This window comes from Salipiger abyssi (assembly GCF_017311415.1).
GTDB lineage: Bacteria > Pseudomonadota > Alphaproteobacteria > Rhodobacterales > Rhodobacteraceae > Salipiger > Salipiger abyssi_A.
In genome coordinates, this window is record NZ_JAEKIS010000002.1 from 1 (window position 1) to 112,035 (window position 112,035).

Here is a 112,035-nt window from a genome sequence, read left to right on the forward strand (position 1 = left end):
GAAAATCGCGGCGGCTGATTTGTGGTTAAGGCCGGTCAGTGAGGCGGCGCGATCAGCGGTGATATCGGTTGCGAAGAGGCGCAGAAGATCCCGGAACTTTCTCTCCGAAATTCTCCCCCGAAATAGATACCGGTTTTTCTGAGACATGAGAGCACCTTAGCATACTCTCAGAACACCTCAGCTGGAATAGACCCTTCCGCAAATACTCCCGCCGGAGGCGTCCCGCCCGGGTCACTCGGCGCTGCGGGTCGCGGTCAGTTCGACGATCACCTCGACCTCATGGCTGAGCTGCCCGGCATCGGCCATGTTCTCGCCGATGCCGTAATTCATCCGGTCGAGTGTGGTGCGCCCACTCATCCGCGCGGTATCGCCGTCGAGCGTCAGCGAGAAGGGCAGCGAGACCGGCACCTCGGCACCTTTCAGGGTCAGCGTGCCCTCGGCGACATAGCCATCGGCGGCATTCATCAGATCTGCTTGGAAAGTGGCGGTCGGGTGCGTCTCGGCGGCAAAGAAATCCGGCCCCAGCGCCTGCGAGGTGACAGAGCCCAGCGTCAGCGACGGGATCGAGATCGTCACCGTCACCTCGCCGGTATTGCCCGGTGCGTCCTGCGGCTCGAAGGCGATGGCGGCGGTCCAGTCGGCAAAGCTGCCGGTGACTTCGGAGCCCATCTGTACGAGGCTGATCGACAGTGTGCCCTCCTGCACCTGCCAGTCGCTCGCCGCCTGTTCCAGCGCCGGGCCCTCCGCGCGCTCATCCTGCGCGAAATAACCCGCCGCCGCGCCACCGCCCAGCACGCCGGCCCAGACCAGCAGTGCCAGCGCCAGCGGCAGGGCAAAGCCATGGCCATGGCCCTCGCCGCCGGCATGGGTGCCGCGCGCCATGCGTGCCAGCGTCGCGTCGCGGTCCATCAGCGTGTGTTTCAGAGCGCCCACGATATGCAGGGCCAGCGCGCCCACAAGTGCCCATTGCGACAGGAAATGCACCGTTGCGGCGGTCTCGGCCACTTGCGGCGAGCTCGGCACGAAGGGCAGGTTTTGTCCGAAGGGCCAGAGGATCGGCGCAAACCCGTCGGTCGCCGCATGCTCGATCCAGCCCGAAAGCGGCACCAACACCAGCGCCGCGTAAAGCACCCAGTGGATCGCCTCGGCAAGCAGCGTCTCGCCCTTGCGGTGCGGGTGCAGCGGCACCGGCTTCGGCTGCACCAGTGCCCAGAGGATGCGCGCCAGCGCCAGGAGGAACAGCGCCACGCCCAGTGTCTTGTGAACCGAAAACAGCGTGGTCTTGAGCGCGATCTGATCGGCGTCCTGCATCGGCGCCAGATGCGCGATCCAGCCCAGCGGGATCATCAGCAGAATGCCGAGCGCGATCAGCCAGTGAAAGGCGCGCGCGACCGGGCCGTAGGTGGTGGGCGAATTGGCGAGGGGCATCTTGCGGCTCCTGAGGGTTGTGCTCCAGCTTCGTCCCTACCTAGCGGTGCTGCGCTGCGGCGCAATTGCGAAGCTGCGCACATTCAGCGTGCATGAGCGTTGCGAAAGCGTTGAGAGACCGCTATGGGAGGCGCCCAAACCGCTGTGTTACCGCAGAAACCGCATCCGATGGGAGGAGCCGTCCATGTCCCGAGCATTCATATTCCCCGGCCAGGGCGCCCAGGCGATCGGCATGGGCCGGGCGCTGGCCGAGGCCTATCCGGCGGCGCAGGCCGTGTTCGACGAGGTCGACGCGGCACTGGGAGAGAAGCTCTCGGCGCTGATCTGGGAGGGCGACGCCGAGACGCTGACGCTGACCGAGAATGCGCAGCCGGCGCTGATGGCGACCTCGATGGCGGCGCTGCGGGCGCTGGAGGCCGAGGGCATCCAGGTGTCGAGCGCAAGCTTTGTCGCTGGCCATTCGCTGGGCGAATATTCCGCGCTGACCGCCGCGGGCGCGCTGAGCATCGCCGATGCGGCGCGGCTGCTGCGCACGCGCGGCCTTGCCATGCAACAGGCGGTGCCGGTGGGCGAGGGCGCCATGGCGGCGCTGCTGGGGCTCGATCTTGCCACCGCGCGCGAGGTGGCGGAGGCCGCCGCCGCACCGGGCGAGGTCTGTGCCGCCGCCAATGACAACGATCCGGGCCAGGTGGTAATCTCTGGCAGCAAGGCCGCCGTCGAGCGCGCCGTGGCGCTGGCCAAGGAAAAGGGCGCCAAGCGCGCGCTGATGCTGCCGGTGAGCGCGCCCTTCCATTGCGCGCTGATGGCGCCCGCCGCCGAGGTCATGGCCGAGGCGCTTGCCGGCGTCGAGATCGCATCCCCCTCGGTGCCGCTGGTGGCCAATGTGCGCGCCGCCGCGGTGACCGATCCGGCAGAGATCCGCGCGCTGCTGGTCGAGCAGGTCACGGGCTCTGTCCGCTGGCGTGAATCGGTGGAATACATGGTGGCGCAGGGCGTCACCGAGTTCTGGGAAATCGGAGCCGGCAAGGCGCTCTCGGGCATGGTCCGGCGCATCCACCGCGCCGCCGCCGTGCAGGCGGTGGGCACGCCCGAGGACGTGGCCAAGGTGCTCGAGGCCGCATCGGCCTGAGCGGCACGGGAAACGAGGCAGGGAGTTATACGGACATGTTCGATCTTACGGGAAAATGCGCGCTGATCACCGGCGCGTCGGGCGGCATTGGCGGGTCCATCGCCAAGGCGCTGCATCAGGCGGGCGCCACGGTGGGGCTCTCGGGCACCCGCGAGGCGCCGCTTCAGGCGCTGGCCGAGGAACTGGGCGAGCGTGCCTTTGTGCTGCCCTGTAACCTCTCGGATGCCGAGGCCGTGGCGGCGCTGCCGAAACAGGCGGCGGAGGCCATGGGCAGCGTCGACATTCTGGTGAACAATGCCGGCATCACCCGCGACAACCTGTTCATGCGGATGTCGGACGAGGAATGGCAGTCGGTGCTGGACGTGAACCTCACCGCGACCTTCAAGCTCTGCAAGGGCGTGCTGCGCGGCATGATGAAGGCGCGCTGGGGCCGGATCGTGAACATCTCCTCCATCGTGGGCGCCACCGGCAATCCCGGTCAGGGCAACTATGCCGCCGCCAAGGCCGGCATGGTGGGCATGTCGAAATCGCTTGCCTATGAGGTCGCCTCGCGCGGGGTGACGGTGAATGCCGTCGCGCCGGGCTTTATCGAGACCGCGATGACCGACAAACTGAACGACGACCAGAAGGCCGCGATCATGGGGCAGATCCCCGCCGGACGCATGGGTTCGCCCGAGGAAATCGCCGCCGCCGTGCTCTATCTTTCGAGCGCCGAGGCCGGTTACGTGACGGGCTCGACCCTGCACGTAAACGGTGGCATGGCGATGCTGTAAGGGCAGGGGCGGAAAGCATTTGCCAAGCGGTCGCCTTATGGTATAGGCGCGCAAGGAATGAGGCCGGGGGGCGCGGTTTACCGCGTTGCAAGGCCGGTCCCGGGCATCCGGGAAGAGCCGCCCGTTTCGGGCGTGAAAAGCCTCCACCCCGGTGGGGCAAGGGCAGAACGGGGCCGCGGGCCCGGAGAAATGTGAGGACGGAATAATGAGCGATATCCCTGATCGCGTGCGCAAGATCGTTGTCGAGCATCTCGGCGTGGAAGAGGACAAGGTGACCGAGAGCGCGTCGTTCATCGACGATCTGGGCGCAGACAGCCTCGACACCGTCGAACTGGTCATGGCCTTCGAGGAAGAATTCGGGATCGAGATTCCGGACGATGCGGCCGAGACCATCCAGACCTTCGGCGATGCGGTGAAGTTCATCAAGGAAGCGTCGTAAGGCGCTTTCCGGAGCCTCCGGACTATTGCAGCGGCGTCCCTTGCGGGCGCCGTTTCGCGTTTTGGGGGAGTGTGGTGGTCGGAAATACAGATCGCCGATTTATGGGCGCCATGCTAGGGCGAGCCGCGCCATCGCCGGCCCGTGGGGTGGCGATCTCAGCTCTGAACCTCTCGATTTATCCCGGCCAAACCCGAAAGACCTAAACACGCGGCGCTGTTGTCACCAAATCGCCAGCCCGGGGGACGGGCCGGCGATGGCGCGGCGGCTTCGCCTTGATTCCGCGCAGGTCGACGCTCAAATGCAGGCTGGTGGCGAGTATCACCCGCTCCATTCTGGACGTCCCGAGCGCGAAGCATATGGGCCGCACGCCAGGGCGCGGCCCAAATTAATCACCCGTCGAAATCGACCTCTTCGATGAGCCGCAGCGCTTCGGCGCGGTGATCGGCGAGCTCCATCAGGTTCACGTCATCGGCGGTGAAGCTGCCCCAGCTCTTCACCAGATCGTCGGCCTCGGTGCCCGGCGCGACGGGGTATTCGTAATTGGCATGTGCATAGATCTCCTGCGCCTCGGGCGAGGTCAGGAATTCCATCATCTTCAGTGCGTTCTCGCGGTTCGGTGCCGCTTTGGTCATCGCCACGCCCGAGATGTTCTCATGCGTGCCGCCGCCCTCGAAGACCGGGAACAGCACATTGACCGATTCCGCCCATTCCACCTGTTCGGGATCGTTCAGCATTTGGCCCATGTAATAGGTGTTGCCGAGCGCGATATCGCATTCGCCGGCCCAGACCGCGCGGACCTGCGCCCGGTCGTTACCCTGCGGCTTGCGCGCCAGATTGGCCTTGAGCCCTTCGAGCCAGGCCTTCGTCTCTTCCTCGCCATGGTGGTAGAGATAGGCCGCCGCCAGCGCGACGTTATAAGGATGCGTGCCCGAGCGGGTGCAGAGACGCCCGCGCCATTTCGGATCGGCAAGATCCTCGTATGTGGTCACCTCGGAGGGATCGACCCGCTCCTTGGAGGCATAGGCGATGCGCGCCCGCGTCGTCAGACCGAACCACTGGTTGCCCGGGTCGCGGTATTGCGCCGGCACGTTTTCCTCCAGCACGGCGCTGTCCACCGGTTGGGTCACGCCGGCATTCACGATGGCCGAGAGCCGCGCGATATCGACGGTAAAGACCAGATCGGCGGGCGAGCGGTCGCCCTCGGCCTGCAACCGTTCCACCAGACCGCTGCTGAGATAGGCGACATTGACGTCGATCCCTGTCGCCTCGGTGAAGGCGTCGGTCAGCGGCGCCAGCAGCTCCGGCTGGCGGTAGGAATAGAGGTTGACCTCTTCGGCCAGGGCCGGGCTGGCGGCAGCGAGCAGGGCGATGGCGGTGGATGCAAGGCGCATAAGGTTGACTCCGGTCTTGCGGTTACAATTGCCGGATAGAAACCCGATTAAAACTGTCGGGTCAATCTTTGTGCACAGCTTTCAGGCGTTTTTCGCTTTTTCCCGGCGCTTTTCCGCATCCCAGAGCGCGTCCATCTCCTCCAGCGTGCTGTCCTCCGGGCGGCGGCCCTTTTCGGCCAGCGCTGCCTCGACCGCGCCGAAGCGGCGGGTGAACTTGGCATTGGCGGCGCGCAGCGCGGCCTCGGGGTCGATCTTCATGTGCCGTGCGAGATTGGCCATGACAAAGAGCAGATCGCCGAATTCCTCCTCGATATGGTCCGGGTCGGTGGCCTCGCGCAGCTCCTGCGCCTCTTCCACGATCTTGTCGATCACCTGATCGGTTGACGGCCAATCAAACCCCACCCGTGCCGCACGCTTTTGCAGCTTTACCGCGCGGAGCAGCGCCGGCAGCCCCATCGCCACGCCGTCGAGCACACCCTTTTCCGCCTTGGCCGCGCGCTCCTGCGCCTTGATCGCCTCCCAGTCGGCGGTCTGCTGCTCCGGTGTCTTGGCGTTCGACTCGTCGCCGAACACATGCGGGTGCCGCGCCACCATCTTGTCCGACATGGTGTCCGCGACCTCGTCGAAGCTGAAAAGGCCCTTTTCGCTCGCCATCTGCGCATGAAACACCGACTGGAACAGCAAATCGCCCAGCTCGCCCTTCAGCTCGCCCCAGGCCTCGCGCTCGATTGCATCGGCGACCTCATAGGCCTCTTCGATCGTGTAAGGCGCGATGGAGGCGAAATCCTGTTCGATATCCCAGGGGCAGCCGGTCTCCGGATCGCGCAGCCGCCGCATGATCTCCAGCAGCCGCGGCATTCCGCCCTTGGGGTTGTGGATCAGATCGTCGCTCATGGACTTCCCCCGCATTTCGGTATTGGCTCAGTCCTGCGACATGCATCCCCCGGAGTCCACCCATGCCCATCGTCAACCGCATCGCCGATTACGCCGGAGAGATGAAAACCTGGCGCCGCCACCTGCACCGCCACCCCGAGCTGAGCCTCGATTGCCACCAGACAGCAGCCTTCGTGGTTGGGAAGCTGCGGGAATTCGGTATTTCGGAAATACACGAAGGGATCGCGCAAAGCGGCGTCGTGGCGGTGATCGAGGGGCAGGGCGACGGCCCGGTGACCGGGCTGCGCGCCGATATGGACGCGCTGCCGATGGAGGAGGAGACCGGGGCGGACTATGCCTCCGAAGTGCCCGGGCGGATGCATGCCTGCGGTCATGACGGCCACACGACGATGCTGCTGGGGGCGGCGAAATACCTCGCCGAGACGCGGAAATTCGCGGGCAGGGTGGTGCTGATCTTTCAGCCGGCGGAAGAGACCATCGGCGGCGGACGTATCATGGTCGAGGAAGGCATCATGGAGCGGTTCGGCGTCGAGGAGGTCTATGCGCTGCATACCGATCCCTCGCGCCCGCTGGGCGAGATCGCCACGCGCACCGGCCCGCTGATGGCGGCGGTGGACGATTTCGAGCTGCACCTCACCGGGCGCGGCGGTCATGCTGCGCATCCCGACACCTGTATCGACCCGATCCCCTGCGCGCTGGCCATCGGTCAGGCGCTGCAAACCGTGCCCTCACGCAACACCGATCCGCTGGAATCGCTGGTGGTGTCGCTGACCGTGGTGCAGACGGGCTCGGCCACCAATGTGATCCCCGAGACCGCCTATCTGGCCGGCACCGTGCGCAGCTTCGATCCCGGCATCCGTGACATGACGGAAAAGCGCATCCGCGAGATCGTCGCCGGGCAGGCCATGGCCTATGGCGTCACGGCCGAGCTCGACTATCAGCGCAACTACCCGCCCACCATCAACCACGCGAAACAGACGGAGTTTGCCGTCTCCGTCGCACGCGGGATCGTGCCGGAGGTGGAGGACGAGTCCGTGCCCTCGATGGGGGCAGAGGATTTCTCCTACATGCTGGAGGCGCGTCCCGGTGCCTTTCTCTACATGGGCCAGGGCGAGGGGCCGTTTTGCCATCACCCGAAATTCGATTTCAACGACGAGGCGGCGCCCATCGGGGCCAGCTTCTTCGCCCGGCTGATCGAGACCCGCCACCCCTTGAAGGGCTGAACGCTTTCGCGTTTTCATGGCCCGCATAAGGAGATCCCCATGCCCGTGATCAATTCCATCGCCGCCGAGGCCGACACGCTGACGGAATGGCGCCGCCATCTGCACCGACATCCCGAGCTCTTGTTCGATTGCGTGAAGACCGCCGCCTTTGTGACTGAAAAGCTGAGATCTTTCGGTATTTCGGAAATACACGAAGGGATCGCGCAGACTGGCGTCGTCGCGGTGATCGAGGGCCGCGCGCCGGGCCGCACCATCGCGCTGCGCGCCGATATGGACGCGCTGCCGATGGAGGATCTCTCGGGCACGGATCACGCCTCCACCGTGCCGGGCATGGCCCATACCTGCGGCCATGACGGCCATACGACGATGCTTCTGGGGGCAGCGAAATACCTTGCCGAGACGCGCAATTTCGCCGGCCGCGCGGTACTGCTGTTCCAGCCCGCCGAAGAGGGCGGTGGCGGCGGCAAGGTTATGGTCGAGGAAGGCGTGATGGACCGCTTCGACGTCGAGGAGGTCTATGGCATCCACAATTCCCCGGGCGAGCCCGAGGGCCATATCCTGACCGCGCCCGGCCCGCTGATGGCCTCGGCGGACGAGTTCCGCATCGAGATCGCCGGGCAGGGCGGCCATGGCGCCGAGCCGCATATGAGCACCGATCCGGTGCCCGCCGCCGCCGCCATGGTCGGCGCCTTGCAGACCATCGTCAGCCGTAATGTCAGCGCCATCGACCGGCTGGTGGTCTCGGTCACCGAGATCCATGCCGGCACCGCGCATAATATCATCCCCGGCACCGCCTGGCTGGGCGGCACGGTGCGCAGTTTCAGCCCCGAGACCCGGGATCTGGCCGAGCGCCGGCTGCGCGAGATCGCCGAGGCGCAGGCCGCCGTCTATGGCTGCACAGCCAAGGTGATCTACGATCGCGGCTATCCACCCACGGTGAATCACGCCGCACAGGCCGCTTTTGCCGCAGAGGTGGCGCGCGCGGTGGTGGGCGACGACAAGGTGCGCGACGATATCGACCCGATCATGCCGGCAGAGGATTTCTCCTACATGCTGGAGGCACGCGCCGGCGCCTATCTCTTCCTCGGGCAGGGCGACACACCCAATTGCCACCACCCGAAATACGATTTCAACGACACCATCGCGCCCATCGGCGCGTCGTTCTTCGCGCGGCTGGTGGAAACCGCGCTGCCCCTGAAAAGCTGAGGGATCTCATGGCACTGGAAGACGCGAAAACCCAGATCGACCACGCTTTCACCCGCGAGGATCTGAAGGGGCCGAGCTTTGAGAACGTGTTCGGCGGCGCCACCTCCTTCCTGCGGCGCAAATACACCAAGGATCTGCGCGGGGTGGATATCGCCGTGACCGGCGTGCCCTTCGACCAGGCGGTGACCAACCGCACGGGCACGCGGCTCGGGCCGCGCGCGATCCGCGAGGCGAGCGCGCTGCAACCCTGCGACGCGCCCTATGGCTGGGGCTACGATGTGCTGAGCGAATTCGCCATCGCCGATTACGGCGATCTGGCCTTTGATTATGCAAATGTTTCGGCCTTTCCCGAAACGCTGGAAAAACATATTTCGGGAATCCTCGAACAAGGCGCCGCGACGGTGACGCTGGGCGGCGATCACTCGATCACCCTGCCGATTCTCAAGGCCCATGCGGAGAAATACGGGCCCCTGAGCGTGATCCAGTTCGATGCCCATACGGACACCTGGGCCGATGACGATTTCAGCCGCATCGACCATGGTACCTTCATGTATAAGGCGGTGAAGCTCGGCTATGTGGACCCGGCGCGCTCGGTTCAGATCGGCATCCGCACCGACAATCCCGACACGATGGGCTTTCACATCCTCGACGCCCGCGAGGTGCATCGCGAGGGGCCCGAGACCGTCGCCGCCCGCATCCACGACATCGTCGAGCGCCACCCGGTCTATCTGACCTTCGACATCGACGCGCTCGACCCCGCCTTTGCGCCGGGCACCGGCACGCCGGTCTGGGGCGGGCTCAGCAGCCATCAGGCGGCGGTGATGCTGCGCGGCCTGGCAGGGATCAACCTCAAGGGCGGTGACGTGGTCGAGGTCTCGCCGCCCTTCGACACCACCGGTGCCACCGCCATCGCGGCGGCGCATGTGGCGACCGAGCTGCTCTGCCTCTGGGGCTGGACGCGACGTAAAGGTTGAATGCGCTTCGGCGGATTCCCGCGATTGTGAGCGCAACGGCCTTTTCCCGCCGGGCAGAATCATGTGAACAGAAGAGCGCGCGGCCCGGGCAGGGGTTTGCTGTGCCTGGATTGCACGGCGCTGCCGGATCGCGATGTTCAAACGAAAGGGCCGTTCCTCTTGCGGATTCTGTTCTGGATCATTCTGCTCGCCGTGATCGGCGGGCTCGCCTGGATCCGTCTTGCCCCCTCCGATCCCGCCGTCTGGCATGTGGATCCCAAGGTGAGCGCGGATCAGGATCTGGCCAGCGGCGTGCGGCGGCGCGTCCCCGGCGGCGAGGCGGTCTTTGCCGCGCTGCATCGCATCATCCTGGAGACGCCGCGCACCGAGGTGCTGGCCGGTACGCCGGACGAGGGGCGGGTGACCTATATCACCCGTTCGCAATGGATGGGCTTTCCCGATTACACCACGGTGCAGCTCGGCGAGGGGCATCTTGAGCTTTACGCACGCCAGCGCTTCGGCCAGTCGGATCTCGGCGTGAACCGGACGCGTGTAGAGGGCTGGCTGGGCCAGCTCGGCGCCGCGGAGTGACGGCAAATTCCTTTTAAGGAATTTGCAAATCTCTTCGAAGAGATTTGTGCCGCCCTTGACGCCTGCGCGGTTTCGGGGAAGACAGTGGCGCCATGATCCCCGCAGACCGTCTTCAGCAGATCCGAGAGCGTTTCGAATATCTTGAGGCCCGCATGGCCGAGGGATCGGGTGATATTGCCGCTCTGGGCCGCGAATATGCCGAGCTGAAGCCGGTGGTCGATCAGATCGCCGAGTGGGACAGCCTCCAGTCCGATCTTGCCGAGGCCGAGGCGATGCTGGCCGATCCCGAGATGAAGGCGCTGGCCGAGGAGGAGCTGCCTTTGCTGCGCGCGCGGCTGCCCGAGGCGGAGCAGGCGCTTCAGCTCTCGCTGCTGCCCAAGGATGCCGCCGATGCGCGCCCGGCAATCCTCGAGATCCGCCCCGGAACGGGCGGCGAGGAGGCGGCGCTCTTCGCCGGCGATCTTGCGCGCATGTATCAGCGCTATGCCGAGGCGCGCGGCTGGCGCTGGGAGGTGATCGAGGAGCAGCCGACCGAGCTCGGTGGGCTGCGCGAGCTGGTGGTGCGGATCGAGGGTGACAATGTCTTTGCCCGGCTGAAATTCGAATCCGGCGTGCACCGCGTGCAGCGCGTGCCCGAGACCGAGAGCGGCGGCCGCATCCACACCTCCGCCGCCACCGTCGCCGTGCTGCCCGAGGCCGAGGCGGTGGATATCGACATCGCCCCCGGCGATATCCGCATCGACACGATGCGCAGCTCCGGCGCGGGTGGCCAGCACGTCAACACCACCGACTCGGCGGTGCGGATCACCCACCTGCCCACCGGCATCGTGGTCACCAGCTCGGAAAAATCGCAGCACCGTAACCGCGAGATCGCGATGAACGTGCTGCGCGCCCGGCTCTTCGACATGGAGCGCCAGAAGGCCGCGCAGGACCGCGCCTCGGACCGCCGCAGCCAGGTCGGCAGCGGCGACCGCTCCGAGCGCATCCGCACCTATAACTTTCCCCAGGGCCGGATGACCGATCACCGTATCGGGCTGACGCTCTACCGGCTCGACCAGATCCTCGGCGGCGATATCGACGAGATCGTCGATGCGCTCACCGCCGATGCGCAGGCGGCGCAGCTTGCGGAGATGGGCGCGTGAGGCGCGCCGGGGCGGGGGGAAAAGAACTTTCGGAGGAAAATTCTTGGGCGCGCCGGTGACGGGCGCGGCGCTTCTGGCCGAGGCCGTGCGACAGCTGGCAGAGGCGGGCATCCCCGATCCCGCCCGCGATGCGCGCCGGCTGCTGGCGCATGTGCTCGGCATCGCGCCCGGTCGGCTGACGCTGGTGCTGCCCGATCCGGTCTCTCAGGACCATGCCGCCGCCTTCGCCGCCCTGATCGCCCGCCGCGCCGCCCGGGCGCCGGTCTCGCATCTGATCGGCCAGCGCGCCTTTTACGGACGCAGCTTTCGGGTCACCCCGGATGTGCTCGACCCGCGCCCCGAGACCGAGATCCTCATCGGCGCGGCGCTGGAGCAGCCCTTCACACATCTGCTCGACCTCGGCACCGGCTCCGGCTGCATCCTGCTCACGCTGCTGGCGGAGCGCTCCGAGAGCCGGGGCATCGGCACCGATCTCTCGGACGCCGCGCTCGCCGTCGCAGCGCGCAACCGCGACGCTCTGAACCTCACCCCACGCGCGACATTGAGGCAGGGCGACTGGTATGCCGCGCTTGGGGAGGGGCCGGAACGCTTCGATCTGATCGTCTCGAACCCGCCCTATATCGCGCTGGCCGAGATGCCGGGGCTGGAAGACGAGGTGCGCCTACACGAGCCGCGTCTCGCGCTGACCGACGAGGGCGACGGGCTCGGCGCCTATCGCGCCATTGCCGCCGGCGCGGCGCGGCATCTTGTCCCGGGCGGGCGGATTCTCGTCGAGATCGGCCCCAGCCAGGCGTCGGCGGTCTGCGCCCTGATGAGGCAGGCCGGGCTGGGCGATGTCGCGGTGACGCGTGATTTCGACGGGCGCGACCGGGTGGTTTCGGCCCGTCTGCAAACGCTTTGAGTCGAATGAGACGCGGATTTCTGCCGGATTTCCGGTCACCTTCACCGATTTTCCCTTGTTTCCGGGCCCCGGACATGGTTAGTCATGAGTGATCGGAGCGGTGGATGCCTTTCGGCGGTCCCGCCCGACATTAACCCTACATAAGTGTGACCCCGCATCGGATGGCGCCCAAAGCGCCGCAGGGTCACAGGGACAGTCAGACACAAGGCTGATAGCAGAACAACATGCGATCCTCGAAATCCCGTTCGCGGTCGAAGAACAACCGCAACCGCAACTCGCTGGGCAATGTCGTCAACCGGGTGTTCGACAGCTCTGGCCCCGAGGGCAAGGTGCGCGGTACGCCGCAGCAGATCATCGACAAGTACAACCAGCTGGCGCGCGACGCCTCGCTGGGCAATGACCGTGTCGCCGCCGAGAACTTCCAGCAGCATGCCGAGCATTACATGCGCATGCTGTCGGAGGCGCAGCGTGAGGTCGATGCCCGGCGCGAGCAGCAGGAGCGCGAGAATCGCGAGCGCCAGTCGCAGCGTGACCGGGAACGTGCCGAGCGCGATGCGCAGAAATCCTCCGACCGCGAGGAGGGCGACGCGCAGTCGCAAGCGCAACCACAGCCACAGCCGCAGGATACGCCGCGTCCCCAGGAGAGCGGCACGCCGCAATCCGACGTGATCGATATGGGCGGCTCTGACGATGCCGGTCTGGTGGAAACGCCGGAAAACCGCGAAACCCCGCCGCCCGCCGCGGAGGAAAAGCCCAAACGCCCGCGCCGCCCGCGCAAGAAGGCCGAGCCGGTCGCCGAAGAGGGCGCAACTGCGGAGGAAAAACCCGCCCGCAGCCGCGCGCCCCGCAAGAAAGCCGATAAAACCGATAAGGGTGAGGCTCCGACCCCCGACGCCGCCGAATAGGCGTATTCGATCAGAGAAACAGAAACGCCGCGCTCCGGTATTACCGGGGCGCGGCGTTTGCGTGTCAGGCCAACGCGCGGGCCAGTGCGCAGAACTGTTCCAGCGACACCTGCTCGGCCCGCTCCGTGGGCGCGATGCCCGCCGCTTCCAGCCGGTCCTCGATATCCGGCGCCAGCCCCTTCAGCGCGGCACGCAACATCTTGCGGCGCTGGTTGAAGGCGGCGGCGACCACGCGCTCGAGCACCGCGCGCTCGGCGGGAAAACGCGGCTCGGGCAGGGCGCGCAGATGCACCACCGCAGAGGAGACCTTGGGCGGCGGGGTGAAGGCCGAGGGTGGCAGGCTGAGCACGATCCGCGCCTCGGCGCGCCACTGCGCCAGCACCGCCAGCCGCCCGTAAGCCTTGCTGCCCGGCTGGGCCACGATGCGCTCGGCCACCTCGCGCTGGAACATCAGCGTCAGCGTGGTCCAGAACGGCGGCCAGATCTCCGGCGTCAGCCAGCGCACCAGCAGCTCGGTACCGACATTGTAGGGCAGGTTCGCGCAGATCGCGATGGGCGGGGTCAGATGCGCCAGCGGGTCGACCTGCAACGCATCGCCCGAGATCACCTCCAGTCGCCCGGGATAGGCCTCGGCGATCTCCGCCAGTGCGGGCAGGCAGCGCGTGTCCTTTTCGATGGCCAGCACCTTGCGCGCGCCCTCGGCCAGAAGCCCCCGGGTCAGCCCGCCCGGGCCGGGCCCGACCTCCAGCACATCCATGCCCGAGAGATCGCCCGCCTGCCGCGCGATCTTGGCGGTCAGGTTGAGATCCAGCAGAAAGTTCTGCCCCAGCGATTTCTTTGCCGAGAGCTCATGCGTCGCGATCACTTCGCGCAGCGGCGGCAGCCCGTCGATCCCGCTCATGTCTTCATCTTTCTCAAAATACTCACCGCGATGCGGGACGCCTTCGCGGCGCCCGGCATGGGCCGCGACCCGTCCGCCCGCCGGTCAAACCGTGCCACCGGCCATGCGCCAGGCCAGCTTCAGCGCCTCCACCGTCGAGGAGGGGTTGGCAATGCCCTTTCCGGCGATGCCGAAGGCGGTGCCGTGATCGGGCGATGTGCGGATGAAAGGCAGGCCCAGCGTCACGTTCACACCTTTGTCGAAACCCAGCGTCTTGATCGGGATCAGCGCCTGGTCGTGATACATGCAGACCGCCGCGTCATAGCTCGCCCGCGCCTCGGCATGAAACATCGTATCGGCGGGCAGCGGACCTGCCAGATCCATTCCCTCACCGCGCAGCCGGTCGAGTACCGGGACGATCAGCTCGATCTCCTCGCGGCCCATGCGCCCGCCTTCGCCCGCATGGGGGTTGAGCCCGGCCACGGCGATGCGCGGCGCGGCGATGCCGAACTGCGCGATGAGCGCCGCATGGGTGATGCGCAGGCGCTTTTCCAGCAGCCCGGCGGTCAGCGCGCGCGGCACCTCGGAGAGCGCGATATGGATGGTGGCGGGCACGACGCGCAGCTCGTCGGAGGCCAGCATCATCACCACCTCCTCGGCGCCCGCCAGCGCGGCGAGATATTCCGTGTGGCCGGGATAGGCAAAGCCCGCACCCTCGGCCAGCGCCTGTTTCGAGATCGGCAGCGTGCAGAGCGCCGAACAGGCGCCCTCCTGTACCAGCGCGACGCCGCGCGCGATGGCCTCGATCACCCCGGCGGCCTGTTCGGGCTGCGGCATGCCGGGCTCGCGCGGGCCGGGCAGGGCGAGCGGCAGCACCGGCAGACCCTGTGTGGCGGCCTGCGCCACCTCTTCGGGGCTGCTCACAAGCACATGCGGCACGCGGCCCGGCAGATGCGCGGGCTCGCCGATCCAGACGAAGGGCAGCACCGCGCCGAGGATCTCCCAGGCGCTTTCGGCCAGTTCCGGGCCGATCCCCGACGGTTCCCCGCAGCTCATGGCGACGGGTGCGGGGGCGGCGCTCATTTCTCGACGATGCGGGCGTTGGCGCGCAGCTGCGCGAGATAGGCATCGACCAGCGCTCCGACGCGGCGGTTGCGCAGCCCCATCTCGACCTCCGCGCGGTCGGCATCCTCGGAGACCTCGGCGGTGCGTCCGCAGAGCATCAGGAAGACCAGCGTTTGTCCGTCCGAGCGCGTCAGCGCGGTCGAGACCTCGCCGGGATCGAGTTTGGAAAGCTCATAGGCGATGTCGGTGGGGATCTCGGCGGGCGGCAGCGTGCCGCGGTCCAGCACGTTTTCCGGCTGGCCCTTGGCGATGCCGTAAAGATCGTCGCAGCGGTCGACGCGCTCCGCCAGCACCCGCGCCTTGGCCAGCGTTTCGGCGCTGCGCCCGCCCGGCATGTAATAGGCGGCGTATTCAACGGCAGCGATTTCGGCCGGGGTATAGCCGGTCTCTTCGATATCGCGCAGCTGGAAAAGCGCGATGGCGCCGGGGATGGGCAGCGGGTCGGTCACTTCGCCGGGCGCCAGGCCGAGCAGCAGCGGACGCATCTGCGGCGGAAGCTCGTTCAACTCGCGCCAGGGCAGACGGCCACCGGCGCCGCGTGTGGCGGTGGCCGAATAGCGCCGCGCCTCGGCGGAGAATTCGGAGAGCGAGTCGATCTGAGAGATCCGCGCGGCGCGGGCGCGCACCTCCTCGGCGTTCTGCGGCGTCATCGGCATGATCAGCTCGGAGAGCAGCACCCGCACATTGGAGCCGCCGCCCGCCCCGGCCAGCGCGCGGTCGATCTCGTCTGGCGAGACCTGGGCGCGCTGCGCGAAGCGCCCCTGCACCAGCGTCCGCCAGGCAGTGCCGGCGCGGATGAAATCGCGGAAGGTCTCTTCGGCGACGCCGCCGCGCGCCAGTGCCGCGATGAACTCCTCACGGTTGAGCTCGGCTCGGGCCGCGAACTCCTCCATGCCGTCGAGGATCTCCTGCTCGCTGGGCTCGATCCCGGCGTCGCGGGCCGCCAGCAGGCGCAGCCTGTCGTCGATCAACTGCTCGCGAGCGAGCTCCGCCGGGTTGCCCGGTGCGTTGAGCAGGGTCAGCATCTGCGTGCGCTGGTCGATCTCGTATTGCGTGATGACCATCTCGTCGACGGTGATCGCCGGTGCGAACAGCCCCTGCGCCGGGGCCGTTGCGGGGGTCACGGCAAGTGCGACCCCCGCGGCGAGAACGAGCGAGCGGATGAGGCGGGCAGAGGTCAGTTGCATGTGCGTCGGTACTCCTTGGCGCTGCCTGTGGTGCCAAAGCCTGTCAGCGCCACTGTCAGGCCGAAATCTGTGGACGGTTCTAGGTTGGTCGAGGAGGCCAGCTTGCGCATCACCGAAAAATCCACCTGAACGCATTCATTGCGGTATTGCAGCCCCAGACCGGTGCGGTCAAGCCGCTGGTCGGCAAGGTCATAGCGCCACTCTGCCGAACCGGTCCAGTAGCGGTTGATCCGGTAGGAGCCGTCAAAGCCCCATTCCGCCTGGCCTTCGTCACGGTCTTCGTCGTCGTCCTGCACCATCATCACATAGGTGGCGCCGAGATCCATGCGCGCATTGGCCCAGCTGGCGCGCGCCTCGGCCTTGCTGAACTCGGCGCTTTCGTCGAGCAGCCCGCGCGCCGAGATGCGCAGCCCCAGCGGGTTGGTGAAGCCGCCGGCGATCAGCCAGTCCGAAGCCTCGCCCTCAAGGCCCGAGGAGCGGCTGAAATCATCGTCCACCCGGTCGCGCCAGACCCGGCCGAGGGTCAGCGCGGCGGTCCAGCCCGCCGGCGCCTCGTGCAGCCAGCGCAGCCCGGCGGCGAGCAGCCGGCCGCGCTCGTGCCGGTCGTCGGCGGGGAAGCGCGACAGCGACAGCAGGTTGGCCTCGTCGAACTCGACCCGGGTGCTTTCGTCGTTGGGGATGTTCGGGCGGTCGCCGCCGACCCAGCCATATTGCAGCACCGGCTCCAGCAGGGTGCGCTCGCCATAGGCGCCGCGCCGGATCAGCGGCCAGCGCAGCTCCAGCGCCGCGCCGGGGGTGAGCTGCGAGGCTTCGCTGTCGGAGGCGGCATCGTCGCGCACCGCGTAGCGGTCGGCCCAGAGATAACCCGAGACACCGGCCCGGATGCCGCCCGCCAGCGTCCAGCGCCGCTGCCAGCTCGCCTCCGCCGAGAGCCGCGCCATGTCGCGCCCGTCGACGACGCTGTCGTCGTCATTGCTGTCGATATCGAGATCCGAGCGTCGGTAATGCGAATGCACCATCGCGCCGAGCCGCAGCTCGCCGCCCATGCGCGTGGGGAAGAACCGCCGCTCGTACATGGCGTTGATCATGGTGGAGGGCTGGGTGTCGTTCTCCTCGGCGGCGCGCAGCGTCTCGTAATAGAGCAGATCGCCCTGGATATATTCGTCCTTGCGGGCGCGGCTGACAGTCAGCCCGCTTTCGAGCCGTTCGCTGGGGCCGTAATCGTATTCGTTGAAATAGGCGTCGTCCGAGACGCTCTGGATATCGAATTCGAGCTTGAAATCGTCGCGCAGGTCGAAATCGCCTTCGATGAAGAGATAGCCGCGGGTGTCGTCGGGCCTGAGCGTGTCCTTGGTCACCGCGCCGTTCACCTCGATCGTGCCATTGGCGAAGGCGCGGCGATAACGTGCCTCCAGCGTGCGGGTTTCCGACGAGACATAGGGCGTCAGGGTGATGTCCTGATGATCGCCGAGAGGGATGAAATAGGGCACGCGCAACCCGGTGCCGAGCAGCGTCGTGCTGCGGATCGTCGGCGTCAGAAAGCCGCGCGCGCGCTTCAGCGACGGGTCGGGCAGGCGCATATGCGGCAGCCAGAAGATCGGCACATCGAGCAGGCGGAACTGCGCGCCCTCGAAATAGAGCTGGCGCTCCTCCTGATCGTGGATCACCCGGTTGGCGCGGATCTGCCAGAGCGGCACCTGGTTGCGGCCGCAGACCTGGCACGAGGTGACCGCGACGCGCGAAAGCTGGGTGTAGCGCCCCTCGACCCGCTGCGCCTCGACCGCCGCCAGTTGCAGCTGGTCGTCCATCACCATGCGGGCGCCCTTCAGCAGCCCGTTGCGCAGGCCTTCCTCCATCTCGGCGGCATCGGCGAGCAGCAGGTTGCCCGCCTCGTCGGTGATCCGGATCGGCCCCTCGATGGTCAGCGTGCCGTTCTTCTGGTCGAAGAGGATGTGCGTGGCGGTCATGCGCATGCCGTCATGCAGCGCCTCGACATTGCCGGAGGCGACGAGCCGCGTGCCGTCCTCGACAAAGACCGAATCCGCGATGAGCAGCGCGGGCTCGGTGCTTTCGTCCTGCGCATCGGCGGCGATGGTGGTGGTCTGTGCGAGCACCGGCAGCGGCGCCGAGAGCGCGAGCAGGGCGGCGAGGCAGAGCGGGCGGGCGAGGCGGATCATCAGCCGTCCTCCATCTGAAGGACGAGTCCCAGCGCCAGCAGCAGCGAGGCCACCGGCGGGATCCAGGCGGCGAGGATCGGCGGCAGCTGGCCGTTCTCACCCATGATCTGCGCGAAATTGCGCACGTAGTAGAGGCCGAAGCCAAGCAGCACGGCGGCCAGCACATGCAGGCCGGTGCGTCCCAGCCGCGCCGGGCGCATGGTAAAGCCCGCGGCGACGAGCACCATGGCGATCAGAAAGACGGGCCGCGCCAGCTCCATCTGGAACCAGACCACATGGCGGCGCGCGGAAAAGCCCGCCTGTTCCAGTCCGCCGATGAATGCCGGCAGATCCCAGATCGCGATGGCCGAGGGCTTGCCGAAACGGTCGCGGATGCCGTCCTGTGTCAGATCCGACTCGATGCGCAGCACGTCGTGGCGCTCGGCGGAGCTTTCGGGGTTGAGCCCGGCGGCGAGCGGCCAGGCCTTGGCGTCGCGCAGCACCCAGGCGCCATCCTCCAGCGCCGCCTCGGCGGCCTGAATGCGACGCACCGGCCCGCCATCGGGGGCATAGGCGAGAAAGCTCACGTCATAGAGCACCGTCGCATCGGGATTGGCCCGGTCGGCGCGGATCACCGTCTGACCGCGCTCACCGCCCTGACGCAGCCAAAGCCCTTCCTTGCCGATGGAGATCACCGAGGCGCCGTCGCTCTCGTAGCTTTCGGTCAGGTCGCTGGCGCGTTTCGAGGTGGCGGCAACGAGCGGGTTGAGCATCGCCACGGTGATGCCGCTGATCACCAGCGCCACCAGCACCGGCCCCAGCAGCGCGGTGAGTCCGGCACGCCCGGCGGCGCGCACCACCACCAGCTCGGAGCTGCGCGCCAGCATCAGAAACAGCGCCGCGGTGGCGAGGATCATCACCAGCGGCAGGATCTCGTAGAGCCCCTCGGGCAGTTTCAGCAGCGTCACCTGCACCACCTGGCCAAAGCTCACGTCGCTGTCGAACTTGCGCAACTGCTCGACCAGATCGACGAGGCCGAGGAACAGCGCGAAGATGCCGAGGATCGACATGAACATCCAGAAGAAGCGCCGGGCGAAATAGCGGTGCAGGATCATGCGGGCGCCGCCTCCGTCTCGGGGGCGGGCTTGCCGGGGCGGAAGGGCCGCGAGGCGCGCCAGAGCAGCACGCCGGCGATGCCGGTGCCGATGACGCTCGGCAGGTAGATCAGCGGCCAGAGCGCCGCATTGGCGCGCACCGGATCGCTCACCGCGCTTTCCACCAGTTTCACCAGCACCAGCAGAAAGATCGCGCCGACGATCTGGCGGGTGATGCCGAAGCGCGAGAAGGTGCCGGTCATCAGCGCTGCATAGCCGATCAGCGCCGCCACCACGCAGAGCAGCGGCTGCTCGAAGCGCATATGCGCCTCCTCCAGCACCTCGCCGATGCTGTCATTGACCTCTGCGGCCACGGCATTCGTCTCGGTCAGCAGCTCCCAGGTGGAGATCTGACGGGTGCGCCGCCCGGGCTGGTTGCCGGCGGAGACCAGCTCGCTGATATCGTAGGTGAGATCGGTGAAATTGGTGGTCGAGAGCGTCTCTTCGGCGCGCAGGAAGGTCTGTGCGATGCCCGATTTCATCGCCAGCTTCGGCCCGGAATCGTCGCGCAGGATATAGGCGGTCTCTGCCGTGTAGGTCATCGAGCGCCGGGAATCGCGGCGGTCGGACAGGTAGACGTCCTTCAGCTCGCCTTCGGGGGTGATGTCGCGGATATAGAAGGTCACGCCACGGGTCGGGTGCAGAAAGGTGCCCTCATGCAGCAGCCTCGCCGAGACCGAGCCGGAGATCTGCGACTCGCGCAGGCGCAGCTGGGCGATGGAGGCGGGCACCAGAAGGTGGCTGAGAATCGCCATCATCGCACCGATCACCAGCCCGAACACCAGCACCGGGCGCGCGATGCGCCAGGGCGAGTAGCCCATGGTCTTGATCACCGTCAGCTCGGATTCGTTCGACATGCGGTTGGTGACATAGACCGCCGCGCCAAAGGCCGCGATGGGCAGCACGATGGCGATGACGCCCGGCAGGCTCAACAGCGTGAATTCGAGAAAGATGCCCGCGGTATGGCCATCGGCGATCAGCTCGTCGAACAGGCTCACCGACCGGTTGACCCAATAGACCATCACCAGCACAAGGGCAAAAAACCCAAAGACCACCATGAGTTGCGACAGCACATATCTGTCGAATCTCTGCACGCCCGCGTTCCCCCCAGAACCTGTGTTTCGGCCGACCCTAGACGATCGGTGTTTGGGGGAAAAGGTGCCTCTGGTCAATGCTGCCGCGCGGCTCTACCACTTGGGTCAGGAAACACGGGAGACCACGATGACCGACCTGCGCAAGATCAGCTTTGCCGAAACCGACCTGGACGCCCTGAAAGACGCGGTGGGGCGCATCGCCGTCTTTGTGAACGGCGAAGGCCAGCTTGGGCGCGGGGCACGGCGGCTGAACCGGCTGACCAAAGGGGCGGTCGCGCGCGCGGTCGAGGGCGAGGGCTGGGAAAAGCGCGCCGAGGGGGATGTGCTGAGCCTTGCCTTTCCGGCGGGCATGGCCGCCGATGCGATTGATATCGTCAAGCTGGAGCGCCGCCCGGATGTGGCCGATGCGCGCAAGGCGGGCGGGGCCATCGCCAAGGCGGCGGGCAGCAGTGCCGTGACGGTGCTCGGCGACACCCAGATGCGTCTTGCCGAGACGGTGATGGGCCTCGCGCTGCGCGGCTATAGCTTCACCGACCACAAGAGCGAAAAGGGCACGCCGCTGGCCCCCGCGCTGGTCTATTGCAGCAAGCCCGAGACGGTGGAGGCCGAAGCCGCCGCCGCGCTCGCCGTGGCCGAGGGCGTGTTCTTCACCCGCGATCTGGTCAACGAGCCCGCCAATGTGCTGACCACCACCGAATTCGCCACGCGGCTGGAGGCACTGCGCGATCTCGGTGTCGAGGTCGAGGTGCTGGAGGAGGACAGGCTCGCCGAGCTCGGCATGGGCGCGCTGCTCTGCGTCGGGCAGGGCTCTGCCGCGCCGTCGAAAGTGGTGGTGATGCGCTGGAAAGGCGCCGAGGCCGCGCCGCTGGCGCTGGTCGGCAAGGGCGTGGTCTTTGACACCGGCGGCATCTCGCTGAAGCCGGCGGCGGGCATGGAGGACATGACCATGGACATGGGCGGCGCCGGCGTCGTCTCCGGCGTGATGAAGGCGCTGGCGCTGCGCAAGGCGCCGGCCCATGTGGTGGGGCTCGTCGGGCTGGTCGAGAACATGCCGTCGGGCGAGGCGGTGCGCCCGGGCGATGTGGTGACCTCGATGAAGGGCGACACGATCGAGGTGGTCAACACCGATGCCGAGGGCCGGCTCGTGCTGTGTGACGTGATGTGGTACGCGCAGGAGCATATCAAGCCCGCGGCGATGGTCGATCTCGCCACGCTCACCGGCGCCTGCATCGTGGCGCTGGGGCATGAGAACGCCGCCGTCTATTCCAATGACGAACCCTTCGCCGGTGCCTTCCTGAAATCCGCAGGGACAGAGGGCGAGGGCGCCTGGCGCATGCCGATGGGCAAGGCCTATGACGACATGCTGAAATCGCCGGTGGCGGATATGAAGAACATTGGCGGCCGCCCGGCGGGCTCGATCACCGCCGCGCAGTTCTTGGGCCGTTTCGTGAAGCCGGACGTGCCGTGGATCCATCTCGACATCGCCGGCGTCGCGCATGTGAAGAGCGACGGCGCGCTGGCGCCCAGGGGCGCGACCGGCTGGGGCGTGATGGCGCTCGACCGGCTGGTGCGCGACCGCTTCGAGACGAAAGAGGGCTGAGCATGATCGTTCCCGCCACGCGCTATCGGGATTGCGACGCGGCGCTCGACTTTCTCACCGGCGCCCTGGGCTTTGCCGAGCATGCGGTCTATCGCGATGCCGACGGGAAGATCCTGCATGTGGAGCTGTCGCAGGGCGGCGGGTATTTCATGTTCGGCCCCGAGCATCGCGACAGCCCGTTCGGGCGGCACATGCGCAGCCCCGCCGAGGCGGGGGGCGAGACCACCTCGGTCTATGTCTGTGTGACCAATGTGGCGGGGCATTTCGCCCGCGCCGTGGCCGCCGGGGCCGAGATCCTGATGCCGCTGGAAGAGCAGCCCTATGGCGGGCAGAGCTATTCGGTGCGCGATCCGGAGGGGCATCTTTTCACCTTCGGCGAATACCACCCCGAAGGCGACCACGGAGGCTGAGCGATGGGCGCCGCCTATTTCTACCACCTGACCCAGCGCCCGCTGGAGGCGACCCTGCCGGTGCTGCTGGAGAAATCGCTGGCCGCCGGCTGGCGCGTGGCGGTGCGCGGCACCGATCCGGCGCGCATGGACTGGCTCGACCAGCGGCTCTGGCTGGGGCCGGAGGAGGGCTTCCTGCCGCACGGGCTCGCCGGCGGCAAACACGACGCGCTCCAGCCGGTGCTGCTGACCGTGCAGACCGCCATGCCCAACGACGCTGCCTGCCTGATGGCGGTGGACGGTGCCGAGGTCGCGCCCGACGAGGTGAGCCGGCTGGACCGGGTCTGCATCCTCTTCGACGGGCATGACGCCATGGCGGTGGAGGCGGCGCGCGGCCAGTGGCGCGCGCTGACCGGCGCGGGCTGCAAGGCGCAGTACTGGTCCGAGGAAAGCGGGCGCTGGGAGAAGAAGGCCGAGGCCTGAGCGTCGCGATATCGCCCGTAGATTGAGCGCGCGGCGGCGACAATCGCCCGAAAATGCGCGGATTTTCGCCGAAGCCTGTAACATCCTCTTTGCAAAACGTGTGAGATCGTCAAAGACTTTTGACCATCCCCGGGGACAGCGGGGTCGGGCAGAACGATACGAGACGAGGGACGAATGAGCGTGACCGGTGCGCGTAAAGCGCGGCTAGGCCTGCCGCTACTCTGTGCAATACTCCTGACAACCGCCGCGTGTTCGACCAAGGGTCCGGACATCGCCTATTCCTCGGACGGGATCGATCTCGACCGCCGGGCGATGGCGCTTCGCGAGGTGGATATCCTGCAATCGAAGGGCCAGCGCGTCTGGTGCGTGCCCTTCGCGCGCAATGCCAGCGGCATTCAGATCCGCGGCAATGCCGAGACCTGGTGGGGCAAGGCGAGCGGGCTCTACGACCGTGGCGCCAAGCCGGTGGTGGGCGCGGTGATGGCCTTCGCCTCGACGCGCGGCATGCCGATGGGCCATGTGGCGGTGGTCTCGGATGTGGTCTCCGAGCGCGAGATCCGCGTCGACCACGCCAACTGGACCCGCAACGAGGTCTCGCTGGGCATGTCGATCAAGGACGTCTCGGCGCGGAACGACTGGTCGGCGGTACGGGTGGAAAGCAACCCCGGCACCTATGGCCAGACCTATCCGATCAGCGGCTTCATCTACCCCTCGCGGATGCAGTGAGCTTTGTCGCAGCGGTGGGCAGAATTGCCCACCCTACGGTTCATCGCTGGAGGTCCGGAGCGTCGGTGCAGTCACATTTTTCGCGACCACGATGCCGCTAATCTGCCGATATGCGTTCGGCGATTGCGAAGTATGACATACGTATTTCTAACGGAAGTGCCGTATTGAACATATCGTATTGCTGTACCGCCTGCGCTGTCTGATCCAGCTTGATTTCTTTGAGCGTGAAGCAATCCAAATAGGTACTTGCCTGAATGAAATCGGCAGCGTTTTTCCTGGTCGGGCGATCACTGAATTTTCTCAGACTTGTAAGATAGGCGTCCGATGCGCTGAACCATGCGAGCGTATTTCGCTGCTCGTCAGTGAGATTTGCGGCGCTCGCCTCGGAAAGATCGCTTTGAATCCTGTTCTGGCAAAACCGGTTTGACGGAGGGCTCATATTGTCGGGCGCAATCACAGGACATGTCATCTTCGTGATAGGGCGCGCCGCTTGGGCAAGCGCGCCCCTGATCGTCACACCTGTTCGACAGCGACCCCGTCCTGAACCTGAAAGGCCAGATAGCCGGCGAGTTCCGTCGCCTCGTCCTTCGGCGCCTCATAGGACCAGACGGCGTTTTCGTAGCTGCGGCTCTTGGAGGCGATGTTGAAATAGGTCGCCTCGCCCATCCACTGGTTCACCGTGCGGTAGTCGGTGGGCTCCAGAAAGGCCATGGCGATGTCGTCGCGCGGGAAATAGATGACGCCGGGCATATCGCCCTCGGTCAACTCCAGTGCGCGGCTGCTTTCTCCCAGAACCGCGCCACCGGCACGGATCACCCAAGTGCCCGCCGCCGGGCGGATTGCGATATGTCTCAGCATCTGTTTCTCCCCGTATGATCGCGGATCATATACCAGCCGCTTTGCGACACTCCTGTGTCAAAGCGGCGCGCAGGCCCTTTTGAGCCAATCCGCATCCTCTCCCTCCACCAGCGGGCCGATCCGCGCCAGAACCTGCGCGTGATAGCCGTCGAGCCAGTCGCGCTCGGGCCGTGACAGCTGATCGGTCACGATCAGCCGCCGGTCGATCGGCACCCATGTGAGGGTCTCGAACCGCAACATCTTCGGCACGACTTGCCCCGGAAGGGGCGGAGCTGGCTCGACCGCGATGAGGTTCTCGATCCGGATACCATAAGCGCCCTCGCGGTAAAAGCCCGGCTCGTTGGAAAGGATCATGCCCCGAGCAAAGGGCACGGTGCCGGTGCGGGCGATGCGCGCCGGGCCCTCATGCACGCTGAGATAGGCGCCGACGCCGTGGCCGGTGCCGTGGCCGTAATCGAGCCCCGCCTCCCAGAGCGCCGCGCGGGCCAGCACGTCGATATCGCGCCCGGCGAGCCCCTCGGGAAAGCGCAGCCGCGAGAGCGCGATCATGCCCCTGAGCACGCGGGTGAAATTGGTGCGCTCCTCGTCGCCCACTTTGCCCACGGGAACGGTGCGGGTGATGTCGGTGGTGCCGTCGACATATTGCCCGCCGCTGTCGACCAGCAGCAGCTGCCCGGCCTCGACGGTCCGGTCGGTGTTTTCGGTCACGCGGTAATGCACGATGGCGCCGTTGGGGCCGGTGCCGGCGATGGTCTCGAAGGAGATGTCGCGCAGCGCGTTGGTGGCGCGGCGGAAATTTTCCAGCGCGGTGACCACCCCGGTCTCGGTCAGGCTGCCCGGCGGCTGGCGGTCGAGCCAGGCCAGAAAGCGCACCATGGCGGCGCCGTCGCGCAGATGCGCGGCGCGGGTGCCGTCGAGCTCGGCGGCGTTCTTGCAGGCCTTGGGCAGAAGGCAGGGGTCGGGCGCCTCGGTGATCTCGCGGCCCTCCAGCGCATCGGCTACCGCCACCGGGCAGCTTGCCGGGTCGATCTGCACCGGGCCCTCCAGCGCGCCGAGCGCCTCCAGAAAGCGCGCGGGCGGAGCGATCTCGACCTCGGGGCCGAGATGGTCGCCAAGCCCGTCGAGCTTGCGAGCGTCCATGAAGAGCGTGACGCGCCCGCCCGCATGCAGGATGGCAAAGCCATGCGGCACCGGGTTGCGCGGTATATCGGTGCCGCGGATATTGAGCAGCCAGGCGATGCTGTCGGGCAGGGTGATTACGCAGGCCGCAGCACTGCCGAGCCCTCTGGCCAGCCGTGCGATCTTGTCACCATGCGCCTCGCCGGCGAGCTCCACCGGCTGGGCAAAGACCGCCCCCAGCGGCGGTGCCGGCTGATCGTGCCAGATCCGGTCCACCAGATTGTCGACCCGGCGCAGCGCCACCTTGCCGAGCTTTTCCTCCAGCCCGCGCATCTGCGCCACCGGGAAGAGCCATGGGTCGATGCCCACCGTGCCGCCCTCCGGCAGCTTGGCCACGATCCACTCCGCCAGCCCGGTTTCGGGCCAGTCCACCGGGGTGAACTCGCTCGCCACCTGCGCCTTGACCTGCACCCGATAGCGCCCGTCGACAAAGACCCCGGCCTCGCCGGTCAGCGCCACGCAATAGCCCGCCGAGCCGGTGAAGCCGGTGAGCCAGGCCAGCCGGTCGTCATGCGGGGCGACATATTCGCCCTGATGGGCGTCGGCGCGCGGCACGATGACCCCGTCGAGCCCCTCGCGTGCCAGCTCCTCGCGCAGCGCGGCGAGGCGGGGCGGGCCCTGTTCGGGGCGGGCGGTTTCCTGAAAGCTCTGGAACATGGCGATGCGCTCCTGTCTGCGGCGGCACGCCCGGCCGCGCGGTCGTGGGGGCGTATGTCCGAAAGAGAAGACGCATCGGGCGCGTCTTCTCTTTGCAAATACGCAAAAAAATCCCCGGCCATCCGAGATGAGGGCCGGGGTGTCTTGGGGTCGGTCAGCTGGCGCGCTTGATGCCCATGAAACGGGCGCGCGCGCGCGGGTCGCTGTCGAAGAGCGCCGCGAGCTGTTCGGTCATGGCGCCCGCAAGCTGTTCGACATCGGTGATCGTCACCGCACGCTCGTAATAGCGGGTGACGTCATGGCCGATGCCGATGGCCAGCAGCTCGACCTGCTTCTTACGCTCGACCATCGCGATCACGTCGCGCAGGTGCTTTTCGAGATAATTCGCCGGGTTCACCGAGAGCGTGGAATCGTCCACCGGCGCGCCGTCGGAGATCACCATGAGGATCTTGCGCGCCTCGGGGCGGCCGGCCATGCGGCGATGCGCCCATTCCAGCGCCTCGCCGTCGATGTTTTCCTTCAGCAGACCCTCTTTCATCATCAGCCCGAGATTGTCGCGCACCCGGCGCCAGGGCGCATCGGCACGCTTGTAGATGATGTGGCGCAGGTCGTTGAGCCGGCCCGGCTGCTGCTCGCGGCCTTCGTTGAGCCATTTCTCGCGCGCCAGCCCGCCTTTCCACGCGCGGGTGGTGAAGCCGAGGATCTCGACCTTGACCGAGCAGCGCTCCAGCGTGCGCGCCAGCACGTCGGCGCAGATCGCCGCGATCGAGATCGGGCGGCCGCGCATGGAGCCGGAATTGTCCAGAAGCAGCGTCACCACCGTGTCGCGGAACTCGGTGTCCTTCTCGATCTTGAACGACAGCGGCGTGGTGGGGTTGGCCACCACCCGTGCCAGACGGCCCGCATCGAGAATGCCTTCCTCGCGGTCGAATTCCCAGCTGCGGTTCTGCTGCGCCTGAAGCCGGCGTTGCAGCTTGTTGGCAAGCCGCGAGACCGCGCCTTTCAGCGGGTCGAGCTGCTGGTCGAGATAGGCGCGCAGGCGCTCCAGCTCGGCGGGTTCGGCCAGCTCCTCGGCGGGGATTTCCTCGTCATGGGTGCTGTCATAGACCTTGTAGGCGGGATCGGCCTCGGAGACCGGCGCGGGGGCGGGCGGCTCCATCGGCGCCTCCCCCTCGGGCATCTCGGTTTCCTCGCCGAGCTCCTGATCGGCCATGTCATCGGCAGAGACCTGCGCCTGGCTGGCATCCTGCGTTTCGTCCTGGCTCTGCTCGGGCGAGGCTTCGGCCTCGTCCTGATCGTCCTGATCCTCGCCGGTCGAGTCGGGCTGTTCCTCCTCGCCGCTTTCGGGTTCGGCCTCGTCCTGGCTCTCGTCGTCGAGCTGGTCGGGATCCTCGCCGAGCTGGTCGCCATAGCCCAGATCGGTGATCATCTGGCGGGCGAATTTGGCAAAGGCGGCCTGATCGGCAAGCGTGTCTTCGAGCCCGTCCAGCGTGCCGCCGGCCTGCTCCTCGATAAAGCCACGCCAGAGATCCATCACATGGCTGGCGTCCTTGGGCAGCTCGCGCCCGGTGGCGAGATGGCGGATGAGATATCCGGCGGCCACAGGCAGCGGCGCCTCGGCGGCCTGGGTGATCTGGCCATAGCCGCGTCGCGCCGCCTCGTGGCCGATCTTGGCGTCGATATTGCCGGCGGTGCCGGGCATGTCGCGCGCGCCCATCGCCTCGCAGCGGGCGGTTTCCATCGCCTCGTAAAGCTCGCGCGCCATGTCGCCCGGCGGGGCGTAGCGGGCATGGGTGGCGCCGTCATGGTATCGGCGGTGCAGCGCCAGCGCGTCGGCGGTGCCGCGGGCCAGCAGCACCTCGTCGCGGGTCATCCGGCGGCTGACTTGCGGCAGTCGCATGATGTCGCCGGAGACGCCCGAGGGGTCCACGGTGTAATTGACCGAAAGCTCCGGGTCGTCGGCCATGACCTTGGTGGCCTCGGCCAGCGCCTTCTTGAAGGGATCTGCGGGGTTGTCGTCATTGCGCGCCATGGCCACAGGTTTCGCGCCCCGCGCGGCGATTGGCAAGGGGCAAAAATGCCCGCGTCAGCCCGGCAGCATTGCAGCGCAGGCGGCACGGTGGCGGCTGGCCAGCAGGCGGGCACGGGCGGCGCGGCGCGGATCGGTGCCGAACTCTGCGTCATGCAGCAGACGCGCCTGCGCCGCCTTGGCCGCGAGGCGGCGATGCAGCAGCGCACGCCCGTCGAGCCCGGCGGCGCGCGCATCGGGCAGGATCGCGGCAATCAGCGCCTCGAACCCGCTGCGCAGCGCCTGATCGCGGCCGCCGTCGCCGCGCTGCATCAGCCAGGTGAATTCCACGCTTGCCGAGAGCCGCCCGGCGCAATCCGCAAAGAGCCGCGCGCGGTCTGTCACCCGGGCCGGCGCCTCGCCGGGAGGGGCGGCAGCGAGCGCCAGCATGGCGGCGCAGAGGATGCTCTGAACGATGCCCATGCCGCCGAGGCTGGCACGGAAAGCTTGCGAAAGAATGAGCGCGGCGGGCGGCTCAGGGGCGCGGCAGCAGCGCGTCGCAGCGGGTGGCGATGCGGGTGAAGAGATCGCTGCTCTGGGAATCGCCATCGATCAGCCCGCGATAGAGCAGCCGGTAGCCGGCGACATGCGCCTCGGCCACGCCGGTCTCGCTCAGTGCGGAGAACTCTGCCACCAGCGCCAGCGCCGCGTCGGGGGCGACGCCAAGTCCCGGCATGGCGCGCTGCTCGGCGGCGACGCCGCTCCAGAACGCGGCGCATTCGGCAGGGGTTTCGGAGAGGGCCGGGCTCGCAACCCCGGCAAGAAGCAGGAACGCGGCGCGCCGCGCGCTCACAGCGCCGCCCGGCCGGTGGCAAGCCGCGCGAGCAGGTCCACATGCACGTCGAGCGCGTCGATCACCCGGTAGCCGGGATCGCTGGCGCCGTCGAAGGCGAGATTGAGATCGGTGCCCGCCAGCACCACGGCCTCGGCGCCCCGATCCTCGACCAGCGCGCGGCCCGCATCATAAAACAGTGCGCGCAGCTCGGGCGTGCAGAGCCCGGCGACCGCCATGTCCTGATAGCTCTGGCCCAGCTCTTCGGTGCGCTCGTCGAGCGCCACCGCTTCGGTCTTTGCGAGCTGGCCGTAAAGCCGCGTGCGCATCACCACGCGGGTGCCGAGCAGGCCGACGCGTTTCAGCCCCTCGGCGGCGAAATAGTCGTCGAGCGGCGTCACCGCCGAGACCAGCGGCAGCGGCGACCGCGCCGCCGTCTCGTCATAGCAGAAATGCCCGCCGAGCGAGGTGATCGCGGCGCAGTCGCAGCCGGCGGCCTTCAGGCGGTCGAGCAGGCCGAGATAGATCTCGGCTTGCTCCGCGCGATTGTCGGCGAGGTTGTTGCGGATCAGCTCATGCACATCCGCATGCACGATGGTCAGCTCCAGCCTGCCGCCGAGCCGCTGCACGGCGGCGGTCAGGCGCTGGTAATAGACCACGGTCGCGGCCACGCCGATGCCGCCGATCAGTCCGATATGCAGCGGCGCGGGCATTGCGGATCAGACGAGGCTCAGGCTCGCCGCGCTTTCCGGCAGCTCTTCGTCAAAGCAGCGCTGGTAGAACTCGGCCACGGTCTGGCGCTCGAGCTCGTCGCATTTGTTGAGGAAGGAGACGCGGAAGGCGTAGCCGACATTGCGGAAGATCTCGGAATTGGTCGCCCAGGCGATCACCGTCCGGGGCGACATCACCGTCGAGAGCTCGCCGTTCATGAAGGCGCGGCGGGTGAAATCGGCCACGGTGACCATCTGGCGGATGGTCTTGCGGCCTTTCTCGTTGTTGTAATGCGGCGCCTTGGACAGCACGATATTCACCTCGGCGTCGATGCTGAGATAGTTCAGCGTCGCCACCAGCGACCAGCGGTCCATCTGACCCTGGTTGATCTGCTGGGTGCCGTGATAGAGGCCCGTCGTGTCGCCGAGGCCCACGGTGTTGGCGGTGGCGAAGATGCGGAAATACTTGTGCGGCGTCAGCACCTGGTTCTGATCGAGCAGGGTGAGCTTGCCGTCGGTTTCCAGAACCCGCTGGATCACGAACATCACGTCGGCCCGGCCCGCGTCGTATTCGTCGAAGACGATGGCGGTGGGGTTGCGCAGCGCCCAGGGCAGGATGCCTTCCTGAAACTGGGTGGTCTGCTTGCCGTCCACCAGCTTGATCGCGTCCTTGCCGATCAGGTCGATCCGGGAGATGTGGCTGTCGAGGTTGACCCGCACGCAGGGCCAGTTGAGCCGGGCGGCCACCTGTTCGATATGGGTGGATTTCCCGGTGCCGTGATAGCCCTGGATCATCACCCGGCGGTTGTTGCGAAAGCCCGCGAGGATGGCCAGCGTGGTGTCGGGGTCGAACTTGTAGGTGCTGTCGAGATCCGGCACCCGGTCGGTGCGGTCGGGAAAGCCATGGACGACCATGTCGGTGTCGATGCCGAAGACTTCGCGGACCGCGATCTCTTCGGTCGGTTTCGCATTGACGTCGATCTCGCTGCTCATGGCGTGCCTCTGTACGGTCGTGAACTCTGTTGGCCCCCGTGGTGCCCCATATCTTCGGGAAGGGCAAGAGCACGGGCAGGTTGCGGATAGGGTTTGCTCCCGCTGCGCTGCCGCGATAGGCTCCGGGCAAGAAAAGACCCTGTTCAGGCGCCGCACCCCGTGACCACCCCGCAAGCCGAGATCGAAGATCTGATCGCCCGGATCGCCATGGGCGACCGCGCCGCCTTTCGTCTGCTCTATGACCGGACGGCGGCGAAACTTTTCGGCGTCTGCCTGCGTGTCTTGGATGACAGGGCGCTGGCCGAAGAGGCGCTTCAGGACGTTTACTGCAAGATCTGGGCGCGCGCCGGGCAGTATCGGGTGAACGGGTTTTCGCCGATGACCTGGCTGATCACGCTGGCGCGCAACGCCGCCGTCGATCGGCGCCGCCGGCGCGATGCTGGGACAGGGCGGGTGACCGACCCGATCGACGCGGCGGATCTGATCGCCGATCCGGCACCGGGCCCGGCACAGCATGCCGAGGCGCGCGGCGAGGCGCAGGCACTGGCGTCCTGCATGGCCGAGCTGCCGCCCGAGCGCGCCGAGATGGTGCGCCGCGCCTATCTCGACGGCGATACCTATGCCGAGCTTGCCACCGCCACCGGCGTCAAGCTGAACACCGTTAGAACCTGGCTGCGCCGCAGCCTGATGCAATTGAGGGAGTGCCTGAGCCGATGAGCGGGCCAGAGGAAACAGATCTTCCGGGCGGCTGGGAAGCCGCGACGGCGGAGTATGTCCTCGGGCTGCTGTCGGAGGAGGAGACCGCCGCCTTCGAGGCGCGGCTGGCACAGGACCGCGATCTGCGTCAGGACGTGGAGGCATGGGAAGAATATTTCGCCACGCTCACCGATCCCATCGCCGAGGTCGCGCCGCCGCCGCAGGTGCTGCGCCGCGCGGAGGCGGAGCTTTTCGGGCGCCGGTCGCAGCCTGCCTGGCGGCAGCTGCTGCCCTATCTTCTGGGCGCCGTCACCGCGGCGGCGATTGCCTGGGCGGTGAGCTTCAGCGGACTGCTCGACACGCGCGACGCGCCGCATCTTTATGCGGATCTGGAGACGCCCTCGCGCGGGCTGGTGATGCTGGCGCATTACGCGCCCGACAGCGGCACCTTCATGGTGCGGCGCGATGCGGGCGATTATCCGGAGGACCGCTCGCTGGAGATCTGGCTGATCGCGGATGAGGACAGCGCACCGATGTCGCTGGGGCTGGTCGATCGCGAGGGGCTGACCGAGATCCCGGTGCCGCGCGCCATCGCCCGGCAGATTCCGGGCGCGGCGGTGGCGATCTCCGAAGAGCCCGAGGGCGGCTCGCCCACCGGTCAGCCGACCGGGCCGGTTCTGGCGCTCGGGCAGATGGCGCCACGCGGATAGGCGGATTTTGGGTGCGTGGGCGGTGGGCAGATTGCCCACCCTACGGTGAGCCGCGCCATCGCCGGCCCGTGGGGCGGCGATCTTTTCTCTGAACCCCTTAATTTATCCCGGCCAAGTCCGAATGACCTCGAAACACGGCATGGCGTCACCAAATCGCCAGCCCGTCACGCCATAGGCGTGCCAACTATAAACAGCGCACCTCCGGTGCGACGGGACGGGCCGGCGATGGCGCAGCGGCCTGCTGCCTTGTCCCCCGCCCGGAGCAACGTTCTGGTGTAGGGTGGGCAATCTGCCCACCGCTCACGGCATCCCTTACCGCCCGCGAATCCGCGGATCGAGCGCGTCGCGCAGCCCGTCGCCGAGATAGTTCACCCCCAGCACCGTCAGCGAGATCGCGATCCCCGGCAGCATCACGCGTTCGGGGAAATCCTCCATCCGCGCCACCGCGTCGGCCAGCATCTTGCCCCAGGTCGGGAAATCCGACGGGAAGCCCACGCCGAGAAAGCTCAGCGCCGACTCGGTGATGATCGCCGTCGCCAGACCCAGCGTCGCCGACACCATGATCGGAGACAGCACGTTGGGCAGCAGATGCCGCTTGATGATCTGGAAGGGCCGCGTGCCGATGGACCGCGCTGCCAGCACGAATTCGCGCTCCTTGATGGCGAGGATGTCGCCGCGCACGATCCGCGCCGTGGGCATCCAGGAGGTAATTCCCACGACCGTCACGATGAGGATGAACATGCCGCCCTCGGGGCCGAAATTGGCGCGCAGCGGCTGGCGGAACAGCGTCACCGCCACCAGCAGCAGCGGCAGGATCGGCAGCGACAGGAACAGGTCAGTCAGGCGCATCAGCGGCCCGTCGAGTTTCTTGAAGAACCCCGCCATCACGCCGACGCCGGTGCCGATGATCAGCGACAGCAGCATCGCCGCCCAGCCCACCGCCATCGAGGCGCGCCCGCCGGCGATGAGCTGCGCGAGGTTGTCGCGGCCGAGCTGGTCGGAGCCCAGCGGGTGGTTCCAGCCGGTCTTCGCCGAGGAATCCCAGATCGCCGTATACATCGGCCGCATGTCCTTGGAGCGGATATCCAGCGCCTGCGGGTCCAGCGTCCAGATATACGGCCCGAACAGCACGCCGAGCGTGATGAAGATCAGGAAGAACGCGCCCAGCATGGCGCCCTTGTGCTTGCGGAACTGCTCCCAGACATCGCGCCATTTCGAGCGCGGCGGCGCCTGCGGGCCCTTGTCCTTGAGCGCTTCGATGGGGGCGGGCGAGGAGGGGACGGGCTCAGTCATAGCGGATCCTCGGGTCGAGAAGGCCGTAGAGGATATCGGCGATCAGGTTGAAGAGCACGATCAGGAAGGCGAAGATGAAGGTCAGCGTCATCACCATCGGCAGATCGTTGGCAAAGAGCGCGGTGATCAGAAGCTGGCCGATGCCGTTCACCTTGAACACGTTCTCGGTGATGATCGCGCCTCCGAAGATGGCCGGCACGCCGAGCGCGATCACGGTGACCACCGGGATCATCGAGTTGCGCAGCACATGCACCATCACGACGATGGACTCCGACAGGCCCTTGGCCCGCGCGGTGCGCACGTAATCCTGGTTGAGATTGTCGAGCATCGAGGCGCGCATGTAGCGGCTCAACTGCGCGGTGGTTTGCAGCGCCAGCACCATCACCGGCATGATCATCTGTTGCAGCTGGTATTTGAAGCTCGCCCAGTCCCGCACCTCATGGGTGGTGTCGTAGATCGACGGGAACCAGCCCAGATAGACCGAAAAGATCACGATGAGCAGCGGCCCGGTGAAGAAGGGCGGAATCGAAAAGCCCACCATGGTGATGAAGGTCCCCGCCTGATCGAAGACGGAATATTGCCGGTAGGCGGAATAGATCCCGATGGGCAGCGCGATCAGCACGCCGACGATATAGGACATGCCGACGACCCACAGCGTCTGCGGAATGCGTTGCAGCACGATATCCATCACCGGCGAGCGCGTCTGCCAGGAGATCACCCGCAGCTCGCCCTGATAAAGCGCGGTATCTGGCAGCCAGCCCAGCAGGAAGCTGTCGCGGGTCAGCCAGTCGATAAAGATCTTGGGCTCGGTCCAGAACACCTGCACCAGCCATTTCCAGTATTGCACCAGTGGCGGCTCGCCGAGGCCGAGCGCCTGGCGCATCTTCTCTTTCACCTCCGGCGGCACGGTGAGCGGAACCTGCGCCATGGGATCGCCGGGGGCGAGCTGGAGGAGCATGAAGATCACGAAACTGATGAACAGAAGCGTCGGGATCGACAGGATCAATCGTCGGGTTGCATAGGTCAGCATGCGGCGCCTCGGGTCATGAGTTCAGCTATCCTCCGGTCGGGGACTGGCGGGAGACGGGGCGGCGCAGGGGCCGCCCCGTTTTCGTCAGGGGTTTCAGGTGGCGATCAGCCGTCGATGCGATACCAGTCGGCGGCGTTCCAGAGCTCGGAATCCCAGGTGTTCAGGACCACGCCGCCCAGCGTGTTGGAATGCGCCGAGACGCGGCCACGGTCGACCAGCGGGACGATGGTCATCGTGTCCTTGGTCAGCATCTCGTTGAGTTTCTTGGCGATCTCGCCGCGCTTTTCCAGCTCGCCGGTCTTCGCCAGCTCGTCGAGCAGCGCATCGTATTCCGGGTCGCAGAAGCGGTTGATGTTCTCGCCCTGCCACTGGCTCGACGGCTTCGGCTCGTTGCCGCAGCGATACATCGACAGGTAGGATTGCGGGTCGGTGCCGTCGAAGTTGTTGGCGTACATTTCCACGTCCGCATAGAACTTCTGGAAGGTGTCGGGCGAGCCCGGGTCACCGCCGAAGAACACCGAGCTGTCGACGTTGCGCAGTTCGGTCTCGACGCCGATCTGGCTCCACCAGTCCTTGATCAGGGCCTGGAAGTCCTGGCGCACGGCGTTGGTCGAGGTCTGATAGAGCAGCGAAAGCTCCATGCCGTCCTTCTCGCGCACGCCGTCACCGTCGGTGTCGGTCCAGCCGGCCTCTTCCAGCAGCGCCTTGGCGCCTTCGAGATCCTGCGTCAGGCATTCCTCGTTGGGCGAGGCGTAAAGCGCCGGGGCGGGAACCAGGTTACAGGTCGGACGGCCGGCCTGGCCATAGCCGATCTCGGTCAGAAGGCCGCGGTCGATGGCCATGGAGAGCGCCTTGCGCACGTTGAAATCCGACAGGATCGGGTGCGGATGCGCAACGGTGGAGCGCTCGCCCTCGGGCAGATCGGGCGAGGGATCGGTGAGGTTCATCTCGATCCGTTCGACCAGCGTGCCGAAGGCCGACACGGGCGTGCCGGTGCCGCCTTCGGACATCGAGGCGAGCACATCGGGGGCCAGCTGGAGGTTCCAGGCGTAATCGAACTCGCCGGTCTGAAGCACCGCGCGGGCCGCCGATTCCGCATCGCCGCCGCCTTTCAGCGTGGCCGTGGCAAAGGCGGGCTTGGCCGGATCACGGTAGTTGGGGTTGGCGGAGAGCGAAATCACGTCGTTCGGCTTGAACTCGTCGACCACGAAGGGGCCGGTGCCGACGGGGTAGAAATTCGCGTCGGTGCAGGACGAGGCATTGGCGCCGAGGCACTGTTCGAACTGCGCTTTCTGAAGAATCGGCGACTGGCCGCCCATGAACGGGCCGTAAGGGTTCGGCATCGGCTTGTCGAAATTCACCACCACGGTCAGATCGTCCGGGGTTTCGATGCTTTCGACGCCGGTGAACTTGGCGAGCTGCGCGCAGCCGCCTTCGGGATGCATGCAGTATTCGCCGGTGAACTTCACATCCGCCGAGGTCACGGGGCTGCCGTCGGACCAGACGAGCCCGTCCTTAAGCGTCCAGGTGATCGAGGTCAGATCCTCGGACACGCCGCCGTTTTCCACGGTGGGGATTTCGGTGGCAAGATAGGGCACAAGCGCGCCGGTCTCGGTGTAACGGCCCAGCGGTTCAAGCACCAGCGAGGCGGCCTCGATGTCCTTCGTGCCGCCCGAAAGATAGGGGGTCATGATGGACGGCGCCTGCCAGTAGATGATGTTCACATGCCCGTCCTCGCCGCGCTCGGCAAAGGCGGCGGGGGCCAGCGCAGATGTGGCGACCGCCCCGAGCAAGAGGGTCTTGAGCGTCATGAGTCTCTCCTTGTTGGGCTGCCGGCCACGGGGACCGGCTTTTGGTTTTTATGGAAGGGAATCACCCGAGCCCCGGCCGCGTTTCACAAGCGTCCTGAGCGCCGCGACGATCCCCGTCGTGCCAATCATCGAAACAGAACCCGTCAAAATTGCAAGCGCTGCCTTGGCGGAAACCATCGCGGGGGTTTGACAGTTTGGCGGGCCTGCCCGTAGCGTTTGCATTCATACATCTTCAGGAGTGCGCGCATGCTCGACAACCCCATCGCCCGGATCGACCGCCTTCGGGTCGAGTTCGAAACCAAGGACGGCACCGTCGCGGGCGTCGAGGATGTGAGCTTTGACGTCAATGCGGGCGAGACCGTCTGCATCGTCGGCGAATCGGGATCGGGCAAATCGGTCTCGTCGCTGTCGCTGATGCGGCTCATCGAGTTCGGCGGCGGCGAGATCGCCAATGGCCGCCTGCTTTTTGATCGCAAAGAGGGCGGCGAGCTGGATCTCGCCACCGCCGATCAGGATCTGATGCGCACGATCCGCGGCAACGAGATCGGCATGATCTTTCAGGAGCCGATGACCGCGCTGAACCCGGTCTTCACCGTGGGCCGGCAGCTCACCGAGGGGCTGCGCGTGCATCGCGGCATGACCCGCGAACAGGCCGAGGCCCGCGCGCTGGAGCTGATGCAACAGGTGCGGATCCCCGAGCCCGAGCGGCGGCTTAAGCAATATCCGCACGAGCTTTCGGGCGGCATGCGCCAGCGCGTGGTGATCGCCATGGCGCTGGCCTGCAAGCCGCGTCTGCTCATTGCCGACGAGCCGACCACGGCGCTCGACGTAACGATTCAGGCCGAGATCCTGGCGCTGATGGACCGGCTCAAGCGCGAGACCGGCACGGCGGTGATGTTCATCACCCATGATATGGCGGTGGTGGCGCAGATGGCCGACCGCGTGGTCGTCATGTTCCGCGGCAACAAGGTCGAGGAGGGCACCGCCGAGGAGATCTTCGAACGCCCGCAGCACCCGTATACCAAGGCGCTGCTGGCGGCCGTGCCCAAGCTGGGCGAGATGAAGGGCAAGGCGCTGCCCGAGCCGATGCGGCTCCTGGGACGCGAACAGGACGAGGTGAAGCCGATCCCCGGTACCGACCAGCCGCTGCTGACGGTCGAGGGGCTGACCACGCGCTTTCCGGTCAAGGGCGGCTTTTTTCGTCGCACCATCGCCAATGTGCATGCGGTCGAGGATCTGAACTTCGTGCTCAACAAGGGCCAGACGCTGAGCCTCGTTGGGGAATCGGGCTGCGGCAAGTCGACGGCGGGCCGCTCGATTCTGCGGCTGGTGGAGCCGATGCGCGGGCGCGTCGATCTCGATGGCACCGATATCATGGGGTTGGGGCCAAACATGCTGCGCGACGAGCGGCGGCAGATGCAGATGATCTTTCAGGATCCCTTTGCCTCGCTCAATCCGCAGATGAACCTCGCCGATCAAGTGGCCGAGCCGATGCGGAATTACGGCACCCATTCGGGATCGGCGATGATGGACCGGGTGGCGATGCTCTTCGACCGGGTGGAGCTGCCGCGCAGCTTCATGCGCCGATTCCCGCACGAGCTGTCTGGCGGGCAGCGGCAACGGATCGCCATCGCCCGGGCGCTGGCGCTGAACCCCAAGCTGATCGTCTCGGACGAGGCGGTCTCGGCGCTGGACGTGTCGGTGCAGGCGCAGGTGCTGAACCTGATGATGGAATTGCAGGCGGAGATGGGGCTCTCCTATCTCTTCATCAGCCACGACATGGCGGTGGTCGAGCGGGTGAGCCACAAGGTGGGGGTGATGTATCTCGGGCGCATCGTCGAGATCGGCCCGCGCGCGGCGGTATTCGAGAATCCGCAGCACCCTTATACCCAAGCGCTGATGAAGGCGGTGCCGATTGCCGACCCGCATATGCGGAAATCCGAAAAGGATCTGAATTTCAAACCGATTCCCTCGCCCATTCACCCGGTGGGCTATGAGCCCGAGCCCAATGTTTATGATGAGGTGGCGCCGGGGCATTTCGTGCTGACCTCGGATAGCGGCTACTAGGGGAGAGGCGCGGGGCTCCGCCCCCGCGACCCCCGTTCCGCTCGCGCTCGTTGACAGGGGCGCTGCGTATGAAAAGGGGGGCGTTGCCCCTCGCGCGACGGGGCGCGCTCACCCGAGTATTTCCGGAAAGATGAACCTGGCTTTTGTGAGGGAAATTTGGGCGGGGTCGGTCTTCGGATGCCGGCTATGCGGCGGGCGCTCTTGCGGGCCGCTCGGGGCGGGCTTAGGTCATTGGTGAACGAACAAAGGACCCCCAAATGCCGACCCGCCTGTCCCCGCGCGAGATCCTCGCGCATCTGGTGAGCTTTCCCACCGTCAGCCGCGATACCAACCTGCCGCTGATCGACTGGGTGGAGGGCTATCTGGGCAAGCACGGCATCGACAGCCACCGCCATTACAAAGAGGCCGAGCCCGATCTCAAGGCGGCGCTCTTTGCCCATGTGGGGCCGGCGGAGGAAGGCGGCGTGGTGCTCTCGGGGCATACGGATGTGGTGCCGGTCGACGGGCAGGAATGGACCTCCGATCCCTGGACACTGACCGAACGCGACGGGCGGCTCTACGGGCGCGGTTCCACCGATATGAAGGGCTTTGACGCGCTGGCGATCTGGGCGCTGGTCGAGGCGAAGCATCGCGGCGTGATGCGGCCCCTGCAACTGGCGCTGACCTATGACGAAGAGATCGGCTGCACCGGCGCCGCCGATCTGGTGGCGGCGATGCAGGGTGTGGTGCCCAAGGCGGCCTCGGCGATCATCGGCGAGCCGACGATGATCAAGGCGGTGACCGGTCACAAGGGCGGGGTGAATTTCTGGATCCATGTGCATGGGGTCGAGGTGCACAGCTCGATCCTGCATACCGGCGTCTCGGCGATCATGTGGGGCGCGAAGCTCATCGAATGGGCCAATGCGCAGAACGCCGCAAATGCCGCCGCCAAGCCCGGCGAGATCGCCGCGCTCTTCGATCCGCCTTACACCAACGTGCATGTGGGCCAGATCCATGGCGGCACCGCGCACAACATCACCGCCAAGGATTGCGCATTCGGCATGAGCTTTCGCGTCATCCCCGGCGAAGACCCGGAGGATTGGGCGCGGCGTCTGATGGAGGCGGTGACCGCGCTGGAGGCAGAGATGAAGGCGGTGCATCCCGATGCCTGGATCGAGGTCACGCGGATGTTCGATCTGCCGCCGCTTAAACCCACCGAGGGCAACAGCGCCGAGGAACTGGTGCGTCAGGTCACCGGCGACAACGGTGTGATGCAGGTGAGCTACGGCACCGAGGCCAGCCATTTTCAGGCCGGCGGCTACGACGCGGTGGTCTGCGGACCGAGCGACATCACCATCGCCCACAAGCCCGACGAATATATCGAGATCTCGCAGCTCGACGCCGGGCAGCGCTTTATGGACGGGCTGCTGGAGCGGTTGCGATGATCTTTCCGTTCCGCGACGAGGGGCCCGTCGAGCACGATGGCCCGCTGCCCGAGGCCTGCGATCTCGCGGTGATCGGCGGCGGGGTGATCGGCATCTCGACGGCGCTTTACGCGGCGCGGGCAGGGCTGAACGTGGTGCTGCTGGAAAAGGGCCGGGTGGCCGCCGAGCAGAGCTCGCGCAACTGGGGCTGGATCCGGGTGCAGGGCCGCGACATGGCCGAGATCCCGATCGCGCTTGAGGCGCAGGATCTCTGGCCGCAGCTCGACGCGGACTGCGGCGGGCGGCTCGGCGTGAAACAGGTGGGGGTGAGCTATCTCGCCCGCAGCGACAAGGAGATGGCGGGCTTTGCCGGCTGGTTGGAAGAGGCCAGACCGCTCGGCGTGTCGTCCTGCCTGCTGGATGCCGAAGAAACCAGAACGTTGCTCGGCGCCGAAGACAGCCCCTGGGTCGGCGCGCTGCATACGCCCACCGACATGAAGGGCGAGCCCTGGGTGGCGGTGCCGGAGCTGGCGCGGCTCGCGAGTTCCGAGGGCGCCACGATCCGCGAGCGCTGTGCCGTGCGCGGGCTCGACATGCAGGGCGGCAGGGTCGCCGGGGTCGTCACCGAAAAGGGCCGCATCGCCTGCGCGCAGGTGGTGCTGGCGGGCGGGGCGTGGTCCTCGCTCTTCCTGCGCCGGCACGGGGTGCGCATCCCGCAACTCTCGGTGCGCTCCACCGCCATGGCGACGGAGCGGCTGCCGCAGGGGGTGAACACCGCGGCGGTGGACGATGCGCTGGCCTTTCGTCCGCGCGACGATGGCGGCTACACGCTGGCGCCGGCAGGGTTTGCCGAGCTCTTCATCGGGCCGGATGCGTTTCGCGGGCTCAAGACCTATCTGCCGCTGGCGATCTCGGGCGATTTCGACGTGCATCTGCGAGCGCCGGCGCCGGCAGGCTATCCGGATGCCTGGGGCACGCCGCGCCGCTGGGGCGACGGTGACGAGACGCCTTTCGAGCGCATGCGCATTCTCTCTCCCGAGCCCAACGCCGCCAAGGTCGCCGAGATGCGCCGGCGGTTCGGGCAGCATTTCCCGCAGATGGGCGAGGTGCCCTTGCAGGCCGCCTGGGCCGGGATGATCGACGTGATGCCCGATGTGGTGCCGGTGGTCGACCGGGTGCCGGAGCTGCCGGGGCTGAACGCGGTCACCGGCATGTGCGGCCACGGGTTCGGCATCGGCCCCGCCTTCGGGCGCATCGCCGCAGACATGGCGCAGGAGCGCGATCCCGGCCACGATCTGAACCGCTTCCGCATCACGCGCTTTTCCGACGGGTCGAAACTGATCCCCGGACCCAATATCTGACATCCAATCAGGCCGCGCTTGCCGCCCGCACCGGGCGGTGGCAGGCTTTTCGCAAGATACGACAACAGGAGCCAAAGACATGCCCGTCAAGAACCGTTTCGCCGAGTTGCAGGACGAAATCACCGCCTGGCGACGCGATTTCCACGAAAACCCGGAGATCCTCTTCGACACCCACCGCACCGCCGGCATCGTCGCTGAAAAGCTGCGCGAATTCGGTTGCGACGAGGTGACCGAGGGCATCGGCCGCACCGGTGTGGTCGGCGTCATCAAGGGCAAGGCCAGCGGCTCGGGCAAGGTGATCGGGCTGCGCGCCGATATGGATGCGCTCCCGATCCACGAGGCGACGGGGCTCGACTATGCCTCCAAGACTCCGGGCGCCATGCATGCCTGCGGTCATGACGGCCACACCGCCATGCTGCTGGGGGCGGCGAAATACCTCTCCGAGACGCGCAATTTCGACGGCACCGTGGTGGTGATTTTCCAACCCGCCGAAGAGGGCGGCGGCGGCGGGCGCTTCATGTGCGAGGATGGGCTGATGGAGCGCTGGGGCATCCAGGAGGTCTACGGCATGCACAACTGGCCCGGCGTGCCCACAGGGCAGTTCGCCATCCGGCCCGGCGCCTTCTTTGCCGCCACCGATCAGTTCGAGATCACCGTGCACGGCAAGGGCGGTCACGCCGCCAAGCCGCATCAGGCCACCGACCCTCTGGTGACATCGGCGCATGTGGTGACCGCGCTGCAAAGCATCGTCAGCCGCAATTCCGACCCCGACGATCAGATGGTGATCTCTGTCACCTCGATCGAAAGCTCGTCGAAGGCCTTCAACGTGATCCCCGCCGCCGTCACCATGCGCGGCACCATGCGCACCATGTCGAAGGCGAACCGGGACCTTGGCGAGGAGCGGATCAAGGCCCTGGTCGCCGCCACTGCGCAGGCGCTCGGCTGCGAGGCCGAAATCAAATGGATTCCGGGCTATCCGGCGATGGTCAACAGCGAGGCTCAGACCGAGTTCGCCGCCGATGTGGCCGAAGCGATTGCCGGCGCCTGCGAGCGGGATGCGCCGATCACCATGGGCGGCGAGGATTTCGCCTATATGCTCGAAGAACGCCCCGGCGCCTATATCCTCGTGGGCAACGGCCCCTCTGCCGATGTTCACAACCCCGAGTACAACTTCAACGACGAGGCAATTCCCGCAGGCTGTTCGTGGTGGGCCGAGGTCGTGGAGCGGCGGATGCCTGCCTGAGGGTTGGGCAGATGACGCTCGCTCACGAAAAGGTCAAAAAGATTCTGTAGGTTACATTTTTATTCTAACATTCAGATGTGTACCATCTAGGGGACCGGCGCGGCGTCACACCCGCGCCGGTTCTGTGTTCAACCCATGTTACAAGGGATCTCATCCGACATGCGCAAGGTTCTCCTCTCAGCTTTGATCGCTGCCGTTCCCGCCACGATGGCACTGGCGCAAACCGCCGAAAACGAAACCGTCAAGGCGCGCCGCGCCTTCTACACCATGCTTGGCTTTGAAATGGGCGGTCTTGCCGCCATGGCGCAGGGCAAGGTCGAGTACGACGCCGAAGCCGCACAGGCCCACGCCGCCGATATGGTCACGCTGACCGGGCTTCACACGGCGGATTTCTATGCGCCGGGCACCTCCAAGGACGATCTGCCGGGCGAGACCCGGGCGCTGCCGGTGATCTGGGAAGACATGGGCGCGTTCCAGGAAAAGGGTCAGGCCTTTGGCGCCGCCCTGGCAGAGCTCAACACCGCCGCGGGCGGTGGGCTCGACGCGCTGCGCCCCGCCGTGGGCAAGCTCGGCGGCGCCTGCAAGGCCTGCCACGACGATTTCCGCGCCGCGGATTTCTGAGCCGTGAGCATTGCCGAAAACACCGGCCGGGGGGCAGCGCCCTCCGGTTCCGGAGACCAGCTCTGGGATCCGGTCGTGCGCGTCCTGCACTGGGCGCTGGTGATCGCCTTTGCCGCCGCCTGGGGGCTGGGCAAGTTCGGGCCGTCGCAGATGACGCTGCATTTCTATGCCGGCTACACCGTCGCCGGGATCGTGCTGCTGCGCGTGGTCTGGGGCTTTGTCGGGCCGCGCACCGCGCGGTTTGCGAGCTTTGTGAAGGGGCCGCGCGCGGTGCTGGCTTATGCGCGCCAGATGCCCGCGCGCAAGCCGTCCAATAGCTGGGGGCACAATCCGGTGGGCGCGCTCTTTGTCGTGGGTGTGCTGTTTGTGCTCGCCTTGCAGGTGCTCTCGGGGCTGCTGGCCGATCCGGAGGATTACGTCAATGTCGGGCCGCTGGCGCAATATGTCTCGGCGGATATCACCCGCAAGGCGCTGGCGCTGCACGAACCGCTCTCGACGCTGCTGCTGATCATGGTGATCGGCCATATCGCCGCCATCGGGTTTTACCGCCGCTGGAAGGGCGAAGACCTGATCACCCCGATGATCACCGGTCGCAAGAAAGGGTAAGGCGGGATTTCCCGCCGCCCGTTTCCCCGCTCAGACCTCGGATTTCGCCTTGGCCTTGCGCGGCTTGGCAGCTTTTTTCTCGGCGGTTTTCGCCTTTGCCTTGGGCTTTTCGGCCGCCGCCTTCGCCTTGGCGCCGGCCTTCTTCGCCGCCGGCTTGCGCTTGGGTTTCGGCGCGGCGTCGCTCAGGCTGGCGCTGGCCTCGGCCCAGTGCAGGGCCTGCTTGCCCTCTGGGCAGCCTTCGTTGAGCCACAGGAAATAGGCCGCTTCGGCGATCTGGGCCTCGGTGGGGGCGGCAGTGCTCATCCGCATCTTCCTCATCTTTAAAGTGAGTCGTAAAGCCGGTGAAAAACCGGAGGGTGTCAGTGTGCCACAGCCATGTCGCGGGGCAATGACGCGGCGGCATCCTTGCTGCGCGGCGTGACGATTTGCCCAACGGGATGGCACAGCCCGGCGCTTTGGGCTAAAGCCCGGGCAAAGCCGTTCGGAGACCAGGCGTGACGCAAAGAGCCAATATCATCTGCATCAAATGGGGCACGGCCTTTGGCCCGGAATATGTCAACCGCCTCTATTCCGGGGTGCGGCGGCACATGTTGCGCCCGATCCGGTTCTTCTGCATGACCGAACATGCCGAGGGTCTGCACCCGGATGTGGAGATCCTGCCGCTGCCGATCGAGCCCTTTGCCGAGCCCATGGCCGCCGCGCTCGCGGTGGCGAACCGGCAGGGGGCGATGCGCAAGGTGTCGCTCTTCCGGCCCGGGCTGGTGCCGGATCTGGAGGGGCCGTTCCTCGGCTTCGACCTGGATGTGGTGATCACCGGATCGCTCGACGAGATCCACGATCTGGCGCCCGGCACCGTGGCGATGCGCCACGACTGGACGGAAAAGCGCAAGGGCCGGCCCACCGGTCACGGCTCGGTCTTCCGCTTCGATCCGGCCCAGCACGGGTTTCTCTACGAGGATCTGGCGGCCAATGCCTATGCAGAGGTGGAAAAGGCGCGCGGCTCCGAGCAGCGCTATACCAGCCACAAGGCGATGGATCGCGGCGTTTTCACCTATATCCCCGAGCCCTGGGTGGTGTCGTTCAAGTATGACTGCAACCCGTTCCCGGGAAACTGGTTGCACGCGCCGCGCCTGCCGGACGACGCCCGCGTCGTCTGCTTCCACGGGCATCCGAAAATGACCGAGGCGCTCGACGGTTACAGCGGCAGCTTCATCCGCCATTCCAAGCCCTGCGACTGGCTGCGCGAGCACTGGATAGAGCGGGCGGTCGCCGATCTCGGCCCGGACTGGGCCTGAGCGGCTTCGAAGGCTTGCCCCGCCCCGCGCGGGCAGGGTAAGAGCGAGGCCACGAAAGAAGTCTGAGGGAAGGGCAGTGCGCATGCGTCGCGTCGTTGTTACCGGGCTGGGGCTGGTCACACCCCTGGCAGACGGTGTGGAAAAGAGCTGGGAACGGATCCTTGACGGGCAGTCGGGCGCCGGCCCGATCACCGGGTTCGATCCCGAGGGGCTGGTCACGACCTATGCCTGCGAAGTGCCGCTTGGCGACGGGTCGGACGGCACCTTCAATGCCGACACCTACATGGAGCCGAAGGAGCAGCGCAAGGTCGACACCTTCATCCTCTTCGGCATGGCCGCCGCCGATCAGGCGGTGAAGGATTCCGGCTGGATGCCCACCGACAAGGAAGAGCTCGAACGCACCGGCGTTCTGATCGGTTCCGGCATCGGCGGGCTGAATTCCATCGCCAACACCGCCGTGATGATGGAGGCCAAGGGCCCGCGCCGCGTGTCGCCCTTCTTTGTGCCCGGCGCGCTGATCAACCTGATTTCCGGTCAGGTGTCGATCCGCTACGGCTTCAAGGGGCCGAACCATTCGGTGGTGACCGCCTGTTCCACCGGCGCCCATGCCATCGGCGACGCGATGCGGCTGATCAAATACGGCGATGCCGACGTGATGGTCGCGGGCGGCGCCGAGGCGGCGATCTGCAAGATCGGCATCGCCGGCTTTAACGCCTGCAAGGCGCTCTCGACCAAGCGCGCCGACGATCCGCAAAAGGCCAGCCGGCCCTATGACGCCGACCGCGACGGGTTCGTTATGGGCGAGGGCGCGGGCATCGTCGTGCTGGAGGAATACGAGCACGCCAAGGCGCGCGGCGCCAAGATCTATGCCGAAGTGCTTGGCTATGGCCTCTCGGGCGACGCCTATCACATCACCGCGCCCTCCGAGGATGGCGAGGGCGGCGAGCGCTCCATGCGCGCGGCGCTGAAATCCGCCGGGCTGAGCCCGGAAGACATCGACTATATCAACGCGCATGGCACCTCGACCATGGCCGACACGATCGAGCTTGGCGCGGTCGAGCGGCTGCTGGGCGATCACGCGGCCAATGTCACCATGTCCTCCACGAAATCCGCCACCGGCCACCTTCTGGGGGCGGCGGGCGCGATTGAGGCGATCTTTTCGATCCTGGCGATCCGCGATCAGGTCGCGCCGCCGACGATCAACCTCGACAACCCGGCGGTGGAGACCCCCATCGACCTGGCGCCCAATGCCAAGCGCGAACGCAAGATCACCCATGCGCTGTCGAACTCCTTCGGATTCGGCGGGACCAATGCCAGCGTGATCTTCGGAAAGGCCGAATAAATGTGGCGAAGCGTCGCCTCCAACGCGCTGACCTTTCTGGTGGTGCTGGTCTTCCTGTTCGGCGGTGTGCTGATCTGGGCGCAGAACGAGTATTCGGCGGAAGGCCCGCTGGATGCGGCGATCTGCCTTCAGGTCAATCGCGGCAGCAATTTCACCCGCGTCTCCGAGGATCTGGAGGGACAGGGCGCGATCTCGTCGGGCACGATCTTTCGCCTCGGCGCGGATTATGCCGACAAGACAGGGGATCTCAAGGCGGGCTCCTACCTGGTGCCCGAGCGCGCCTCGATGTCGGAGATCACCGAGATCGTCACCCGTGGCGGCGCCTCGACCTGCGGCACCGAGGTGGTCTACCGCATCGGCGTGACCCGCGCAGAGGTGCAGGTGCGCGAGCTCGATCCGTCCGTCGGGCGCTATGAGGAGGTGCTGGAATTCGATCCCGGCGCCGAAGAGATCCCGGCCGCCTATGAGGATTTCAAATCCGCTGTCGGCACCCGTTTCCGCATCGCGCTGGCCGAAGGCGTGACGAGCTGGCAGGTCGTCGAGGAGCTGAAACAGGTTGATGTGCTGGAGGGCGAGGTGGCCGAGCTACCCGTAGAGGGCTCGCTGGCGCCCGACAGCTACGAGGTGGTTGTGGGCGACGACCGCGCCGGGCTGATCGAGCGCATGCAGAACGCGCAGGAGGTCATCCTCGCCAATGCCTGGGCGAACCGCGCCGATGGGCTGCCCTACGAGACGCCGGAGGAGGCGCTCACCATGGCCTCCATCGTCGAAAAGGAGACTGGCGGCGCAGAGGAACGCCCGCTGGTGGCCAGCGTTTTCGTCAACCGGCTAGAGCGCGGCATGCGGCTGCAAACGGACCCGACAGTGATCTATGGCATTACCCAGGGGCAGGGTCCGCTGGGGCGTGGGCTGCGCCAGTCCGAGCTTCGCCGCGAGACGCCCTACAATACCTATGTGATCGCCGGTCTGCCGCCGACGCCCATCGCCAACCCGGGCCGCGCCAGTATCGAGGCGGCGCTGAACCCGGCGGACTCCGATTACATCTATTTCGTCGCCAAGACCCTGGATCCTGCGGATGGGCACAATTTCGCGGAAACGCTCGACGCGCATAACCGCAATGTCGCCGCCTATCGCCGGCTCGAGGCGGAGCAGGCCAACCAGTAAGGCGCCCGCCCGCATTCGGGGCAGGTCAGAGAACCGCGGGCGGGATCGGGCAACCGGTTCCGCCCGTTGACGTTTCTCAGGCTTGGGGGCGCGCGCAGGCTCTGCTAAGGCAGGGCCATGTCGCAGGATCGGATCGTTCTTATCGCCACGGTGATCGTGGCCCTGAGCGGGGTGCTCTGGGGGGTCTATTGGCTGCCGGTGCGCGCCATGGTGGCGCGCGGCCTGCCCGGCGCTTGGGGCACGGTGTTTGCCACCGGTGTGGCAACGCTGGTGCTGGGTCCGCTGGTGCTGCCGCGCTGGCGCGATCTGATCCGGGCAGGGCCCGTGGCGCTCTGCGCCATCGCAATCGCGGGGGCGGCCTTCACGCTCTATTCCATCGGGCTGGTCTATGGCAGGGTGGCGATCATCATCCTGCTCTATTTCCTCACCCCTGTCTGGAGCACGCTGATCGGCCGCTATGTCATGGGCTGGCACACGCCGGTGCTGCGCATCGCGGCGGTCGGGCTGGGGCTTCTCGGCCTGGTGGTGATGTTGAGCGCCGGCGGCGAGGCGCCGTTGCCACGCGGTGCGGGCGAGTGGATGGCACTGATCTCCGGGCTGATGTGGTCGCTCGGCACCACGGGCATCCGCGCCAGATCGACGCTCGGGCCGCTGCCGGCGTCCTTCGTCTTTGCCGCGGGGGCGACGGTGACCGGGCTGACGCTGGCGCCGGTCTTCGATCCCTGGCCCGAGGGCCTGTCGCCCTGGGCGGATCCCGTGCTGATCGGGCTGGCACTGGGGACGGGCGTTGTCTGGTGGGGGCTATCGCTGGTCCTGCTGATGTGGGCGACGCTGCGGCTCGACCCGGCGCGGGTGGGCATTTTGTTGCAGGCCGAGGTGCTGGTCGGTGCGCTTTCGGCGGCGCTGCTGGCGGGCGAGCATCTGCACCCGCTTGAGATCGCCGGCGGCGCGCTGGTGGTCGCGGCGGGCCTGCTGGAGGTCTGGCCGGTGCGGCGGCGGGCGCGGGTCGAGTAGGTTGGACGGTGGGCAGGATTGCCCACCCTACAGAGAGCGTCTGCAACCGCCGGGGATCGTGGGAGCGGCGCTGGTGGTCTGGCGGGGGCGGCGGCGGGCGCGGATCATTTAGACGCATGGTGGGCAGATTGCCCACCTTGTAACGCAGGCTGACGGCACCGGGGATATGTCTGGACAGGACGGGCGCGATGCCGCTATAGAGCCGCCATGACCACGCAAGCGACCCTCATCCGGATTTGCTGCATTACCTGCTGACATCTGTCGGGTCCTTCCGACAAACGGCGGGCCGGTCTTCTATTCCCATCCAGAACCGAAGTTGCTACTCCCGCCGCGACCCTGTGCCAAGGAGCGCGCTATGGACATCTGGCTGACCAATTCCCGCACCCGCAAGAAGGAGCGTTTCGAGCCCATCGACGCGGAGAATGTGCGGATCTATGTCTGCGGCCCCACGGTCTATGACCGGGCGCATCTGGGCAATGCCCGGCCCGCCATCGTCTTCGACGTGCTGTTCCGGCTGATGCGGCAGGTCTACGGGCCCGATCACGTCACCTATGTGCGCAACTTCACCGATGTGGACGACAAGATCAACGCGCGGGCCGAGGCCTCGGGGCGCAGCATCGGCGAGATCACCGCCGAGACCACGCAATGGTATCTCGACGATATGGCCGCCGTGGGAGTGATGCAGCCCACCCATATGCCGCGCGCCACCGAATATATCGCTCAGATGATCGCGATGATCTCGGACCTGATCGAGCGCGGCCATGCCTATGAGGCCGAGGGCCATGTGCTCTTTGCGGTGGAGAGCTACACGCAATATGGCGCGCTGTCGGGCCGTTCGGTCGACGACATGATCGCCGGCGCAAGGGTCGAGGTGGCGCCCTACAAGCGCAACCCGATGGATTTCGTGCTGTGGAAACCGTCCTCGCCGGAGCTGCCGGGCTGGGAGAGCCCCTGGGGCCGCGGGCGTCCGGGCTGGCATATCGAGTGCTCGGCGATGAGCTACGAACTGCTGGGGGCAACCTTCGACATCCATGGCGGCGGCAACGACCTGATGTTCCCGCATCACGAGAACGAGATCGCCCAGAGCTGCTGCGCCCATCCCGAGGGCGGCTTTGCCAGGGTCTGGCTGCACAATGAGATGTTGCAGGTCGAGGGCAAGAAGATGTCCAAGAGCCTGGGCAATTTCTTCACCGTGCACGATCTGCTGGAGGGCCATGACGGGTTGCCCGGCGTGCCGGGTGAGGTGATCCGTTTCGTGATGCTCTCGACGCATTATCGCCGACCGATGGACTGGACGGCGGAGAAGGCGGCGCAGGCGGAGGCGGTGCTGCGCAAATGGCGCGGGCTGGTGGACGGTGTCGAGGCCGGGCCGGTGCCCGAGGCGGTGCTGGCGGCGCTGGCCGACGATCTCAACACCGCCGGCGCGATTGCCGAGCTGCACCGGCTGGCGGGTGCCGGTGAGGCCCCGGCCCTGAAGGCCGGGGCGGGTCTGCTCGGCTTGCTGGAGCCGGAGCTGGGCGCCTGGGCCGAGGCCTCGGTGGATCTCTCGGGGCTGACGGCGCGGCTGGCGGAGCTGCGCGCACAGGCGATGCAGAGCAAGGATTTCTCCGAGGTGGACCGGATGAAGGCGGCGCTGATCGACGCGGGCGTCGAGGTGCGCATGTCGAAAGCCGGGGTGGAGCTGCTGCCCGGCGCCGGGTTTGACGCGGCGAAGCTGGAGGGCCTGTCGTGAGGCCGGGCAACTCTTTTCGAAAAGAGTTGCAAATTCCTTCGAAGGAATTTGCTGCGATGTTGGTGCGCGCGGTGCACTTGACCGGCGCGGCAGCAGATGGCCTGGCCAGCGGGGAGTATTTGCGGAAAGATGAAAGGAGGGGGCGTCATGGCTAAGGAGCGCCTCTATCTCTACGACACCACCCTGCGCGACGGGCAGCAGACCCAGGGGGTGCAGTTCTCCACCGGGGAAAAGCTGCGTATCGCGGAGGCGCTGGATGCGCTCGGGGTCGATTATATCGAGGGCGGCTGGCCCGGCGCCAACCCCACCGACAGCGCGTTTTTCGACACGGTGGAGGCGACGCGCGCCACCATGACCGCCTTTGGCATGACCAAGCGGGCCGGGCGTTCGGCGGAGAACGATGACGTGCTGGCCGCCGTGCTGAATGCCGGCACCAGGGCGGTCTGTCTGGTGGGCAAGACCCATGATTACCACGTCACCGCGGCGCTGGGGATCACGCTCGAGGAGAATATCGAGAATATCCGCGCCTCGCTTGCTCATATCGTGGCGCAGGGCCGCGAGGCGCTGTTCGATGCGGAGCATTTCTTCGATGGCTGGAAGGCGAATGCACCCTATGCGCTGGAGTGCCTGAAAGCCGCCCTTGAGGCCGGTGCGCGCTGGATCGTGCTTTGCGACACCAATGGCGGCACGCTGCCGCATGAGATCCATGACATCGTGAAAGAGGTGATCGCCGGCGGTATCCCCGGCGCACGGCTGGGCATCCACACCCATAACGACACCGAGAACGCGGTGGCGGGGTCGCTGGCGGCGGTGGATGCCGGCGTGCGGCAGATCCAAGGCACGCTGAACGGGCTGGGCGAGCGCTGCGGCAATGCCAATCTCACCTCGCTGATCCCGACGCTGCGGCTCAAGGAACCCTATGCCCGCGCCTATGACATCGGCGTGAGCGGCGAGGCGCTGGAGGGGCTGACTCAGACCTCGCGCATGCTCGACGAAGTGCTGAACCGCGTGCCGATGCGGCAGGCGCCCTATGTGGGGTCCTCGGCCTTTGCCCACAAGGCGGGGCTGCATGCCAGCGCCATCCTCAAGGATCCGACGACCTACGAGCATATCGACCCGGGCGCGGTGGGCAATCGCCGCGTCATTCCGATGTCGAACCAGGCCGGGCAGTCGAACCTGCGCCGCCGGCTCGCCGAGGCGGGGTTCGAGGTGGAGAAGGGCGATCCGGCGCTGCCGCGCATCCTCGAGACCATCAAGGCGCGCGAGGCCGAGGGCTATACCTACGATACCGCGCAGGCCAGTTTCGAGCTGCTGGCGCGGGAAGAGCTGGGCCGACTGCCGGAGTTCTTCGAGGTCAAGCGCTACCGGGTCACCATCGAGCGGCGCAAGAACAAGTATGACAAGATGGTCTCGCTCTCCGAGGCGGTCGTGGTGGTCAAGGTCGACGGGGTGAAGAAGCTCTCGGTCTCCGACAGTCTAGATACCGACGGTCACGATCGCGGGCCGGTGAACGCGCTCTCCAAGGCGCTGGCCAAGGATCTCGGCCCCTATCAGGCGGTGATCGACGATATGCGGCTGGTGGATTTCAAGGTGCGCATCACCCAGGGCGGCACCGAGGCGGTGACCCGCGTGATCATCGACAGCCAGGATGGCGCGGGCCGGCGCTGGCAGACCGTGGGGGTGAGCGCGAACATAGTGGATGCGTCTTTCGAGGCGCTGCTCGACGCGGTGCGCTGGAAGCTGATCCGCGATTGCGGAGAGACTGCGTGATGGATCTGCCGGCGGAGTTCCTGACGCTGTACAGCCGGCTCGACCGGCAGGGGCCGGGCCTCTCCGGCGATGTGATCTGGGCACTGGAGCGGCTCGGGCTCTCGGGTCCGCTCGCGGTCTGCGATGCGGGCTGCGGCACCGGCGCCGATTGCGAGACGCTGGCCCGCGCGTTGCCCCGGGCGCGGATCGAGGGCGTGGAGGCTGTGCCGGCCTTTGTCGCGGCGGCGCAGCCCCGGCTGGCGGATCTGCCCAACGCGACTGTGCGTGTGGGCGATATGGGCGCGCTGGAGGGGCCCTACGATCTGATCTGGTCGGCAGGCGCGATCTATTTCCTCGGCGTGACCGAGGGGCTGCGTGCCTGGCGCGAGGCGCTGGCGCCGGGCGGGGCGGTGGCGTTTTCGCAAGGCGTTCTGCTCGGCGAGGACGAGCCGCAGGCGGTGCGCGATTTCTGGGCGCCGGAGCCGGGGATCACCACCTGCGAGGGCGTGCTGGAACAGGTCTCCGACGCCGGCTTCGAGGTGATCGACAGCAAGCTGCTCATCGGCGCGCCCTGGGCCGCCTATTACGACAGCCTGTCTGTGCAGATCGCGGCGCTGCGCCCGGGTGCGAGCGCGGCGATGGCCGGGGTGCTGGACGGCGCGGATCGGGAAATCGCGCTTTGGCGGCAGGCGCCGGAGCGCATCGCCTATCTTCTGGTGCTGGCGCGGCCCCGCTGACCCTTTCCTTTGCAGCGCAAGCGGCTTAGGTGCAGCGCATGGAATTCGATGACGATCTGACCGCATGCGCCAGCCTCGTGGAGCGCGGCGACCCCGACCGCTTCGCCGCCGCCATGGCGGCGCCGGTGCCGGCGCGCGCGGTGCTGTTCCCGCTCTATGCCTTCAATCTCGAGGTCGCGCGCGCGCCCTGGGTCACGCAGGAAAGCACCATCGCCGAGATGCGGCTGCAATGGTGGCGCGACGCGTTGGAGGAGATCCGGGGCGGCGGCAAGGTGCGGCGGCATGAGGTTGTGACGCCGCTTTCCCGCGTGCTCGATGCCGAGAGCGCGGCGCTGCTCGACCGGCTGGTTGGCGCCCGGCGCTGGGACATCTACCGCGATCCGTTCGAGGATGCGGCGCATTTCACCCGCTATCTCGAAGAGACCTCCGGCCACCTGCTGCTTGCCGCCGGTCGTGCGCTTGGCGGCATGCCGGAGGCGGTGGCGCGGGATGCGGGCTATGCGGCGGGGCTGGCGCAGTTCCTGCGCGCGGTGCCGGAGCTCGAAGCCAACGGGCGCGTGCCGCTGGTGGATGGCCGTCCGGAGGCGGTGGCGGGACTGGCGCAGGAAGGGCTGGCGCGGCTGGCGCGGGCGCGCAAAGGTCTGGGGGAGGTGGCGCGCCCGGCGCGGGCGGCGCTGCTGGCGGGCTGGCAGGCCGGGCCGCTGCTGCGGCAGGCGGCGCAGGCGCCGGGCAGGGTGGCCGAAGGCACGCTTCAGCTCTCGGAATTCCGCCGCCGCGCCCGTCTTTTGCGGCTGGCGGCGACCGGCGGGATCTAAGACACCGTCCCACGAAAAAGGCCGCCCCGGGAGGCGGCCTTTTGTCTGTGCCGTGAGCGGCGCTCAGCGGTTTTCGATATCCACGTATTCGCGGATGGTGTTGCCGAGATAGAGCTGGCGCGGACGGCCGATCTTGTGCTGCGGATCGGCGAGCTGCTCTTTCCACTGCGACACCCAGCCGACGGTGCGCGACAGCGCAAAGATCGGCGTGAACATGGAGGTCGGGAACCCCATCGCTTCGAGAATGATGCCCGAATAGAAATCGACATTCGGGAACAGTTTCTTCTCGGCGAAATAGGGATCGGCCAGCGCCTGCTGTTCGAGCTCCTTCGCGGTGGCGAGGATCGGGTTGTTCTCGATCCCCATCAGGTCGAGCACCTCGTCGGCGGATTGCTTCATCACCGTCGCGCGCGGGTCGAAGTTCTTGTAGACGCGGTGGCCGAAGCCCATCAGGCGGAACGGGTCGTTCTTGTCCTTGGCGCGGGCGATATATTCCGGGATCTTGTCCGGCGAGCCGATCTCTTTCAGCATCTCCAGGCAGGCCTGGTTGGCGCCACCATGGGCGGGGCCCCAGAGGCAGGCGATGCCGGCGGCGATGCAGGCGAAGGGGTTGGCGCCCGAGGACGAGGCCAGACGCACCGTCGAGGTCGAGGCGTTCTGCTCGTGATCGGCGTGCAGGGTAAAGATCCGGTCCATGGCGCGGCTCAGGATCGGGTCGACGTCGTAACGCTCTGCCGGCACCGAGAAGCACATGTGCAGGAAGTTCGCCGCGTAATCGAGATCGTTGCGCGGATACACGAAGGGCTGGCCGATGGAGTATTTATAGGCCATCGCCGCGATGGTCGGCATCTTGGCGATCAGCCGGTGGCTGGCGATCTCGCGCTGGCGCGGGTCGCTGATATCGGTGCTGTCGTGATAGAAGGCCGACATGGCGCCGACCACACCCACCATGGTTGCCATCGGATGCGCATCGCGGCGGAAGCCGCGGAAGAAGTTGTGCATCTGCTCGTGGATCATGGTGTGGCGGGTGATGGTGTTCTCGAAATGCTCGAGTTCCGCCGCCGAGGGCAGCTCGCCATAAAGCAGCAGGTAGCAGACTTCCAGATAGTGCGACTTTTCCGCCAGCTGGTCGATCGGATAGCCCCGGTGCAGCAGCTCGCCCTTGTCACCGTCGATGAAGGTGATGGTGCTGTCGCAGCTTGCGGTCGAGGTGAAGCCGGGATCGTAGGTGAAGACGCCCGCCTGCGCATAGAGCTTGCGGATGTCGATTACGTCCGGGCCGGCGGTCGGCGAATAGACCGGCAGCTCGACGCTTTTGTCGTCGATTGTCAGCGTCGCGGATTTCGTCGGAGTGTCAGCCATGCTTTTGCGTTCCTTTCGAAAAGGCCTGGGCGCAGGGTGCGCCGCGGCGGTCTATTTCTTTCTCACATGGCCTAACGAGCCGTTTCAGGAAACGCTCTTTCAGGCCTTTACCCCGTCTCAGAGGTTGCTGCGTGCTCGATCCGGCGGATTGTCTCGTCTTTCCCGAGCACAAGCATCATGTCGAAAACGCTCGGAGTCACCGCGCGCCCCGCAAGCGCAGCGCGCAGGGGTCCGGCAAGCTTGCCGAATTTCGTCCCCTGATCCTCTGCGAATGCGGCCGTGGCAGCTTCGAGCTCTTCCCGCGACCAGCTAGCATTTTGCAGATGCGGCGTCAACGCAACCAGTATACCACGGGATACAGGGTCTAGCGCCTTCTGCGCCTTCTCGTCCGGCTCGATCGGCGTATCCGTCAGGATAAAGTTCGCTTTTTCAAGAAGTTCCGGGAACGTCTTGGCGCGCTCTTTCAGACAGTACATGCCGCGTGCCATACCGTCGCGCTGACCTTCGGTCAGGGGCGTTTCTCCGGTCACCGAGAGATAGGCGTCGATTTCTTGCAGCAGCGCAGCATCGTCCGAGGCGGCGATATGCTGGCCGCAGAGATTCTCCAGCTTCTTGAAATCGAACCGCGCCGGGGATTTTCCGATTCCCCCCAGATCGAACCATTCGGTCGCCTGTGCATCGGTAAAGAATTCGTCATCGCCATGGCTCCAGCCGAGCCGGGCGAGGTAATTGCGCATGCCCGCCGCCGGGTAGCCCATCTTCTGATATTCGTCGACGCCGAGCGCGCCGTGGCGTTTCGACAGCTTCTTGCCGTCCGGCCCGTGGATCAGCGGGATATGCGCCCAGACCGGCATGTCCCAGCCCATGGCGCTGTAGATGCCCATCTGCCGTGCCGCGTTGTTCAGGTGATCGTCCCCCCGGATCACATGGGTTACGCCCATGTCGTGGTCGTCGACGACGACCGCCAGCATATAGACCGGGGTGCCATCGGAACGTAACAGGATCATGTCGTCGAGCTGATCGTTGCGGATCACCACGCGGCCCTGCACCTGATCCTCGATCACCGTCTCGCCCTCCTGCGGCGTCTTCAGCCGGATCACATAGGGCGCATCGGGGTGGGTTGCCGGATCGGCATCGCGCCAGGGGCTCTGGAACAGGGTCGAGCGGCCCTCTTCCTTCGCTTTTTCGCGAAATGCCGAAATCTCCTCCTGGGAGGAGAAACACTTATAGGCCGCACCCTTGGCCAGCAGCTCCTGGGCCACCTCGGCATGGCGGGCGGCACCTTCGAACTGGCTGACCACATCGCCGTCATGGTCGAGCCCGAGCCAGTCGAGCCCCTTCAGAATCGCTGCGGTCGCCTCGGGGGTCGAGCGCGCGCGGTCGGTGTCTTCGATGCGCAGCAGGAATTTCCCGCCGCGGCCACGGGCGTAGAGCCAGTTGAACAGCGCCGTGCGCGCGCCGCCGATATGCAGGAAGCCGGTGGGCGACGGCGCGAAACGGGTGACGACGGACATGCGGATTAACCTCTCGGTAACCATGGAGGGGGTAGCGTTTGCGGCGTTCCTTAACCAGCGGACGGGGCAGGGGCAAGTATGCGGCAGATCGCAGCATGGCTCGCGGCAGGGCTTATCCGGCAGCGCGGGCATCTGTTTTCCTGGGCGCCGGTGGCGCTCGGTGGCGGGATCGGCCTGTACTTTGCGCTGCCCGCAGAGCCGCCGGTCTGGGGGCTGGTGCTGGCGGGCGGGGTCGGGGCGGCCCTGCTGGCGCTGTCGCGGCGGCTGGGGGTGGGGCACGCGCCCCTGGCCGTCGCCGCAGGGCTGATCGCGCTGGGGCTGGCGCTGGCCGGCGCGCGGGCGCATCTGCTGGCCGGGCCGCAGCTCGGCTTTCGCTATTACGGCCCGATCGAGGGGCGCATCACCGCCATCGACCGCTCTGCCTCGGACGCGCTGCGCCTCACGCTCGACCGGGTGGTGCTGGAGCGCATGGCGCCCGACGACACACCGACGCGCGTGCGCGTCTCGCTGCATGGCACACAGGGCTTTCACACACCGTTTCCCGGCGAGACGGTGATCCTGACCGGCCATCTCTCGCCGCCCGGCGGCGCGGTAGAGCCCGGCGGCTTCGATTTCCGCCGTCACGCCTGGTTTCTGCGGCTGGGCGCGGTCGGCTACACCCGCACGCCGCTGCTGCTTCTGGAGCCCGCACAGGGCGGCCAGCATGTGCTGCGCGCCCGCATGTGGCTCTCGGCGCGGGTGCAGGCGAAACTGCCTGGCGAGGCCGGCGCCTTTGCCGCCGCGATCATGACCGGCGACCGCTCCGGCATCGGACAGGAGGCGCTGGACGCGCTGCGCCACAGCAATCTGGCGCATCTTCTGGCGATCTCGGGCCTGCATATGGGGCTGCTCGCGGGCTTCGTCTTTTCCGCCACGCGGCTGGGCCTGCTGCTGCACCCGGTGAGCCGGCATTTCTGGCCGGGAAAAAAGCTCGCCGCCGGCGTCGCACTGGTCGCCGCTGCCGGCTATCTGGCGCTCTCGGGCGGCAATGTGGCGACAGAGCGCGCCTTTGTCATGGTGGCGGTGATGCTGATGGCGGTGATCTTCGACCGCCGGGCGCTGTCGCTGCGCGCCGTGGCGCTGGCGGCGCTGATCGTGCTGCTGCTGCGCCCCGAAGCGCTGCTCGGCCCGGGCTTTCAGATGTCCTTTGCCGCCACCGTCGCGCTGGTGAGCGTCTTCGGCCTCTTGCGCCGGCTCGCCATCGAGCGCCGGGCGCCGGGCTGGGCACGGCCCGTCATGGCGCTGGTGGTCTCCTCGGTCACCGCGTCGCTCGCCACCGCGCCCGTCGCCATGGCGCATTTCAACCTGCTGTCGCATTACGGGCTGGCCGCAAACCTTGCGGCGGTGCCGCTGATGGGCCTGCTGGTGGTGCCGATGGCGGTGGTGGCGGCACTGCTCATGCCGCTTGGGCTCGACGGGCTGGCGCTGGCGGTGATGCGTCCCGGGCTCGACTGGATCCTCGCGGTGGCGCGCACCGTCTCGGGATGGGAGGGGTCGCTCGGCCATATCGTCGCGCCGGGACCCTTGGTGTTGCCGCTGCTGGCGCTCGGCGGGCTCACGCTCTGCCTCTGGCAGGGGCGCGGCCGCTGGGCGGGGCTGGCCCCCATGGCGCTGGCAGCGGGGCTCTGGAGCCTCGCCGTGCGGCCCGACATCCTGATTGCCGATACCGGCACGCTGGTGGGCGCCATGACCGAGCGTGGCCGGGCGCTCTCGCGAGAAAGCGGGTCGGGGTTTCTCGCCGGGGTCTGGCTGGAGAATGACGGGCAGGCGGGCGGGCAGGAACAGGCCGCAGCGCTCTGGCCCGGCGGGCGCGAGAACCGCACTGCGCGGATCTCGCTGGCGGGGCTGCGCCTGACCCATCTTCAGGGCAAGCGCGCGGCGGGCGGTTTTTCCGGCTGCGACGAGCCAGAGCTGGTGGTCTCCAGCGTCGATCTGCCGGCGATGCCCGGCTGCGACATCTACGATCCGAAACGCCTGCGCGGCACCGGCGCCGTGGCGATCTGGCTGGAGCCCGAGGGGCCGCGCGTGCTAACCGCCGCAGGACGGCGGCTCTGGCACGGCACTCAATAGGTGCGGATCAGCCCGACAAGCTTGCCCTGCACCTTGACGGCGCCTACAGGCAGCACGCGCGGCTCATAGGCCGCATTGGCGGCCTCCAGTACGATCATCTCGCCCTTGCGGCGAAAGCGCTTCAGCGTCGCCTCATAGCCCTCGACCTGCGCAACCACGATATCGCCGGCCTCCGCAGAGGAGGTTTCGCGGATGATCACCACATCGCCATCGTTGATCCCGGCCTCGATCATGGAATCGCCTTTGACTTCAAGCGCATAGTGGCGGGCATTGCTGGAGAGCATGGCGCCGGGCACGGCGATGTTGGGCGGGTTGTCGGCAATGGACTGGATCGGTTCGCCGGCAGCGATGCGGCCCAGAAGCGGCAGTTCCAGCGCCTCGATGGACGAGACCGGCTGCGCGTTGCCGGGGCGCCTGTCGGGCCGGTCCCCGTCGATCACCTGAGGCGCAAATCCCGAGGGCTTGCCGCCCAAGCTTTCCGGCAGATTCACGATCTCGATGGCGCGCGCCCTGTGCGCCAGCCGGCGGATGAAGCCGCGCTCTTCCAGCGCGGTGATCAGCCGGTGAATGCCAGATTTGGAGCGCAGATCCAGCGCCTCCTTCATCTCGTCAAAACTGGGCGGCACGCCGTCGCGCTGCATCCGCTTGTTGATGAAATCGAGTAGATCGAGCTGTTTCTTGGTCAGCATGCGCGCCGCTCCCCGCCGGTTTATCTCCCTTTTGTTCTACGCATGTTCTCTTTTTGTGTCAACATGCTGGGGATAATTCCGGATCAGATGCGCACGATCTCCACCAGTTCGCCGGCGGCGCGGGCCGGATCGTTCGGCGGGCGGACAACCAGCGCATCCGCGGCGCCGAGCACGCTTAGGAGCGAGCTGTCCTGGCGCTCGAAAACGCTGACACCGGCAGTGCCGAGCCGGGCACGCATGTAATGTTCGCGAGGGCCGTTTGCGGGGATGGCGCGGGCAAGCGGCAGGCTTTCGCGCGGCGCGGGTTCGCTGCCCAGCCCAAGCATGGCGCGGATCACAGGCGCCATGAAGATATGCCCGCAAACCATTGCGGATACGGGATTTCCCGGAAGTCCGAGCATCATCGCATCACCTAGGCGGCCCGACATGAGCGGCTTGCCCGGGCGCATGGCAACTTTGTAAAACGCGCGCTCCAGCCCGAGATCGCCCGCCACCTTTGCAACCAGATCGCGGTCGCCCACGGAGGCGCCGCCGATGGTGATCACCAGATCCGCGTCATCGGCCAGCCCCAGCACCGTCTGCAACGAGGCTTCGCTGTCGCGCGCGATGGGCAGGAGACGCGGCTCGGCGCCCAGTTCCTGCAACAGCGCGTGGAGGCCGAAGGTGTTCGAGGCGATGATCTGGTCAGGGCCGGGCGTCTCTCCCGGCATCACAAGCTCGTCGCCGGTGGAGATCAGCGCCACCTTCGGGCGCCGCGCGACGGGCACCTGCGCGATGTTCATCGCGGCCAGCAGAGCGATGTCCTGCGGCGTGAGGCGGCGCGGGGCGGAGACGGTCTCGCCGACGCGGAAATCATTGCCGTAGGGGCGGATATTGTCGCCACTGCCAAGCCGGTCTGTGATCAGAATCTCGTCGCCATCGCGGTCGACATCCTCCTGAATGACAACGGTTTTTACCCCGTCCGGCACCGGCGCGCCGGTGAAGATACGCACCGCCTCGCCAGGGCCGACCGTGCCGGCGAAACGCTCTCCGGCGGCAGCTTCGCCGATGACGCGCAGGCGCATGCCCGGCGCGGCCTCGGTCACGCCATAGCCATCCATGGCGGAGGCGGCGAAAGGCGGCTGGTCGCGCTGCGCGGTGACGGGGCGGGCAAGCACGCGCTCGGCGGCCTGCCGGAGCGGCACCTCTTCGGCCTCCAGCGGTGTCACCAGAGCGAAAAGCCGGTCGAGCGCTTCGGATACAGAGATCATGTTGCCTCGTACCGGCCTGATTTTCCACCGTCTTTCAGGGTTACGCGGATGCCGCCAATCTCCATCGCCTTATCCACCGCCTTGGCCATGTCATAGACCGTGAGCGCCGCGGTGGAGACTGCCGTCAGCGCCTCCATCTCGACACCGGTCTGGCCGGTGGTCTTGACCGTCGCCTCGATGCGCAGCCCGGGCAGCGCGGCGTCGGGGATCAGCTCGACCGAAACCTTGGTGACAGGCAGCGGGTGGCAGAGCGGGATCAGCTCGGGCGTCTTCTTGGCGCCCATGATGCCCGCAAGCCGGGCGACGCTGATGACATCACCCTTCTTGGCGCGGCCTTCGGTAATGATCTCAAAGGTTTCCGGCGCCATCTTCACCCAACCCTCGGCGGTGGCGATGCGCGCGGTCACGGCTTTGTCGGAGACATCGACCATATGCGCGTCGCCCTTGGCGTCGAAATGGCTGAGCCCGCTCATGCCGCCACCGGATCCCTGAGCAGCGCGCGGGTGGCGGCCTCGACATCGGCCTGCCGCATCAGGCTCTCGCCGATGAGGAAGGTGCGGGCGCCGCAAGCGGCCATATCGGCAAGATCGGCGGGGGTATTGAGCCCGCTTTCGGAGATCAGCAGACGCGCGCTCGGCACGGATTTGGAAAGCTCGCGCGTTGTCTCAAGAGTGGTCTCGAAGGTTTTGAGATTGCGGTTATTTATCCCGATGAGCGGCGATTTGAGTTCGAGCGCGCGGTCCAGCTCGGCGGCGTCATGCACCTCGATCAGCGCGTCCATGCCCCAGCCGAAAGCGGCGTCTTCGAGTTCCGCCGCCTGCGCGTCGGAGACGCTGGCCATGATGATCAGGATACAGTCTGCCCCGAGCGCGCGTGCCTCCGCGACCTGGTAGGTGTCGTACATGAAATCCTTGCGCAGCGCTGGCAGCGCCGTGGCCGCGCGTGCCTCGGTCAGAAAGGATTTTGCGCCCTGAAAGGAGGGGGTATCGGTCAGCACCGAGAGGCAGGTGGCCCCACCCAACTCATAGGCGCGGGCCAGCGTCGCGGGGTGAAAATCCTCTCGGATCAAGCCCTTGGAGGGCGAGGCTTTCTTGACCTCGGCGATCAGGCCGTAGCCGCTGGCCGATGCCTCGCGCAGCGCCTTGGCGAAGGGGCGCACCGGCGTGGCGGCGCGCGCCTCGGTCTCGACCTCCGCCAGCGGTTTCGCGGCTTTGTCTGCGGCGATCTCTTCCAGCTTGTAGGCCTTGATCTTGTCGAGGATCGTCTGGGTCATGGCGTCGTCCAGTTTATCGGCGTGTCGCCCCTTGCAATAAGCCACTCGTTGACGCGGGAAAAGGGGCGCGATCCGAAAAAGCCGCGCCGGGCGGAGAGCGGCGATGGATGGGCGGAGCGCAGGATCAGGTGATCCGGCCCGTGGATATGTTTGGCAAAGCCCTGCGCATGGTTGCCCCAGAGGATGAAGGCGCGGGGCTGTTCGGAAAGGCTTTCGATCACTTGCGCGGTGAGTTTCGACCAGCCGAGCCTGGCATGCGCACCGGCGCTGCCGGCGGGCACGGTGAGCGCGGTGTTGAGCAGCAGCACGCCTTGCGCCGCCCAGAAGCGTAGATCGCCATTCGGCGGGCAGGCGCCGAATTCCTCGTGCAACTCCTTGTAGATATTGCTCAGCGAGCGCGGCAGCGGGCGCACATCGGGCGCGACGGAAAAGGCCAGCCCATGGGCGTGGCCGGGGGTCGGGTAGGGATCCTGACCGAGGATCACCACGCGCACCGCCTCAGGCGCGCAGGCGTCGAGCGCGGCAAAGATCTGCGGTGCGGGCGGCAGGATCTGGCGCCCGTCCTCGGCCAGCGCGGCCTCGATACGCGGCAGATCCTGCGTGAAGAAGGGCAGATGCGCCCAGGCCGGCGGCGGGGTCATGCCGCCTGTTGCGTGGCCTCGGCCAGCGCCGCGACCTTGGCCTTTGCGGCGCCGCTGTCGATGCTCTGCGTGGCCATGGCGACGCCTTCGCGCAGATCGGCGGCCTTGCCCGCCACCACCAGCGCGGCGGCGGCGTTGAGCAGCACTGCATCGCGATAGGCGGTCTTGGCGCCATCGAGCAGGGCGCGGAAGGCCTCGGCGTTCTCGGCCGGAGTGCCGCCGACGATCTCCTCGAATGGGTGTTCGGGCAGGCCGGCATCCTCGGGGTGCAGCTCGACCTCGCGCACCGAGCCGTCCTCTTCCAGCGACGAGACCCAGCTCATGCCGGAAATCGCCAGCTCGTCGGTGCCGTCGGAGCCGTGCACCAGCCAGGCGCGTTCCGAGCCGAGCCGGCCCAGCGTCTCGGCCATGGGCCGCAGCAGGTCGCGGGAAAACGCGCCCGTAAGCTGGCGTTTCACCCCCGCCGGGTTGGTCAGCGGCCCGAGAATGTTGAAGATCGTGCGTGTGCCGAGCTCCATGCGTACCGGCGCCACATGTTTCATCGCCGGGTGATGCATCGGCGCCATCATGAAGCAGATGCCGACCTTGTCGAGAATCGGCGCGATGGCGCTGGCGGGCAGCATGACCTCGATGCCCATCTGCCCGAGCGCATCCGCCGCGCCGGATTTCGACGACAGGTTGCGGTTGCCGTGCTTGGCGACGGTGACGCCGGCGCCGGCCACCACAAAAGCCGCGGCGGTGGAGATGTTCAACGTGCCCTTGCCGTCGCCGCCGGTGCCGACGATGTCCATGGCGCCGGCGGGGGCGGCGACCGGGTTGCACTTGGCGCGCATCACGCCGGCGGCGGCGGCGTATTCGTCCACCGTTTCGCCGCGCGTGCGCAGGGCCATCAGCAGCCCGCCCATCTGCGCCGGGGTCGCTTCGCCGTCGAACAGCACTTCAAAGGCGGCCTCGGCCTCCTCGCCGGTCAGCGGACGGGTGGCGGCGGTGCCGATCAACGGCTTCAGGCGGTCGCTCATGCGGGGACTTTCATCGTATTCAGGAAGTTCTGGATCAGCGCGTGCCCATGCTCCGAGGCGATGCTCTCGGGGTGGAACTGCACACCGTGGATCGGCAGCTCACGGTGGCGCAGCCCCATGATGGTGCCGTCCTCGAGCCAGGCATTGACCTCCAGCGTCTCGGGCAGAGTATCGCGGTCGACCACCAGCGAGTGATAGCGCGTCGCGTCGAAAGGCGAGGGCAGGCCGGAGAACACGCCGGTGGCGTCGTGATGCACGCGGCCCATCTTGCCATGCACGATCTCGGAATGCTGCACGACCTTGCCGCCAAAGGCCTGGCCGATGGCCTGATGGCCGAGACAGACCCCGAAGAGCGGCGTGCGCGTCTCGGCGGCGGCCTCGGTCAGCGCCAGGCAGATTCCCGCCTGATCCGGATCGCAGGGCCCGGGGCTCAGCAGGATGCCCGCCGGTTTCATCGCCATGGCCTGCTGCACATCCAGCGCGTCGTTGCGCCAAACCTGCACGTCGACGCCCAGCTCGCCCACATAGTGCACGAGGTTGTAGGTAAAGCTGTCATAGTTGTCGATGAGCAGGAGCATGGTATTCTCGGGGCTGGAAGGCAGGTCGATCTCGGGGGTATACATGCGCCCGGATACGGTGCAGCGTCAAGGGCATGCGCCGCGGCAAAGGTCCGGAAAACGGGCCGCTGGGCAGTTGGCAGAGAAGGGCAGAGGCGATGGCACGAGGGTTTCTGGCAGGCGCGATCTGGGGCGTTGTGGTCTCGGCGGTCGGTGCCGGGGCGCTGTCGGTGGCGATGGGGCCGCCGGAGCGCAAGATTGCGCCGGTCGCGCCGGTGACCGAGGCGCCGCTTCCCGGGACGGAGGACGCTGACGCCGGAGACGGGGTGTCGGAGGCGGCGCCTGACGCGGACGCACCCGTATCAGAGCCCGTGCCGGAGGAAACCGGCGGGGAAGATATGGTGGCGGAAGAGGCCGCGCCCGAGCTGGAGAGCGAGGATTCGGTTGCGTTGAGCGACCCAGCGCCCGCGCCGGCCCCGATTGCGCCGTCGGAGACCGACACCGTTCTGAAACCCGAGGCTCCCGCCGGCATGGCAGAGGCGGAGGCCGAGCCCGACCCGGCGCTTCCCGAGGCGGACAACACGCCGCCACAGGCCGCGACCGAGCTCGACACGCCCGACGCGCCGGACGCGCCAGCCGATGCGGTGCCGGTCGCCGGTGCGGAGACCAGCGACAGCCCGCAGCGCGCGGACAGCGCGCAGCCGGATTCGCCGGCGCAGGAGGCGGCGCCGGAGGTGGAGACCAGCAGCGCCGAACCGCCGCTGCCCGCGCCCTTCGGGGAGCCAGATGAGGCCGCATCCGGGGAGCCCATGCCGGATGCCGCACCGGAGAGCGGCGCCGCGCCCAAGCCGCAGGTGACGCAGGCGGAGGACGCCGGCGAAGACGGTCAGCGTCCCGGCGTCGGCACGCCCGCCGGCTCGCTGATCGGTCGCGACGCGGTACCGACCGGGCGCCTGCCGAGCATCGCCAGCGCCGCGCCCGAGGGCGAGGCCGCGACGGCGGAGGGAGACGGTACTCCGCTGGAGCGCTTTGCCGCCGATCCCGGCGTGGTGCCCGACGGGCCGCGCATGGCGATTGTGCTCATCGACGATGGCAGCGGCCCGCTCGGGCCCGATACGGTGGGCGAATTCCCGTTTCCGGTGAGTTTCGCACTGACGCCCTCGCATCCTGACGCAGCGGCGACGGCAGCAGCCTATCGCGCCGGCGGATTCGAGGTGCTGACCATGGCCGGTGTGCCCGAGGGCGCGCGCGCCACCGATGTCGAGGTGTCGCTCGAAGGCGCGCTCGGCGCGGTGCCCGAAGCGATCGGCGTGCTTGAGGATCCGGACCGGGGGCTTCAAGCCTCGCGCGCGGTCTCGGAGCAGGCGGCGCAGTTCCTCCAAGCGTCGGGCCACGGGCTGGTGATGCTGCCCAAGGGGCTCAATACCGGCCAGGCGCTGGCGCAGCGCGAGGGCGTGCCGGCGGTGACGGTGTTCCGCGATTTCGACGGCGAGGGGCAGGATCCGCGCGTCATGCGCCGCTTTCTCGACCAGGCCGCCTTCAAGGCGCGGCAGGAGGGTGCGGTGGTGATGCTGGGACGGCTGCGCGCCGATACGGTCTCGGCATTGCTGCTCTGGGGGCTTCAGGACCGCGCCAGCAGCGTGGCGCTGGTGCCGGTTTCGCTAGTGCTGCAAGAGAGCGTCGCGGCGGAGTGACGCGCGCTCAGCGCCCATCGGCCCAGCGTGCCATGTGGGTTTCCAGGTCGCCGTAGCCGGTAAACCGGCGCTCGAAGCGCAGGCCCAGCCATGCCGCATGCGCCTCCGCAAGCGCGGTCAGCGCAGGATTGTCGGTCTGCGCCTGATAGACCAGCGTTTCGTAATTGCCGAAATACATCTCGCGCAGCTGCGGGTGGCGGTCGAGCCCGAGCGGCTTCCAGACGAAGGCGTCGAACTGGCGCACCAGGAAATCGGTGAGATAGAAGCTCGTCGGTTCGTCATATTGCGCGAAACGGTCGAGCCCCTCGTAGAAGGCATAGCAATGCGGGCCGGGCACCATCTCAACCCCCAGCGCGTCGCAGGCCGTCTGCAAGCGCCCGCCGGTGCCGCAATCGGCATAGACCACGCAGATGCGCGCATAATCGTTGCAATGCGCCTCGACCGCGTCGCGCACCGCATCGGTGATCTTTTCGGGGTGGTTGTGCAGGATCGCGGGCAGGCAGGTGAGATCGAGATGGTCCCAGCCGTACCGGTCGCGGAGCGCGAGAATTTCGCGGGCGAGGGCGCCGCAGGCAATCAGCAGGATACGGCCCGCACCGGAGGCGGCGAGGCCCCGATGCGTGAGCCCCGTATCGTCAGGCGTGCCCGTCATCCGCGGTGACCGGTGCCATGGCCCAGCGCAACACCAGCGCCAGAACCAGAAGCATCGGGATCACAGTACCGGCGCCCCAGGAGAGCAACGCCCAGATGGTCAGCCCGGCAAGCGCCAGAACCGCGATGATCAGGGTCACGAGATGTGTCACTGGCATTATCGACTCCTTTGCCCCACTGAAGATAGGGGCTTGGGGCTTGAGAATAAAGCCAAATCCCTGCCGATGGGTGAATTCCGCCGAATTTCGGCAAGATGATCGGGGCAAAAGGGCTCATTTCGAAGGCAGCCGGAGCGGGTGTGCACTGCGCTAGGGGCCGGCCATGACGACCGACCCGAGTGTGTCTTTTCAGCCGGCAGCGCGTTGGTTGTGGCGGCGCGCGATCAGGTCCTTGGCGGTCTCCACCGCCACGGCGGCGTCGCGGCAATACGCATCGGCACCAATGGCCTTGCCGAATTCCTCGTTGAGCGGAGCGCCGCCCACCAGGACCAGGTAATCCTCGCGAATGCCCTGTTCGACCATCGCGTCGATCACCACCTTCATATAGGGCATGGTGGTGGTCAGCAGTGCCGACATGCCGATGATGTCGGGCTTTTCCGCCGCCGCCGCCTCGATATAATTCTCCACCGGGTTGTTGATGCCGAGATCGACCACCTCGAAACCGGCGCCCTCCATCATCATGGCGACGAGGTTCTTGCCGATATCGTGGATGTCGCCCTTGACGGTGCCGATCACCATCTTGCCGATGGTCGGCGCGCCGGTTTCGGCCAGCAGCGGTTTCAGGATCGCCATGCCGCCCTTCATCGCATTGGCGGCGAGCAGCACCTCGGGCACGAAGAGGATGCCGTCGCGGAAATCGTGGCCAACGATGGTCATGCCGCCGACCAGCGCCTCGGTCAGGATGCGGTAGGGGGCCCAGCCGCGTTCGAGCAGGATATTCACAGCCTCCTCGATCTCGTCCTTCATACCGTCATAGAGATCGTCGAACATCTGTTCGACCAGCTCTTCGTCGTTCAGTTCGCTGAGGATGATGTCGTCTTCCTGATCGGACATGCGCGATTCCCTGCTGCTGTCGTGGCGTGCCACGGGGGATGATCCCCAAGTCCTGCGGCCTGATCCGCCTGCGCGCTTGAGTATTTGCGACACGCGCCGCGCCGCCTGCGACCTTGGCGCGCATGTCTTGCGAGTGTTCATGATATGTTCTAATATTTTCTTTATGACCGACAGCCCCCGATCCGTCGCGCCCGAGCACCGTCGCGCCCGTGGCGCCGCCAGCCGCGAAACCGGGCGGTTCGAACGGTTGCAGTATGAGGACACGCATGACGGATGGGAGATCGAGGAGGAACTGCCGCCGCTGCGCACCGAGATCCGCGAGGAGCGGCCGCGCAGCCTGATCAATTATGTGCGCTCGCCGGATCTGCCCTTCGACCGCACGATCAACCCCTATCGCGGCTGCGAGCATGGCTGCATCTACTGTTTCGCGCGGCCCAGCCACGCCTATCTCGGCCTGTCGCCCGGGCTCGATTTCGAAACCCGGCTGGTGGCGCGGCCGGAGGCGCCGCAAGTGCTCGAGCGCGAGCTGCGGGCGAAGCGCTACAAGGTGGCGCCGCTCGCCATCGGCACCAATACGGACCCCTACCAGCAGGCGGAGCGCGACCGGCGCATCATGCGCGGCTGCCTGGAGGTGCTGCGGGACTTCCGCCACCCGCTGGCCATCGTCACCAAGGGCGCGCTGGTGGAACGGGATATCGACATTCTGGGAGAGATGGCGGCAGAGGGGCTGGTGCGGGTCGGGATCTCGGTCACCACGCTGGATGCGGATCTGGCGCGAAAGATGGAGCCGCGCGCGCCCTCGCCGCGCCGGCGGCTGGCGGCAATCCGGCGCCTCAGCGCGGCGGGGATCCCGGTGCGGGTCATGGCTTCGCCCATCGTGCCGGCGCTGAGCGATCCCGAGCTGGAGCGCATACTGGAGGCCGGGGCAGAGGCGGGGGCGACGGCGGCGAGCTGGATCATGCTGCGGCTGCCGCTGGAAGTGGCGCCGCTCTGGCGCGCCTGGCTCGAGGAGCATTATCCGGGCCGCGCGGCGCGGGTGATGGCGCGGCTGCGCGAGATGCATGGCGGGCAGGACTATTCGGCGCGCTGGCATCACCGGATGCGCGGCGAGGGGCCTTATGCGGAGATCGTGGCGCAGCGTTTCGACAAGGCGGCGCGGCGGCTGGGGCTGGATGCGGAACAGCCGCGTCTGCGCTGCGATCTGTTCCGGGTGCCGGCGCGGGCGGGGGATCAGCTGAGCCTGTTCTGAGGGTCGCCAAATCTCTTCGAAGAGATTTGCAAATTCCTTCGAAGGAATTTGGTTCCGAGCACCGCCGTCAGCGCAGAATCCTCACCGTATCGCGGTTGCAGAAGACGATGATCTGCCCGGCATTCTCGACCGCGCGAAAGCCGCGCCGATCGAGCTCGGCCAGAAACCTCTCGCGCCCGACGATCCGCTCGATATCGCGGCTGTTGCGCCGCACGACACCGCCCGAGGCCGCCGCGCGCGAGGCGAAGAGATGGCCGAGCCAGCGGTCGGGGGAGATCGGAAGCGGCATGTCTGTCATGCCGCCAGCCTTGCACATGGATGGTAAAATAATTCTTACCCGCGACGCCGCCCCCGGCGCTCGCGTTTCGGCGCGCCGCTGGTATCGCCGGTGCCGTCGCTTTCCGAGCTGAACCCGCCCAGCGCTTCCGCCACGGTTTCCAGCGTCGGACGCGGGCCCTTGGGGCGGGTCTCCAGCGCGTGTCGCATGGCGCGCAGATGCTCCGGCATGGTGCCGCAGCAGCCGCCGATGATCCGCGCCCCGGCATCGCGCGCCAGCACCGCGTATTCCCCCATCAGTTCCGGCGTGCCGTTGTAGTGGATATGCCCGTCCTCGTAGCGCGGGATGCCGGCATTGCCCTTGGCGATGATCGGCCGTTCGGTGCCGGTGGCGGCAAAACCCAGCACCGTGCGCATCAGATCCGAAGCGCCGACGCCGCAATTGGCCCCGAAGGCGATGGGCGGGTTCGGCAGGGCCTCGACCAGATTCACAAACGCCTCCGAGGTCAGGCCCATCATCGTGCGCCCCGCCGTGTCGAAGCTCATGGTGCCGCACCAGGGCATGCCCACATTGGCAAAGGCCTCGGCGGCGGCGCGGAACTCCTCGGGTGCCGAGATCGTCTCGACCCAGAGCACATCGGCGCCGCCTTCCCTGAGCCCGGTGGCGGTCTCCTCGAACATCTCCACCGCAGCCTCGTGGCTGAGCGTGCCGACCGCGCCCATGATCTCGCCGGTGGGGCCGACCGAGCCCGCCACCACCACCTTGCGCCCGGCGGCATCGGCGACCTCGCGGCCCAGCTCGGCGGCCATGCGCGACAGCTCGCGGGCGCGGTGGGCGGCGTCGTGCAGCTTCAGCCGCGAGGCATTGGCGCCGAAACTGTTGGTCAGGAACAGATCCGAGCCCGCCTCCACCGCGTCGCGATAGAGCTTGCGGATGCGGTCGGGGTGATCCTCGTTCCAGAATTCCGGCGCATCGCCCGAGCTCAGCCCCATATTGAAGAGGTTGGTGCCGGTCGCCCCGTCGGCCATCAGCCAGTCGCGGGTGGAGAGCATCTCGGTCAGTGCGTCGGTCATCGTGTCTGCCTCTGGTCTGTTTTTCCGGCGCCGCCCGGGCGGGCCACGCCCAGCGCCGTCATACTGGCGCGGGTCTGAAGGAAAGGCAAAGACGGGGCGCAGATCCGCCCCGCCTCTGCGATCCTCTTGCTCTGCTCAGGCGCGGCGGCGGCGTCCACCGCCCCGGCGCCCGCCGCGACCGCCTGCCGCCGCCTCGCCGCCGGCCTCCAGCGCCTTGTTGAAGGCGATCCAGGCGCCGCCATGCGGATCCTGGTTGACCAGCAGGTTGGCAGCGCGGATCGCGGCCATTTCCGAGCCCGGTTTCGAGCGGGTGGAGCCCATGCCGAACAGCGTCACGAAGGTCTCGTCATCCATGTCCTCGGGCAGGATCACGCCTGCCGCCGCAACCTCTTCGCGCTTGGCGGCGATCTTGCTCTGGGCGACGGGCAGGGCGACCGGGTTCATGATCGCCGAGGTCATGCCGGCGCCGATGGCCATGGGCAGGAAGGCGTTGTTGACGCCGTGCCGGTTGGGCAGGCCGAAGGAGATGTTCGACGCGCCACAGGTGGTGTTCACCCCCAGCTCCTCGCGCAGGCGGCGCACCAGGGCAAAGACCTGCTGGCCGGCAGTCGCCATGGCGCCGATGGGCATCACCAGCGGGTCGACCACGATGTCATGCGCGGGAATGCCGAAATCGGCGGCGCGCTCGACGATCTTTTTCGACACGGCAAAGCGCACATCGGGATCTTCGGAAATGCCGGTGTCGTCGTTGGAGATCGCCACCACCGGCACATTGTATTTCTTGACCAGCGGCAGCACCAGCTCCAGCCGCTCTTCCTCGCCGGTGACCGAGTTCAGCAGCGGGCGGCCATTGGCGGCCTCGAGCCCCGCCTCCAGCGCGCCGGGCACCGAGCTGTCGATGCAGAGCGGCACATCCACGAGCCCCTGCACCAGCTCGACGATGGAGCGCATCAGCGGCGGTTCGGTCTCGTTCGGGTTGGGGTTGGAGTTGTAGACCACGCCCGCATTGATATCGAGCACGCCGGCCCCGGCGGCGACCTGCGCCAGCGCGTCCTTTTCCACGGTCGAGAAATCGCCGGCCTCAAGCTCGGCGGCGAGTTTCTTGCGGCCGGTGGGATTGATGCGCTCGCCGATCACGCAGAACGGCTCGTCAAAGCCGATGGTGACGGTCTTGGTCTGGGACTCGAGAACGGTCCTGGTCATGATGTGGTCTCTCCCTCAATACGTGCCAGAAGCCCCGGCAGCGCGTCATCCCTGAAATCGGTGATCGTGGTCTTTGCGCCCGCCTCGCGCAGCCGGTCGGGCGCCAGCCCCGAGCAGATGCCGATGGCGAAGGCGCCGGAGCGCGACGCGGCGCGCATGCCGCTCTGGCTGTCCTCGAAGGCGATGCAATCCTGCGGGCGCACGCCCAGCCGCCGCATCGCTTCGAGATAAGGCTCCGGATCGGGCTTGCCGCGCGCGCATTCGTCGCCGATCACGAGCACGTCGAAATAGGCGTCGAGCCCGATGGCGCGCAGCATATGCTCGGCATTGTCGCGCGGCGCATTGGTCACCACCGCCACCGCCCAGCCCTCGCGCGCCGCCCGGTCGAGCAGCTCTTTCGCGCCGGGCATCGGCGGCGTGCCGGGGCTCAGTCGGGCGCGAAACCGCGCCTCCTTTTCGGCGGCCAGCGCCTGCGCGTCCTCGCCCGGAAAGAGCTGCGGAAAAATCTCGGCATTATGCGCGCCATGGATCTTCCGGTGATAGATCTCTTCGGAATAGGGCAGGCCACGCTCGGCAAAGAACTCGCCGAACACCGCGATATGCAGCGGATCGGAGACCAGCAGCGTGCCGTCGAGATCGAAGAGGAGCGCCCTGGTCATGCCCGTCCCGCTGCCCGCCGCTCAGACCGCGCGCGCGGCGGGCAGGGTGGAGGCGCCGCCGTGATCCGATGCCCAGGTTGCACAGGACTTGATCCCGCCGAGCGGGAAGAGATGCGCCTGCTCGATCGGGAAATCCGGATCGGCGGCCTTCTTCGCGGCGAGCTCGGCGGCGAGGTCGGTGGGCTCATAGGGCAGCAGCAGCTTGCCGACATCGAGCGCGCGTTTCTGGAGCACGCGCAGCGACGGGCCGACTCCGCAGGCGACGGCGAATTTGATCAGCGTCTGAAGCTTGGCGGGGCCGGCGAGCCCGATATGGATCGGCAGGGTCACGCCCGCGTCGCGCAGCCGCTGGCCCCAGGCGAGGATCGGCTCGGCCTCGAAGGCAAATTGCGTCACCAGCGCCATGCGCGCATCGCTGCGCTCGGAGAAGTCCTGTTTCCAGCGCGCCGCCTGCATGACGGTGTCGTCGCCACCATCGGGGTCGATATCGCGGTTACCCTCGGGGTGGCCGGCCACATGCAGCCGGTCAAAGCCGGCCTTGTCGAAAAGCCCGGTCTCCAGCAACTGCATGGAGGAGTGGAAATCGCCCCTGGGGGTATCGACGCCGCCGGCGAGGATCAGCCCCTGATGCACGCCGGCCTCGCCCTGATAGCGGGCGATCCAGTCGGCCAGCATCGCTTTGTCCGAGATGATGCGGGCGGGGAAATGCGGCATGACCTCAAAGCCTTCGCCGGCCAGACGTCTTGCGGTGTCGACCATCTCCTCGATGGGCGTGCCGTCGATATGCGCGATATAAACCCGGGTGCCCCGGGGCAGGAGGGCGCGGAAATCCTCGACCTTGGCGGCGGTGCGCGGCATCACCTCGATGGAATAGCCCGCGAGGAAGCTTTCCAGCGAGGTACCGGGCACGGCCGGTTTCGGTTTGCGGAAATTCAGAAGGGCCATCCAGCGGTTCCTTATGCTCATCTCGGGGCGTGCGCCCAACCGTCATTGCCGATCAGGGCCTTCAGCCGGTCCCGATCATACTCAGTGTCGATCCGTGCGGCCTCGGCCTCGGCCAGCGCCTGCGGATCGCCCTCCGCCGAAACGGGATCGCCCTTGCGCCATTCGGCGAGATAGGCGTCGGTGTCCGACGCGCCCACCTTCATCGCCACGCGGTCGATCGCCTGCTCGAACCGTTCGGGCAGCGCGGCCTTGGCGCCCCGGCGCCCGCGGCCGACGATGACCTGCGCCGGGATATCGCGCCAGTAAACGATGGTGACCTCGGGCATAAGCTGCGATTCCCCTGATCCGGTCTCTCCTGTTTAGCCGCGACGCGCACGGTGGCGGGGACGGATTTCGACATTGCAGGCGCGGAGAGCGACAGTCGGGCCGGCCGCATTCGGACAATTCGCGGGATAGAGGTTTACAGTCGGTTCAACGGCCCTGCGCGGCAGTCGCGTACAGGGTCACCCCGGGCATGCGCGCGATGCGGTCGAGATCCTCGGCATAGCGCGCGCGCTGCGCCGCAAGCAGCGCCTCGGGCAGATCGATGAAGGGGCGCGGGGCTGTCTTGTCCGCATGCGCCGCCAGCAGTGTCGCCAGCTCCGCGCGGTCGGGCGAGCGCCCCGCCTTATGCGCCTCGACCAGCGCGAAACAGGCGGCATCGTTTGCGCTGTGGTTGATCCGGCGTTCCGGCACGTCCCAGCCCCCGTGCGGCAGTTCGGGAAGCAGCGCCGAGAGGATCTCGGGTCGGGCGGGGCGGGCTTCGTGGCGCAGGATCACGATCTCCTCTGGGTCCAGCGCGGCACGGATGTCGGCGACAAGCTCGGGCCAGCCGCGCCGCGCCGGCCACATCGCAGCGGCGTAGTGCTCGAAAGGTTTCAGCAGCCGGAATTCGAGCCGTTTGCGATAGACCGAAATCGCGTGACTTTCATAGCTGCGCAACACCAGTACAACGCGGCGCACGGGCTGTGTAAGCTGCTGCCTGAGAAGGGCGAGCCGGGGCTGAGCGTGGGAATAGGGGGCCACGCCGAACGCGGCGTTAAGCGCGCCGATCAGGTTTTCCTCGGAGATCAGCACCGGTTGCGGCGCGTTGAGCCCGTTGCGGCGGACGGTCCGGGCAAGCTTGCGCCCATGCGCCGCCATCGCCTCTGTGCCGAAATCGCGCGGCGGTGGCAGTTTCAGACGCAGGGTTTCCGGCCCGGTGCCGTCGCGATTGGAGAATTTCGCCCGCACGCCGGCCGCGCCGAGCGTCGCGAGATTCGCCGCCAGGAAATCCTGAAATGCGCCGGTGCCGGTACGGTGCAGACCGAGATGGAGATAGAGGCCGGGTCTCGGATCGCTCATGGCGGGCTTTCGGCAAGGGGCGGGTGGCGCAAAGCCTAGCCGCTGGGCGCCGTGGCGGCAAGCGACGCAGGTGCAGCTCGGACTTGCGCGCCACCGCCGCCGGACGTATCGTGGAGACAACTTAAAATTCGGAAAGGCGCACGGAAATGGCGCCCAGGCGTCCCAGAGGTGCGGGCGCTTTCCCGAAGCCGGTAGAGAGCCCCGCGCCGCAACCGCCCGATCCAAATGCGCTCTACGCTGCGTTGGATCTGGGTACGAACAGTTGCCGCATGTTGATTGCCCAACCAAAGGGCAGTCAGTTCCATGTGGTTGATTCGTTTTCGAAATCCGTTCAGCTCGGGCATGGCCTGGAGCGGAGCGGGCGTCTATCGCGTGCCTCGATGACACGCACCATTGGCGCGTTGCGGGTCTGTCAGCAAAAGATCAAGCGTCACAATGTGGTGCATATGCGGCTGGTGGCGACAGAGGCCTGCCGCCGGGCACAGAACGCGCGCGACTTCATCCGGCAGGTACGGCGCGAGACCGGGCTCTCGCTTGAAATCATTCAGCCCGAGGAGGAGGCGCGGCTTGCGGTGATCTCCTGCGCGCCCCTTGTCTCTACCAAGACCGAACAGCTTCTCGTCGTGGATATCGGCGGCGGCTCGACCGAGCTGGTCTGGATCGATCTGTCGAGCGTGCCCCGGCGCGACCGTCCTGCGGCGATCATGCGGCTGCATGCCGGGTTTCACCCGCCGGAAAGCCCGTTTCCGGCGGCCAAGGTGGTCGACTGGATCTCGGTGCCGCTGGGGGTGGCGACGCTGCGCGATCAGTTCTCGGATGTCGAGGACGACGCCGCGCGCTACGCGCTGATGAGCTGGTTCTTCGAGGAGCAGCTGTCGGAATTCGCGCCCTACAAGGATGTGCAGGCGCGCGAGGGCTTCCAGATCGTCGGCACCAGCGGCACGGTCACCACGGTGGCGGCCTCGCATCTCGGGCTGCGGCGCTACGACCGCACCAAAGTGGATGGGCTGCGCATGTCCTCGGACCAGATCGAGGCGGTGATTCAGCGCTATCTCGACATGGGGCCGGCGGGGCGGCGGCGCGATCCGCGCATCGGTCAGGACCGTCAGGCGCTGATCATGTCGGGTGCGGCGATCCTTCAGGCGCTGCTGCGGCTCTGGCCAACAGACCGGCTCTCGGTCGCCGACCGCGGGCTGCGCGAGGGTCTGCTTTATGCCCAGATGTCCGCACATGGCGTGCTTGAGGACGGGCCGCTCTGAGCCTTTCCGGAGCATGTCAGGCAAAAGAAAAGGCCCGGGCTCCATGGAGAGCGCCGGGCCATTCTTATCTCGCCGGAGCGTGCGTGGCTCAGAACGGGATCTCATCGTCGAGATCGCGCGAGGGCGCGCGCGACGGGCCGGACCCGCCGCCGCCCGAATAATCGTCGCGACCGCCGCCATAACCGCCGCCGCTGCCGCCACCGCTGTAACCGCCGCCCGAGCCGCCGAAATCGCCGCCGCCACCGCCGCTGCGGCTGTCGAGCAGCGTCAGCTCGCCGCGATAGGGGCGCAGCACAACCTCGGTGCTGTAGCGGTCCTGACCGGACTGGTCCTGCCATTTGCGCGTTTCGAGCTGGCCTTCGAGATAAACCTTGGAGCCCTTGCGCAGATATTGCTCTGCGATGCGCGCCAGCGGCTCCGAGAAGATCGCCACCTGATGCCACTCGGTGCGTTCGCGCCGTTCGCCGGTGTTGCGGTCTTTCCAGTTTTCAGAGGTGGCGATGCGCAGGTTGCAGACCTTGCCGCCATTCTGGAAGGTGCGCACCTCCGGGTCCGCGCCCAGATTGCCCACCAGGATCACCTTGTTCACAGAGCCGGCCATGTCATCCTCGCTGTCTCGTCCGATTCTTTCCCCGCAGGGTTTCGACGAGCCTTACACAGCCCCGTCCCGCTGCGCCACCGCATCCTGCCGGAAACTTGATTAACAAGCGGTAAGCGACGGATCGCCCGCAGTTCGGGCAAAGGCTGGCACATTTCTGCTCAGCCTGTATAGTCGCGCCCAGGGAAAAGGGACGGGACTAGGTCACTCATGCGAGTTCTGCAACGTCATGCGCTGCCGGCACTGCTGTGCGCCGGGATCTTTGCCACGGCCGCACAGGCAGATACGCTCTCAACGAAGAACCGGGTCAAATTGTTCCGCAAGCAGACCAGCGTTCTCGATACGCGCGCTTCGGAACAGTATCGCAGCTCGGTGCGGCTTCAGCCGCCTTCTGTGGTCACGCCGACGAAATGGGGCCCGATGGGTGGCGACGAGGGCCGTGCGCCGGTCTATCGCGGGCGCTATGATGGGCCCTATGCCGATATGGCCCGGGTCGCGGCGCGGCGCCATGGCGTGCCCGAGGATCTCTTTTTGCGGCTGGTGAAGCAGGAATCGAATTTCAACCCGCGCGCAAAATCCCACAAGGGCGCCATCGGGCTGGCACAGCTCATGCCCTTCACCGCCCGTCAGCTCGGGGTGAATCCCAACGATCCGGCGCAGAATCTCGAAGGCGGGGCGCGCTATCTCAAGGCGCAATATACCAAATTCGGCTCCTGGCGGCTGGCACTCGCCGCCTATAACGCGGGGCCGGGCGCGGTCGAGAAACATGGCGGCGTGCCGCCTTATCGCGAGACCCGGAACTACGTGAAAATTATCTGGGGCAGCTGAGGCAGCGACCCGGCGCTTCACGATTTCCGACAAAAACTCTCTGGAAAATTGACCCAGGTCAAGGAGAGGTATAGGAACGCGTGCATTCTTGCTCCCGACTTGGAGACGCATGCATGAAACCCGCCCCGATCCTCAGCCTCGCCGTTCTTGCCGCGCTTACCGCCGGGCTCAGCGCCACGGCGCTGCGCTCGACCGAGCCGGGGCCGCCGCAGAGCATCGAGGCGCTTGGCGAGGCGCTGTTCTTCGACACCGACCTCTCGGCCAACCGCACCCAGAGCTGCGCCACCTGTCACGATCCGTCCTTTGCCTTTGCCGATCCGCGCGGCGCCGCCTCGACCGGCGATGACGGCAGCTCTTTCGGCGACCGCAACGCGCCCACCGCCACCTATGCCGCTTATGCGCCCGCCTTCGGGCAGGATGAGGACGGGCAGTGGATGGGCGGGCTCTTTCACGACGGGCGTGCCGCCACGCTTGAGGATCAGGCCGGCGGGCCGCCGCTCAATCCGATCGAGATGGGCATGGCCGACAAGGGCGCGGTGCTGGCGCGGCTGCGCGAAAAGCCTGCATACCAGGCGGCGTTTCCGGCGCTCTTCGGCGAGGGCGTGCTGGAGGATGAAGAGGCCGCCTATGACGCCATGACCCGCGCCATCGCGGCCTATGAGCGGCAGCCGGAATTTGCCGCCTTCGATTCGAAATACGACCGGTTCCTGCGCGGCGAGGCCGAGCTGACGCAGCAGGAAGAGCTGGGGCGGCTGCTGTTCTTTTCGCAGCAATTCACCAACTGCAATCTGTGCCACCAGTTGCGCCGCAGCGCCATCGACCCGGAAGAGACGTTCTCCGATTACCATTATTACAATCTCGGCGTGCCGGAGAACACCGATCTGCGCGCGCTCAACGGGGTCGAGGCCGCCGATGCCGGGCTGCGCGCCAATCCCGGGGTGGAGGACAGGCCCGAGACGGCGGGGCGCTACCGCACGCCGACGCTGCGCAACGTCGCGGTGACGGGGCCTTACATGCATAACGGCGTCTTCGAGGATCTGCGCACGGTGATCCTGTTCTACAACAGCTACAACACCCGCAACGAGGCGCGGAAGATCAATCCGGAGACCGGAGAGCCCTTTGCCGCGCCGGAGATCGCCGAGAACATCGCCATGGAGGAGCTCACCGAGGGGCCGGCGCTCGACGACAAGCGCATCGACGCGCTGGTGGCGTTTCTCGAAACGCTGACGGATGCGCGCTATGAGGGGCTGCTGGAGGAGTAAGGTACCGCGAAGATCTGCGTCGTTTTCCTGGCGCGGCTCTCGCAATGACTGTGCGAGGAACTCCCCTCACGACAGGCCCAGCTTGTAGAGATGGATCTCGAAGGACGGGTGCATCTCGGCGCCGGTCACGCCGGGCCGGAAATGGCGGTAGAGCGAGCGCCAGTAGGGCTGCACGATCACCGCATCCTCCTGCAACAGACGCTCGATCCGCGCCATCACCTCACGGCGCGTCTCGGCATCGGCGACGGTCAGCGCCTCGGCGACCAGCGCGTCGAACGCGGGATTGGCATAGCCGCTCTCGTTCCAGGGCTCGCCGGAGCGATAGGCCAACGCCAGCACCTGAATGCCGAGCGGGCGGTGGTTCCACTCGGTGACCGAGAGCGGATAGGCCGTCCAGTCGGACCAGAAGCGTGAGCCGGGCAGCACCGTGCGGCGGACCTTGAGCCCGGCATCGCGCAGCATTGCCGCCGCCGCATCGCCGCTGCGCATGGTCAGCCCGTCGTCGAGCGTGATCAGCTCGTGTTCGAACGCTGCCAGCCCGGCCTCTTCCATCAACGGCAGGGCGGCGGCGGGGTTATATTCCGTCGGACCGATATCGGCGTAATCGGGATGCACCGGGGCAACGTGATGGTTCTGCGCCACGGTGCCGAGGCCGGCATGGCCGAGTTCGAGGCAGATTTCATTGTCGATGGCCAGTTGCAGCGCCTTGCGGGCGCGGCGGTCGGCATAGGGCGCGCGCCCGTCCACCAGCGCGGTCTGGCTGGCGCGCAGCACCACGGTGGAGCCGGTGGAGACCTCGGAGCGCTGCCAGCCGATCTGATCGCCCAGCGCGATGAAATCGCCGATATTCTCGTAGAGCATGTCGATCTCGCCGCGCTCGGCGGCGGCGAGCCAGCTTGCCGGATCGGTGCCGTAATCGAGAAACTCAATGCGCTCCAGCGTGGCGCCGCCGAAACCCTCGGCCCGCGCGCCCCACCAGTCATGGGCGCGGTTGCGCACCAGCACCGCGCGCTCGCCGGGCCGCACGGTTTCCGGCAGGTAGGGGCCGGTGCCGATGGGGGTGTCCAGCATGGTCTCGGGGCTGTGGCTGGCATGAACCACGGCGGCGGGATAATCGGCGAGGTTCACCATCAGCGCCACATCCGGGGCGGCGAGGCGCAGGCGCAGGGTCAGCTCGTCCTCGACGGTGACCGCGCCGTCGCGCAGCTTGCCGGTCTCGCGGTCGACCAGCGCAGCCAGCCGACCGGCCATGGAATTGCCCTCGGCATCGCGGTCGCACCAGTAGTGTAACATGCGCGCGACATCGGCGGCGGTGAAGGGCTCGCCGGTGTTCCAGGTCACGCCGGGGCGGATATGCAGCCGGTATTCGGTGGCGTCGTCATTGACCTCCCAGCGCTCCAGAAGCATGCCGCGCACGCTGCCGTCGCGATTGTACTCGACGAGATATTCCAGCCAGCCCCGGGTGATATTGGCGATTTCCGACCAGTCGGCGGTGCGCGGATCCTTGAGCGGGCGCACCTCCATCTGGATCCGCAGCACCGCGTCCTCGGCCCCTTGCGGCGCCTCCTCCGCACGGGCCGGCGCCGCGAGCCCGCCCAGCGCATAGGCGCTCGCGGTCCCGAGCCCCAGCGCGGTGACCCTTGTCAGGAACTCGCGCCGGCCGAGCTTTCCCTCGGCCAGCTCGCGGGCATAAAGCGATGCGGCTGGGTGTATTCCCGATTGCGTCATGCGGTTTCCCTCCTGGCCGCGCAGGACCGATGTGCCACCCGCGCCGATCAAAGCCCGGAACAGGCTTTCGGGGCAAGGAATTTTGCGCGGCGCTCAGCGGTGCAGCGCTGCGCGACTGCCGGGCGCCCGGGTGCCGCGGCGGATCTCGGTCGGCGAGAGGCCGGTATGGCTGCGGATGAAGCGGGTGAAGTAGGGCGCGCTGTGAAAGCCCAGATCGCTGGCGATGCGGTTGACCGGCGGCGCCGGATGGCTCAGCAGCCGGTGCGCCTCGTGCAGCTTGCGCTCGGCCAGCATGGCGGCGGCGGTCATGCCGCAGGCGGCGCGGGCGGTGCGGGTGAGATGGGTCGCGGTGACACCGAGCGCCGACGCGTAATCCGAAACCCCCCGGTCGCTGCGGAACCCGGCAGAGAGCGCACCGCTGAAGAGCCGCATCAGCCGCTGCCCGGCGCTGTCGCGCCGCGTGTCCTGGGTGCCGGCGGCGATCTGGCGGTGCAGCCAGACCGCGACCAGCCGCGCATGCGCGTCGAGCGCTTCGGCCACCATGGCGCGGCCCTGACCCGCCTCGCGCAGCATCGCGTCGAGCTCGGCTGTGAGCTCGGCCTGGGCGAATCCCTCGCGGATGCGCAGATGCAGCGGCTCGCCGGGAAAGACCCCGGTGAGGCCTGCCGGGCAATGCATCAGCATGCCGAGGCTCTGCGGCCCGGTCTCCAGCGAAAACAGCGTCCCGGCAGGCAGGAAGAGCGCGTTATGCGGCCCGAGCCCGCGCCGTGTGCCATCGACGATGACCCGGCCCTGGCCCCGGGTCAGCCAGAGCAGCGTATGCTCGGCCCGGTCGTGCAGCAGCCGGTATTGCCAGCCCGAGACCTGCCCCAGCGAGACGACGCGCGCCGGCGCCCCGGTCTGGGCAGCGGCGCTCATGCGCCCACCTCGGCAGGGCTGAGCGCCGGCCAGCCTTTCATGCGTGCGCGGAACCAGGTGCGCTGGCGCTTGGCGAACTGCCTTGTGAGCACGGTGGCGCGGGTGGTGACCTCTTCGAGCGGGATCTCGCCGCGCAGATGCGCCATCAGCTCCGCTGCGCCGATGGCCTTGGCCGAGGGCAGGGCGGGCGACCAGTCGGGGAGGTTAGCGCGCGCCTCGTCGAGCGCGCCGCCGCGCAGCATCTTGCGGAACCGTGTCTCGATGCGCGCATCGAGCCAGTCCTTGGGCGCATCGAAGAGAATGGGCTGCGCCTTGGCGAGCGGCAGCAGCGGCGGCGGCGTCTCGGCCTGCCAGGCGGCGATGCCGCGCCCGGTGGCGCGCAGCACCTCCCAGGCGCGCTGCACGCGCATGGGGTTGGCAAGGTCGATGCGGGCGCGGGTCTCGGGATCGAGCTCGGCTACCAGCGCCGCCAGCTCGCCGACCTCGAGCCGCGCCATGGCCTCGGCGCGGATCTCCGGCGGGGTGGCGGGGATCTCGGCCAGCCCCTCGGTCAGCGCGGTGAAATAGAGCCCGGTGCCGCCAACGATGATGAGCCGCTCCGGCCCCGCCAACAGCGGCGTCAGATCGCGCAGCCATTCGCCCACCGAATAGGCATGATCGCCCGGCACATGACCGTAAAGCCGGTGCGGCACACGCGCTTCCTCGGCCTTCGAAGGCCGCGCGGTCAGCACGCGCCAATCGGAAAACACCTGGATCGCATCGGCATTGACGACCACGCCGCCCTGATTTTCCGCGATTTCCAGCGCAAGCGCGGACTTGCCGCTGGCGGTGGGCCCCGCGATCAGCACCGGGCGCCGCGGATCGGGCGCCAGCCGGGTCAGAATATCGGCCACCGCGCCCTCCTTTGCGCCCGCGCTGCGGCATTGCAGCCGCAGAGGTTTTCCGCCACATATGGCGCCGATCCTAGACCCCCTCGCCGATGGAGCGCAACATGACCGACACCTCGCAGACCACCTTCAAGCGCGTGTTGCTGAAAATCTCGGGCGAGGCGCTGATGGGCGACCAGGGCTACGGGCTGCATCCGCCGACCGTCGAGCGCATCGCCCGCGAGGTGAAATCGGTGCACGACATGGGCGTCGAGATCTGCATGGTCATCGGCGGCGGCAACGTCTTTCGCGGGCTCGCGGGCTCGGCGCAGGGGATGGAACGGACCACCGCCGACTACATGGGCATGCTGGCGACGGTGATGAACGCGCTGGCGATGCAGTCGGCGTTGGAAGAGCAGGGCGTCTTCACCCGGGTGATCTCGGCCATTCGCATGGACGAGGTGGCCGAGCCCTATATCCGCCGCCGCGCGGTGCGCCACCTGGAGAAGAAACGGGTCTGCATCTTTGCCGCCGGCACCGGCAACCCCTATTTCACCACCGACACCGCCGCGACCCTGCGCGCCAACGAGATGGCCTGCGAGGCGATCTTCAAGGGCACCAAGGTGGACGGGGTCTATGACAAGGACCCGATGAAGCACGCTGACGCGGTACGCTTCGACAAGATCAGCTATGACGATGTGCTGACCAAGCATCTCAAGGTCATGGATGCCTCGGCCATCGCGCTGGCGCGGGACAATCACCTGCCGATCATCGTGTTCTCGCTCGACGAGCCCGGCGGGTTCCGGGGCATTCTGGCGGGCGAGGGCACCTATACCACCGTTCACGGCTGATTGCCCCGGCGCGGAGGGGCCAGCCCCTCTGCCGCCCGGGGCGGCATTCACCCCGGGATATTTGCGGCCAATGGAAACACTGGTCGCGGCGCGAGGCCCGGCGCAGCGCGCCATCCGGCGCCGGCGCAGGGGGCAAAGCGCTATACATCCGGGCGCGCCTGTCCTAGAAAGCGGGCGGAACGAAAAACACCTGAGCGGGCAAGACCAATATGTCAGACGATTTCGAACTCGACACCGACGATCTCAAGCGCCGCATGGATGGCGCCATGTCGAACCTGCGCACGGAATTCGCCTCGCTGCGGACCGGGCGGGCCTCGGCCTCGATGCTGGAGCCGGTGATGGTCGACGCCTATGGCGCAATGACCCCGATCAACCAGGTCGGCACGGTGAACGTGCCCGAGCCGCGTATGGTGACGGTCAATGTCTGGGACAAGGGGCTGGTCGGCAAGGTCGAGAAGGCGATCCGCGAAAGCGGGCTGGGCATCAACCCGCAGCTCAACGGCACCATCATCATGCTGCCGATCCCCGAGCTGAACGAGGAGCGCCGCCGCGAATTGGGCAAAGTTGCCGGGCAATATGCCGAACACGCGCGTGTCGCGATTCGCAACGTGCGCCGCGATGGCATGGACCAGATCAAGAAGGCCAAATCCGACGGCATGTCGGAGGACGACCAGAAGTTCTGGGAGAGCGAAGTGCAGGAGCTGACCGACACCTATATCAAGAAGGTGGACGACGCGCTCGAGCACAAGCAGGAAGAGATCATGCAGGTCTGATCCGGACCGGCGGTGCCAGAAGGTAAAGGGAGGGGCGCGTTATGCCCAAACCGATCCGCGATGGCGCCGGTCCGCGCCATGTGGCGATCATTATGGACGGCAACGGACGCTGGGCGCAGCGCCGGGGCCGGCCGCGTCTGTTCGGCCATCACGCCGGCGCGAAACGGGTGCGCGAGATCGTCGAGGCTTGCCCGGATAGCGGTGTGAAATATCTGACGATTTTTGCCTTCTCGACAGAGAACTGGCGCCGCACGCAATCCGAGGTGGCGGGGCTCATGAGCCTGTTTCGCCGCTATATCACCAAGGAAGCCCGCGCGCTGCGCGAAGAGAACGTGCGGGTGCGCTTTATCGGTGACCGGGTGCGGCTCGACAACAAGCTGGTGACGCTGATGGACGAGCTGGAGCTGATGACCGCCGATTGCACCGGCGTGAATCTCACCATCGCGATCAATTACGGCGGCCGCGACGAGGTGGCACGCGCCACCAAGCGGCTGGCCGAGGACGTGGCGGCGGGCAAGCTCGACCCGGCGTCGGTCAACGAGGAAACGCTGCCGAAATATCTCGACACCTGCGTGCTGCCCGACCCCGATCTGGTGATCCGCACCAGCGGCGAGGCGCGGATCTCGAATTTCCTGCTCTGGCAGTCGGCCTATGCGGAATACGAGTTCGTCGATACGCTCTGGCCAGATTTCAGCGCCGGCGAATTCGGCAAGCTGGTCGGCGCCTATGGTGCGCGCGACCGCCGCTATGGGGGCGTGAAGGCATGAGCCCGTCGCGCTGGACGGATTTGCGGCCCCGGGTGATCTCGGCGGCGGGGCTGATCGTCATCGGCCTCGGCGCGGTCTGGCTCGGCGGGATCTTCTGGCGCGGACTGATCGCGCTCAGCTGCGGCGTGATGGTCTGGGAACTGGTGCAGATGCTCGACACCGCACGGCACCGCTCGGCGCGCGTGCTGGCGCTGGTCGCCGGCAGCTGCGCGCTGGCGGCGATCTACCTGCCGCCGGCCCTGGCGCTGCCGCTGCTGTTGCTGCCCTCGATGGCGGGTTTCGGCCAGATGGAGCGCGGCGGGGTGACCTATTCGGTCTTTACCGCGCTGATCATGCTGGCGGGCTACGGCATCATGGCGCTGCGCTCGGATTTCGGCCTGACCTGGATGCTGTGGATGGTGCTGGTGGTCGTGGTCACCGATGTGGCCGGCTATTTCGCCGGCCGCGCCATTGGCGGGCCGAAGCTCTGGCCGCGTGTCAGCCCGAAAAAGACCTGGTCGGGCGCCGTGGCGGGCTGGACCGGTGCCGCCGTTGTCGGGCTGCTCTTTGCCGGCACGACGCATGCCGGGCCGGGGCTCGCGGGAGTCTCTATCGCGATCTCGATGGCCAGCCAGATCGGCGACATCGCCGAAAGCGCCATCAAGCGGCGGGCAGGGGTCAAGGACAGCTCGGCGCTGCTGCCGGGCCATGGCGGGCTGCTCGACCGGTTCGACGGCATGCTGGGCGCGGCGCTGTTCCTGCTGATTGCCGGCCAGATCGTGGATTTCCCGCCGGGGGTGGAATGAGGCGCATCAGTATTTTCGGCGCCACCGGGTCGATCGGGCAAAGCACCATCGACCTGATCGCGCGCGATCCGGACTTCTATCGTATCGTGGCGCTGACCGGCGGCAGGAACGTCGCGCAACTGGCTGATGATGCAAGGAAACTCAACGCAGAGATCGCGGTGACCGCCGAGGTGGCGCTGCTGCCCGAGCTGCGCGAGCGGCTGGCCGGCAGCGGTGTCGAGGCGGCGGCCGGAGAGGCCGCGCTGATCGAGGCGGCAAAGCGTCCGGCGGATTGGGTGATGTCGGCCATCGTCGGCGCGGCGGGGCTGCCGCCGGGGCTCGCGGCGCTGGAGCAGGGCGCGACTCTGGCGCTGGCCAACAAGGAAAGCATGGTCTGCGCCGGGCCGCTGGTGGTGCAGACCGCGCGCGCCCATGGTGGCGCGGTGCTGCCGGTGGACAGCGAGCATTCGGCGGTGTTCCAGGCGCTGATCGGCGAGGATATCGCCGCGGTCGAGCGGGTGATCATCACCGCCAGCGGCGGCGCCTTCCGTGACTGGCCGCTGGAAAAGCTGGCCGGGGCGACGCCGGAAGAGGCCGCCACCCATCCCAACTGGGACATGGGCCAGCGGATCACCATCGACAGCGCGTCCATGTTCAACAAGGCTCTGGAAGTCATCGAGACCAAAGAGTTTTTCGATATCGACCCGGCGCTGATCGAGGTTCTGGTACATCCCGAATCGATGATCCACGCGCTGGTCGGTTTTCGCGACGGCGCGCTCATGGCCCATGTCGGGCCGCCCGATATGCGCCACGCCATCGGATTCGCGCTGCATTACCCGGAGCGCAAGACGCTGCCGGTGGCGCGGCTCGATCTCGTTCAGCTCGGTCAGTTCACCTTCCGTGCGGCCTGCGAAACGCGCTGGCCGGCGCTGCGGCTGGCGCGCGAGGTCATGGCGACCGGCGGGCTCGCAGGGGCAGTGTTCAACGCCGCCAAGGAGCGCGCGCTCGACGCCTTCATCGCGCGGCGCATCGGGTTTCTGCGCATGGCCGAGGTTGTCGAAGAAACACTTAACCGTGTTTCGGCTCAAAGCGGCCTCATTACTGCCGGTATCACCCTTGATAACGTGCGTGCCGCAGACCATTTCGCCCGTGTAACCGCGGACGAGTTCATTAACCAGGATTGAGAGGCAGAGCTTTTGGACATCACCCAAATGATCCCGCAATTCGGTGGCGTGCTCTACACGCTGGTCGCTTTCGTGATCGCGCTTTCGATCATCGTGGCCATACATGAATACGGTCACTACATCGTCGGCCGCTGGACCGGGATTGAGGCAGATGTCTTTTCGCTGGGCTTCGGGCCGGTGATCTGGTCGCGCTACGACAAGCGCGGCACGAAATGGCAGATCGCGGCGCTGCCCTTTGGCGGCTATGTGAAATTTCGCGGCGATTCCAACGCCAGCGGCGGGGCCGATCTCGATGCCATGTCGCAGATGTCGGACGAAGAGCTGCGCCATACGATGAACGGCGCACCGATCTGGGCGCGCGCGGCGACCGTCGCCGCCGGGCCGGTGTTCAACTTCATCCTCACCATTCTGATCTTTACCGGCATCTTCATGGTGCAGGGCAAGGTGACCGAGCCCTTCACCGTGGGCGATCTGCGCGCGCTGCCAGTGGCGCAGGATCTGCGCGAGGGCGACGTGATTCTCGAGATCGGCGGCGAGCCGCTGCCCGATTTCACCGATGGCGAGGCCTTTGGCGATTTCATGGAGGCGCTGCCGCGTCAGGCGGTTCTGACTTATACGGTAGAGCGCGACGGGCAGGTGACCGAGGTCGATGGCCCCTATGTCTATCCGCCCATCGCGACGCAGATCGTGCCGCGCTCGGCGGCCTATGAGGCCGGGCTGGAGCCGGGCGACATCATCACCGCCATCGATGGCGAAGAGGCCTATGCCTTCGATCAGCTCAAGCAAAAGGTCGAGGGATCCGAAGGCGCGCCGCTGGCGCTGACCGTTTGGCGCGACGGCGAGGAGCTGTCGGTAGAGATGACCCCCAAGCGTACCGACGAACCGCTGCCCGAGGGCGGCTATCAGACCGTCTACCGCATCGGCATCGTCGGCGGGCTGGCCTTTGAGCCCGCGACGGGCCTGGTCGGCCCCGTCGAGGCCTTTACCGGCGGGGTGGAGCGGACCTGGTCGATCATCACCGGCTCGCTGTCGGGGCTGTGGAACATGATCGTCGGCAATATCTCTTCCTGCAACCTCTCGGGCCCCATCGGAATCGCCCAGACCTCCGGAGCGATGGCCAGCCAGGGTGGGCAGAGCTTCATCACGTTCATCGCGGTGCTCTCCACCGCCGTGGGGCTGCTCAACCTGTTCCCGGTGCCGGTGCTCGATGGCGGGCATCTGGTGTTCCACGCCTGGGAGGCGGTGCGCGGGCGCCCGCCGTCGGACCGCGCGCTGAACGTCATGATGTCGATCGGTCTGGTTCTGATCCTGGGGCTTATGGCCTTTGCCCTGACCAACGATCTCTTCTGTCCGTAACCGGTTCCAGCGCGCTGGCGAATGCCCAATTGCCAGCGCGGGGATGCCGCAATTAAGCCACATTGGACCACTATTAGGGTCTGGAAACCACCAGCTACCAGTGTGCCAATATGCAAACGATTCAGTCCGGATACCATAGCCTCGGCCTCCTGCTCAGCATCAACTGGGACCGTCTGCTTTACGTCTTCACGATCATCGCGGCGTTGTATTTCGGTGCCTTTCTCGGATCGCTTTGAAGACAGGGCGCTTCGGCTTTTGACAAGCCGCGCCGATCCCGATACTCACGTTGAAAAATACGGCGGAGTGGATCGGCAGTATGAGCAACGGGCTTTGGGGAAACCGTTCCCCGCGTTTTAAGCGCATTTTCAGAACCAGCACCTCTGTCGCGGCGGTTTCTGTCGCGATTACAATGGCTTTCACAGCTCTTCCGGAGCAGGCAGAAGCGCAGACCTTCTCGTTCAGCAATGTCTCGATCGAAGGCAATCAGCGCATCGAGCCGGGCACCATCCTGAGCTATGCCGGCATCGCGCGCGGCGCCCCCGTGAGCGCCGCCCAGCTCAACGATGCCTATCAGCGCATTTCGGCCTCGGGCCTGTTCGAAACGGTCGAGATCGTGCCGCAGGGCAACACGCTGGTGATCCGGGTCGTGGAATACCCGACGATCAACCGCATCGCCTTCGAAGGCAACAGCCGTATGAAGGACGAGGATCTGGCGCAGATCGTGCGTTCGCAATCGCGCCGCGTCTACAGCCCCAGCACCGCCGAGCAGGACGCGCAGGCCATCGCCGAGGCCTACACCCAGCAGGGCCGTGTCGCCGCGCGTGTGACCCCCAAGCTGATCAAGCGCTCGGAAAACCGTGTCGATCTGGTCTATGAGATCTTCGAGGGCGGCGTGACCGAGATCGAGCGTATCGGTTTCGTCGGCAACCAGGCCTATTCCGACCGGCGCCTGCGCCGGGTGCTGGAGACCAAGCAGGCCGGCCTGCTGCGCGCGATCATCCGCTCGGATACGTTCATCGAGGACCGGATCGCCTTCGACCGCCAGCTGCTCCAGGATTTCTACGCCTCGCGCGGTTATGTCGATTTCCGCATCACCGGTGTCAATGCCGAGCTGGCCGAGGAACGCGACGGCTATTTCGTCACCTTCAATGTCGAGGAGGGGCAGCAGTTTTCCTTCGGCGACGTGTCGGTATCCTCCGATCTGCCCGAGGTCGATCCCGAGCTGTTCCAGAGCGCTGTTAAGCTGAAACCCGGCAAGACCTACTCGCCCTCTCTGGTCGAGAACGAGATCGCCCGGCTGGAGCGGCTTGCCGTGCGCGAGGGCCTGAACTTCGTGCGTGTCGATCCGCGTGTGACCCGCAATGACCGCGACCTGACGCTGGACGTGGAGTTCATGCTCACCCGCGGCCCGCGCGTCTTTGTCGAACGCATCGACATCGAGGGCAACACCACCACGCTCGACCGCGTGGTGCGGCGCCAGTTCGACACCGCCGAGGGCGACCCGTTCAACCCGCGCGCCATCCGCGAAGCCGCCGAGCGCATCCGTGCGCTGGGGTATTTCACCGACGCCAATGTCGAGGCGCGCGAGGGCACCACACCGCAGCAGGTGATCATCGACGTGAATGTTGACGAGCAACCGACCGGCTCCATCGGCTTCGGCGGCTCCTATTCGACCACCAGCGGTTTCGGCGCGGCGATCTCCTTCCGGGAGGGCAATTTCCTCGGCCGCGGCCAGATCCTTTCGCTGGGCATCAACACCGCGTCTTCGGCATCGAGCTACAATTTCAACTTCGTGGAACCGGCTTTCCTGGGGCGTGACGTCGCCTTCGGTCTGGCGCTCGGTTACACCGAGACCGACAACGAATATGCCGAGTTCGACACCGCCGAGGGTCAGTTCCGCCCGAGCTTCAGCTTCCCGATCTCGGAAAACGGGCGCCTGAGCCTGCGCTACACCGCGCGTTACACGGACATTTCCAATACCGACGACGATGATGCCGGCCAGGTGATCCGTGCCGAGGAGGACGATGGCAGCCGCATCGACAGCAGCATCGGCTATACGTTCAGCTACGACACGCGGCGTACCGGGTTGAACCCGAATGCCGGCGTGCTGCTGGAGTTCGGCCAGGATTTCGGCGGCGTCGGCGGCGACACCAACTTCATCAAGACCAACCTGCGCGCGGTTGCGCAGACCAAGGTCTGGAACGAGGAGGTCACGCTGCGCGCCTCCTTCGAGGCCGGGGCGCTGCATTATTCCAGTGGCGAAAGCCGGGTCACCGACCGTTTCCTGCTGAGCGATTCCACCATGCGCGGCTTCGAATACGGCGGCATCGGCCCCCGCGAATACGATTCCGCAAGCGATGTCGATGATGGCCTGGGCGGCAATTATTTCGCCGTGGCCCGGCTCGAGGCGGAATTCCCCATCGGTCTGCCGGAGGAATACGGCATCTCGGGCGGTGTCTTCTACGATATCGGCTCGGTCTGGGGCCTGTCGGACGCGACCAAGGATTCGACCACCAACAAGATCCTTTACGACGACTTCCGCGCCCGTCAGGTGGTGGGCGTCTCGGTCTTCTGGGATTCCGCCTTTGGCCCGCTTCGGCTGAACTTCTCGCGCCCGGTGCAGAAGGAAGAGCACGACCGCGACCAGAATTTCAGCCTGTCGATCTCGACCGAGTTCTGAGGTGGCGGGACTGTTTCGGCTCTGGGCGCTGGCGCTTGGGCTGAGCTTCGCCTGCGTCGCTGCTGCGGCGCAGGACAGTGCGCAGCCCGGCGTCGTGCAAAGTCAGATATTGACGGTGGAGATCGACCGGCTGTTTGCCGAAAGCGCCTATGGCCAGCGCATCACCCAGATGCTGGAGACCGAAGGGGCCGAGATCGCAGCGGAAAACCGACGTATCGAGGCCGAACTTACCGCCGAGGAAAAGGATCTCACCGAAAAGCGCGCAACACTGAGCCCCTCGGACTTCCGCGCATTGGCCGAAGCCTTCGACCAGAAGGTCCAGGAGCTGCGCCGCGAGCAGGACACCAAGGCACGCGCGCTCGGCAATCTCTCGGAGGAGCGCCGCCGTCAGTTTCTTTCCGCCGCCGAGCCGGTGCTGGCGCAGCTCATGCGCGAGGCCGGTGCGGCCGTCATTCTGGACAAGCGCACGGTGTTCCTCTCCGCCGGGGTGATCGACATCACCGACACAGCCATCGCCCGGATCGACGCGGCAATTGGCGACGGCGCGCCGTCCGGCGAAGCGCCCGCCGCGCAGGAATAGCGCTGTCCAGCGTGGCGACGGACACGGCGCAGCTTGCCCCATCGTCCCGCTATTGCTAGGGACATCTGCGATAAATGGAGTTGAAAGGCCAAGAATGACCGAACCCCTGCTTTCCGCGGATATCGATCTTATCCAGCGCATCCTGCCGCATCGCTACCCGTTCCTTCTGGTGGACCGGGTGGTCGATATCGACGGCTACAAATCCGCGGTCGGCATCAAGAACGTCACGATGAACGAGCCGCATTTCCAGGGGCATTTCCCCGGGCAGCCGATCATGCCGGGCGTCACCATCGTCGAGGCGATGGCGCAGACCACGGCGGTGATGGTGGGGGTCGCGCTGGATCTGGCCGACAAGGATCTCAAGGTCTATTTCATGTCCATCGACAAGTGCAAATTCCGCCGCATGGTGCGCCCCGGCGACCAGCTGCGCATGACGCTCAACACGCTGCGCGGGCGCCCCGGCGGCAAGATCTGGAAATTCGGCGGCGTCGCCGAGGTCGATGGCGAGATGGCCACCGAGGTCGAATTCACCGCGATGATGGACCTGCCGACGTGACCCAGCCGGAGATCCATCCCAGCGCCTGTGTCGAAGAGGGTGCGCAGATCGGCGACGGCTGCCGCATCGGCCCGTTCTGCCATATCGGTCCGCAGGCCGTCCTGGGCGAAGGCGTCGAGCTCAAGTCGCATGTGGTGGTCACCGGCGAGACCGAGATCGGCGACGAGACAGTGATCTTTCCGTTCTCGGTGATCGGTGAGATCCCGCAGGATCTCAAGTTCAAGGGCGAAAAGACCCGTCTGGTGATCGGCAAGCGCAACCGCATCCGCGAGCATGTCACCATGAACTGCGGCACCGAGGGCGGCGGCGGCGTCACCCGCGTCGGCGATGACGGGCTGTTCATGGCCGGCTGCCATGTGGCCCATGACGCGCAGGTGGGTGACCGGGTGATCCTGGTCAACCACGCCTCGGTCGCCGGCCATTGCGTGCTCGAGGACGACGTGATCGTCGGCGGGCTCTCCGGCGTGCACCAATGGGTGCGCATCGGGCGCGGCGCGATCATCGGCGCGGTCACCATGGTGACCAACGACGTCATTCCCTACGGTCTGGTACAGGCGCCGCGCGGCAAGCTCGACGGGCTGAACCTCGTCGGCCTCAAGCGCAAGGGCGTGAGCCGCAGCGACATCACCGCGCTGCGCGCCGCCTTCCAGATGCTGGCGCAGGGCGAGGGCGCCTTTGCCGACCGCGCCAAACGGCTCGGCGACGAGACCCAGAGCGCCTATGTGCGCGAGATCGTCGCCTTCATCCTCGGCGACAGCGACCGCCATTTCCTGACGCCGGGCTGAGCCCGGTGCTGGCTCTGATCGCCGGGCAGGGCGCCCTGCCGCGCGCGGTGGCCGAGGCCGCGCCCGAGCCGCCGCTGATCTGCGCGCTGGAGCCCTACCGCCCCGAGGGGCTCGACGTGGACAAGAGCTTCCGCATCGAGCGTCTCGGCGGCTTCCTGCACTGGCTGAAGGCGCGCGGCGTCACCCGGATCTGCATGTGCGGCCGGGTGCGCCGTCCCGAGATCCGCCTCTCGCGGCTCGACTGGCGCACGGCGCTGATGCTGCCCGCCATCCGCCGCGCGATCCGGCGCGGCGACGACGGCGCGCTGCGCATCGTCATCGGCCTGCTCGAAGAGGCGGGGTTCGAGGTGGTGGGCGCGCATGAGGTGGCACCGGCGCTGCTGATGCCGGAGGGTGTGGCGACCCGCGCGCAGCCGGGGCCGGATCTGGCGCGCGACATGGCGCTGGCCGAGCGGATCAGCGTCGATCAGGGCCGCGCCGATCTCGGCCAGGCCTGCGTGATCCGGGATGGTCGCGTGGTGGTGCAGGAGGACGATGCCGGCACCGACGCGATGCTGGCGCGCCTGCCCGAATCCGCCCCCGGCACCGGCGGCATTCTCTTCAAGGGGCCGAAATTCCGCCAGGAGCGCCGCGCCGATCTGCCGGTGATCGGGCCGAATACCGCCAAAGGCGCCATTCGCGCCGGGCTTTCCGGCATCGTCATCGACGCGCGCGGCGTCATGGTGCTCGACCGGCCCGCGCTGCTCCGCCGGCTCGACGAGGCCGATCTGTTTCTCCTGGCACGGAAGGTCTGATCCATGCATGTCTTCGTGATCGCGGGCGAGCCGTCGGGCGACAGGCTGGGGGCGGCGCTGATGGCCGGGCTCAGGGGCAGGGTGCCCGATATCCGCTTCACCGGCATCGGCGGCGAGCGCATGCTGGGCGAGGGGCTCGACAGCCTGTTTCCCATGGACGAGATCTCGATCATGGGCATTGCCGAGATCCTCGCGCAATACTGCCACCTCAAGCGCCGCATCCGCGAGACCGCCGAGGCGGTGATCGCCGCAAGGCCCGATGTGCTGGTGACCGTCGATCTGCCGGAGTTCTCGCTGCGCGTGGCCAAGCTGGTCAAGGCGCGCTCCGACATCCGCGTGGTGCATTACGTGGCGCCCACGGTCTGGGCCTGGCGCCCGGGGCGTGCGGCAAAGATGGCGCGGCATGTGGATCAGGTGCTGGCGCTGCTGCCGTTCGAGCCGCCCTATATGGAGGCCGCCGGCATGCGCTGCGATTTCGTCGGCCACCCGGTGGTGACCGAACCGCAGGCGAGCGCCGCCGAGGCAGCGGCCTTCCGCACCCGCCACGGGCTGGGTGAGGCGCCGCTGGCGCTGATGCTGCCGGGCTCGCGGCGCTCCGAGGTGACGCGGCTGGCACCGGTCTTCGGCGAGGTCGCCGCACGGCTGCACCGCGACCGTCCCGATCTGCGGCTGGTGCTCCCGGCGGCGGCGCCGGTGGCGGGGCTGGTGCGCGAGCTCTGCGCCGGCTGGCCGGGCGCACCGCTGATCCTCGATCCCACGCGCCTGGGCGACGCGATGGCGGCGGAGAAACGCGCGGCCTTTGCCGCGGCGGATGTGGCGCTGGCGGCCTCCGGCACGGTCTCGCTGGAGCTGGCGGCGGCGGGCACGCCGATGGTGGTGGCCTACGATATGGGCTTTCTGTCGCGCCAGATCATCGGGCGGTTGCTGCGCGTCGACACGGTAACGCTGGTCAATCTTGTCTCGGAAACCCGCGCGGTGCCGGAATTCATCGGCGAGGCCTGCCGCCCCGATCCCATCGCGGAGGCGCTGCTACGGGTGCTCGATGCGCCGCAGGAGCAGGCCCGCGCCATGCAGCTCACCATGGAGCGGCTCGGACGCGGCGGCCCGCCACCGGGCGAACGCGCCGCCGACGCTGTGCTCTCCGGCCTCGCAGACGCGACCTGACCAAAGAAAGGCGCGGCCCCTTACGAGTGCCGCGCCCGCATCTTCATCTTTCTGCAAATACTCAAACCCGGCGCCGCAGGCGCTGCCTCTAGCCCATACGCTCGGAGGCGTAGGAGCCGGGCGAGGCCGGGAACACTACCGTCTTGTTGCCATTGAGGAAAACCCGCCGGTGGATATGCGCATGAATCGCGCGCGCCAGCACCGAGGCCTCCACATCGCGACCCAGCGACACGTAATCCTCGGGCGACTGCGCATGCGTCACCCGCACCGTGTCCTGCTCGATGATCGGGCCTTCGTCGAGATCGGCGGTCACGTAATGCGAGGTCGCGCCGATGAGCTTCACGCCGCGCTCAAAGGCCTGCTTGTACGGGTTCGCGCCCTTGAAAGACGGCAGGAAAGAGTGGTGAATGTTGATGATCCGCCCCGACATCTTCTGACACATCTCGTCCGAGAGGATCTGCATGTAGCGCGCCAGCACAATCAGCTCGGCGCCGGTGTCTTCCACCACATCCATGATCCGACGCTCGGCCTCGGGCTTGTTCTCCTTGGTGACCTTGATGCAGTGGAAGGGGATATCATGGTTCACCACGACTTTCTGGTAATCCATGTGGTTCGAGATCACCGCCACGATGTCGATCGGCAGCGCGCCGATGCGCCAGCGGTAGAGCAGGTCGTTGAGACAATGGCCGAAGCGCGAGACCATGATGATCACCTTCATCTTCTCGCTCTCGTCATGGAAGGCATAATCCATGCCGAGTGTCCCGGCGACATCGGCAAAGGCGCTCTCGAGCGTAGCGAGTTCGGCGCCGGTCTCGCTCTGAAAGCTCACCCGCATGAAGAAATTGCCGGTCTCCAGATCGTCGAACTGGGCGCTGTCGGTGATATTGCAGCCCTGTTCGGCGAGGAACGTGGCGATGGCGGCCACGATGCCGCGGGTCGAAGGGCATTTGACGGTCAGGGCGTAGGAGCTCATCCGGCGGATCCTGTAAAAGGGTGGGTTGTCGCTGCGGGTCTGGGCGGCGCGCGCGGCGTCCGGCGTCAAGCCCGCTCTCTGCCTCTAGCCGGTATTCCGCGCAGCGCGCGGCCCGGGCGCGACCTGATCCGGTCAGCCAGCGACATGCTGCGCCACAACGGCGGGGTGCAGCGGACATTTGACTTGTGAAAGCGCTTTGAACGGCTTAACCGGAAAGGAGCGGCTTGCCGCAAAAGGGTCGCGGGGGCAAAATTCTCCGCCTCGCCGGGCCGAGCGGCCTCCGTCAGACCACCCTACGCCAAAAGAGATTTCATGACCGAGAGCTCCTTCAGCGCCAGATTGTCCGAACTGCTCCGCTTTATCTATCCCGAGCTGGACGCCCATATCCTCGCCAGCCAGGTGATCGAGGCGTTCTGGCCCGAGGAGAAGCACCGCCGCAAACAGCCGCGCAAGCCGGGCAACAATCTCTGGACGCAGAACGACGCGGTGCTGATCACCTATGGCGACAGCCTGATCGACGGGTTTCACAAGCCGCTCGACCTGATGCACGATTTCCTGCTCACCCATATGAAGGGCGTGGTGAACGGGGTGCATATCCTGCCGTTCTTTCCCTTCACCTCCGATGACGGGTTCGCCGTTACCGATTACCGCAAGGTGAACCCGCAGCTCGGCGAGTGGTCGGACATCACCCGCATCAGTTCCGAGTTCCACCTGATGTCGGATCTGGTGCTCAACCATGTCTCGAGCCAGGGCGTGTGGTTCAACGCCTACCGGCAGGGGCAGGCGCCCTACGACAAGTTCTTCTTCGAGGCCGACCCGTCCGACGATGTCTCGATGGTTGTTCGACCGCGCACCACGCCGCTCTTGCAGGAGGTCGAGACGGCCATGGGCACCCGCCATGTCTGGTGCACCTTCAGCCACGACCAGATCGACCTGGATTTCCGCAATCCCGAGGTGCTGCTGGAGATCATCCGCATCATCCGGCTGCATATCGACATGGGGGTGCGGATCATCCGGCTGGATGCGGTGGCCTTCCTCTGGAAGCAGCTCGGCACCAACTGCATCCACCTTCCGCAGACCCATGCGGTGATCCAGCTCATGCGGCTGCTGATGGATTACACCACCGAGACGGTGATCCTGCTGACCGAGACCAATGTGCCCAAGGCCGAGAACCTCAGCTATTTCGGCCGGCGCAACGAGGCGCATGTGGTCTACAACTTCCCGCTGCCGCCGCTGATCCTGCACGCGATGATGTCGGGCAGCGCGAAATACCTGATCGACTGGCAGCGCACCATGCCACCGGCGCCGCTGGGCTGCGCCTATCTCAACTTCACCGCCAGCCATGACGGCATCGGCATGCGCCCCGCCGAGGGGCTGCTGCCGCCGCCCGAGATCGGCCAGGTGATCGACACGATCCGCGAAATCGGCGGGCTGGTCTCGATGCGCTCGCTGCCCGGCGGCGGCGAGGCGCCCTATGAGCTCAACTGCTCGTATTTCGAGGCGATGGGCCGCACCTTCAATGGCGCCGACGATCATCACTTCGCGCGCTTCCTCTGCTCGCAGACAATCATGATGTCGCTGGAGGGGATTCCGGCCTTCTACATCCATTCCATGCTGGCCACGCCCAACGATCTCGAAGCGGTGGAGCGGCGCGGCATGAACCGGGCGATCAACCGCCATCGCTGGAACTATCCCGAGCTTCAGGAACGGCTCGCCGATCCGGAGAGCCTGCATGCGCGGGTGCTGGCGGCGCTGTCCGAGCGGTTGAAGCTGCGCGCCGAGCAGCCGGGCTTTCACCCCAACGCGACGCAGTTCACGCTGAATCTCGACCAGCGTATCTTTGGCCTCTGGCGTCAGTCGCTCGACCGGGCGCAGTCGATCTTTGCGCTGCACAATGTCAGCGGCGAGACGGTCGAGATCCCGGCGGGCGATCTCAACCTGATCGCCGATGAGCAGTGGGTCGACCTGTTGAGCGGCGAGGAGGTCACCGCGGGGGCGGTTGAGATGGCACCGTATCAGTGCCGCTGGATCACCAATCTGGTCTGAGCGGGGCGGCGGTGCCGTGCCGCAATTCCGCCTTTTCGCGAGAACCGTCTGGGGCAGCACCCGATTCGTGCCGTTTTTTCGTCGAATGATTCGCATTTTCGGGGGTGCCGCGCCGGGTGGCTTGGTCCAATGCCTTCCGCTACGGTAGATTGATCACGGTCGCGCGACAACCGCTGCCACATTTTCCGCAAACGTGTGGGGCTCTCTGCTCGAGCACGGCGCCCCTCTCACTGTTTCGCATCAACCGACAATTTGGCCGGTTCGTCGCTGGGCGTTCGCCGCGTTCACGCCTTATTTTTCAGGCCAAAACGCCACGCCCCGTCGTTCAAAACGGAAACAATACTCTCAAAAACGCCGTAAAACGCCTTGGAAAAATTGGCGAAAAATTGCCTCTTATCCGAGGTGACCGCCCCTTTTGCGCCATTTTCCGCTTTGTGTCGCTGCGATGCCGCCTTATTAATTTCCTCAAGCCCAACTGGGGGGTGAAGACTGCTGGCCACGGGGGCGGCCGCTGAACTGTCAGGCATCCGCAAGGATGCGTAGGGATGCGCATGGGGAGAACCCCGCCGCCGCGAAGCTGCGCTTCGTCCACACAAAATGTGGGCGCGGGCGCATGATCCCAACGCAGACCTTGCAGGCATGACGAGCGAAACAACAGGCGGCGCAACGATGTGCCGTCGCCGTGGAAGCGGTTCCGGGGCCTGTCCCCGTCTGACGTAATGAGGGTCGAAAACAATGGCTGATCTGGTTCTGGATTGGAGCGCGCTTGGCGCTTACGGCACCAACCTTGACGACACCGCACCCGATGCGGTTACCACCACCGTGGAAACCGGCGGCGTCGCTGTCGACATCACCTTTACCGCACAGGATGACGAGGCGCAGGCCTTTACCGTCACCTATGACGGTTATGTGCCTGAGGGATCAGACACCGACCCCAATTCGCATCTCAAGCTGTTCGGCACCGGCGGTGACGGCGGCGGGACCGTGTCCTCCACCTCGACCACCGTACTCGACTTCCGCGCCAGCAGCGAAGCCTATGGCGATTCGGTCGAGAACATCTCCTTCCTTCTGAACGACGTCGACGGCGGTGACGGTGGCGATCTCGGCGACTTGTCGGAATATGCCCGCGCCGCGATGGGCGAAGGCGAAAGCTTTCAGGACAATGTGACCATTCTCGCCTACGACGCCGAGGGCAATCCGGTCGACGTAACCATGACTGCGCTCGGCGCCGGCACCAATATCAGCGGCGACACCGCCACCGGCGACGAGGTGACCAACTTCGCCGAGCAGGATGGCACCGTGCGTGTGGATATCGCCGGCCCGGTTTCGCGGATCGAGGTCGTTTACGAGAACGGCGGCAACTCCACGCAGGGTGTGCTGATCTCCGATGTTGCCTTCTCGACCACCGATAGCGTCGACGACGTGCCGGTGGCCGTGGACGATACGGTGACAACCGACGAGGACGTGGCCGTTGTGGTCGACGTACTGGCCAATGACAGCGATCCGCAGGGCGATCCGCTGACCGTCACCGGCGCCACCGCGACCAACGGCACTGTGACCGTTAACGACGACAACACGCTCACATTCACGCCGGATGCCGATTACAACGGCCCGGCGGAGATCACCTATACGGTCGAAGATCCCGACGGCAATACCGCCTCGGCCAATGTCGCCGTGACGGTGAATCCGGTGAACGACGCGCCGGTCGCCAATGACGACACCGCGGACACCACCGAAGGGACGCCGGTCACGCTCGACCCGACGCTGAACGATACCGATGTCGACGGCGATCCGCTCTCCGTGTCCGATCTCGGCGACCCCGAAAACGGCACCGTGACGCTGAACGAAGACGGCACCGTGACCTACACGCCCGATGACGGCTTCACCGGCGAGGATACCATTCCCTACACCGTCGATGACGGCAATGGCGGCACCGACGACGGCACCATCACCGTGACCGTCGGCGACAACCCGCCGCCGCCGCCCCCGCCGGGTGGCAACACCGACCCCGACGCAGTGAACGACCTTTACGCCACCACGCAAACCTCGCCGGTCACCTTCGATCCGACCGAGAACGACAGCGATCCCGATGGCGATCCGCTGACGATCACCTCGGTTGGCGATGCGCCGAACGGCACCGTGACGCTGAACGACGACGGCACCGTGACCTTCGTCGCCGACGAGGATTTCACCGGCTATGACTCCTTCACCTACACAATCGATGACGGCAACGGCGGCAGCGACAGCGCCTTCGTCACCGTCGAAGTGCTGCCCTGCTTTACCCCGGGCACGCTGATCGCGACGCCGCAGGGCGAACGTCTGGTCGAAGATCTGGAAGTCGGCGACCGCGTGATCACCCGCGACAACGGCATTCAGGAGATCCGCTGGATCGGCCGCAAGGACCTCACTGGCCACGAGCTGGCGCGCAAGCCGCATCTGTGCCCGGTGCTGATCCAGCAGGGCTCGCTGGGCAAGAACCTGCCCGAGCACGACCTGCTCGTCTCGCCGAACCACCGCGTGCTGGTGGCCAACGACAAGACCGCGCTTTACTTCGAAGAGCGTGAGGTTCTGGCCGCGGCCAAGCACCTGACCGGGCTCGACGGGGTGGACGAGGTGGAGACGCTTGGTGTGAGCTACATCCACATGATGTTCGACAACCACGAGGTGGTGCTGTCGAACGGCGCGTGGACCGAGAGCTTCCAGCCGGGCGACCAGTCGCTGAAAGGCGTCGGCGATGCGCAGCGTCAGGAAATCTTCGAACTCTTCCCCGAGCTCGAGCATGAGGACGGCATCAAGGCCTATGGCTCTGCACGCCGCTCGCTGAAGAAGCACGAGGCGCAGCTTCTGACCAAGTAAGGGCAGCCTCCGGAACGGAATATGCAGCTCGTTCCGGTGCTTTTCGACCCTGCGCCGGAACGAACAGGGGAAACGGGGCGGTATCTACCGCTCCGTTTTTCTGTTTAACAAACACCACCCGCCGCGATCCGCGGACCGCCCCGGCCCTTCCTGTGGGCGCGAAAGGGAAAGAGGATGTTCTGACCATGGTTGACGATACAAGGCAGGCCATCACCGCGGCGAACAAAGCCGCCTGGCAGGCCTCTGCACCGCTGCACGGGCGCGGCGCGCAGTGGCAGCGGCTTCTGGAGAACGCGGCCCGGCCCGGTTTTTCGGTACTCGACGCGCAGCTGACGGCGACATTGAAGACGCTCGATCCGGACGGGAAATCTGCCGTACAGATCGGCTGCAACAATGCCCGCGAACTGATTTCCCTGGCCGCGCTCGGCATCCGGCCGGAGCTTGGGATCGATCAGGCAGGCGCCTTTCTGGCGCAGGGCCGGCAGCTTGCCGAGGCGGCGGGGCTCGCGCCGCGGTTGCTCGAAGCGGACATCTACGATCTGCCCGACGATCTGGGCCGGTTCGATCTGGGACTGATCACCATCGGTGTGCTCAACTGGATGCCCGATCTGGCCGGCTTCTTCCGCACGACCGCCGGGTTGCTGGCGCCGGGCGGCCATCTGGTCATCTACGAAACCCATCCGTTTCTGGAGATGTTCGACCCCGAGGAGGAGCGCCCCTTCGAACCCGCCTTCAGCTATTTCGAGCGCCGCCCGCAGAGCGTGACCGAGACGATCACCTATGACGGAAAGAGCCATGGGCAAGGCGAAACCGGCTATTGGTTCATTCACACACTGGGCGAGATCGTCACCGCCTGCGTCCGCTCCGGGCTGGATATCGTGACGCTGGAGGAGTTCGGCCATACGATTCGTGAACCGGACTATGATATCTATGCCGGCCGCGACGCGCAGATTCCCATGAGCTATTGCCTCGTGGCCCGGAACGCGCGCGGTTAGCCACGGCGCGGGATCTCGCGCTGCCCGTTTCGTCGGCGCCCGGGAACGGGTAAGCTGTTGGTGAGGCAACGAACAGGAAAAACAATATGCGCGGATTCGTATTCAAGGCGCTGGCGATCGGCCTTCTTGCGACGTTGGTCCAGCCAGACCCGGCCGCCGCCGGATGGCGCGACCGTTTCGAGGTCTATGGGGTTCCCGAGGACGATATGCTGAAGATGCGCGGCGGTCCCGGCACAGGGTTCGACGTCTATGTCGGGCTGCCGAACGGCACGGTGGTGCGTCTCATCGAATGCACACAGACCGGAGGCACACGCTGGTGCAAGGTGTCGCTCGACCGGGCACGCGGCCTCAAGGGCTGGGTGTCCTGGGCCTACCTTAGAGAGCTCTGAGCGGCTCCGGACAGGGCAACGGCCTCAGCTATTGCCCGTCCCGGTGAACCGCGCCGCATCCGCCGCCGCACGGCGGATGGCGTTGGATTTGTGCACGGTCTCCATATATTCCGCCTCGGGGTCGCTGTCATAGACGATGCCGCCGCCGGCCTGGATATAGAGCTTTTCGTCCTTCACTATGGCGGTGCGCAGGGCGATGCACATATCCATGTCGCCGCCCGCCGAGAAATACCCCACGCCGCCGCCATAGACGCCGCGTTTCTCGGGCTCCAGCTCGTCGATGATCTCCATCGCGCGCACCTTGGGCGCGCCCGAAACGGTGCCCGCCGGCATGCCGGCAAAAAACGCCGACAGCGCGTCCTGATCCTCGGCCAGCTCGCCCACCACGTTCGACACGATATGCATGACGTGGGAATAGCGCTCGATGATGAATTTCTCGGTCGGGCGCACGGTGCCGATCTTCGACACCTTGCCGGTGTCGTTGCGGCCCAGATCGAGCAGCATGAGATGCTCCGCCAGCTCTTTCTTGTCGGCCAGCAGATCGGCCTCCAGCGCGCGATCCTCCTCGGGCGTGGCGCCGCGCGGGCGGGTGCCGGCGATGGGCCGGATGGTGACCTCGCGGCCAAAGACCCGCACGAGGATCTCGGGCGAGGCGCCGATCACCTGGAAGCCGCCGAAGTTGAAATAGAACATGAAGGGCGAGGGGTTCGTCCGCCGCAGAGAGCGGTAGAGCGCGAAGGGCGGCAGCGGGAAGTCCTGCGTCCAGCGCTGCGCCGGCACCACCTGAAAGATGTCGCCCTTGCGGATATAGTCCTTGGCCTTCTCGACGGCGGCCTTGTAGCTCTCGCGGGTGAAGTTCGACACCGGCTCGCCGGTCTCATGCGCTTCGCCCAGCTCGCGGCCCGCCTGCGGCAGCGCGCGTTCGAGATCGCGCACCGCGTCCATCACGCGCTCGGCGGCCTGCGCATAGGCGGCGCGCGCCGAGAGCCCCGCATTGACCCAGGCCGGCGACACCACGGTGACCTCGCCCTTGACCCCGTCGAGCACCGCCACGACCGAGGGCCGCAGCATCAGCGCGTCGGGCAGGCCGAGCGGATCGGGGTTCACATCCGGCAGATGCTCGACCAGCCGGATCATGTCATAGCCGAGATAGCCGAAGAGCCCCGCCGCCGATTGCGGCAGATCGTCGGGCAGCTCGATGCGACTTTCCTCGATCAGCGCGCGCAGCGCCGTCAGCGGATCGTCCTCCAGCGGCGTGAACGCCTCAGGATCGAAGCGTGCCTGCCGGTTGATCGCGGCTTTGCTGTCGTGGCATTTCCAGACCACATCGGGCTTCATCCCGATGATCGAATAGCGCCCGCGCACCTCGCCGCCGGTCACCGATTCCAGCATGAAGGCGTCCTTGGCGGCGCCCGTCAGCTTCAGCATCAGCGACACCGGCGTGTCGAGATCCGCCGCCAGCCGGGCATAGACCACCTGGTTCTGCCCGGCCTCATAGGCGCGGGCAAAGTCTTCGAAAGCGGGGATGAGCGTGGCCATGGTCTTTACTGCAAATTGCTGAGGACGGCATTGACCGCCGACTGGTCGATATCGATGCCGGCGCGGGACTGGATATCGGCGTTGAGCGCGCGGAAGAGATCCTGCGCCACGCTGTTGGCGGCGCGGTCGCGCAGCAGTCCGGAGAGCTGCTGGACCTGATCGCTTTCCATATCCACCGGGCTCACGCCGTCGAGCCGTACCACCAGCGCCACACCGTCGCCGGGCAGGGCGCGCGCCTCGCCCTCTGCCATGTCGAACACTGCCTCCAGCACCGCTGCCGGCAGGTCGGCGACGCGGGCGTCGCGGGTCAGGCCGCTTTCGGCATTGGGATCGAGCCCGGCCTCTTCGAAGCTGCCGCCATCGGCCACCTGCGTGGCGAGGCTTTCGGCCTGCGCGACCAGCGCCTGCGTTGCCTGCTCCTCTTCCCAGAGCGTGGCCACGCGCTCGCGCACCTCCTCGAAGGGCTGCGGCGCCGGGGCGCGCAGCTCGTCGAGCCGCAGCGCAAAGATGCCGCCATCGCCCAGATCCTCGATCGCCGGGTAATCGTCGGCGGTGACCGCCTCCGCCGCCTCGCGGAAGGCGGCATAGCCGGCGATGCCCACATCGCTGGTCTCGGTCCAGTCGATCTGGTCGAGCGCCATATCGGTCTCATTGGCGAGATCTTCGAGTGTGGCGCCGCCGGCAAGCTCGTCGTCGAGGCTCTGTGCCATGCCCTCGATCACCCGGCGGGCGCGGTCGAGCACCAGCGCATCGCGCAGATCCGGCACGGCCTCGTCATAAGGCACCTCATGCGCCTCCAGCACGCCGTTCACACGGTAGAGCGCCGGGCCAAGCGAAGACGGGGCCGGACCCACGACCGTGCCGACCTCGGCACCGAACACCGCGTCGCCGGCCTCGCCAAGCTCGTTCCGCGGCAGATCGCCCAGATCGGTATCGGCCAGTGCCAGCCCGCGCTCGTCCACCAGTGTCTCGAAATCCGCCTCACCCGACGCGATCCGGTCCATCGCGGCCTGCGCCGCCGCCTCGTCGGCAAAGACCAGCCGCTCGACCAGCCGGCGCTCGGGCATGTTGAACTCCGCATGTCGCTCCTCATAAGCGGCGCGCAGCGTGTCCTCGTCGACCTCGACCGTGTCGACGATCATGTCGGGCGTCAGCCAAGCATAGCTGATGACCTTGGTCTCGGGCAGGGTGAAGAGATCGAGATTGTCGTCATACCAGGCCTGAAGCTCCTCGTCCGAGGGCACCGGCAACCCGGTGCTCAGCGCGTCGCGACCGAGCGCCGCCCAGGTAAAGGCCCGGGTCTCGCCGGCATAGCCCAGCAGCGTCTCGACATAGGTGTCGGGCAGGGCGGTGCCCGAGAGGATCGCCGCCTGAAGCAGCGAGCGGGCGCTGTCGCGGCGCAGGCTCTCCTCGAACTCGGTCTCCTGAAGCCCGGCATTCTGTAACGCATAGGCATAGGCCGAGCGGTCGAACGTGCCGTCAGAGCCGTTGAAGGCCTGGATATTGCGCAGCTCTTCGGCGACGCGTTCGTCGCCCACGGAGAGGCCGATCCGCGCCGCCTCGTCATCCATCGCGGCGCTGGTGACCACCTGCGCCAGCACCTGATCGGTGAGGCCGAGCTGGCGCGCCTGTTCCACGGTCATCGGCTGGCCGGTCTGCGCCTCATAGGCGCTCATCTCGTTGCGCAGGGCGCGGGCGTAATCGTTGGTGGAAATCTCGGTGTCGCCCACCGTGCCGATGCTGCCGACGCCGCCGGAGAAATTCACCGTCCCGAAGGCGCCGAATCCCACGAAGGAGGCAACCAGGATTGCCCAGACGATGTATTTCGTGATGCCGCCTTTGCCGCGCGCCATGACTGCCCTTCCCCTTGCTCTCTGGCGCCCGTGTCTACGCCGGGGCGTCCGGCCCCGCAAGGGGCCAGTCCAGCGCGGCGAGCCGGTCGAAAAGCTCGGCGATGCCGGCACGGTCGATATTGGCGAAGGCGAGGCGGAAATGCCGCGCGCCGGCGGGGTCGGTTGCGGGCACGAACATGGTGCCGGGCAGGGCGAGCACACCGGCATCGCGCACCATGCGCGGCCCCAGAACGTCCGAGGGCTCGGCAAAGGGATGTTCGAGATAGGCGAAATAGGCGCCGAGCCCCTTCAGCCGCCAGCCCTTGGCTTCGAGCTTCGGCATCTGCTCGGCGATGGCGCGGCCGCGGTCGAGGATCTCGTCACGCTCCTGCGCCACCCATTGCGAGAGATTCTCCAGCCCCCAGAGCGCCGCGATCTGCCCGAGCTGCGGCGCGCAGATCGCCACCGTATCCTGAAATTTCTCGATCTCGCTCAAAAGCGCCGGATCGGCGAGCAGCGCGCCGACCCGGTGGCCGGTGAGACGATAGGCCTTGGAAAAGCTGTAGAGTTGGATCAGCGTCGTCTCGTGCCCCTCGCGGCTCAGCAGATCGTGCGGCGGGCCGGAGCGGCTGTCGAAATCCTTGTAGGTCTCGTCGACGATCAGTCGCAGCCCATGCTCGCGCGCCAGATCGTAAAGCGCGCCGAGGGTCTCGGCGGGATATTCCACGCCGCCGGGATTGTTGGGCGATACCAATACGATGGCGCGGGTGCGTGGGGTGATCAGCGCGCGGGCGGTCTCGGCCTCGGGCAGCAGCGCGTCATCGGTGGGCAGCGGCACGGTGACCACGCCCTGCATGTCGAGCCACATCTTGTGATTGAAATACCAGGGCGTCGGCAGCAGCACCTCGTCGCCCTCACCGCAGAGCGCCGCCAGCGTCGCGGCAAAGGCCTGGTTGCAGCCGGCGGTGATGGCCACCCGCCCGGGCGAGACCTCGGCGCCGTAATGCGCGCTCCAGTTCTTTGCCAGCGCGGCCCGCAGCGCCGGCAGGCCCAGCACCGGGCCGTAGAGATGGGTTTCCGGGCGCTCGATGGCCTCGGCCATGGCGCGGCGCAGCGCCGGCGGCGGCGGATCCACCGGCGCGGCCTGGCTGACATTGAGCAGCGGGCGCCCGGGCGGGAAGGTGACGCCCTCGATCCAGCGTTTCGCCTCCGGAACGGGCGGGGTGAAGGTGGCTTCGGTGCGGCTCTGATGAGGCATGTGCTGGGGCTCCCGCGACAGGTCGCGGCACGCTAGCAGCATGATCCGGCGGCGAAAAGGGGCGGGCTCACTCCGCCGCGTCAAAGGCGGTGCGGGCGGCGCGGATGCGGTCGTGATTGCGGTCGGCCCAGTCGGTCAGCACCGCGATCGGGTCGAGCGCCGATTGCCCCAGCTCGGTCAGCGCGTATTCCACCGAGGGTGGCTTGGTCGGGTAGACGGCGCGCGAAATCAGCCCGTCGCGTTCGAGCTGCCGCAGGCTCTGGGTCAGCATGCGTTTCGAGATATCGCCCACCTGCCGTTGCAGCGCCGAGAAGCGGCGCGGTCCGGGGGTGAGCGCGATCAGGATGAGCAGCGTCCATTTCTGCCCGACGCGGTCGAGCACGTCGCGGATCGGGCAGGCGGCGGGATTGTCCGGTGCTCCGTGCAGCGCCGCCATTTGTACGAGCGTGTCGAAGGCGGGGCGGTTACCTGACTGTGCCCTGGTCATGAAAAAGTGCCTCCTTTACGGGTTCAGCTCGGCGGTCTACATCTGAGACCATATCGCGGAAATAGACCAGACAGCGACAAAAGAAAAGGAAGGAGATCCCAATGTCCGGATCGTTGAAATATCTCGTCACCGGTGCCTCGGGTCAGCTCGGCGCACTCGCCATCGACGCGCTGCTCGACCGCGTGCCCGCCTCCGAGATCGGCGCGCTGGTGCGCCGCGCCGAGGCCGCGGCCCCGCTGGAGGCCAAGGGAGTGACCGTGCGCATTGCGTCCTATGACGATCCGGCGGCGCTAGAGGCGGCCTTTGCCGGCGTCGAGCGGTTGCTGCTGATCTCCTCCAGCGAGGTCGGCCAGCGCGCCACGCAGCATGCCAATGTCATCGCGGCAGCGAAGGCGGCTGGGGTGGGCTTTGTCGCCTACACCTCGATCCTCAGGGCCGACAGCTCGCCGCTGACCGTGCTGCCGGGCGAGCATGTGGCGACCGAGCAGGCGCTGGCGGCGTCGGGCCTGCATTACGCGCTGCTGCGCAACGGCTGGTACACCGAGAACTACACGATGGGCGTGCCCACGGCGCTGGAGCATGGCGGCATGATGGGGGCTGCCGGCGAGGGCCGGATTTCCAGCGCCGCGCGCGCCGATTACGCCGCCGCCGCTGCTGCCGTGCTGACGGGCGAGCTGCCGGCCTCGGGCACGATCTACGAACTGGCGGGCGACACGTCCTACACGCTGGCGGAATTCGCGGCGGCGCTGTCGGAGCTGTCCGGCAAGGAGATCGGCTATACCGACATGACGCCCGAGGCCTTCGATGCGGCCTTGCAGGGCGCGGGGCTGCCGGCGCCGGTGGCGGGCATGCTGGCCGACAGCGAGAAGGGCGCGGCGCAGGGCGGGCTCTATAGCGACGACACCACGCTGTCGCAGCTCATCGGGCGCCCGACGACGCCCTGGCGCGAGACGCTGAAAGCGGCGCTCTGACGCAAACCGCCCCGCGCCATATGTCGGCGCGGGGCGGGCAACTTCCTTCGAAGGAAGTTGCAGGAGTTTTCGAAAACTCTTGCGGTCTCAGAGGGTCGGGTCAGGTGCCGCGATAGGGCTCGACATATTGCAGCGCCATGTCCCAGGGGAAGAAGATCCAGGTGTCCTGGCTCACCTCGGTGATATAGCTGTCGACCATCGGCTTGCCCTTGGGCTTGGCATAGACCGTCGCCACATGCGCCTTGGGCAGGTGGCTGCGCACCACCTCCAGCGTGCGGCCCGTGTCCACCAGATCGTCGACGATCAGCACGCCGGTGCCGTCGCCCATCACCTCCATATCGGGGAATTTGATGACCCGCGGTTCGCTCTGCGTCTGGTGATTGTAGCTCTTGACCGAGATCGTATCGACCATGCGGATGTCGAGCTCGCGCGCCACGATCATCGCCGGCGCCATGCCGCCCCGGGTGATCGCCACCACCGCGCGCCATTCGCCGCCCTCGTCGGGACCGTGCCCCTGAAGCCGCCAGGCCAGCGCCCGCGCATCGCGGTGCAGCTGGTCCCAGCTGACGTGAAAACCCTTCTCGTGCGGCAGCCGGTCCATGCGCGCCCCCTCAGCCCTTGGTGATGTCGGGCGCGTCGACGGCCTTCATGCCGACAACGTGATAGCCCGCATCCACATGGTGGGTCTCGCCGGTCACGCCCGCGCCCAGATCCGACAGCAGATAGAGCGCCGATCCGCCGACATCGTCGATGGTCACGTTGCGGCGCAGCGGCGAGTTGTATTCGTTCCACTTCATGATGTAGCGGAAATCGCCGATGCCGGAGGCGGCCAGCGTCTTGATCGGGCCGGCCGAGATCGCGTTGACGCGAATGCCGTCCTTGCCCAGATCCTCGGCGAGATAGCGCACCGAGGCCTCCAGCGCCGCCTTGGCCACGCCCATCACATTATAGTGTGGCATGATCCGCTCGGCACCGTAATAGGTGAGGGTCAGCGCCGCGCTGCCCGGGCTCATCATTTTCTCCGCACGCCGCATCACAGCGGTGAAGGAATAGACCGAGATATCCATGGTCGTGGTGAAGTTGCCGCGCGTCGTGTCGACATAGCGGCCGCGCAGCTCGTTCTTGTCGGAGAAGCCGATGGCGTGGACGATGAAGTCCAGCCCGTCCCATTTCTCCTTGAGCGCATTGAACAATCCGTCGATGGACTCTTCGCTGCCGACATCGCAGGGCAGCACCAGATCGGAGCCCAGCTGCGCCGCCAGCGGATCGACACGCTTCTTCAGGGCGTCCCCCTGATAGGAAAAGGCAAGCTCGGCGCCTGCACCGTGCAACGCTTTTGCGATGCCCCAGGCGATCGACTTGTCGTTGGCGAGTCCCATGATCAGGCCGCGCTTGCCCGCCATCAGAGTGTTTGACATACCCTTCCTCCACCCGGCATTGGTGTTTCCGAAACCCTTTAGGCCAAGCCCGTGGGGGCTTCAAGGGTTAGCGCCTGTCATCGTGCAGCAAGGAGACACGAACATGTCCGACCGGACGGGGATTTTTGCGGGCGAGGATCCTTTCGCCCTGGCGCGTGCCTGGCTTGCCGAGGCGGAACAGGCGGAGTTGAACGACCCCAACGCCATCGCGCTCTCCACGGTCGATGCCGAGGGCATGCCGAATGTGCGCATGGTTCTGCTGAAGGAGATCGAGGACGGCGCCTTTGTCTTCTACACCAATTACGGCTCGGCCAAGGCGCAGGAGATCGAGGGCGCGGGCAAGGCCGCCTTTGTGATGCACTGGAAATCGTTGCGCCGGCAGATCCGGGTGCGCGGCACCGTCACCCGCGAAGACGGGCCGCAGGCCGACGCTTATTACCACTCACGCTCGCTCAAATCGCGCATCGGCGCCTGGGCCTCGCAACAGTCTCAGCCGCTGTCCTCGCGTGCCTCGCTGATGGCCGATGTCGCCAAGGTTACCGCGACGCACGGACCGTCTCCCAAGCGGCCGCCGTTCTGGGGAGGGTATCGCATCACCCCAGAGGAGATCGAATTCTGGGCAGATGGCGCCTTCAGGTTGCACGATCGTTTTCGCTGGCGGCGGCGGAACCCCGCCGATCCTTGGTCTATCACACGGTTAAACCCATGAATTTCACGTTACGTGAACTGCAAACAGTCACAAAATACAGGTCACGGAGGCTTGCATTTCCTCCTCGCCTTATCGCAAGAGGGTCTGGGGATACGCTAGACGATCAATGGAAACGCAGTTGACACAGCAAGACGAAGAGACGCGTCGCGTTCTCGGGAAGGTGAAGTGGTTCGATCCTGTCAAGGGGTTCGGATTCGTGATCGCTGACGAGGGCGGACCGGACATCCTGTTACACGCGAACGTTCTGCGCAATTTCGGCCAGAGTTCCGTGGCCGACGGTGCGCGGATCGAGGTGACCGTGCAGCGCACGGATCGGGGCATTCAGGCGACCGAGGTGCATCGCATCGATCCGCCCGAGCTTCCGGCCGGCGCACCGCTTGCGGATTTCGAGGGCATCGACCCCGAAGTGATGCGGGCAGCGCCGTTGGAGCCCGCGCGGGTGAAATGGTTCGACAAGGCCAAGGGCTTTGGCTTTGCCAATGTATTCGGCCGGCCGGACGATGTGTTCATTCACATCGAGGTGCTGCGCCGCTCAGGTCTTGCCGATCTGCAACCGGGCGAGGCGCTTGCGATCCGCGTGATCAATGGCAAGCGCGGTCTGATGGCCACCGAGGTAAACGCATGGGAAGCCGCGCTGACGCTGTCCTGATCCTGAGCGCCGCGCTTCTCGCCGGGCCCGCCGCCGCGCAATGCCGCGACGATGCGGTCTGGCTGCGCGGCGACTGGGGCAACGCGCGCTTTCGTGTGGAGGTTGCGGACGATGCCGAAGAGCGCGCCCGCGGCCTGATGTTTGTCGAGGAGATGCCCGCTTCCGCGGGCATGCTCTTTGTCTACCCGTCTGAGCGGGCGACAGCGTTCTGGATGAAGAACACGCTGATTCCGCTGGACATGATCTTTGCCGACGCGCAGGGCCGGGTGGTGCAGGTGCATTCCCGCGCCGTGCCGCATGATACCACGCCGATACCCAGCGGCGGGCCGGTGCGATACGTGCTTGAGATCAATGGCGGTATGGCCGAGCGGCTGGGAATTGCCGCGGGCAGCGAGATGCAGCATCCGGCGATTGCGGATCCCGTCTGGCCCTGCGAGTGAATTGCCTCTTTTCAAACCGGGGGCCAGCTTATATGCGAAGTCCGTCGGGGCGTGGCGCAGCCTGGTAGCGCGTCTGTTTTGGGTACAGAAGGTCGTGAGTTCGAATCTCGCCGCCCCGACCATTCCGGTATCTCGTACATGCCTTGTCGCGCTGCACCGCGTCTCCCGCCTGTGTCCGGGCCGATGCGATCCCCGCTACGGGCATGCGCGCGTGTGCCGGTGCGGCGCGACCTCAACACCCAGCCCGAAGCCAGGCATATGAGGGACGCGAGTCCCGCCTTCATGACAGTCCAATATCTTATGCCTGTATCTTGTGTCCCCCGCGTGTTCGCGGCGGGGCTGACAGCCCGCTATTTTGCCCGAATTTTCAGCACCGTTCCCAGAGAGCAGATTTTGTGTCTGCGCGCGGGGGAAATGCCAGGGCGGCGTTCAGCCTTTTTATGAACAGCTGTGGATAACTCTCCCTCAAACGGGCGCTTTTGCCTTTGATGTCTACCGAGATGGCGCCTCCGGCCCAATGTGGATGAATCGCGGATAAGTCATAGCCCTTGTGTCCGCCCGATGCGTCAACACAAAATATATGGGGATTTCCGAAAAAAGCCGTTGACCCTTTGGCGGATTTTGCGCCAGTTTGTGCGGGCCGGAGGGGAAACCACAACATATTGTGGCACCCGGCAGGGACACGTAAGAATTCATATCGAAATATCGGATGACGGCAGCGGGCATATCGCGTGGCTGCTCGCGACGATGATGTCCCTGCGCGCCGACACGGAATTTGGGCACCAGCTGAAGCAGAGGCAGCGATGAAGATCGAAAGAAAATACACCGAGGCAGGTCAGGACGCATATGCGAATATCGAATTCGTCACCACGAGTTCGGAGATCCGCAATCCCGACGGCACCACGGTGTTCAAGCTCGACACGCTCGAAGTGCCGGCGAAGTGGAGCCAGGTCGCCTCTGACGTCATCGCGCAGAAATACTTCCGCAAGGCCGGCGTACCGACCGCGCTGAAGAAGGTCGCCGAAAAGGGCGTGCCGGAATTCCTCTGGCGCTCGGTTCCCGCCGACAAGGACACGCCCCGCACCGGCGAAACCTCTGCTAAGCAGGTCTTTGACCGTCTGGCCGGTGCCTGGGCCTATTGGGGCTGGAAGGGCGGCTACTTCTCGACCGAGGCCGATGCCCAGGCCTATTACGACGAGATGCGCCACATGCTGGCCAGCCAGACTGCTGCGCCCAACAGCCCGCAATGGTTCAACACCGGCCTGCACTGGGCCTATGGCATCGACGGCCCGGGCCAGGGCCACTATTACGTCGATTACAAGACCGGCAAGCTGACCCGCTCGAAATCCGCCTATGAGCATCCGCAGCCGCATGCCTGCTTTATCCAGTCCGTTGCCGACGATCTGGTCAGCGATGGCGGTATCATGGATCTCTGGGTGCGTGAGGCGCGGCTGTTCAAATACGG

Annotated in this window: 110 protein-coding genes and 1 tRNA gene (1 of these 111 only partly in view); 59 read left to right on the forward strand and 52 right to left on the reverse strand. The window is 66.7% G+C overall.

What is annotated here, in order from left to right; translation table 11 throughout:
* Window positions 1–231: 231 nt before the first annotated feature.
* Window positions 232–1,428: a cytochrome b/b6 domain-containing protein gene (locus I6N89_RS03335; RefSeq protein WP_207016813.1), complete on the reverse strand. Its 1,197-nt coding sequence runs from the start codon at window positions 1,426–1,428 to the stop codon at window positions 232–234.
* A gap of 184 nt (window positions 1,429–1,612) precedes the next feature.
* Here I6N89_RS03335 and fabD point away from each other — a divergent pair, with 184 nt between their 5' ends.
* The 3 genes from fabD to I6N89_RS03350 all read left to right on the forward strand — a co-directional run bounded on the left by fabD (window position 1,613) and on the right by I6N89_RS03350 (window position 3,769).
* A complete protein-coding gene (fabD, locus tag I6N89_RS03340; protein WP_207016814.1) occupies window positions 1,613–2,557 on the forward strand; it encodes an ACP S-malonyltransferase in 945 nt (314 codons plus the stop codon).
* A 35-nt stretch (window positions 2,558–2,592) separates the two neighbouring features.
* A complete protein-coding gene (gene fabG / locus I6N89_RS03345; protein WP_076704200.1) occupies window positions 2,593–3,330 on the forward strand; it encodes a 3-oxoacyl-ACP reductase FabG in 738 nt (245 codons plus the stop codon).
* A 205-nt stretch (window positions 3,331–3,535) separates the two neighbouring features.
* Window positions 3,536–3,769, forward strand: coding sequence for an acyl carrier protein (locus tag I6N89_RS03350; protein ID WP_007800270.1), 234 nt, complete (start codon window positions 3,536–3,538; stop codon window positions 3,767–3,769).
* A gap of 389 nt (window positions 3,770–4,158) precedes the next feature.
* Here the strand turns inward: I6N89_RS03350 and I6N89_RS03355 are convergent, their stop codons facing one another.
* Window positions 4,159–5,160, reverse strand: coding sequence for a Fe(3+) ABC transporter substrate-binding protein (locus I6N89_RS03355; RefSeq protein WP_207016815.1), 1,002 nt, complete (start codon window positions 5,158–5,160; stop codon window positions 4,159–4,161).
* Between the two features lie 81 nt (window positions 5,161–5,241).
* Entirely contained in the window at window positions 5,242–6,054 is an 813-nt protein-coding gene (gene mazG, locus I6N89_RS03360; protein ID WP_207016816.1) for a nucleoside triphosphate pyrophosphohydrolase, read from the reverse strand.
* 62 nt (window positions 6,055–6,116) lie between these two features.
* Between mazG and I6N89_RS03365 the strand changes: the two genes are divergently transcribed.
* From I6N89_RS03365 to I6N89_RS03395, 7 genes are all read left to right on the forward strand, one after another.
* Entirely contained in the window at window positions 6,117–7,277 is a 1,161-nt protein-coding gene (locus I6N89_RS03365; RefSeq protein ID WP_207016817.1) for a M20 aminoacylase family protein, read from the forward strand.
* A 39-nt stretch (window positions 7,278–7,316) separates the two neighbouring features.
* Window positions 7,317–8,483: a M20 aminoacylase family protein gene (locus I6N89_RS03370; protein WP_207016818.1), complete on the forward strand. Its 1,167-nt coding sequence runs from the start codon at window positions 7,317–7,319 to the stop codon at window positions 8,481–8,483.
* Between the two features lie 8 nt (window positions 8,484–8,491).
* Complete coding sequence (speB, locus tag I6N89_RS03375; RefSeq protein ID WP_076704214.1) at window positions 8,492–9,457, forward strand: agmatinase; 966 nt, start codon at window positions 8,492–8,494, stop codon at window positions 9,455–9,457.
* A gap of 165 nt (window positions 9,458–9,622) precedes the next feature.
* Window positions 9,623–10,027 carry a DUF1499 domain-containing protein gene (locus I6N89_RS03380; RefSeq protein WP_419247614.1) on the forward strand — a complete coding sequence of 135 codons (405 nt, stop codon included), beginning with the start codon at window positions 9,623–9,625 and terminating at the stop codon, window positions 10,025–10,027.
* 92 nt (window positions 10,028–10,119) lie between these two features.
* Window positions 10,120–11,169: a peptide chain release factor 1 gene (gene prfA / locus I6N89_RS03385; RefSeq protein WP_207016820.1), complete on the forward strand. Its 1,050-nt coding sequence runs from the start codon at window positions 10,120–10,122 to the stop codon at window positions 11,167–11,169.
* A gap of 43 nt (window positions 11,170–11,212) precedes the next feature.
* Complete coding sequence (gene prmC, locus I6N89_RS03390) at window positions 11,213–12,070, forward strand: peptide chain release factor N(5)-glutamine methyltransferase (RefSeq protein ID WP_236016419.1); 858 nt, start codon at window positions 11,213–11,215, stop codon at window positions 12,068–12,070.
* A 224-nt stretch (window positions 12,071–12,294) separates the two neighbouring features.
* Window positions 12,295–12,975 (forward strand): DUF4167 domain-containing protein, encoded by a 681-nt coding sequence (locus I6N89_RS03395; RefSeq protein WP_207016821.1) that lies wholly within the window; start codon window positions 12,295–12,297, stop codon window positions 12,973–12,975.
* 64 nt (window positions 12,976–13,039) lie between these two features.
* Here the strand turns inward: I6N89_RS03395 and rsmA are convergent, their stop codons facing one another.
* The 6 genes from rsmA to lptF all read right to left on the reverse strand — a co-directional run bounded on the left by rsmA (window position 13,040) and on the right by lptF (window position 20,571).
* Window positions 13,040–13,876 (reverse strand): 16S rRNA (adenine(1518)-N(6)/adenine(1519)-N(6))-dimethyltransferase RsmA, encoded by an 837-nt coding sequence (rsmA, locus tag I6N89_RS03400; RefSeq protein WP_207016822.1) that lies wholly within the window; start codon window positions 13,874–13,876, stop codon window positions 13,040–13,042.
* 84 nt (window positions 13,877–13,960) lie between these two features.
* Window positions 13,961–14,938 (reverse strand): 4-hydroxythreonine-4-phosphate dehydrogenase PdxA, encoded by a 978-nt coding sequence (pdxA, locus tag I6N89_RS03405; RefSeq protein WP_207016823.1) that lies wholly within the window; start codon window positions 14,936–14,938, stop codon window positions 13,961–13,963.
* Window positions 14,935–16,167, reverse strand: coding sequence for a peptidylprolyl isomerase (locus tag I6N89_RS03410; protein ID WP_207016824.1), 1,233 nt, complete (start codon window positions 16,165–16,167; stop codon window positions 14,935–14,937). The genes pdxA and I6N89_RS03410 overlap by 4 nt, the downstream gene beginning before the upstream one ends.
* Window positions 16,158–18,344, reverse strand: coding sequence for an LPS-assembly protein LptD (locus I6N89_RS03415; protein ID WP_207016825.1), 2,187 nt, complete (start codon window positions 18,342–18,344; stop codon window positions 16,158–16,160). Before I6N89_RS03415 ends, I6N89_RS03410 begins: the two co-directional genes overlap by 10 nt.
* Entirely contained in the window at window positions 18,344–19,438 is a 1,095-nt protein-coding gene (lptG, locus tag I6N89_RS03420) for an LPS export ABC transporter permease LptG (protein WP_207016826.1), read from the reverse strand. The genes I6N89_RS03415 and lptG overlap by 1 nt, the downstream gene beginning before the upstream one ends.
* Window positions 19,435–20,571: an LPS export ABC transporter permease LptF gene (lptF, locus tag I6N89_RS03425; RefSeq protein WP_328805836.1), complete on the reverse strand. Its 1,137-nt coding sequence runs from the start codon at window positions 20,569–20,571 to the stop codon at window positions 19,435–19,437. The genes lptG and lptF overlap by 4 nt, the downstream gene beginning before the upstream one ends.
* Before the next feature lie 127 nt (window positions 20,572–20,698).
* Here lptF and I6N89_RS03430 point away from each other — a divergent pair, with 127 nt between their 5' ends.
* From I6N89_RS03430 to I6N89_RS03445, 4 genes are all read left to right on the forward strand, one after another.
* On the forward strand, window positions 20,699–22,171 hold the full coding sequence (locus tag I6N89_RS03430) for a leucyl aminopeptidase (protein WP_207016827.1): 1,473 nt from the start codon (window positions 20,699–20,701) through the stop codon (window positions 22,169–22,171).
* 2 nt (window positions 22,172–22,173) lie between these two features.
* Window positions 22,174–22,581: a VOC family protein gene (locus tag I6N89_RS03435; RefSeq protein ID WP_207016828.1), complete on the forward strand. Its 408-nt coding sequence runs from the start codon at window positions 22,174–22,176 to the stop codon at window positions 22,579–22,581.
* A gap of 3 nt (window positions 22,582–22,584) precedes the next feature.
* The gene (locus I6N89_RS03440; protein WP_076704252.1) at window positions 22,585–23,043 is read left to right on the forward strand and encodes a DNA polymerase III subunit chi; all 459 of its coding nucleotides are present in this window, start codon (window positions 22,585–22,587) and stop codon (window positions 23,041–23,043) included.
* A gap of 174 nt (window positions 23,044–23,217) precedes the next feature.
* Window positions 23,218–23,769, forward strand: coding sequence for a CHAP domain-containing protein (locus I6N89_RS03445; protein ID WP_207016829.1), 552 nt, complete (start codon window positions 23,218–23,220; stop codon window positions 23,767–23,769).
* Between the two features lie 97 nt (window positions 23,770–23,866).
* Here the strand turns inward: I6N89_RS03445 and I6N89_RS03450 are convergent, their stop codons facing one another.
* From I6N89_RS03450 to cobS, 8 genes are all read right to left on the reverse strand, one after another.
* Window positions 23,867–24,226: a hypothetical protein gene (locus tag I6N89_RS03450; RefSeq protein ID WP_207016830.1), complete on the reverse strand. Its 360-nt coding sequence runs from the start codon at window positions 24,224–24,226 to the stop codon at window positions 23,867–23,869.
* A gap of 56 nt (window positions 24,227–24,282) precedes the next feature.
* Complete coding sequence (locus I6N89_RS03455) at window positions 24,283–24,627, reverse strand: DUF427 domain-containing protein (protein ID WP_207016831.1); 345 nt, start codon at window positions 24,625–24,627, stop codon at window positions 24,283–24,285.
* A 57-nt stretch (window positions 24,628–24,684) separates the two neighbouring features.
* Complete coding sequence (locus I6N89_RS03460) at window positions 24,685–26,463, reverse strand: aminopeptidase P family protein (RefSeq protein WP_207016832.1); 1,779 nt, start codon at window positions 26,461–26,463, stop codon at window positions 24,685–24,687.
* A 154-nt stretch (window positions 26,464–26,617) separates the two neighbouring features.
* Window positions 26,618–28,495, reverse strand: coding sequence for a cobaltochelatase subunit CobT (gene cobT / locus I6N89_RS03465; protein WP_207016833.1), 1,878 nt, complete (start codon window positions 28,493–28,495; stop codon window positions 26,618–26,620).
* Window positions 28,496–28,549: 54 nt separating this feature from the next.
* Window positions 28,550–28,954, reverse strand: coding sequence for a hypothetical protein (locus I6N89_RS03470; protein WP_207016834.1), 405 nt, complete (start codon window positions 28,952–28,954; stop codon window positions 28,550–28,552).
* Window positions 28,955–29,006: 52 nt separating this feature from the next.
* Window positions 29,007–29,324 carry a hypothetical protein gene (locus I6N89_RS03475; protein WP_207016835.1) on the reverse strand — a complete coding sequence of 106 codons (318 nt, stop codon included), beginning with the start codon at window positions 29,322–29,324 and terminating at the stop codon, window positions 29,007–29,009.
* Window positions 29,321–30,016: an aspartate/glutamate racemase family protein gene (locus I6N89_RS03480; protein WP_236016420.1), complete on the reverse strand. Its 696-nt coding sequence runs from the start codon at window positions 30,014–30,016 to the stop codon at window positions 29,321–29,323. The genes I6N89_RS03475 and I6N89_RS03480 overlap by 4 nt, the downstream gene beginning before the upstream one ends.
* Window positions 30,017–30,022: 6 nt before the next feature.
* Window positions 30,023–31,006, reverse strand: a complete 984-nt coding sequence (gene cobS / locus I6N89_RS03485; protein ID WP_076704276.1) for a cobaltochelatase subunit CobS — start codon at window positions 31,004–31,006, stop codon at window positions 30,023–30,025.
* A gap of 159 nt (window positions 31,007–31,165) precedes the next feature.
* Here cobS and I6N89_RS03490 point away from each other — a divergent pair, with 159 nt between their 5' ends.
* Window positions 31,166–31,723, forward strand: coding sequence for a sigma-70 family RNA polymerase sigma factor (locus I6N89_RS03490; RefSeq protein ID WP_207016836.1), 558 nt, complete (start codon window positions 31,166–31,168; stop codon window positions 31,721–31,723).
* A complete protein-coding gene (locus tag I6N89_RS03495; protein WP_207016837.1) occupies window positions 31,720–32,412 on the forward strand; it encodes an anti-sigma factor in 693 nt (230 codons plus the stop codon). The genes I6N89_RS03490 and I6N89_RS03495 overlap by 4 nt, the downstream gene beginning before the upstream one ends.
* Window positions 32,413–32,724: 312 nt before the next feature.
* Here I6N89_RS03495 and I6N89_RS03500 read toward each other — a convergent pair whose 3' ends face one another.
* The 3 genes from I6N89_RS03500 to I6N89_RS03510 form a co-directional block, all read right to left on the reverse strand.
* A complete protein-coding gene (locus tag I6N89_RS03500; RefSeq protein WP_207016838.1) occupies window positions 32,725–33,705 on the reverse strand; it encodes an ABC transporter permease in 981 nt (326 codons plus the stop codon).
* Window positions 33,698–34,735 carry an ABC transporter permease gene (locus tag I6N89_RS03505; protein ID WP_207016839.1) on the reverse strand — a complete coding sequence of 346 codons (1,038 nt, stop codon included), beginning with the start codon at window positions 34,733–34,735 and terminating at the stop codon, window positions 33,698–33,700. The genes I6N89_RS03500 and I6N89_RS03505 overlap by 8 nt, the downstream gene beginning before the upstream one ends.
* A gap of 104 nt (window positions 34,736–34,839) precedes the next feature.
* Complete coding sequence (locus tag I6N89_RS03510) at window positions 34,840–36,546, reverse strand: peptide ABC transporter substrate-binding protein (protein WP_207016840.1); 1,707 nt, start codon at window positions 36,544–36,546, stop codon at window positions 34,840–34,842.
* A gap of 246 nt (window positions 36,547–36,792) precedes the next feature.
* Between I6N89_RS03510 and I6N89_RS03515 the strand changes: the two genes are divergently transcribed.
* The 6 genes from I6N89_RS03515 to I6N89_RS03540 all read left to right on the forward strand — a co-directional run bounded on the left by I6N89_RS03515 (window position 36,793) and on the right by I6N89_RS03540 (window position 43,847).
* Entirely contained in the window at window positions 36,793–38,613 is a 1,821-nt protein-coding gene (locus I6N89_RS03515; protein ID WP_207016841.1) for an ABC transporter ATP-binding protein, read from the forward strand.
* Between the two features lie 257 nt (window positions 38,614–38,870).
* A complete protein-coding gene (gene argE, locus I6N89_RS03520; RefSeq protein ID WP_207016842.1) occupies window positions 38,871–40,037 on the forward strand; it encodes an acetylornithine deacetylase in 1,167 nt (388 codons plus the stop codon).
* Entirely contained in the window at window positions 40,034–41,377 is a 1,344-nt protein-coding gene (locus I6N89_RS03525; protein WP_207016843.1) for an NAD(P)/FAD-dependent oxidoreductase, read from the forward strand. Before argE ends, I6N89_RS03525 begins: the two co-directional genes overlap by 4 nt.
* Window positions 41,378–41,456: 79 nt before the next feature.
* Window positions 41,457–42,620 carry a M20 aminoacylase family protein gene (locus I6N89_RS03530; protein WP_207016844.1) on the forward strand — a complete coding sequence of 388 codons (1,164 nt, stop codon included), beginning with the start codon at window positions 41,457–41,459 and terminating at the stop codon, window positions 42,618–42,620.
* Between the two features lie 159 nt (window positions 42,621–42,779).
* Window positions 42,780–43,241 (forward strand): c-type cytochrome, encoded by a 462-nt coding sequence (locus tag I6N89_RS03535; protein WP_207016845.1) that lies wholly within the window; start codon window positions 42,780–42,782, stop codon window positions 43,239–43,241.
* Window positions 43,242–43,250: 9 nt separating this feature from the next.
* Window positions 43,251–43,847, forward strand: a complete 597-nt coding sequence (locus I6N89_RS03540; protein WP_207017122.1) for a cytochrome b/b6 domain-containing protein — start codon at window positions 43,251–43,253, stop codon at window positions 43,845–43,847.
* A gap of 30 nt (window positions 43,848–43,877) precedes the next feature.
* Here I6N89_RS03540 and I6N89_RS03545 read toward each other — a convergent pair whose 3' ends face one another.
* A complete protein-coding gene (locus I6N89_RS03545) occupies window positions 43,878–44,150 on the reverse strand; it encodes a DUF2934 domain-containing protein (protein ID WP_207016846.1) in 273 nt (90 codons plus the stop codon).
* Between the two features lie 191 nt (window positions 44,151–44,341).
* Between I6N89_RS03545 and I6N89_RS03550 the strand changes: the two genes are divergently transcribed.
* From I6N89_RS03550 to I6N89_RS03585, 8 genes are all read left to right on the forward strand, one after another.
* Entirely contained in the window at window positions 44,342–45,142 is an 801-nt protein-coding gene (locus I6N89_RS03550; protein WP_207016847.1) for a glycosyl transferase, read from the forward strand.
* An 82-nt stretch (window positions 45,143–45,224) separates the two neighbouring features.
* Window positions 45,225–46,484: a beta-ketoacyl-ACP synthase II gene (gene fabF / locus I6N89_RS03555; protein ID WP_076704334.1), complete on the forward strand. Its 1,260-nt coding sequence runs from the start codon at window positions 45,225–45,227 to the stop codon at window positions 46,482–46,484.
* Window positions 46,485–47,648: an endolytic transglycosylase MltG gene (gene mltG / locus I6N89_RS03560; RefSeq protein ID WP_207016848.1), complete on the forward strand. Its 1,164-nt coding sequence runs from the start codon at window positions 46,485–46,487 to the stop codon at window positions 47,646–47,648.
* Between the two features lie 117 nt (window positions 47,649–47,765).
* Complete coding sequence (locus I6N89_RS03565; protein WP_207016849.1) at window positions 47,766–48,662, forward strand: DMT family transporter; 897 nt, start codon at window positions 47,766–47,768, stop codon at window positions 48,660–48,662.
* Window positions 48,663–49,017: 355 nt separating this feature from the next.
* The gene (cysS, locus tag I6N89_RS03570; protein ID WP_207016850.1) at window positions 49,018–50,394 is read left to right on the forward strand and encodes a cysteine--tRNA ligase; all 1,377 of its coding nucleotides are present in this window, start codon (window positions 49,018–49,020) and stop codon (window positions 50,392–50,394) included.
* Between the two features lie 147 nt (window positions 50,395–50,541).
* Window positions 50,542–52,164 carry a citramalate synthase gene (gene cimA / locus I6N89_RS03575; protein WP_207016851.1) on the forward strand — a complete coding sequence of 541 codons (1,623 nt, stop codon included), beginning with the start codon at window positions 50,542–50,544 and terminating at the stop codon, window positions 52,162–52,164.
* Entirely contained in the window at window positions 52,164–52,880 is a 717-nt protein-coding gene (locus I6N89_RS03580; protein WP_207017123.1) for a class I SAM-dependent methyltransferase, read from the forward strand. The genes cimA and I6N89_RS03580 overlap by 1 nt, the downstream gene beginning before the upstream one ends.
* A gap of 38 nt (window positions 52,881–52,918) precedes the next feature.
* Window positions 52,919–53,695 carry a squalene/phytoene synthase family protein gene (locus I6N89_RS03585; protein WP_207016852.1) on the forward strand — a complete coding sequence of 259 codons (777 nt, stop codon included), beginning with the start codon at window positions 52,919–52,921 and terminating at the stop codon, window positions 53,693–53,695.
* Between the two features lie 63 nt (window positions 53,696–53,758).
* Here I6N89_RS03585 and gltA read toward each other — a convergent pair whose 3' ends face one another.
* Complete coding sequence (gltA, locus tag I6N89_RS03590) at window positions 53,759–55,057, reverse strand: citrate synthase (RefSeq protein ID WP_207016853.1); 1,299 nt, start codon at window positions 55,055–55,057, stop codon at window positions 53,759–53,761.
* 107 nt (window positions 55,058–55,164) lie between these two features.
* A complete protein-coding gene (gene gltX / locus I6N89_RS03595) occupies window positions 55,165–56,571 on the reverse strand; it encodes a glutamate--tRNA ligase (protein ID WP_207016854.1) in 1,407 nt (468 codons plus the stop codon).
* A 78-nt stretch (window positions 56,572–56,649) separates the two neighbouring features.
* Here gltX and I6N89_RS03600 point away from each other — a divergent pair, with 78 nt between their 5' ends.
* The gene (locus I6N89_RS03600; protein WP_207016855.1) at window positions 56,650–58,680 is read left to right on the forward strand and encodes a ComEC/Rec2 family competence protein; all 2,031 of its coding nucleotides are present in this window, start codon (window positions 56,650–56,652) and stop codon (window positions 58,678–58,680) included.
* Here I6N89_RS03600 and lexA read toward each other — a convergent pair.
* The 7 genes from lexA to I6N89_RS03635 all read right to left on the reverse strand — a co-directional run bounded on the left by lexA (window position 58,674) and on the right by I6N89_RS03635 (window position 64,130).
* Complete coding sequence (lexA, locus tag I6N89_RS03605; RefSeq protein ID WP_207016856.1) at window positions 58,674–59,369, reverse strand: transcriptional repressor LexA; 696 nt, start codon at window positions 59,367–59,369, stop codon at window positions 58,674–58,676. The two genes, I6N89_RS03600 and lexA, sit on opposite strands and share 7 nt — an antisense overlap.
* 83 nt (window positions 59,370–59,452) lie before the next feature.
* Window positions 59,453–60,619 (reverse strand): gephyrin-like molybdotransferase Glp, encoded by a 1,167-nt coding sequence (glp, locus tag I6N89_RS03610; protein ID WP_207016857.1) that lies wholly within the window; start codon window positions 60,617–60,619, stop codon window positions 59,453–59,455.
* Window positions 60,616–61,092 carry a cyclic pyranopterin monophosphate synthase MoaC gene (moaC, locus tag I6N89_RS03615; RefSeq protein WP_207016858.1) on the reverse strand — a complete coding sequence of 159 codons (477 nt, stop codon included), beginning with the start codon at window positions 61,090–61,092 and terminating at the stop codon, window positions 60,616–60,618. Before moaC ends, glp begins: the two co-directional genes overlap by 4 nt.
* Window positions 61,089–61,892: an indole-3-glycerol phosphate synthase TrpC gene (gene trpC, locus I6N89_RS03620; protein ID WP_207016859.1), complete on the reverse strand. Its 804-nt coding sequence runs from the start codon at window positions 61,890–61,892 to the stop codon at window positions 61,089–61,091. Before trpC ends, moaC begins: the two co-directional genes overlap by 4 nt.
* On the reverse strand, window positions 61,889–62,533 hold the full coding sequence (locus I6N89_RS03625; RefSeq protein ID WP_207016860.1) for a uracil-DNA glycosylase: 645 nt from the start codon (window positions 62,531–62,533) through the stop codon (window positions 61,889–61,891). Before I6N89_RS03625 ends, trpC begins: the two co-directional genes overlap by 4 nt.
* The gene (gene trpD, locus I6N89_RS03630; protein ID WP_207016861.1) at window positions 62,530–63,552 is read right to left on the reverse strand and encodes an anthranilate phosphoribosyltransferase; all 1,023 of its coding nucleotides are present in this window, start codon (window positions 63,550–63,552) and stop codon (window positions 62,530–62,532) included. The genes I6N89_RS03625 and trpD overlap by 4 nt, the downstream gene beginning before the upstream one ends.
* Window positions 63,549–64,130 carry an anthranilate synthase component II gene (locus I6N89_RS03635; protein WP_207017124.1) on the reverse strand — a complete coding sequence of 194 codons (582 nt, stop codon included), beginning with the start codon at window positions 64,128–64,130 and terminating at the stop codon, window positions 63,549–63,551. Before I6N89_RS03635 ends, trpD begins: the two co-directional genes overlap by 4 nt.
* 137 nt (window positions 64,131–64,267) lie before the next feature.
* Here I6N89_RS03635 and I6N89_RS03640 point away from each other — a divergent pair, with 137 nt between their 5' ends.
* Complete coding sequence (locus tag I6N89_RS03640) at window positions 64,268–65,803, forward strand: divergent polysaccharide deacetylase family protein (protein ID WP_207016862.1); 1,536 nt, start codon at window positions 64,268–64,270, stop codon at window positions 65,801–65,803.
* Window positions 65,804–65,810: 7 nt separating this feature from the next.
* Here I6N89_RS03640 and I6N89_RS03645 read toward each other — a convergent pair whose 3' ends face one another.
* The 3 genes from I6N89_RS03645 to I6N89_RS03655 form a co-directional block, all read right to left on the reverse strand.
* Window positions 65,811–66,455 (reverse strand): DUF1638 domain-containing protein, encoded by a 645-nt coding sequence (locus I6N89_RS03645; protein WP_207016863.1) that lies wholly within the window; start codon window positions 66,453–66,455, stop codon window positions 65,811–65,813.
* Window positions 66,439–66,612, reverse strand: a complete 174-nt coding sequence (locus I6N89_RS03650) for a hypothetical protein (RefSeq protein ID WP_198039755.1) — start codon at window positions 66,610–66,612, stop codon at window positions 66,439–66,441. The genes I6N89_RS03645 and I6N89_RS03650 overlap by 17 nt, the downstream gene beginning before the upstream one ends.
* 189 nt (window positions 66,613–66,801) lie before the next feature.
* Window positions 66,802–67,506, reverse strand: a complete 705-nt coding sequence (locus I6N89_RS03655; RefSeq protein ID WP_207016864.1) for a corrinoid protein — start codon at window positions 67,504–67,506, stop codon at window positions 66,802–66,804.
* 163 nt (window positions 67,507–67,669) lie between these two features.
* On the opposite strand from I6N89_RS03655, the gene I6N89_RS03660 reads away from it, so the two are divergent.
* Window positions 67,670–68,755, forward strand: coding sequence for a PA0069 family radical SAM protein (locus tag I6N89_RS03660; protein WP_207016865.1), 1,086 nt, complete (start codon window positions 67,670–67,672; stop codon window positions 68,753–68,755).
* A 67-nt stretch (window positions 68,756–68,822) separates the two neighbouring features.
* On the opposite strand, the gene I6N89_RS03665 is transcribed toward I6N89_RS03660, so the two are convergent.
* From I6N89_RS03665 to I6N89_RS03695, 7 genes are all read right to left on the reverse strand, one after another.
* Window positions 68,823–69,053: an N-(5'-phosphoribosyl)anthranilate isomerase gene (locus I6N89_RS03665; protein ID WP_207016866.1), complete on the reverse strand. Its 231-nt coding sequence runs from the start codon at window positions 69,051–69,053 to the stop codon at window positions 68,823–68,825.
* 35 nt (window positions 69,054–69,088) lie between these two features.
* On the reverse strand, window positions 69,089–70,105 hold the full coding sequence (gene bmt / locus I6N89_RS03670; protein WP_207016867.1) for a betaine--homocysteine S-methyltransferase: 1,017 nt from the start codon (window positions 70,103–70,105) through the stop codon (window positions 69,089–69,091).
* A gap of 135 nt (window positions 70,106–70,240) precedes the next feature.
* Window positions 70,241–71,308, reverse strand: coding sequence for a methyltetrahydrofolate cobalamin methyltransferase (locus I6N89_RS03675; protein ID WP_207016868.1), 1,068 nt, complete (start codon window positions 71,306–71,308; stop codon window positions 70,241–70,243).
* Window positions 71,305–71,967: an HAD family hydrolase gene (locus I6N89_RS03680; protein WP_207016869.1), complete on the reverse strand. Its 663-nt coding sequence runs from the start codon at window positions 71,965–71,967 to the stop codon at window positions 71,305–71,307. Before I6N89_RS03680 ends, I6N89_RS03675 begins: the two co-directional genes overlap by 4 nt.
* A 21-nt stretch (window positions 71,968–71,988) precedes the next feature.
* Window positions 71,989–72,912, reverse strand: a complete 924-nt coding sequence (locus I6N89_RS03685) for a methylenetetrahydrofolate reductase (RefSeq protein ID WP_207016870.1) — start codon at window positions 72,910–72,912, stop codon at window positions 71,989–71,991.
* A gap of 17 nt (window positions 72,913–72,929) precedes the next feature.
* Complete coding sequence (locus I6N89_RS03690) at window positions 72,930–73,238, reverse strand: virulence factor (protein ID WP_207016871.1); 309 nt, start codon at window positions 73,236–73,238, stop codon at window positions 72,930–72,932.
* Between the two features lie 145 nt (window positions 73,239–73,383).
* Window positions 73,384–74,295 carry a hypothetical protein gene (locus tag I6N89_RS03695; RefSeq protein ID WP_207016872.1) on the reverse strand — a complete coding sequence of 304 codons (912 nt, stop codon included), beginning with the start codon at window positions 74,293–74,295 and terminating at the stop codon, window positions 73,384–73,386.
* Between the two features lie 146 nt (window positions 74,296–74,441).
* On the opposite strand from I6N89_RS03695, the gene I6N89_RS03700 reads away from it, so the two are divergent.
* Window positions 74,442–75,554: a Ppx/GppA phosphatase family protein gene (locus I6N89_RS03700; protein ID WP_207016873.1), complete on the forward strand. Its 1,113-nt coding sequence runs from the start codon at window positions 74,442–74,444 to the stop codon at window positions 75,552–75,554.
* Between the two features lie 88 nt (window positions 75,555–75,642).
* On the opposite strand, the gene ssb is transcribed toward I6N89_RS03700, so the two are convergent.
* Window positions 75,643–76,155 (reverse strand): single-stranded DNA-binding protein, encoded by a 513-nt coding sequence (ssb, locus tag I6N89_RS03705; protein ID WP_207016874.1) that lies wholly within the window; start codon window positions 76,153–76,155, stop codon window positions 75,643–75,645.
* Between the two features lie 207 nt (window positions 76,156–76,362).
* Between ssb and I6N89_RS03710 the strand changes: the two genes are divergently transcribed.
* Together I6N89_RS03710 and I6N89_RS03715 are read left to right on the forward strand one after the other, a co-directional pair.
* Entirely contained in the window at window positions 76,363–76,980 is a 618-nt protein-coding gene (locus I6N89_RS03710; RefSeq protein ID WP_207016875.1) for a lytic transglycosylase domain-containing protein, read from the forward strand.
* A gap of 113 nt (window positions 76,981–77,093) precedes the next feature.
* The gene (locus I6N89_RS03715; RefSeq protein ID WP_207016876.1) at window positions 77,094–78,242 is read left to right on the forward strand and encodes a cytochrome-c peroxidase; all 1,149 of its coding nucleotides are present in this window, start codon (window positions 77,094–77,096) and stop codon (window positions 78,240–78,242) included.
* A 66-nt stretch (window positions 78,243–78,308) separates the two neighbouring features.
* Here I6N89_RS03715 and I6N89_RS03720 read toward each other — a convergent pair whose 3' ends face one another.
* The 3 genes from I6N89_RS03720 to miaA form a co-directional block, all read right to left on the reverse strand.
* Window positions 78,309–79,970 carry an ABC transporter substrate-binding protein gene (locus tag I6N89_RS03720; RefSeq protein WP_207016877.1) on the reverse strand — a complete coding sequence of 554 codons (1,662 nt, stop codon included), beginning with the start codon at window positions 79,968–79,970 and terminating at the stop codon, window positions 78,309–78,311.
* A 93-nt stretch (window positions 79,971–80,063) separates the two neighbouring features.
* Window positions 80,064–80,888, reverse strand: coding sequence for a helix-turn-helix transcriptional regulator (locus I6N89_RS03725; RefSeq protein ID WP_207016878.1), 825 nt, complete (start codon window positions 80,886–80,888; stop codon window positions 80,064–80,066).
* Window positions 80,885–81,781: a tRNA (adenosine(37)-N6)-dimethylallyltransferase MiaA gene (gene miaA, locus I6N89_RS03730; protein ID WP_207016879.1), complete on the reverse strand. Its 897-nt coding sequence runs from the start codon at window positions 81,779–81,781 to the stop codon at window positions 80,885–80,887. The genes I6N89_RS03725 and miaA overlap by 4 nt, the downstream gene beginning before the upstream one ends.
* A 98-nt stretch (window positions 81,782–81,879) precedes the next feature.
* Here miaA and pyrH point away from each other — a divergent pair, with 98 nt between their 5' ends.
* The 13 genes from pyrH (at window position 81,880) to lpxB (ending at window position 94,008) form a co-directional block, all read left to right on the forward strand.
* Window positions 81,880–82,605, forward strand: coding sequence for a UMP kinase (gene pyrH, locus I6N89_RS03735; RefSeq protein ID WP_207016880.1), 726 nt, complete (start codon window positions 81,880–81,882; stop codon window positions 82,603–82,605).
* Window positions 82,606–82,814: 209 nt separating this feature from the next.
* Complete coding sequence (gene frr, locus I6N89_RS03740) at window positions 82,815–83,378, forward strand: ribosome recycling factor (protein ID WP_207016881.1); 564 nt, start codon at window positions 82,815–82,817, stop codon at window positions 83,376–83,378.
* A 41-nt stretch (window positions 83,379–83,419) separates the two neighbouring features.
* On the forward strand, window positions 83,420–84,145 hold the full coding sequence (gene uppS, locus I6N89_RS03745) for a polyprenyl diphosphate synthase (RefSeq protein WP_207016882.1): 726 nt from the start codon (window positions 83,420–83,422) through the stop codon (window positions 84,143–84,145).
* Window positions 84,142–84,930, forward strand: coding sequence for a phosphatidate cytidylyltransferase (locus I6N89_RS03750; RefSeq protein ID WP_207016883.1), 789 nt, complete (start codon window positions 84,142–84,144; stop codon window positions 84,928–84,930). Before uppS ends, I6N89_RS03750 begins: the two co-directional genes overlap by 4 nt.
* Window positions 84,927–86,093: a 1-deoxy-D-xylulose-5-phosphate reductoisomerase gene (dxr, locus tag I6N89_RS03755; protein WP_207016884.1), complete on the forward strand. Its 1,167-nt coding sequence runs from the start codon at window positions 84,927–84,929 to the stop codon at window positions 86,091–86,093. Before I6N89_RS03750 ends, dxr begins: the two co-directional genes overlap by 4 nt.
* Window positions 86,094–86,105: 12 nt before the next feature.
* Window positions 86,106–87,449 carry an RIP metalloprotease RseP gene (gene rseP, locus I6N89_RS03760; protein ID WP_207016885.1) on the forward strand — a complete coding sequence of 448 codons (1,344 nt, stop codon included), beginning with the start codon at window positions 86,106–86,108 and terminating at the stop codon, window positions 87,447–87,449.
* 110 nt (window positions 87,450–87,559) lie between these two features.
* On the forward strand, window positions 87,560–87,685 hold the full coding sequence (locus I6N89_RS25650) for a hypothetical protein (RefSeq protein ID WP_268957214.1): 126 nt from the start codon (window positions 87,560–87,562) through the stop codon (window positions 87,683–87,685).
* A gap of 173 nt (window positions 87,686–87,858) precedes the next feature.
* On the forward strand, window positions 87,859–90,129 hold the full coding sequence (bamA, locus tag I6N89_RS03765; protein ID WP_236016421.1) for an outer membrane protein assembly factor BamA: 2,271 nt from the start codon (window positions 87,859–87,861) through the stop codon (window positions 90,127–90,129).
* A gap of 1 nt (window position 90,130) precedes the next feature.
* Window positions 90,131–90,709, forward strand: coding sequence for an OmpH family outer membrane protein (locus I6N89_RS03770; protein ID WP_328805838.1), 579 nt, complete (start codon window positions 90,131–90,133; stop codon window positions 90,707–90,709).
* 94 nt (window positions 90,710–90,803) lie between these two features.
* Complete coding sequence (gene fabZ / locus I6N89_RS03775; RefSeq protein WP_207016887.1) at window positions 90,804–91,265, forward strand: 3-hydroxyacyl-ACP dehydratase FabZ; 462 nt, start codon at window positions 90,804–90,806, stop codon at window positions 91,263–91,265.
* On the forward strand, window positions 91,262–92,050 hold the full coding sequence (gene lpxA, locus I6N89_RS03780) for an acyl-ACP--UDP-N-acetylglucosamine O-acyltransferase (protein WP_207016888.1): 789 nt from the start codon (window positions 91,262–91,264) through the stop codon (window positions 92,048–92,050). Before fabZ ends, lpxA begins: the two co-directional genes overlap by 4 nt.
* A 5-nt stretch (window positions 92,051–92,055) precedes the next feature.
* Window positions 92,056–92,844, forward strand: a complete 789-nt coding sequence (locus I6N89_RS03785) for an LpxI family protein (protein WP_207016889.1) — start codon at window positions 92,056–92,058, stop codon at window positions 92,842–92,844.
* Between the two features lie 3 nt (window positions 92,845–92,847).
* Window positions 92,848–94,008 carry a lipid-A-disaccharide synthase gene (gene lpxB, locus I6N89_RS03790; RefSeq protein ID WP_207016890.1) on the forward strand — a complete coding sequence of 387 codons (1,161 nt, stop codon included), beginning with the start codon at window positions 92,848–92,850 and terminating at the stop codon, window positions 94,006–94,008.
* Window positions 94,009–94,096: 88 nt separating this feature from the next.
* On the opposite strand, the gene purU is transcribed toward lpxB, so the two are convergent.
* Window positions 94,097–94,981: a formyltetrahydrofolate deformylase gene (gene purU, locus I6N89_RS03795; protein WP_207016891.1), complete on the reverse strand. Its 885-nt coding sequence runs from the start codon at window positions 94,979–94,981 to the stop codon at window positions 94,097–94,099.
* Between the two features lie 312 nt (window positions 94,982–95,293).
* Here purU and I6N89_RS03800 point away from each other — a divergent pair, with 312 nt between their 5' ends.
* Window positions 95,294–97,027, forward strand: coding sequence for a sugar phosphorylase (locus I6N89_RS03800; RefSeq protein ID WP_207016892.1), 1,734 nt, complete (start codon window positions 95,294–95,296; stop codon window positions 97,025–97,027).
* 284 nt (window positions 97,028–97,311) lie between these two features.
* On the opposite strand, the gene I6N89_RS03805 is transcribed toward I6N89_RS03800, so the two are convergent.
* Window positions 97,312–97,527, reverse strand: coding sequence for a hypothetical protein (locus I6N89_RS03805; RefSeq protein ID WP_207016893.1), 216 nt, complete (start codon window positions 97,525–97,527; stop codon window positions 97,312–97,314).
* 235 nt (window positions 97,528–97,762) lie between these two features.
* On the opposite strand from I6N89_RS03805, the gene I6N89_RS03810 reads away from it, so the two are divergent.
* The 3 genes from I6N89_RS03810 (at window position 97,763) to I6N89_RS03820 (ending at window position 101,267) form a co-directional block, all read left to right on the forward strand.
* A complete protein-coding gene (locus tag I6N89_RS03810) occupies window positions 97,763–99,883 on the forward strand; it encodes an Ig-like domain-containing protein (RefSeq protein WP_207016894.1) in 2,121 nt (706 codons plus the stop codon).
* 185 nt (window positions 99,884–100,068) lie between these two features.
* Complete coding sequence (locus I6N89_RS03815) at window positions 100,069–100,878, forward strand: class I SAM-dependent methyltransferase (RefSeq protein ID WP_207016895.1); 810 nt, start codon at window positions 100,069–100,071, stop codon at window positions 100,876–100,878.
* A gap of 86 nt (window positions 100,879–100,964) precedes the next feature.
* On the forward strand, window positions 100,965–101,267 hold the full coding sequence (locus I6N89_RS03820) for an SH3 domain-containing protein (RefSeq protein WP_207016896.1): 303 nt from the start codon (window positions 100,965–100,967) through the stop codon (window positions 101,265–101,267).
* A 24-nt stretch (window positions 101,268–101,291) separates the two neighbouring features.
* Here I6N89_RS03820 and trpE read toward each other — a convergent pair whose 3' ends face one another.
* The 4 genes from trpE to I6N89_RS03840 form a co-directional block, all read right to left on the reverse strand.
* Complete coding sequence (trpE, locus tag I6N89_RS03825; protein WP_207016897.1) at window positions 101,292–102,806, reverse strand: anthranilate synthase component I; 1,515 nt, start codon at window positions 102,804–102,806, stop codon at window positions 101,292–101,294.
* A 5-nt stretch (window positions 102,807–102,811) separates the two neighbouring features.
* A complete protein-coding gene (locus I6N89_RS03830; protein ID WP_207016898.1) occupies window positions 102,812–104,659 on the reverse strand; it encodes a peptidyl-prolyl cis-trans isomerase in 1,848 nt (615 codons plus the stop codon).
* Between the two features lie 34 nt (window positions 104,660–104,693).
* On the reverse strand, window positions 104,694–105,896 hold the full coding sequence (locus tag I6N89_RS03835; RefSeq protein WP_207016899.1) for an aminotransferase: 1,203 nt from the start codon (window positions 105,894–105,896) through the stop codon (window positions 104,694–104,696).
* Window positions 105,897–105,963: 67 nt separating this feature from the next.
* Window positions 105,964–106,383 (reverse strand): winged helix-turn-helix transcriptional regulator, encoded by a 420-nt coding sequence (locus I6N89_RS03840; RefSeq protein WP_207016900.1) that lies wholly within the window; start codon window positions 106,381–106,383, stop codon window positions 105,964–105,966.
* Between the two features lie 101 nt (window positions 106,384–106,484).
* Between I6N89_RS03840 and I6N89_RS03845 the strand changes: the two genes are divergently transcribed.
* On the forward strand, window positions 106,485–107,354 hold the full coding sequence (locus I6N89_RS03845; RefSeq protein ID WP_207016901.1) for an NAD(P)H-binding protein: 870 nt from the start codon (window positions 106,485–106,487) through the stop codon (window positions 107,352–107,354).
* Between the two features lie 100 nt (window positions 107,355–107,454).
* Here I6N89_RS03845 and gpt read toward each other — a convergent pair whose 3' ends face one another.
* Both gpt and fabI read right to left on the reverse strand, forming a co-directional pair.
* Window positions 107,455–107,955, reverse strand: coding sequence for a xanthine phosphoribosyltransferase (gene gpt, locus I6N89_RS03850; protein WP_207016902.1), 501 nt, complete (start codon window positions 107,953–107,955; stop codon window positions 107,455–107,457).
* Between the two features lie 10 nt (window positions 107,956–107,965).
* A complete protein-coding gene (gene fabI, locus I6N89_RS03855) occupies window positions 107,966–108,772 on the reverse strand; it encodes an enoyl-ACP reductase FabI (RefSeq protein ID WP_207016903.1) in 807 nt (268 codons plus the stop codon).
* 103 nt (window positions 108,773–108,875) lie between these two features.
* On the opposite strand from fabI, the gene pdxH reads away from it, so the two are divergent.
* The 5 genes from pdxH to I6N89_RS03880 form a co-directional block, all read left to right on the forward strand.
* Window positions 108,876–109,481, forward strand: a complete 606-nt coding sequence (pdxH, locus tag I6N89_RS03860) for a pyridoxamine 5'-phosphate oxidase (protein ID WP_207016904.1) — start codon at window positions 108,876–108,878, stop codon at window positions 109,479–109,481.
* 106 nt (window positions 109,482–109,587) lie between these two features.
* Entirely contained in the window at window positions 109,588–110,130 is a 543-nt protein-coding gene (locus tag I6N89_RS03865) for a cold-shock protein (RefSeq protein WP_207016905.1), read from the forward strand.
* Window positions 110,103–110,570 carry a DUF192 domain-containing protein gene (locus I6N89_RS03870; protein WP_207016906.1) on the forward strand — a complete coding sequence of 156 codons (468 nt, stop codon included), beginning with the start codon at window positions 110,103–110,105 and terminating at the stop codon, window positions 110,568–110,570. Before I6N89_RS03865 ends, I6N89_RS03870 begins: the two co-directional genes overlap by 28 nt.
* A 45-nt stretch (window positions 110,571–110,615) precedes the next feature.
* A tRNA-Pro gene (locus tag I6N89_RS03875) sits at window positions 110,616–110,692 on the forward strand.
* A gap of 681 nt (window positions 110,693–111,373) precedes the next feature.
* Window positions 111,374–112,035, forward strand: partial view of a vitamin B12-dependent ribonucleotide reductase gene (locus I6N89_RS03880; protein WP_207016907.1) — the 5' end (the start) only. The gene runs 2,986 nt beyond the window's last position; only the first 662 of its 3,648 coding nucleotides appear in the window; the start codon lies at window positions 111,374–111,376; its stop codon lies beyond the right edge, outside the window.

Bases quoted from the DNA above. Each gene is read 5' to 3' on its own strand.
- I6N89_RS03335 (WP_207016813.1), bottom strand. From the start codon at position 1,428: ATGCCCCTCGCCAATTCGCCCACCACCTACGGCCCGGTCGCGCGCGCC.
- fabD (WP_207016814.1), top strand. From the start codon at position 1,613: ATGTCCCGAGCATTCATATTCCCCGGCCAGGGCGCCCAGGCGATCGGC.
- fabG (WP_076704200.1), top strand. From the start codon at position 2,593: ATGTTCGATCTTACGGGAAAATGCGCGCTGATCACCGGCGCGTCGGGC.
- I6N89_RS03350 (WP_007800270.1), top strand. From the start codon at position 3,536: ATGAGCGATATCCCTGATCGCGTGCGCAAGATCGTTGTCGAGCATCTC.
- I6N89_RS03355 (WP_207016815.1), bottom strand. From the start codon at position 5,160: ATGCGCCTTGCATCCACCGCCATCGCCCTGCTCGCTGCCGCCAGCCCG.
- mazG (WP_207016816.1), bottom strand. From the start codon at position 6,054: ATGAGCGACGATCTGATCCACAACCCCAAGGGCGGAATGCCGCGGCTG.
- I6N89_RS03365 (WP_207016817.1), top strand. From the start codon at position 6,117: ATGCCCATCGTCAACCGCATCGCCGATTACGCCGGAGAGATGAAAACC.
- I6N89_RS03370 (WP_207016818.1), top strand. From the start codon at position 7,317: ATGCCCGTGATCAATTCCATCGCCGCCGAGGCCGACACGCTGACGGAA.
- speB (WP_076704214.1), top strand. From the start codon at position 8,492: ATGGCACTGGAAGACGCGAAAACCCAGATCGACCACGCTTTCACCCGC.
- prfA (WP_207016820.1), top strand. From the start codon at position 10,120: ATGATCCCCGCAGACCGTCTTCAGCAGATCCGAGAGCGTTTCGAATAT.
- I6N89_RS03395 (WP_207016821.1), top strand. From the start codon at position 12,295: ATGCGATCCTCGAAATCCCGTTCGCGGTCGAAGAACAACCGCAACCGC.
- rsmA (WP_207016822.1), bottom strand. From the start codon at position 13,876: ATGAGCGGGATCGACGGGCTGCCGCCGCTGCGCGAAGTGATCGCGACG.
- pdxA (WP_207016823.1), bottom strand. From the start codon at position 14,938: ATGAGCGCCGCCCCCGCACCCGTCGCCATGAGCTGCGGGGAACCGTCG.
- I6N89_RS03410 (WP_207016824.1), bottom strand. From the start codon at position 16,167: ATGCAACTGACCTCTGCCCGCCTCATCCGCTCGCTCGTTCTCGCCGCG.
- I6N89_RS03415 (WP_207016825.1), bottom strand. From the start codon at position 18,344: ATGATCCGCCTCGCCCGCCCGCTCTGCCTCGCCGCCCTGCTCGCGCTC.
- lptG (WP_207016826.1), bottom strand. From the start codon at position 19,438: ATGATCCTGCACCGCTATTTCGCCCGGCGCTTCTTCTGGATGTTCATG.
- I6N89_RS03430 (WP_207016827.1), top strand. From the start codon at position 20,699: ATGACCGACCTGCGCAAGATCAGCTTTGCCGAAACCGACCTGGACGCC.
- I6N89_RS03435 (WP_207016828.1), top strand. From the start codon at position 22,174: ATGATCGTTCCCGCCACGCGCTATCGGGATTGCGACGCGGCGCTCGAC.
- I6N89_RS03440 (WP_076704252.1), top strand. From the start codon at position 22,585: ATGGGCGCCGCCTATTTCTACCACCTGACCCAGCGCCCGCTGGAGGCG.
- I6N89_RS03445 (WP_207016829.1), top strand. From the start codon at position 23,218: ATGAGCGTGACCGGTGCGCGTAAAGCGCGGCTAGGCCTGCCGCTACTC.
- I6N89_RS03455 (WP_207016831.1), bottom strand. From the start codon at position 24,627: ATGCTGAGACATATCGCAATCCGCCCGGCGGCGGGCACTTGGGTGATC.
- I6N89_RS03460 (WP_207016832.1), bottom strand. From the start codon at position 26,463: ATGTTCCAGAGCTTTCAGGAAACCGCCCGCCCCGAACAGGGCCCGCCC.
- cobT (WP_207016833.1), bottom strand. From the start codon at position 28,495: ATGGCGCGCAATGACGACAACCCCGCAGATCCCTTCAAGAAGGCGCTG.
- I6N89_RS03470 (WP_207016834.1), bottom strand. From the start codon at position 28,954: ATGGGCATCGTTCAGAGCATCCTCTGCGCCGCCATGCTGGCGCTCGCT.
- I6N89_RS03480 (WP_236016420.1), bottom strand. From the start codon at position 30,016: ATGCCCGCGCCGCTGCATATCGGACTGATCGGCGGCATCGGCGTGGCC.
- cobS (WP_076704276.1), bottom strand. From the start codon at position 31,006: ATGAGCAGCGAGATCGACGTCAATGCGAAACCGACCGAAGAGATCGCG.
- I6N89_RS03495 (WP_207016837.1), top strand. From the start codon at position 31,720: ATGAGCGGGCCAGAGGAAACAGATCTTCCGGGCGGCTGGGAAGCCGCG.
- I6N89_RS03500 (WP_207016838.1), bottom strand. From the start codon at position 33,705: ATGACTGAGCCCGTCCCCTCCTCGCCCGCCCCCATCGAAGCGCTCAAG.
- I6N89_RS03505 (WP_207016839.1), bottom strand. From the start codon at position 34,735: ATGCTGACCTATGCAACCCGACGATTGATCCTGTCGATCCCGACGCTT.
- I6N89_RS03510 (WP_207016840.1), bottom strand. From the start codon at position 36,546: ATGACGCTCAAGACCCTCTTGCTCGGGGCGGTCGCCACATCTGCGCTG.
- I6N89_RS03515 (WP_207016841.1), top strand. From the start codon at position 36,793: ATGCTCGACAACCCCATCGCCCGGATCGACCGCCTTCGGGTCGAGTTC.
- argE (WP_207016842.1), top strand. From the start codon at position 38,871: ATGCCGACCCGCCTGTCCCCGCGCGAGATCCTCGCGCATCTGGTGAGC.
- I6N89_RS03525 (WP_207016843.1), top strand. From the start codon at position 40,034: ATGATCTTTCCGTTCCGCGACGAGGGGCCCGTCGAGCACGATGGCCCG.
- I6N89_RS03530 (WP_207016844.1), top strand. From the start codon at position 41,457: ATGCCCGTCAAGAACCGTTTCGCCGAGTTGCAGGACGAAATCACCGCC.
- I6N89_RS03535 (WP_207016845.1), top strand. From the start codon at position 42,780: ATGCGCAAGGTTCTCCTCTCAGCTTTGATCGCTGCCGTTCCCGCCACG.
- I6N89_RS03545 (WP_207016846.1), bottom strand. From the start codon at position 44,150: ATGAGCACTGCCGCCCCCACCGAGGCCCAGATCGCCGAAGCGGCCTAT.
- fabF (WP_076704334.1), top strand. From the start codon at position 45,225: ATGCGTCGCGTCGTTGTTACCGGGCTGGGGCTGGTCACACCCCTGGCA.
- mltG (WP_207016848.1), top strand. From the start codon at position 46,485: ATGTGGCGAAGCGTCGCCTCCAACGCGCTGACCTTTCTGGTGGTGCTG.
- I6N89_RS03565 (WP_207016849.1), top strand. From the start codon at position 47,766: ATGTCGCAGGATCGGATCGTTCTTATCGCCACGGTGATCGTGGCCCTG.
- cysS (WP_207016850.1), top strand. From the start codon at position 49,018: ATGGACATCTGGCTGACCAATTCCCGCACCCGCAAGAAGGAGCGTTTC.
- cimA (WP_207016851.1), top strand. From the start codon at position 50,542: ATGGCTAAGGAGCGCCTCTATCTCTACGACACCACCCTGCGCGACGGG.
- I6N89_RS03580 (WP_207017123.1), top strand. From the start codon at position 52,164: ATGGATCTGCCGGCGGAGTTCCTGACGCTGTACAGCCGGCTCGACCGG.
- I6N89_RS03585 (WP_207016852.1), top strand. From the start codon at position 52,919: ATGGAATTCGATGACGATCTGACCGCATGCGCCAGCCTCGTGGAGCGC.
- gltA (WP_207016853.1), bottom strand. From the start codon at position 55,057: ATGGCTGACACTCCGACGAAATCCGCGACGCTGACAATCGACGACAAA.
- gltX (WP_207016854.1), bottom strand. From the start codon at position 56,571: ATGTCCGTCGTCACCCGTTTCGCGCCGTCGCCCACCGGCTTCCTGCAT.
- I6N89_RS03600 (WP_207016855.1), top strand. From the start codon at position 56,650: ATGCGGCAGATCGCAGCATGGCTCGCGGCAGGGCTTATCCGGCAGCGC.
- lexA (WP_207016856.1), bottom strand. From the start codon at position 59,369: ATGCTGACCAAGAAACAGCTCGATCTACTCGATTTCATCAACAAGCGG.
- glp (WP_207016857.1), bottom strand. From the start codon at position 60,619: ATGATCTCTGTATCCGAAGCGCTCGACCGGCTTTTCGCTCTGGTGACA.
- moaC (WP_207016858.1), bottom strand. From the start codon at position 61,092: ATGAGCGGGCTCAGCCATTTCGACGCCAAGGGCGACGCGCATATGGTC.
- trpC (WP_207016859.1), bottom strand. From the start codon at position 61,892: ATGACCCAGACGATCCTCGACAAGATCAAGGCCTACAAGCTGGAAGAG.
- I6N89_RS03625 (WP_207016860.1), bottom strand. From the start codon at position 62,533: ATGACCCCGCCGCCGGCCTGGGCGCATCTGCCCTTCTTCACGCAGGAT.
- trpD (WP_207016861.1), bottom strand. From the start codon at position 63,552: ATGAGCGACCGCCTGAAGCCGTTGATCGGCACCGCCGCCACCCGTCCG.
- I6N89_RS03635 (WP_207017124.1), bottom strand. From the start codon at position 64,130: ATGCTCCTGCTCATCGACAACTATGACAGCTTTACCTACAACCTCGTG.
- I6N89_RS03640 (WP_207016862.1), top strand. From the start codon at position 64,268: ATGGCACGAGGGTTTCTGGCAGGCGCGATCTGGGGCGTTGTGGTCTCG.
- I6N89_RS03645 (WP_207016863.1), bottom strand. From the start codon at position 66,455: ATGACGGGCACGCCTGACGATACGGGGCTCACGCATCGGGGCCTCGCC.
- I6N89_RS03650 (WP_198039755.1), bottom strand. From the start codon at position 66,612: ATGCCAGTGACACATCTCGTGACCCTGATCATCGCGGTTCTGGCGCTT.
- I6N89_RS03655 (WP_207016864.1), bottom strand. From the start codon at position 67,506: ATGTCCGATCAGGAAGACGACATCATCCTCAGCGAACTGAACGACGAA.
- I6N89_RS03660 (WP_207016865.1), top strand. From the start codon at position 67,670: ATGACCGACAGCCCCCGATCCGTCGCGCCCGAGCACCGTCGCGCCCGT.
- I6N89_RS03665 (WP_207016866.1), bottom strand. From the start codon at position 69,053: ATGACAGACATGCCGCTTCCGATCTCCCCCGACCGCTGGCTCGGCCAT.
- bmt (WP_207016867.1), bottom strand. From the start codon at position 70,105: ATGACCGACGCACTGACCGAGATGCTCTCCACCCGCGACTGGCTGATG.
- I6N89_RS03675 (WP_207016868.1), bottom strand. From the start codon at position 71,308: ATGACCAGGACCGTTCTCGAGTCCCAGACCAAGACCGTCACCATCGGC.
- I6N89_RS03680 (WP_207016869.1), bottom strand. From the start codon at position 71,967: ATGACCAGGGCGCTCCTCTTCGATCTCGACGGCACGCTGCTGGTCTCC.
- I6N89_RS03685 (WP_207016870.1), bottom strand. From the start codon at position 72,912: ATGGCCCTTCTGAATTTCCGCAAACCGAAACCGGCCGTGCCCGGTACC.
- I6N89_RS03690 (WP_207016871.1), bottom strand. From the start codon at position 73,238: ATGCCCGAGGTCACCATCGTTTACTGGCGCGATATCCCGGCGCAGGTC.
- I6N89_RS03695 (WP_207016872.1), bottom strand. From the start codon at position 74,295: ATGAGCGATCCGAGACCCGGCCTCTATCTCCATCTCGGTCTGCACCGT.
- I6N89_RS03700 (WP_207016873.1), top strand. From the start codon at position 74,442: ATGGCGCCCAGGCGTCCCAGAGGTGCGGGCGCTTTCCCGAAGCCGGTA.
- ssb (WP_207016874.1), bottom strand. From the start codon at position 76,155: ATGGCCGGCTCTGTGAACAAGGTGATCCTGGTGGGCAATCTGGGCGCG.
- I6N89_RS03710 (WP_207016875.1), top strand. From the start codon at position 76,363: ATGCGAGTTCTGCAACGTCATGCGCTGCCGGCACTGCTGTGCGCCGGG.
- I6N89_RS03715 (WP_207016876.1), top strand. From the start codon at position 77,094: ATGAAACCCGCCCCGATCCTCAGCCTCGCCGTTCTTGCCGCGCTTACC.
- I6N89_RS03720 (WP_207016877.1), bottom strand. From the start codon at position 79,970: ATGACGCAATCGGGAATACACCCAGCCGCATCGCTTTATGCCCGCGAG.
- I6N89_RS03725 (WP_207016878.1), bottom strand. From the start codon at position 80,888: ATGAGCGCCGCTGCCCAGACCGGGGCGCCGGCGCGCGTCGTCTCGCTG.
- pyrH (WP_207016880.1), top strand. From the start codon at position 81,880: ATGACCGACACCTCGCAGACCACCTTCAAGCGCGTGTTGCTGAAAATC.
- frr (WP_207016881.1), top strand. From the start codon at position 82,815: ATGTCAGACGATTTCGAACTCGACACCGACGATCTCAAGCGCCGCATG.
- uppS (WP_207016882.1), top strand. From the start codon at position 83,420: ATGCCCAAACCGATCCGCGATGGCGCCGGTCCGCGCCATGTGGCGATC.
- I6N89_RS03750 (WP_207016883.1), top strand. From the start codon at position 84,142: ATGAGCCCGTCGCGCTGGACGGATTTGCGGCCCCGGGTGATCTCGGCG.
- dxr (WP_207016884.1), top strand. From the start codon at position 84,927: ATGAGGCGCATCAGTATTTTCGGCGCCACCGGGTCGATCGGGCAAAGC.
- I6N89_RS25650 (WP_268957214.1), top strand. From the start codon at position 87,560: ATGCAAACGATTCAGTCCGGATACCATAGCCTCGGCCTCCTGCTCAGC.
- bamA (WP_236016421.1), top strand. From the start codon at position 87,859: ATGGCTTTCACAGCTCTTCCGGAGCAGGCAGAAGCGCAGACCTTCTCG.
- fabZ (WP_207016887.1), top strand. From the start codon at position 90,804: ATGACCGAACCCCTGCTTTCCGCGGATATCGATCTTATCCAGCGCATC.
- lpxB (WP_207016890.1), top strand. From the start codon at position 92,848: ATGCATGTCTTCGTGATCGCGGGCGAGCCGTCGGGCGACAGGCTGGGG.
- purU (WP_207016891.1), bottom strand. From the start codon at position 94,981: ATGAGCTCCTACGCCCTGACCGTCAAATGCCCTTCGACCCGCGGCATC.
- I6N89_RS03800 (WP_207016892.1), top strand. From the start codon at position 95,294: ATGACCGAGAGCTCCTTCAGCGCCAGATTGTCCGAACTGCTCCGCTTT.
- I6N89_RS03810 (WP_207016894.1), top strand. From the start codon at position 97,763: ATGGCTGATCTGGTTCTGGATTGGAGCGCGCTTGGCGCTTACGGCACC.
- I6N89_RS03815 (WP_207016895.1), top strand. From the start codon at position 100,069: ATGGTTGACGATACAAGGCAGGCCATCACCGCGGCGAACAAAGCCGCC.
- I6N89_RS03820 (WP_207016896.1), top strand. From the start codon at position 100,965: ATGCGCGGATTCGTATTCAAGGCGCTGGCGATCGGCCTTCTTGCGACG.
- trpE (WP_207016897.1), bottom strand. From the start codon at position 102,806: ATGGCCACGCTCATCCCCGCTTTCGAAGACTTTGCCCGCGCCTATGAG.
- I6N89_RS03830 (WP_207016898.1), bottom strand. From the start codon at position 104,659: ATGGCGCGCGGCAAAGGCGGCATCACGAAATACATCGTCTGGGCAATC.
- I6N89_RS03835 (WP_207016899.1), bottom strand. From the start codon at position 105,896: ATGCCTCATCAGAGCCGCACCGAAGCCACCTTCACCCCGCCCGTTCCG.
- I6N89_RS03840 (WP_207016900.1), bottom strand. From the start codon at position 106,383: ATGACCAGGGCACAGTCAGGTAACCGCCCCGCCTTCGACACGCTCGTA.
- I6N89_RS03845 (WP_207016901.1), top strand. From the start codon at position 106,485: ATGTCCGGATCGTTGAAATATCTCGTCACCGGTGCCTCGGGTCAGCTC.
- gpt (WP_207016902.1), bottom strand. From the start codon at position 107,955: ATGGACCGGCTGCCGCACGAGAAGGGTTTTCACGTCAGCTGGGACCAG.
- fabI (WP_207016903.1), bottom strand. From the start codon at position 108,772: ATGTCAAACACTCTGATGGCGGGCAAGCGCGGCCTGATCATGGGACTC.
- pdxH (WP_207016904.1), top strand. From the start codon at position 108,876: ATGTCCGACCGGACGGGGATTTTTGCGGGCGAGGATCCTTTCGCCCTG.
- I6N89_RS03865 (WP_207016905.1), top strand. From the start codon at position 109,588: ATGGAAACGCAGTTGACACAGCAAGACGAAGAGACGCGTCGCGTTCTC.
- I6N89_RS03870 (WP_207016906.1), top strand. From the start codon at position 110,103: ATGGGAAGCCGCGCTGACGCTGTCCTGATCCTGAGCGCCGCGCTTCTC.